Raw genomic sequence first — 85721 nt, 5'->3', positions numbered from 1 at the left:
GTGTCCGCTCCCGCCCTCCCGTCTCCCGGCGCCCCCGCGCAGAAGCGCCCGAGCACGCTGCAGACCCTGCTGCGCCTCGTCCCCTTCGTCGGCGACTCCCTGCCCCGGCTGGTCGGCGGCATCGCGGTCGCGCTCGTGGCGAGCCTGGTGTCGCTGGTCATCCCGATCGTCCTGCAGCAGCTCGTCGACGGGCCGCTGGGGGACGGAGCGGCCTCCGCCGGCTCCGGCGACCTCGGGCCGCTGATCGGCCCGGTCGCCGTCATCCTCGTGCTCGGCGTCGTCGAGGCCGGTGCCATCGCGCTGCGCCGCCGGATGGTCCTCACCCCCAGCACGCGGATCGAGGCGCGCATGCGCTCGGCGCTCTACAGCCGCCTGCAGGACCTCCCCGTCTCGTTCCACGACCGCTGGCAGAGCGGGCAGCTCCTGTCGCGGGCGATGAGCGACCTCAGCCTCATCCGCCGCTGGATCGCCTTCGGCTTCGTCCTGCTCGTGGTCAACGCGCTGACGATCGTCGTCGGCTTCGGCGTCCTCGTCTACTGGAACCCGATCCTCGGCGTGCTCTTCGTCGTGTGCTCGATCCCGGTCTGGATCTACGGGTTCGCGTTCGAGAAGCGCTACTCGAGCATCGCGCGCCGCAGCCAGGACCAGGCGGGCGACCTCGCCACGACCGTCGAGCAGTCGGTGCACGGCATCCGCGTCCTGAAGGCCTTCGGCCGCCACCAGCACGCGCTGGAGAACTTCGCCGGCCAGGCCGAGAAGCTCCGCGGCACCGAGATCGACAAGGCCCGCGCCATCGCCGGGATCTGGCTCGTCCTGCTGCTGGTGCCGGACATCGCGTTCGCGCTCTGCCTGCTCGGCGGGGTCTGGCTCGCCGCGGCCGGCCAGCTGAGCGTCGGCGAGCTGTTCGCCTTCTTCGCCACCGCGACCGTGCTGCGCTGGCCGGTGGAGTCGATCGGCTTCCTCCTCTCGATGACCTTCGACACCCGCACGGCGGTCGACCGCTACTTCGAGGTGATGGACAGTCGGAACACCATCACCGACCCGGAGGACCCCGAGACGATCCTCGAGCCGCGCGGCCGGGTGCGCTTCCGCGACGTCCACTTCCGCTACCAGGACGCCCCCGAGCGCTACCGCGACCTCCTCGACGGCGTCGACCTCGAGGTCGAGCCGGGCGAGACGATGGCACTGGTCGGCATCACCGGCTCCGGGAAGACGACGCTCACCGCGCTGCTCCCGCGCCTCTACGACGTGACCGGCGGAGCCATCGAGCTCGACGGCGTCGACATCCGCCGGCTCCGCCGCGACGAGCTGCGCACGCACATCGGCATGGCGTTCGAGGACGCGACGCTCTTCTCCACCAGCGTGCGCGAGAACGTCCTCCTCGGCCGACCCGACGCGACCGAGGAGGAGCTGCTCGAGGCCCTCGAGATCGCGCAGGCCGACTTCGTCCACCGCCTCCCCGAGGGCCTGGACACGAAGGTGGGCGAGGAGGGGATGAGCCTCTCCGGCGGCCAGCGCCAGCGCCTGGCCCTCGCCCGCGCGGTGGCCGCGCGTCCGGCGGTGCTCGTCCTGGACGACCCGCTCTCGGCGCTCGACGTCGACACGGAGGCGCGCGTCGAGGCGGGGCTGCGCCGCGTGCTCGGCGACACCACGGCGATCATCGTCGCCCACCGCCCCTCGACGGTGGCGCTCGCCGATCGCGTGGCACTGATGGAGGAGGGCCGCATCACCGCGGTCGGCACCCACAGCGAGCTGCTCGCGAGCAGTCCGCACTACCGCTTCGTCATCTCGAGCCTCGAGGAGGACGAGCTGACCCGGCCCGCCGGGACCGAGCGCATCGGCTCCCGCCCCACGACCACTCACCAGGAGACGCGATCATGAGCACGCTCGATTCCTCCGAGGAGCGCGACGACCTCAGCAGAGCGGAGTCGGCGGCTCTGCGCCGGCGCTCGCTGCGGCTGCTCGGGTCCCTGCTGCGGCCGCTCCGGCTGCGGCTGGTGCTCACCGCGGTCGTGGTCGTCGTCGCGACCGCTGCCCAGGTCGCGGGACCGGCGCTGATCGCGGCGGGCATCGACAACGGTCTTCCCGCGGTCCTCGCGGGGAACGCGGTCCCGCTGGCGGTCACGGTCGGCGCCTACATCCTCATCGGACTCGTCGGCGCGCTCCTGGTCGCCTGGTACACCGTGCTCTCCGCGCGGGTGAGCCAGGCGATCCTGATCGACCTGCGCAAGCGGGTCTTCCTGCACACCCAGAAGCTGAGCCTGGAGTTCCACGAGAACTACACCTCCGGCCGGATCATCTCGCGCCAGACCAGCGACCTCGACTCCATCCGCGAGCTGCTCGACTCCGGCATCAACCAGCTGGTGCAGGGTGCGCTCTACATGGGCTTCGTCGCGATCGCCCTGGTCTCCCTGGACGGCGTGAGCGGCATCGTGCTCGCCTGCGCCCTGGTGCCGCTCGCGCTGCTCACCCGCTGGTTCCAGAAACGGTCGCAGACGCTGTTCCGCGGCACTCGCGTCGCCTCGTCGCGGCTCATCGTGCAGTTCGTGGAGTCGATGACCGGCATCCGCGCCGTGCAGACCTTCCGCACGCAGAAGCGCAACGAGTCCGTGTTCGGCGGGGTCGTCGAGCAGTACCGGCTCGCCTACAAGCGCGTCTTCGGGGTGTTCGGCACCTTCGACCCCGGGCTCGTGCTGATCGGCAACGTCACCGTCGCCGTGGTGCTGTTCATCGGCGGCGTCCGCGTGCTCGACGGCGGGCTCGAGATCGGCGCGCTGCTGGCGGTCCTGCTCTACACCCGGCGCTTCTTCGACCCGGTGCAGGAGATGGCGATGTTCTACAACTCCTACCAGTCGGCGGCCGCCGCGCTCGAGAAGATCTCGGGCGTGCTGGCCGAGGAGCCGAGCGTCCCGGATCCGGCCCGCCCGGTCGACCTGCGGCAGGCGCGGGGCCGCCTCGGCTTCGAGGGCGTCCGCTTCGCCTACACCGCCGACCGCGAGGTGCTGCCGCGCTTCGACCTCGACATCCCCGCGGGGCAGACCATCGCCCTCGTCGGGTCCACGGGCGCCGGCAAGACGACGCTCGCCAAGCTGATCTCGCGCTTCTACGACCCGAGCGACGGCGTGGTGGCCCTCGACGGCGTGGACCTGCGGCAGCTGCACCCGAAGGACCTGCGGCGCGCGATCGTGATGGTCACCCAGGAGGCGTACCTCTTCTCCGGATCCGTCGCCGACAACATCGCGATCGGGCGGCCGACCGCGTCCTACGACGAGATCGTCCGGGCCGCGCAGGCGGTCGGCGCGCACGAGTTCATCCAGGCGCTGCCGGACGGCTACGACACCGAAGTGAACAAGCGCGGCGGCCGCGTCTCGGCCGGTCAGCGCCAGCTGATCTCGTTCGCCCGCGCGTTCCTGGCCGACCCGGCGGTGCTGATCCTGGATGAGGCGACCTCCTCCCTCGACATCCCGAGCGAGCGCCTGGTGCAGCAGGGCCTGCAGACGCTCCTGGCGGACCGCACGGCGGTCATCATCGCGCACCGCCTCTCGACGGTCGCGATCGCCGACCGGGTGCTGGTGATGGAGCACGGCCGCATCGTCGAGGACGGCACCCCGGAGGCGCTCATCGCCGGCGAGGGCCGCTTCGCCACCCTGCACGCGGCCTGGCGGGACTCGCTCGTCTGATCGGCTGCTGCTCGCGACCCACCTCCCGGAGCCGCTCCCGGCTCAGGGGCGCCAGCGGGCGCTGCGCACGTCGACGCGCCAGCCGCCCGGCGTGACGACGAGGGGCGTGCCCTCGCGCTCGTACTCCCGGCGGGCGCGCTCCTCGTGGCCGACCGGGGGCGCTCCTCCCGCGCGGATGACGCGCCACCAGGCGGTGTCGGAGCCGTAGCGGGCCATCACCGTGCCGACCGCGCGTGCCGCACGAGTGCCGAGGACCGCGGCGATCTCGCCGTAGGCCATCACGCGTCCGGGCGGGATCGAGGCGACCACCTCGAGGACGGCGGAGACGAAGTCGGCCGGCTCCGCTGCCTCCGGCGCCGCGCTCAGAGCGTCAGCGCCCCGATGTTCTCGCCGTACTGCGTCTCGCCGACGACCTCGAAGCCGATCCAGCGGAAGAACTGCTCCGGGCCGTCCTCGCCGGACTCCCAGATCACCGTGAGGGTGTCGAAGCCGCGGGCGCGCGCCTCGTCGGCGGTGGCGCGGACGGCGAAGGTGCCGACGCCGCGGCCCTGCTTCGCCGCGTCGATGTTGATGCGCCAGATGCAGCTGCGGAACTCCTCCGCCGCCTCCGGGTCGAAGTGCGCGTGGATGAAGCCGACCAGCTCGTCGCCGTCCATCACGGCCCGCTGCCACGAGGCGCCCGGGTCGATCACCGCGGCGGCGGCGGAGTAGGAGACCGGCGCGATGAACTGCTCCTGGCCGGGTTTGAGGCTCAGACCGTTCACGGCGGAGATGTTCGAGGCGGACAGCTCTTCCAGGCGGAGGTCACTCATGCCGTCACTGTACCGGCGGCGCAGGACGGCGGGCATCCTCCTGTCGGGCGACGTGCGCCGGCCCCGGCGCGGACGATCGAGAACTGTCTCGACATCGAGACAGTTCGGGCCTCGGGTAGGCTGGCGGAGGCCATCCGGAGCGGTGCAGAGCCGCCCGTCCCGCACAGGTGCGGGGTCATCGACACCATGGGAGAGCAATGTCCAAGATCAAGGTTGAGGGAACGGTCGTCGAGCTCGACGGCGACGAGATGACGCGCATCATCTGGCAGAAGATCAAGGACACCCTCATCCACCCGTACCTCGACGTGAACCTCGAGTACTACGACCTCGGCATCGAGTACCGCGACGAGACGGACGACCAGGTCACGATCGACGCGGCGCACGCCATCCAGAAGCACGGCGTCGGCGTGAAGTGCGCGACCATCACCCCCGACGAGGCCCGCGTCGAGGAGTTCGGCCTCAAGAAGATGTGGAAGTCGCCCAACGGCACGATCCGCAACATCCTCGGCGGCGTGATCTTCCGCGAGCCGATCATCATCTCGAACATCCCGCGCCTGGTCCCCGGCTGGAACAAGCCGATCATCATCGGCCGCCACGCGTTCGGCGACCAGTACCGCGCCACCGACTTCGTCTTCAAGGGCAAGGGCACGCTGACCGTCGAGTTCACGCCCGAGGACGGCTCCGAGCCGATGAGGTTCGAGGTCTACAAGGCCCCGGACGACGGCATCGCGCAGGTCCAGTACAACCAGGACGCGTCGATCCGCGACTTCGCCCGCTCGTCGCTGAACTACGGCCTCTCGCGCAACTACCCGGTCTACCTCTCCACCAAGAACACGATCCTCAAGGCCTACGACGGCCGCTTCAAGGACATCTTCGAGGAGATCTTCGAGACCGAGTTCAAGGAGCGCTTCGACGCCGCGGGCCTCACCTACGAGCACCGCCTCATCGACGACATGGTCGCCTCGGCCATGAAGTGGGAGGGCGGCTACGTCTGGGCCTGCAAGAACTACGACGGCGACGTCCAGTCCGACACCGTCGCGCAGGGCTTCGGCTCGCTGGGCCTGATGACCTCCGTGCTCTCCACGCCCGACGGCAGCGTCGTCGAGGCGGAGGCGGCGCACGGCACCGTCACGCGCCACTACCGCCAGCACCAGGCCGGCAAGCCCACCTCGACGAACCCGATCGCCTCGATCTACGCCTGGACGCGCGGCCTCGCGCACCGCGGCAAGCTCGACGGCAACCAGGAGCTCATCGACTTCTCGCTCACGCTTGAGGACGTGGTCATCAAGACGGTCGAGTCCGGGAAGATGACGAAGGACCTCGCCCTGCTCGTCGGCCCCGAGCAGGGCTGGCAGACGACCGAGGAGTTCCTCGCGACCCTCGATGAGAACCTGAAGGCCCGCATGTCGGCCTGATCTCCGGCTTCAGCAGACGCGTCCGGCCCGCACGATCCTCGGATCCTGCGGGCCGGAGGCGTCTCCGGGCCCGGTGGGACGCGCCCGGGCCGAGCGCCTCAGAGCGCCCGGGCGAGCTCCTCCATCGCGTGGAGCGGATCGGGCCCCGACGGCATCAGCACGACGCTCGACGCACCGGCCTCGTGCAGCAGGCCGATGCGGCGACGAGCGTCCTCGGGAGTGCCCACGACGGCCAGCTGGTCGACCCAGACGTCGGGCAGGTCGCGGACGAAGGCGGCGCGGTCGGCGCTCTCGGCCCGCAGGCGAGCGAAGTCCTCGGCGAAGGGGAGCGGCTCGATGTGCGGCGCCCAGTCCGGCTCGCCGATCCATTCGAGTCCCGGCCGGACCGCGTCGCGCGCGGCGGCCGCGTCGTCGTCCACGGCGGCCGCGTTGTAGGCGACGATCCGTCCGGTGCCGCCCAGGTGGCCGCGGGCCGCCGCGAGGTACTCCGGAGTGACGGGCTCGGCCAGGACGACCCCGTCGGCGATCCGGCCCGCGAGCGCCAGCGACCTCGGTCCGCGGACGCCGGCCAGCAGCGGCGGCACGACGGCGGGCGGCGACTCCAGGACGAGGCCGTCCACGTGCACGTAGCGGCCGGAGCGGTGGGTGCACTCGCCGGAGAGCAGCGAGCGGATCGCGTCGAACTGCTCCTCGAGCAGGGTGAGCGGGCTGCGCGGCCAGACGCCGAGGCCGCGCATCCAGTGCGGCATCCCGTGCCCGATGCCGGCGTGGACGCGGCCGGGGAACAGGTCGGCGAGAGTGCCGAGCTCCATCGCGGTGAAGGCCGCCGTGCGCACGGCGGCGGGCAGGATGCCGATGCCGACGACGATCCGCTCGGTGGCGGCGAGCACCGCGCCGGCCTGGGCGATGCCGCCGCGGAAGCCGAGGTCCTCGACCACCCAGAGCTCGTCGAAGCCGAGCTCCTCGGCGCGGCGGGCGTAGACGAGCACCTCGGAGGCGGGGAGATCGCGGGGGAGCAGGACGCCGACAGCGGTGTCGGAGGAGGAGGCGCGCATCCGGCCAGCGTAGGGCGTGCGGACACGCGGAGGGCCCGCCCGCACGATCGCGGACGGGCCCTCGCTCGTCGTCCTACTCGGCGGCCGCCTCGCCGATCCGCACCTGCTCGGGGCGGGCGGTCGAGACGACCTCGATGCGGCGGGGACGCGCCTTCTCGCTGACCGGGATGGTCACCGAGAGCACGCCGTTGTCGTAGGACGCGGCGATGCGCTCGGTGTCGACGCCCTGGCCGAGGCTCAGCTGGCGGACGAAGGTCGCCGACTGGCGCTCCCGGGTGATCCAGGTGACGTCGTCGCCGCTCGCGACGGTGCGCTGGGCACGGATGGTGAGGAGCTGCCCGTCCACGTCGACGTCGACGGACCCCGGGTCGATGCCGGGGAGGTCGGCGGTGAGGACGTAGTGGTCGCCGTCCCGGTACAGGTCGATCGGCATCCGGCGGGGCCCCTGACCGGAGCCGAGGAGGGCGGTGGCGAGGCGGTCCAGCTCGCGGACGGGGTCGTAGGTGACAGCCATGAGATCACTCCATTCAGTCGTGCAACGAAGAGTTCCAAGAGTTGAGCCGACCCGGCTCAACGCGATTAAATTAGCACTCGGGGAGGGGGAGTGCCAACGGATCGGCCCCCTTCAGCGTCAACTTCGTTACCTGTTCGTAACAAAGCTGGGCAATCGAGTTCGTAGGGTCGTTTCTGTGTGGAAACCGATCCGGTTCCCAGCGAATGTGAGTAAGGACATCGATTGCCGATCCACCTGTCCCACCGACCACCCGTCCGCCGCGCTGAGAGGCGCATCCTCGCGGGCCTCGCCGTCCTCGGAGTCGCCGCGACCGCGGCCTTCGCCACCACCGGCGCCAGTGCCGCCCCTCTCGCCGGCAGTGCCTCGCTCGTCGGCGGGCTCTCCGTCGGCCAGAGCTTCGACGACGGCGACTACGTCGTCACCCTCGTCGAGCCCTCCGCGGCCACCTACCAGGGCAGCAATGCCCGCTTCGCCCGCACCGCGCCCGTCGACGGTGCGCAGCTGCAGGCCGCCTCGGCTCCGGTGGAGGACTACTCCGCCCACCTCGAGCAGCGCCAGGAGGACGTCGCCTCCGCGGTCGACGCCGCCATCGGCTACCACTACACCGTCGCCCTCAACGGCTTCTCCGCGACCCTCTCGGGCGAGCAGGCGGGCGAGCTCGCGAGCCGCCGCGACGTCGCCCAGGTCCGCAAGGTCGAGAACCTGAAGGTCGACCGCGCCGCGCAGGCCTCGCCGCTCGCCGCGGCCGCCGCCGGCACCCCGGTGCCCGACACCGGACAGCAGCGCTCCACCGACTTCCTCGGCCTCGAGGGCGAGAACGGCGTCTGGCAGAAGCTGGGCGGCATCGACAAGGCGGGCGAGGGCGTCGTCGTCGGCGTCATCGACTCCGGCATCGCGCCCGAGAACCCCTCCTTCGCGGGCGCGCCCCTGGCGACCTCGCCCGGAGCGGCCCCCTACACGGACGGCACCACCACCTCCTTCGTGAAGTCGGACGGCGGCACCTTCGTCGGCTCCTGCTCGCCGGGGCTCCCCGCCTCCGAGCAGTGGGACGGCGACGAGTGCAACCAGAAGCTCATCGGCGCACGCTGGTTCCTCGCGGACGAGGAGGTCGGCTCGACGGACAACCCCGAGTACCGCTCCCCGCGCGACGCCGACGGACACGGCTCGCACACCGCGAGCACGGCAGCCGGCAACAACGGCGTCGAGGCGAGCGTCGACGGCTACGACTACGGGAAGATCTCCGGAGTCGCCCCGGCCGCCAAGGTCGCCGCGTACAAGGTCTGCTGGAACGGACCCGACGAGGGCACCGACGACGACGACTTCTGCTCCGGAGCGGGCATCCTCGCGGCCATCGACGCCGCGACCAAGGACGGCGTCGACGTCATCAACTTCTCGATCGGCGGCGGCTCGGCCACCTCGACCCTGACCGCGATCGACGAGGCGTTCCTCAACGCCGCCGCCGCCGGCGTCTTCGTCGCGGCCTCGGCCGGCAACTCGGGTGCGGGCGCCTCCACGCTCGACCACGCGTCGCCCTGGTACACCACGGTCGCCGCGTCCTCCATCCCGACCTACACCGCGACCGCCGCTCTCGGCGACGGCCAGAAGTTCGTCGGAGGATCCATCTCGGTCCACGAGGACGTCACCGGACCGCTGGTGAACAGCGCCGACGTCGTCCGCTCGGGCGCCGAGAACCCCGCCATCTGCGAGACCGGCACCCTCGACCCCGACAAGGTGAAGGGCACGATCGTCGCCTGCACCGCGGGCGTCACCGCGCGCGTCTCCAAGTCGGCCGAGGTCGAGCGGGCCGGCGGCATCGGCATGCTGCTGCTCAACCCGACCCCGAACGCCCTGCACGTCGACGACCACTCGGTCCCGAGCATCCAGATCGACTCGCAGGCCTACCAGGCGATCACGACCTACGCCGGCACCGCCGGTGCGACCGTGACCCTCTCCGAGGGCAACTCGTCCGGAGCCTCCATCCCCGTCCCGCAGGTCGCCGGCTTCTCGTCGCGCGGACCCGCTGAGGCGGACGGCGCCGACGTGCTGAAGCCCGACCTCACGGCGCCCGGCGTCGCGATCCTCGCCGACAGCTTCAACGCCGAGGGCGACGACCCCGCCTTCGCGTTCGAGTCCGGCACCTCGATGTCGTCGCCGCACGTGGCGGGCCTCGGCGCGCTGATCCTCGGCGCGACCCCGAAGGCCTCGCCGTCCGCGGTGAAGTCGGCCGTGATGACCTCCGCCTACGACAGCGTCGACCAGTCGGGCGTCGCGTCCGAGGACGTCTTCGCCCAGGGCGCCGGACACGTCGACCCGGCCGCGTTCCTCGACCCCGGGCTGCTCTACGAGAGCGGCACGGAGGACTGGATCGCGTTCCTCAAGGGTGCGGGCTACGTCTTCACCTCGAACCCGGTGATCGACCCGATCGCCGCGATCGACCCGTCCGACCTCAACCAGGCCTCGATCGCGATCGGCGCCCTCGCGGGCACGCAGACCGTGACTCGCACGGTCACCTCGACCGGCGCGGGCACCTACACCGCCTCGGTCGACGGCCTCGCCGGGATCGGCACCGTCGTCTCGCCCTCGACCCTCTCCTTCACGGGTGCGGGCCAGACGGCGGAGTACACGGTCTCCTTCACCACCGGCTCGGCGGCGCTCAACCAGTTCGCCACCGGCTACCTGACCTGGGCGAGCGCGGAGCACGACGTCCGCAGCCCGATCGCGGTGCGCCCCGTCCTGCTGGACGCGCCCTACGAGGTCTCCGGCACCGGCTCGACCGGCACCGGCACGGTGACGGTCACGCCCGGCATCACCGGCGCGCTGCCGCTCACCGCGAGCGGTCTCGCCGAGGGTGTCCTCGCCGAGGACGCCACCGCCGCTGACGGCCACTCGGCGACGCTCCCCACGGGGAAGTCGCTGACGACCACCGTCGTCGTGCCGGAGGGCGCCGAGTTCGCCCGCTTCGACCTCGACTCGCTCGACGACGCGGCCGACCTCGACCTCACCGTCACCAGCGAGAGCACCGACAAGGTCTTCACCTCGGCGACCGGCTCGGCCGACGAGCGCGTCGACATCGCCGACCCCGCTCCGGGCGAGTACACGGTCCAGGCCGATGTCTACTCGACCGCTCCGGGATCCTCGACGGTCACGTTCGACTTCCGCAGCTTCGTCATCACTCCGGAGAACGGTCTCGGCTCGCTGAGCACCGACCCCGCCGTGGTCGACGCCGTGCAGGGCGAGCCGATCGCGTACGCGGTCTCCTGGTCGAACCTGGCGGGCCCGGCCCGCTACCTCGGCCGTGTCGCCTACACCGACTCGGGACTCGCGACGCTCGTGAGCGTCGACGTCACCGAGGCGGTCACCCCCACCCCGACGCCGACCGCGACTCCGGAGCCCACGGGCACCCCGGAGCCGACCGCGACGCCGACGGCCGGCCCCACCGCCGGACCGGGGGAGCCCACCTCCACGCCGACCGCCGGACCGGGCGCGCCCGGCCACGGCGCCGGCGGCCTCCCGTCGACGGGCTTCGACGGCGGTCTCCTCGGAGCCGCCGCCCTCGCCCTCCTCGGTGCAGGTGCTGTGATCACCGGCCTCCGACGCCGCGCCCTGGCGCAGCGTGAGGCGGGCGCCGCGGAGTAGTCCTCCGCGACCGCCGCGAACGGCCGTCCCCCTGCTCCTCCCGGAGCGGCGGGGGCGGCCGTTCGCCGTCCCGGTCGGGGGAGGCGGAAACGGTGCGGCTCGTGGTGCGGGCAGGGAGCAGGATCGGCCGGGCTGCGTGGGGGAACGACTCGAGAGGGGAGGCGGGAGCGGGTCGGGGAGAGATCGACGATCAGGCGGGGCGGAGCACCTTCGACTGGGGGCCGGGCGGCGCGATCGGCCCGGGGTCCCGCTGCGGTGGCGCATCCCCGGAGGTGCATCGACGGGAGAGCGCGGTGGCGACCTGCCGCTGCGAGCCGGGACGACGCGTTCGGTCCCGCTCCGAGCGGCGGCGAGCGCACGGGGACCACGGCGCACCCTCGGGAACAGCGGTGGCCGCTCGTGGACAGCGGTGCCCGCTCAGGGACAGCGGTGGACGGCTCCGAGCGAGCGCCCCCTCGGCCTGAGCGGCCGCCGTCCGGATCAGAGGGAGCGGCGACCCGCGATGACGCCGGAGACGACGGCGAGGACGCCGAAGACGATCGCGACGACCGGCTGGCCGAGGTGCAGCCACGCCAGCGCGGCGGCGCCCATCACGAGCAGCTCGATCAGCGAGCGGCCGTAGACGTCGATCGCGAGGACCGCGCGCGGCGAGAGGAAGAGCGCCCAGATCAGCGCGGCGACCACCGGAGCGCCGATGCCGAGGACGATGTTCCACGGGAGGTCCCACGACGCGAAGCCCCAGAGGGCGAAGGTCGCCAGCGCGACGAGCTCCAGGAGGAACCGGAGGATCGCGTTCGGGCCGATCTTGATGTCGGTGCCCACGGTGTCCGCTCCTGCTCGATTCACGCCGACCATGCTAGCCGCCGGAGGTCAGCGGAAGATGATGGTGCGGGCCCCGTCGAGGAGCACCCGGTCCTCCGCGAACCACTTGACCGCCTGCGTGAGCGTGCGGCTCTCCTCGTCCTGCCCGATCGCCACGAGCTGGGCGACCGAGTGCGAGTGGTCCACGCGCACCACGTTCTGCTCGATGATCGGCCCCTCGTCGAGGTCGCTGGTCACGAAGTGCGCGGTCGCCCCGATCAGCTTGACGCCGCGGGCGTGCGCCTGCTTGTAGGGGTTCGCGCCCTTGAAGCCCGGCAGGAACGAGTGGTGGATGTTGATGGCGCGGCCGGCCAGTCGCGCGCAGAGCTCGGGGGAGAGGATCTGCATGTAGCGCGCCAGGACCACGAGCTCGACGTCGTGCTCCTCGACGACCTCCAGCACGCGCTCCTCGAACCCGCGCTTCGACTCCGGCGAGACCACGGGTCGCGACTCGAAGGGCACGCCGTAGAACTCGGCGAGGTCGCGAAGGCTGCCGTGGTTGGACAGGATCATCGGGATGTCCACCGCGAGCTGCCCGGCGCGCTGGCGGAAGAGCAGGTCGTTGACGCAGTGCGCGGCGGTGGAGGCGAGGACGAGGGTGCGCAGCGGCCGGCCGACGACGTCGAGGCGCCAGGTCATCCCGTAGTGCTCGGTGATCGGCAGCAGGGCGGCGGCGAACTCCTCGCGGCTGATCGGTGACTCCACCTGCAGGCGCATGAAGAAGCGGCCGGTGTCGGCGCTCGAGAACTGCTGGCTCTCGGTGATGTTGCCGCGGGCCTGGACGACGGCACCGGACACGGCGTGCACGATGCCCGGCTGGTCGGGGCAGGCGAAGGTCAGGGTCCAGTGGTTTCCCGCGGGCCGGGCGCCGGACCACGCGGCGTCGCTGCCCGTCGGACGGGTGCTCGCGGAGGCGGGCCGGGGAGTCGCGGACGCGGCGGGTTCGGGCTGCATCCGCCCAGGATAACGGTGGGGCACGGGGCGGTCCGCGCGCCTCAGCCCGCATCGACGGACACGACGGCGACGGGTCCCGTCCGCCCGTCCGGGGAGGAGTAGCGGACGCCGATCGTGTGCCTCCCGGGACCGACCTCCAGGGTCGCGGCGAGGACGGGGGCTCCGGGAGCGAGGGACCGCACCTGCCCGCCGTCGACCAGGAGGTCGAGGCCGTCCGCGTCGGGATCGGCGAGCACGAGCACGCCGACCGCGCCCCCGCTCGACGCGGCCCGGGCGAGGAGCACCGGAGCGCGCAGGTCGACCGTCTCGGGGGCGCTGACTCCTGCAGCGGTGCGCGCCAGCACCGTGGTCCTGCCCGCGGGGAGGGGGAGCGCCGGCGCGGTCCAGGAGCCGTCGGCGTCGGCGGTGGCGGAGCCCACGCGGTGTCCGTCGGAGGCGTCCTCGAGGAGCACCTCGGCGCCGGGCGCGGCGGTGCCCCGGGCATCGGGCAGCAGCCGGCCGTCGGTGTCGAGCGCGAGGGTCGGTGCGGCCGGAGCGGGAGGTGCGGCCGGAGCGGGAGGTGCGGCCGGAGTGGGGGTCGTGACCGGCGCGGGAGTCGAGACCGGAGCGGAGGTGCTCGGCGCCTCTGTAGGGGCCGGCGCCGGAGTGCTCGGTGCGTGCGTCGCTGCCGGAGCCGGAGTGTCCGGTGGGGGAGTCACGGTCGGAACAGGAACAGGAAGAGGAACAGGAACCGGGACCGGAGTGCTGGGTGCGGGGGTCGGGACCGGAACGGAGGGCAGGCCCGGGCCGTTGCCGATCGGGCCCGGCGCGGAGCTCCCGGTCGTGGTCCCCGGGGGCCCGGAGGGGGCCGGAGCCTCGGTGCCGGCAGGGGAGGGCGCCGGTGCGGGGCTGCCGGTCACGGCAGGGCGGGACGGGGCGGGCTCGGCGGCAGAAGTCGGGGAGGCGGTCACCTCGATCCCTCTCGACGCCGGTGCGCCGACGGGATCGTGGGACGGCTCCTGTTGCGGCGGGCGTCCCGTCCTCCCGGGGGTCGCGCGCGTCGCTCCGGCATCGTCCGACGCAGCCCGTCCGGCCACGGCCGGCACCGTGCTCCTCGGAGCGGCGCCGGAACCCCTGGACCGCCCCGCCGGATCGCCGTCCGCTGCACTCGTCCGGTCCGCGGCCTCCGGGTCCGTCTCCGGTCGGTCGGCGCTCGCCGTCGCTCCTCCGCTCGACGCCGGCGCAGCCGCCTCGGCCGTTGCGCGCTCGTCCACCCGCGCGGAGGCGTCCTCCGCCGCCACGAGCGCGCCGCCCCCGTTCCCGGACAGCAGCACCACCGCGCCGACGACTCCCGCGACCGCGAGTGCCGCCGCAGCGGACGCGGCGACGACCACTCCTGTTCCGCTGCCCGCTCTCGACGCTCGGACCGCCGATGCGCGGACCGCGCTCGACGCCCGGACCGCGCTCGGCAGCGGACCGGAGGCCGCGCCGGAGCCCCCGCCCGCCGCCCAGGCGGCTGCGCCGCTCACCCCGGCGGTCAGCAGCAGCAGCACCGACGCGAGGCGGCGCGCAGTGCTCTCGGCCTCCGCCAGCGCCTCCCGGCAGGAGAGGCACCCGTCCAGGTGCCGGTCGATGCGGTGCCTGTCCCGGACGGGGGCTCGTCCTCGCGCGTACGTCCCCGCCCGCTCGAGCACCCACTCGCACTCGCCCGTCGCCGAGGCGTCCGCCACGTGCTCCCGGATCCACGCGGAGCGCAGCCCCTCCCGCGCCCGCACCCCGAGCGCTGCGACCGCGTTGGGCCGCAGGCCCATCAGCGGTGCGGCGGCGGCGGGGGACAGGCCCTCCACCTCCGTGTACCAGAGCACCTCCTGCCAGCGCGGCGGCAGCGCCCGGAACGCGCGCGCGCCCAGGTCGCGCTCGAGGGCGGCGAGGGCGTGCGCCTCGGGATCGGGGCCGGCAGAGGGGAGGGCGCGGTCGGCCTCGTCGAACGGCCGCTCGTGCCGGTCCCGCCGGGCCCAGGATCCCGCGACGTTGCGGACGGCGGTGAAGAAGTAGGGGCGGAAGGCGCCCTCGGGTCCGCCGCCGCGCTCGATCGCCCGCAGGACGCGGAGGAACGCCTCCGAGACCAGGTCGTCGGGGTCGGAGCTGCTCGCCCACGCCCGGGCCACGGTGCGCCCGGCCGAGGAGTGGCGGCGCCAGAGCTCGGAGACCGCGTCGGTGCGGCCATCCCGGACCAGCGCGACGAGCTCCTCGTCGCTGCGGCCGTCGATGCGCTCGGAGCGGCGTCGAGGACTCACGGCGACGCCCTCCCTCCCGGTCCCGCGCCGGGACCGCCCGAGGGATCGTCGCACGATCGCGCGTGCCCGCCCCCGACTGGCGCGACTCCCGCGCCACCCGGCCCGCTTGCTAGAGTGAGCCCGCCGCGACTGGCGTTCGGATGGGTGACCATCAGGGAGCGGCACCTCCTCCGGGGCAGCGCCCCGGACACTTTTCCCGCCGCACGCCTGGGCTGGAACGGATACCGTAGATCGGGTCGCCCGAACGAGCCGTGTCGCGCCGCAGCGACCTGCCGGGCCCCTTCCGTTTCCCAGCCAAGGAGCGTCCGTGTCCTCTTCCCCCGCCAGCCCCGGCGTCGCCGCCTCGTTCGACCAGCCCGTGTCGGTGGTCGACCCCGAGATCGCCGCCGTGCTCCAGCAGGAGCTCGACCGCCAGCGCGGCTACCTCGAGATGATCGCGAGCGAGAACTTCGTGCCGCGCGCGATCCTCGAGTCGCAGGGCTCCGTCCTGACCAACAAGTACGCAGAGGGCTACCCCGGCCGCCGCTACTACGGCGGCTGCGAGTACGTCGACATCGCCGAGCAGCTCGCGATCGACCGCGCCAAGGCCCTCTTCGGCGCCGAGTTCGCCAACGTCCAGCCGCACTCCGGAGCCTCCGCCAACGCCGCGGCGCTCGCCGCGCTCGTGCAGCCCGGAGACACCATCCTCGGCCTCGAGCTCGCGCACGGCGGCCACCTGACCCACGGCATGAAGCTGAACTTCTCGGGCAAGCTCTACAACGCGACCGCGTACGGCGTCGACCCGCAGACCTTCCGCATCGACATGGACGCGGTCCGCGAGAAGGCCCTCGAGGTCCGCCCGCAGGTGCTCATCGCCGGCTGGTCCGCCTACCCCCGTCAGCTCGACTTCGAGGCGTTCCGCGCCATCGCCGACGAGGTCGGCGCGAAGCTCTGGGTCGACATGGCCCACTTCGCTGGCCTCGTGGCGGCGGGGCTGCACCCGTCGCCGGTGCCCTACGCCGACGTCGTGACCACCACCGTCCACAAGACGCTGGCCGGCCCGCGCTCGGGGCTCATCCTCGCGAAGCAGGAGTACGCCAAGAAGCTGAACTCGGCCGTCTTCCCCGGCCAGCAGGGCGGCCCGCTCATGCACGTGATCGCCGCGAAGGCGACCGCGTTCAAGCTCGCCGGCGAGCCCGAGTTCGCCGATCGCCAGGCACGCACCATCCGCGGCGCGCAGATCCTCGCCGAGCGCCTCACGGCGGCCGACTCGAAGGCCGAGGGCATCGACGTCCTGACCGGCGGCACGGACGTCCACCTCGTCCTCGCCGACCTGCGCGACTCGCCGCTGGACGGCAAGCAGGCCGAGGACCGCCTCCACGAGGTCGGCATCACGGTCAACCGCAACGCCGTGCCGTTCGACCCCCGCCCGCCGATGGTCACCTCGGGCCTGCGCATCGGCACGCCGGCGCTCGCGACGCGCGGCTTCGGCGACACGGAGTTCACCGAGGTCGCCGACGTCATCGCGGAGGCGCTCAAGCCCTCGGCCGACCTCGAGGCGCTGCGCGGCCGTGTCGCCCGCCTCACCGACGACTTCCCGCTCTACCCCGGGCTGTAGTCGATCCGCTGCACCACCCGCGCGGCGGAGGACGGGGCACCGCCCCCCTCCGCCGCGCCACGACCGAGGAGCCCGAGATGACGGCACAGGTACTCGACGGCGTCGCGACGGCGACGGCGGTCAAGACGGAGATCGCGGAGCGGGTCGCCGCTCTGCGCGAGCGGGGCGTCGTGCCCGGGCTCGGCACGCTGCTGGTGGGGGACGATCCCGCCTCCCGCTCGTACGTCGCGGGCAAGCACCGCGACTGCGCGGAGGTCGGGATCGAGTCGATCCGCGTGGACCTCCCCGCGACCGCGTCGGCGGACGACATCCGCGCCGCCATCCGGCAGCTCAACGACTCGGAGGCCGTGACCGGGTACATCATCCAGCTCCCGCTGCCGAAGGGCATCGACGAGAACGCGATGCTCGAGCTCATGGATCCGGACAAGGACGCCGACGGCCTGCACCCCACCAACCTCGGCCGCCTGGTGCTCGGCGTCGAGGGTGAGCTGGACAGCCCGCTGCCCTGCACGCCGAACGGGATCGTCGAGATGCTGCAGCGCCACGGCATCCCGACCTCGGGCCGGCATGTCGTCGTCGTGGGCCGCGGGCTCACCGTCGGCCGTCCGCTCGGGCTCCTGCTCACGCGGAAGGGCCTCGACGCCACCGTGACCCTCACCCACTCCCGCACGGCCGATCTCGCCGCGGAGGTGCGCCGCGCCGACATCGTGGTGGCCGCCGTGGGCGTGCCCGGGCTCATCCGCGCCGACTGGGTGAAGCCCGGCGCCGCCGTGCTCGACGTGGGCATCACGCGGGTCGAGAACCCGGAGACGGGCCGCGCGAAGCTGACGGGCGACGTCGCACCGGAGGTGGCGGAGGTCGCGGGCTGGCTCTCGCCCGTGCCCGGCGGCGTCGGCCCGATGACGCGCGCGATGCTCATCCACAACGTGGTGACGGCGGCCGAGCGCGCCCTGCGCTGACCGGTCCCGCGCCACAGGACCCGCGCCGGACCGCGCTCGGGGGCGACGTCCAGTCGCCTGCCGGTAGCGTGGCCCGGCGCTCTCGCGTCCCCCACCCCGTCGGACACGTCCTCGGAGCGCGCCCCGCCCCACGAGGAGAACCCATGCTCACCGTCACCGCCTACGCCGCCCCCTCCGCGACCGAGCCGCTCGTCCCCACCACCATCGAGCGCCGCGACGTCGGACCGCACGACGTGCTCATCGAGATCGCCTACTCCGGCATCTGCCACTCCGACATCCACACCGTCCGCGGAGACTGGGGTCCGGTGGCGTACCCGCTGACCGTCGGCCACGAGATCGTCGGCGTCGTCGCCGAGGTCGGCTCCGAGGTCACCAAGCACTCCGTCGGCGACCGCGTCGGCGTCGGCTGCATGGTGAACTCCTGCCGCGAGTGCGAGAACTGCCTCGCGGGCGAGGAGCAGTACTGCCTGAAGGGCAACACCGGCACCTACGCCTCCGTCGACCGCGACGGCACCATCACCCAGGGCGGCTACTCCACGCACGTCGTCGTCGTCGAGGATTTCGTGCTCCGCGTGCCGGAGTCGATCCCCTACGAGGCCGCTGCTCCGCTGCTGTGCGCGGGCATCACGACCTACTCGCCGCTCTCGCACTGGGAGGCGGGCCCCGGCAAGCGGGTGGCCGTCGTCGGCCTCGGCGGGCTCGGCCACATGGCAGTCAAGTTCGCGCACGCGATGGGCGCCGAGGTCACCGTGCTCTCGCAGACCCTCAGCAAGAAGGAGGACGGCCTCCGTCTGGGCGCCGACCACTACTACGCGACGCGCGACGAGGCGACCTTCACCGATCTCGCGAACACCTTCGACCTGATCGTCAACACGGTCAGCGCGCCCCTCGACCTCGACGCCTACCTGGGGCTCCTGCGCCGCAACGGCACGATGGTGAACGTGGGCGCTCCGGCCGAGGCGCTGCCGCTGCACGTCTTCACGCTCTTCGGCGCCCGTCGCTCCTTCGCGGGCTCGGGCATCGGCGGCATCCGCGAGACCCAGGAGATGCTCGACTTCTGCGCCGAGAAGGGCATCGCGAGCGAGGTCGAGGTCGTCTCGGCGTCGCAGATCAACGAGGCCTACGAGCGCGTCCTCGCCTCGGACGTCCGCTACCGCTTCGTGATCGACGCCTCCACGTTCGAGAAGTGAGGGCGGCCGGGGCGCTAGCCTCGGCGGCATGAGCGAACGGAGCCACCCGGCCGTCGACCGCGTCCTCGCCGACCTCGACCGGCACGGCGTGCACCCGACCGTGCGCTGGCTCGATTCGGCCGCGTCGACGGCGGCACTGGCGGCCGAGGCGCTGGGCGTCGACGTCGGCCAGATCGCCAACTCGCTCGTGTTCCTGATCGACGGTGCGCCGCTGCTGGTCCTGACCAGCGGCGGCCACCGCGTCGACACCGCCTGGCTGGGCGTGCAGCTGGGCGGATCGATCACCCGGGCGCCGGCCGCGGAGGTGAAGTCCGCGACGGGCCAGACGATCGGCGGGATCGCGCCGGTGGGCCATCCCGCGCCGCTGCGCACCGTGGTCGACACGGCCCTCGCCGCCTACGACGTGGTCTGGGCTGCGGCCGGGCACGCGCACACCGTCTACCCGACGAGCTTCGCCGAGCTGGTCCGGGTCACCGGGGGAGAATCGCGCGCCGTCGTTCCGCCGGATCCGGCGCCGTAGCGGCTGGACGAGGAACGCCCCCTGCGACGCGAGGTCGCAGGGGGGCGTCGACGGGAGCAGAGGTCAGAGCACGCGACCCGCGCCGTCGGCGGCCGTGACCAGGAAGAGCTCCGGAGTCGCGAAGCCCTTCTCGGCGAAGGCGGCGAGGACCGCGGCGCGGACCTCCTCCTCCTTCTCCACCGGCGTGAGGGCGATCGCGGAGCCGCCGAAGCCGCCGCCGGTCATCCGGGCGCCGATCGCTCCGGCGCCGCGCGCCGCCTCGACGGCGGTGTCGAGCTCGGGCACCGAGATCTCGAAGTCGTCGCGGAGTGAGACGTGGCCGGCGTCGAGCAGATCGCCGATCGCCCGGGGACCGTGCTCGCGCAGGGTGCGGACGGTCTCGAGCACGCGGGCGTCCTCGGTCACGACGTGCTTCACGCGCCGGTAGGTGACGTCGTCGAGGAGCTCCTGGGCGCGCGGCAGGTCGTCGACCGTCAGCTCGCGGAGCGACGGCACGCCGAGGGTCGCGGCGCCGAGCTCGCAGGAGGCGCGCCGCTCGGCGTAGCCGCCGGTGGCGTGCGCGTGCTCGACGCGGGTGTCGACGACGAGCAGGACGAGCCCGGCCTCCTCGAACCCGAGGGGGACGACCTCGGTGTCGAGGCTGCGGCAGTCCAGGAACACCGCGGCGTCGCGCTTCCCGAAGAGGGAGGCGGACTCGTCCATGATCCCGGTGGGGGCGCCGACCGCGACGTTCTCGGCGCGACGACCGACGCGGGCCATCGTCGCGCGGTCGAAGCCGAGGTGCCAGAGCTCGTCGAGGGCGACGGCCATCGCGCACATCAGCGCCGCCGAGCTCGAGAGCCCCGCGCCGACCGGCACGTCGGAGTCGACGTACGCGTCGAAGCCCGAGCGGGAGCCCAGGTCGACGCCGTACTCGGTGAGCGCCCAGACCACGCCGAGCGGGTAGGCCGACCAGCCGGTCACGGCACCGGGGCCGAGCTCGTCGAGAGCGACCTCGACCACCTCGGGGGAGAAGGCGCTGCTGATCCGGATCAGGCGGTCCTCCCTCGGAGCGACGGCCATCGCCGTGGCGCGGTCGATCGCGAAGGGGAAGACGAAGCCGTCGTTGTAGTCGGTGTGCTCGCCGATCAGGTTCACGCGGCCGGGGCCGGCCCAGACGCCCGCGGCAGGGCGGCCGAAGGTGCGCTCGAAGGCGGCGGCCGCGCTCTCGGCGACGGCGGTCAGGGAGGCGGGAGCGGCGGTCATCGGTTCTCCTCGGCGATGTCGGCGGCGGTGGTGGCGGGAGTGGCGGCGCCGCCGGGAAGCGAGTCGTCGCTGTGCGCGGCGACCGGCAGCGCCGCGTCGGGGCGCTGTGCGATCCCGGCCTCGAGCACGGCCGCGTCGGCCCGCTCGATCGCCGCGCGCAGGGCCGCGGCGCTCGTCTCGGGGGCGATGTCGCCGATCCAGGCGCCCATCGCGGCCTCGCTCCCCGCGAGGTACTTGAGCTTCGTCTCGGCGCGGCGGGGCGAGGTGATCTGGAGCATCAGGCGCACCTCGTCGCGGCGCTCGTGCACCGGGGCCTGGTGCCAGGCGGCGATGTAGGGCGTCGGGGTGCCGTAGAGGGCGTCGATGCCGCGGAGCAGGCGCTGGTACATCGCAGCCAGCTCGTCGCGCTCCTCCGGGGTGGTCGCCGCCAGGTCCGGGACGTGGCGGTGCGGCAGGAGGTGCACCTCGACCGGCCAGCGCGCGGCGAACGGCACGAACGCGGTGAAGTGCTCGCCGCGGAGGAGGACGCGCTCGCCGGCCTGCTCGAAGGCGAGGACGTCGGCGAACATCGACGGCCCGTAGCTGTCGAGCGAGGCGAGCAGGCGGGTCGTGCGCGGCGTGACGTAGGGGTAGGAGTAGATCTGCCCGTGGGGGTGGTGCAGCGTGACGCCGATCGCCTCGCCGCGGTTCTCGAACGGGAACACCTGCTGCACGCCGGGAAGGGCCGAGAGGGCGCCTACGCGGTCGGCCCAGGCCTCGACCACGGTCCGGGCGCGGGAGGCGCTGAGCGTGGCGAACGAGCCCTCGTGCTCGGGGCTGAAGCAGACGACCTCGCAGCGGCCGACGCTGGTCAGCGTCCGGCCGAGCCCGAGGGTGCGCAGGTCCTCCAGGGAGGCGGGCGCGTCCGCGTCCTCGAGGAGCGGGCCGAAGGAGGGGGAGCGGTTCTCGAAGACGGCGACGTCGTAGCGGCTGGGCACCTCCGACGGGTTCGTCGGCGACGCCGGGGCGAGCGGATCGAGCTCGGCCGGCGGCAGGAACACGCGGTTCTGGCGCGACGCGGCGATGGAGACCCACTCGCCGGTCAGCACGTCCTGGCGCATCCGCGCGGTGGCGGGGCGGGGGTCGAGGTGGCGTGCGTCGGCGGCGCGCTCCGGGGGGAGGGTCGTGTCGGCGTCGTCGAAGTAGAGGAGCTCGCGGCCGTCGGCCAGCGTGTGCCGGCGCTTGACGACGCCGGCGGAGAGTGTGATCGCTTCGTTCATGGCAGGAGTCAGACTAGGGCCGCACCTTCGAAAAGGAAAGCTCGTTTTCCCTTTGACAAGTCCACCGGCCCGCGGGCACGATGGGCGGATGAGGACGGACGGCGAGCAGGAGTCCACGTCGGCGATCGAGCGCCGGCTGCGGCTGCGTCTGGCCGCCGAGAGCTCGGGCTTCGTCGGGGTCGCCCCGATGGCCGACATGCTCGGGGTCTCGGTCGTCACCGTCCGCTCCGATCTCGCCCTGCTCGCGAGCGAGGGCGTCCTCCAGCGGGTGCGCGGCGGGGCGATCCCGGCGCCGAGACGCACCGGCGAGCGCTCGCTCGAGGAGGGCCTGAGCGCCGCCTCCGACGAGAAGGCCGCGATCGGCGAGGAGGCCGCCGCCTCCGTCTCCTCCGGGCAGAGCATCGTGCTCGACGTGGGCACCACACCGCTCGCCATCGCGCACGCGCTCGTGGCGCGGGAGGAGCTGCGCGACGTCACGGTGATCACGAACGGCCTCTCCACGGCGCTGGCGCTCGAGCCGGCCATCCCGCGCTTCACGGTCGTCGTCACCGGGGGCACTCTGCGGCCGCTGCAGCACTCGCTGGTCGAGCCGCTGGCGTCCGAGCTACTCGAGCGGATCCGCGCCGACATCGCCTTCATCGGCTGCACCGGTGTGCACCCCGAGGCCGGCGTCACCAACGTCAACCTCCCCGAGGCGACCCTGAAGCGCCGGATGCTGCAGGCGGCGACCCGCCGGGTCGTGGTCGCGGACTCCTCGAAGCTCGGAGTGGTCGACCTCGGCCGGGTCGCCGCTCCCGACGAGTTCGACCGTCTGCTCACGGGGGCGGGGGCCGCCGACGGACTCGTCGCCGCTCTGGAGGAGGCGGGGCTCGCGGTCACCCGCTGCCGGACGCTCGGCGAGCGCGTCAGTCCGTAGGATCGAGGAATGGCCGACTTCACCCCCGCTCCCGCCACCGGGCGCCAGTTCCCGCTCGACCTCACCGCCGAGGGACGCACCCTGCACGCCGTCGTGACGGAGGTGGCCGCAGCGCTGCGCCACCTCTCGGTCGACGGAGTGGAGATCACCGCCTCCTACCCGGAGAGCACCGTCCCGCCGTTCGGCTCGGGCATCGTCCTGATGCCCTGGCCCAACCGCGTCAAGGACGGGCGCTGGCACCACCGCGGCGAGACGCTCCAGCTCGCGATCACCGAGCCGAAGTACCACAACGCCATCCACGGCCTCCTGGTGAGCACCCCGTACCGCCTCGTCGACCAGGGCCCGTCCTTCGTCGAGCTGGCCGCGCCGGTCGTGCCCCAGGCGGGCTACCCGTTCCACCTCGAGACCTCGGTCCGCTACGAGCTGCAGGCCGACGGACTGAAGGTCGTCCACCGCGTCGTCAACGTCGGAGCCGACGAGGCGCCCGTCGCCATCGGCACGCACCCCTTCCTCGCCATCGGCGACGTCCCGACCGACGAGCTCGAGATCACCGTCGACGCGGCGGTGCACATCGAGGTCGACGAGCGCCTCAACCCCACCGTGCAGAACCCGGTCGAGGGCACCGAGTGGGACCTCCGCTCCGGCCGCCGCATCGGCGACCTGGAGCTCGACGACGCCTGGGCCGACGTCCGGATGGTCGACGGCGAGAGCGTGCACGGCCTCCGCGCCGCGGACGGCCGCCGCGTGCTCCTCTGGGCCGACGCCTCGCACAACTTCATCCAGGTCTTCATCACCCGGATCTTCCCCGACGGCGACGACGTGAAGACCGCGATCGCCGTGGAGCCGATGACCGCTCCGGCAGAGGCGTTCAACAGCGGGCAGGGCCTGCGCTGGCTCGAGCCGGGCGAGGAGTGGACCGTCGCGTGGGGCATCCGCCACGAGGGGTTCCCCACCGCGTCATGACCACCCTCGCGGCCGTCGGGCGCGACGACGAGGCCAAGCGCGTCGCCCTCGTCCGGATGAAGCGGCTCGCCACGGGCCTGCTCGTGGTGATGGCCGTCGTCTTCGCCGTGTCGTTCGCCCTGCAGGAGCGCTACCCGTGGCTGCAGTGGGTCCGGGCCGCGAGCGAGGGCGGGATGGTCGGCGCGCTCGCCGACTGGTTCGCCGTGACCGCGCTGTTCCGGCGGCCGCTGGGCCTGCCGATCCCGCACACCGCGATCATCCCGACCAAGAAGGACGAGATCGGCGCGAGCCTCGCGCAGTTCGTCGAGGAGAACTTCCTCCGCGGCGCCATCGTGCGCGAGAAGCTCGACTCCTTCGGGATCGCCCGGCGGGCGGGGCTCTGGCTCGCCGAGCCGGAGAACGCGCACCGCGTCGGCGGCGAGAGCGCGGCGGCCGTCCGCTCGGCGATCGCCCTGCTGGACGATTCCGATGTGCAGCGCGTGATCGAGGCGCTGGCGCGGCGCCACCTCCTCGACCCGCAGTGGGGCCCGCCGCTGGGCTCGCTGGTGGGCACCGTGGTCGAGGCCGGCCACCACCGGCGCCTCGTGGACACGCTGGTCGAGCAGGCGGAGGAGTGGCTGACCGCGAACCCGCAGAGCTTCACCCGCATGGTCAGCGGCCGCCTGCCGAGCTGGCTGCCCTCCGCGGTCAGCCGGGCGGTGGACGAGCGGCTGTACCGCGAGGCTCTCGTCTTCGTCGCCGCGGTGCGCGAGGACCAGGTGCACCCGTTCCGGATCGCGATCGACGGCTACCTCGCCACGCTGGCGCAGGATCTGGGTACCGATCCCGACCTGATCGCCCGCGTCGAGGAGATCAAGAACCGCGCCTTCGACAGCCCGCGCGTCCGCGAGCTCGCGGGGGACGCCTGGGAGGCGACGAAGGCCTCGCTCCTCGGCGCGATGGACGACCCGTCGAGCCCCCTCCGCGGCAGCATCGAGTCGATCGTGGTCGATCTGGGCCGCCGGCTCTCGACCGACGCCGACCTCGCGGCGACCGTCGACTCCTGGATCGGATCGGTCGCGGCCAACCTGGTCGACCGCTACCGCACCGACATCGCCAGCATCATCGGCGACACCATCCACCGCTGGGACCCGCGCGAGACGTCCGAGAAGCTCGAGCTGCAGGTCGGGAAGGACCTCCAGTTCATCCGGATCAACGGCACCGTCGTGGGCTCCCTGGCCGGGCTGGTCATCTTCACCGTCGCGCACGCGCTGCTCGGCTCGTGAAGCGGGGCGCCCGGGCCCGCTCCGCAAGCCCTCGTCGGCGTCGGTGGTCGGGCGTACGGTCGCACCATGAGCGATGACAACACCACCGATCCCGATGTCAAGACCGAGGGCGACGTCCTCGGCGCCCGTGCCGACGACGGCAGCGACACCAGCGCCAGCAAGGACCCGTCCGACTGGGTCACCGGCGACGAGCCGATGACCGGCCCGTAGCGCAGCTACCTCGACACTCTCGCGCGCGAGGCGGGCGAGACCCTGCCCGCCGACCTCACCAAGGCCCAGGCCTCCGAGCACATCGACCGCCTGCAGTCCTCCACGGGCCGTGGCGACGGCAGCAACGGGCACGACTGATCCCGCCGGGGCGCCCCGGGGCTGAGCATCAGTCCCCGTCGGCGCCCCCGTCCGGGGCGCGCACACCGCGCCCCGGCGTCCCTAGGGTTCCGTCATGGCGATCTCCCGCACCACGCGCAACGCCCTCGACCTCATCGACGCGATCCGGATCCCCGGCCGCATCGATCCCCGTCTGGCCCGGCAGGTGACCCTGTCCCTCCGCCAGCTCCTCGAATCCGGAGCCTTCGGCCCGAGCGAGCGGCTCCTCCGCCGCCGCGCGAGGAGGCTCCGCTCCCGCACCCGCGAAGCGGCCGCGTTCCGGCAGACGCGCTCGGCCGGCTGCACCGTCCAGCCCTGAGTCCGCTGAACGGAGCCGCTCCGCTGTGACCGGCGACGGGACAGACACCGTTCGCGCGGTCGTCTAGAGTACCTGGCATCCGGTCCGCCGGATGCCCGCCGCAGTCTCCCGGCCGGTCGACAACGGAGTCGTCCCGGTGCGGGTCATCCCCCCGTTCGCGCGTCGAACGCCCCGCTGGTTCCAGCACCCCGCTCCCTCCTCGAGAAGGGACTCCCGCGATGACGACTCGCGTCTCGCACACCGCGACGACCGTCCGCCTCGTCCGCTGGTACCGTATCGACTCCGACTGGCTCTCGGAGGTCGTCACCGGCCGCCTGCTCGAGCACCAGGACGGCCGCTGGCGCCTGCTCGTCGGCGAGAAGGTCCGCGACTACCCGGACGAGGTGTGGTCGCTCTGCCACGAGTGACGCCGTCGCGGAGCACCGCGGCCCGGACGAGGCGTCAGAGGTAGAGGTGGTACGTCTTCGCGCAGTCCGTCGAGCAGAACGGGTCACGGCGGCGGGCCGGCCGGACGCGGCACGCCTCGCACAGCCGCGCCCGGCGCAGGAGGACGCGGAGGACGGTCAGCACCTCTGCACGGTAGTGCGGCGACCTGGCTGCGCCCTGGCACTGTCCGGAAAGCGCGACCAGGCGGTCGAGTGGTGGGCCCCGTCGGGCTCGAACCGACGACCCGCGGATTAAAAGTCCGCTGCTCTGCCAACTGAGCTAGAGGCCCGCGCGCTCCAGGGTAGCGGGCCGTCGGCGCCCCCGGAGCAGGTGCGGCCGGAGCAGGTGCGGCCCGGAGCGCGGACGATCCCGGAGCGGACCGCGTCCTCCGCGCGGGCATACCCGCCCAGCCGTGGGCGTTACCCTCCTCGAACCCCCTACGGAGCGCGAGCGCGAGAGCGTCCGCGCGTACGACCGCGGAAGGCGGCCCCATGACAGACGGCTTCCACAAGCCGACCAAGTTCCCCTCCCACGTCTTCGAGGCGTTCCAGGGAGGAGAGGACCCGGCGCAGATCAGCCGCGTCGCCCACGAGACCGCGATCGCGCTGCTGAGCCGTGTCCGGAACGACCCCGACCCGGTGGTCATCGACCGCCTGGTCGAGTACACCGACCACAACGGCATCGACGCGCTCGCCGAGCTCTGGGCGCGCTCCAGCGCGGCGAGCCTGCCGGGCGCCCTCTGGCGGATCTACCTGCTGCGGCTGGTCATCCGGCAGGACCCGGAGAGCACGAGCTTCCTCTACCAGCGCGGAGTCGAGCTGTCCGCCACGATCGACCCGGTGGTCGCCGGAGCCAGCACTCCCACGGGGCCGGCCGAGATCACCGAGCTGGCCGACCGGATCCTCCGCGGCGTCTTCGACGGCGACTTCGCGGTGGCGCTGGACCGCGCCGCGGCGTTCTGCCGCGTGAGCGCCTCCGGAGCCGTCTCGGTCGCCGACGACGTGGAGCCGGTGAACCCCGCCCGGGCGAGCGAGCTGACCACCCGCGCCCTGCGCCTCTCGACCACCGCGGCCGAGCTCGTGAGCTGTGCGCGGCTGTGGCGGAGCGACTCCCTGGAGTGACGCGCAACCCGCGTTCACCCACTGCGAACGCCGCTCGCCGCCACCGCGGAGGCCTTTGGTAGACTGGCGGAAGCCGGATCGCAGTAACCCCGGGCTCCACTTATAGCCGCTTCGAGCGGCCTCGCGCCGAGAGGCGTTCCTGCGGTCCGGCCCCTTCTCTGCTCGCATCGCCGCCACGGTGCGCGAGGCGAGGGCCCAGGAGGAGTCGATCCTCGCCCGAGTCCCCACAGACAGGCGCCAGCGGAATGAAGAACAGCAGAGCTCTCCGGATCGGCGCGCGCGTCTGGGCGGGGGCGGGGCTGCTGGTCGTCGCCGCCCTCTACCTCCTCGCCGCGCCGAGCGTCGACGACGCGGAGGGCGCCCAGTTCGCCGCGGGGGTCTCGCTCTCGCAGGGCACGGTGATGCGCGTCCTCGCGGTCCTCGACGTGCTCGCCGGGCTCTGGGTCCTCATCCGCCCGCGCAGCTATCCGGGCATCACCGCTGCGGCGGTGGCCGTGATCTCGCTCTGGCTGGCCCCCCGGCTGGGCGACCCCGCGCTCGTGCCGATCGGCACGTTGGCGCTGGATGTCCGATTCGTGACGCATCCGATCGAGGTGTCGGTCGTCGTTGCAGGCCTGGCCGTGACAGCCTTCTGGATGACGCGGAATCTTTCAGCCCGGGCGCGGGCGAGGCGGGGCTGATGACGGACGACACCACTGCGGAGGCGGCTGTCCTCCTCGAGCGCATCGCCGGGGGAGAGCAGGCCGCGTTCGCCGCGCTCTACGACCAGATGGCCGGCCGGGTCCTCGGCCTGATCATCCGCGTCCTCGTCGACCGCTCCCAGTCCGAGGAGGTGGCCCAGGAGGTCTTCCTCGAGATCTGGCAAACCGCTGGGCGTTTCGCTCCGAATAAAGGAAGCGCGACGACCTGGATCCTCACGATGGCACACCGCAGGGCCATCGACAGGGTCCGCGCGGCTCAAGCCGGCCGTGATCGGGACATGCGCATCGGAATCCGAGACCTCGGACGCGACTACGACCAGGTCTCCGAGCAGGCGGAGGTGTCCCTCGAGCACGAGAAGGTCGCGGCCGCCATGGGCCGCCTGACGGAACTGCAGCGGCAGGCGCTGCAGCTCGCTTACTACGGCGGATACTCGCACAGCGAGATCGCGGGGATCCTGCAGTGCCCCGTGGGAACCGTCAAGACACGCCTGCGTGACGGAATGATCAGACTTCGAGAAGAGATGGGGGTGGCCCTGTGAACGATGTGCGACTCCCCGACGGGATGGACGACCCGCGCGATCTCGCGGCGGGTCACGCACTGGGCATCCTGACGCCCGAGGAGCAGGAGCGCTACGAGCGCTTCCTCTCCGAGCACCCGGAGGCGCGCGGCGAGGCCGACGCGTTCGCCGAGGTGGCGGAGGCGCTGGTCGCCGACGCACCCGCCGTGGAGCCCTCGCCGGGCTTCAAGGCCGACCTGATGGCGCTCATCGCCACCACTCCGCAGCTGCCGCTGGAGGAGCCCGACGAGGACCACGAGGCGCCCGCCGCGCCCCGTCTGGTCCCCGTCGCCTCCGAGGGCGAGCGGAGCGGTCCGACGGCTCGCCGGGACGGTGGCGGCAGCGCCGCGAACCGCGCCCGGAGCCGCTGGTTCGCCCGCCCCGCGGTCTACCTCTCGGCGGCCGCGGCCGCCGCGGTGATCGTGGTCGGCGGAGTGACCCTCCCGCCGCTGCTCTCGTCCGGCCCCGGCCAGACGCAGCAGCAGACGGCTCTGGAGCAGATCCGCAGCGCCCCCGACGCGCAGGAGACGACCGGCACGGTCGCCACCGGCGAGCAGGCGACGCTGGTCTGGTCGAGCTCGCTCGGCCGCTCCGCCCTCGTGGTGGACGACCTGGCGCCGCTGCCGGAGGACAAGACCTACGAGCTCTGGTACATCGGCTCATCCGGTCCGGTCGCCGCAGGGACGTTCGACGGGGGAGAGGGCAGCACCGTGGCCCCGCTCGAGGGGAGCCTGACCGAGGGCGGAGTCGTCGCCGTGACGGTCGAGGACGCCGGCGGCTCGCCGACTCCGACCACCGATCCGATACTGGCGATCGACATCGCCTGACGGCCCGAGCACGAGAAGAGCCGCACTCCGATGGCGGAGTGCGGCTCTTCTCGTTCCCGGAGGGAACGCGGTGGAACGAGAGCGAGCCGCGACCCCGGAGGGACGCGGCTCGCTCTCGTCTGCGGCGGATCAGCCGAAGCGGCCCGAGACGTAGTCCTCGGTCGCCTGGACGGACGGCCGCGAGAACATCGTCGCGGTGTCGTCGTACTCGATGAGCTTGCCCGGCTTGCCGGTGCCCGCGATGTTGAAGAACGCGGTGCGGTCCGAGACGCGCGAGGCCTGCTGCATGTTGTGGGTCACGATGACGATCGTGTAGTCGTTCTTGAGCTCCTCGATGAGGTCCTCGATCGCGAGGGTCGAGATCGGGTCGAGGGCGGAGCAGGGCTCGTCCATCAGGAGGACGTCGGGGGAGACGGCGATCGCGCGGGCGATGCACAGACGCTGCTGCTGGCCGCCGGAGAGACCGGAGCCCGGCTTGTCGAGGCGGTCCTTCACCTCGTTCCAGAGGTTCGCGCCCTGGAGCGAGCGCTCGACGAGCGCGTCCGCGTCCGACTTCGAGATGCGGCGGTTGTTGAGCTTCACGCCGGCCAGCACGTTGTCCCGGATGGACATCGTCGGGAACGGGTTGGGGCGCTGGAAGACCATGCCCACCTGCCGGCGGACCTGCACCGGGTCGACGCCCGGGCCGTACAGGTTGTTGCCGTCGATCAGGACCTCGCCCTCGACGTGCGCGCCGGGGATGACCTCGTGCATGCGGTTGAGCGTGCGGAGGAAGGTCGACTTGCCGCAGCCGGACGGGCCGATGAAGGCGGTGACCGTGCGGGGCTCGATGGCGAGCGAGACGCCCTCCACCGCGAGGAACTGGCTGTAGTAGACGTTGAGGTCGTTGACCTCGATGCGCTTGGACATTGCTTCCTTCGGGGATTCCGGCCGGAGCCGAGTGGTGGGTGTCAGCGGCCGAGCTTGGGGGCGAAGATCTTCGCGATCAGGCGGGCGACCAGGTTCAGCGCCATGACGATCAGGATGAGGGCCAGCGCGCCGGTCCAGGCCCGGTTGAGGAACGCCTCGGCGTCGGGGCCCTGGTTCGCGTACTGCGTGTAGACGAAGACCGGGAGGGTCATCATCCGCTCGCTGAAGAGGTCGTAGTTCATCGACGCGGTGAAGCCGGCGACGATGAGCAGCGGGGCGGTCTCGCCGATGACGCGGGCGATCGCGAGGGTGATGCCCGTCGTGATGCCGGCGATGGAGGTCGGCAGCACGATCTTGACGATGGTCAGCCACTTCGGCACGCCCAGCGCGTAGGACGCCTCGCGCAGCTCGTTCGGGACCAGCTTCAGCATCTCCTCCGACGAGCGGACGACTACGGGGATCATCAGCACGGCGAGGGCGATCGAGCCGGCGAAGCCCATCCGGACGCCGGGGCCGAGGAGCAGCGCGAAGAGCGCGTACGCGAACAGGCCCGCGACGATGGAGGGGATGCCCGTCATCACGTCGACGAAGAAGGTGATCGCCCGGGCGAGGTGGCCGCGGCCGTACTCGACGAGGTAGATCGAGGTGAGCAGGCCGATCGGCACCGAGATCAGCGCGGCCATGGCCGTGATCTCGAGCGTGCCGATGATCGCGTGGAGGGCGCCGCCGCCCGCGTCGATGACGTTGCGCATGGACGAGGAGAAGAAGAGCGGATCGAACCGCGCGACTCCGTTGGAGACGACCGTGTAGAGCAGGGAGATCAGCGGGAGCAGCGCGATGATGAACGCGGTCGCGACCAGCGAGGTCACGAGGCGGTCGACAGCCTTGCGGCCGCCCTCGACCAGGCGCGAGACCACGTAGATGGCGACGTCGAAGAGGACGGTGCCCCAGAAGATCGCTCCGACGAGGCTGAAGTCGTTCATCATGCCGGCCGCCTGGAGGATCAGGAAGACGGCGGCGAACACGACCCAGCTGCCGACGAGCAGCATCCAGGGAGTGCCCTTGGGCAGCTTGCCCGCCTGCAGCGAGAAGGGCATCGACGAGGTGGCGGCGGACATCAGTTGGCTCCCGAGAAGGCCTTGCGGCGGTTGACGATGAACCGCGCGACCGAGTTCACGACGAGCGTGATGACGAAGAGGATGAGGCCCGAGGCGACGAGGACGTTCACGCCGACTCCGCTCGCCTCCGGGAACTGCAGCGCGATGTTCGCGGCGATGGTGTTCGAGTTCTGCGAGGTGAGCAGGAGGAAGGAGACGACCGTCGCGGGCGAGAGCACCATCGCGACGGCGAGCGTCTCGCCGAGGGCCCGGCCGAGGCCGAGCATGGCGGCCGAGACGATGCCCGGGGCGCCGAAGGGCAGGACGGCCATGCGGATCATCTCCCAGCGGGTCGCGCCGAGCGCGAGCGCCGCCTCCTCGTGCAGGCGCGGGGCCTGGAGGAAGATCTCGCGGCAGACCGCGGTGATGATCGGGATGACCATGACGGCCAGCACCACCGAGGCGGTGAGGATCGTCTTGCCGGTGCCCGACGCCTGGCCGCCGAAGAGCGGGAACCAGCCGATGTTCACGTTGAGGAAGAGGTAGAAGGGCTGCACCATCGGCGCCAGCACGGTCGCGCCCCAGAGGCCGAAGACCACCGAGGGGACGGCGGCGAGGAGGTCGACCACGTAGCCGAGGGCCATCGCGATGCGGCGCGGCGCGTAGTGCGAGATGAAGAGGGCGATCGCGATCGAGAGCGGCAGGGCGATCACCAGGGCGATCACCGCCGACCAGACCGTGCCGAAGACCAGGGGGCCGACGTAGGCCCAGAAGCTCGTCGCGTCGCCGGGGAGGCTGCCGGCCGGCGCGGTGAACGCGGGGATCGACTGCGCGATGAGGAAGATCGCGACGGCGGCGAGGACGAGGAGGATGAGGGAACCGGCGGCGACGGTCGAGATCGAGAAGACCCGATCTCCGACACGCACCTTCGCCTTCGGGCGGACGACGGTCTCAGTTGCCATTCCAGGGGACTCTCTTCAGACGAGGGGGTTCGGCGGGGCGCACAGGGAGATGCTAGGGCTCGGAGGGGGCGTCCGGTGGGTCGAGCCCGGCACAGGCGGGGCCCGTCCCGCGGATCGTGCTGCGAGACGGGCCCTGCCGGTGGGACTACTTGATCGACTCGATCGCGGTGGCGACGGTCGAGGCGAGCTCGGAGCTCAGGGGAGCGGAGCCGGCCTGAGCGGCGGCGGCCTCCTGGCCCTCCTCGCTCGCGACGTAGGAGGCGAAGGACTTGACGACCTCGCCCTTGTCGGCGTCCGCGTACTCCTGGCACACGATGAGGTAGCTGACCAGGACCATCGGCCAGGCGTCCGCCTCGGTGCCGGTGCGGTCGATCTTGATCGCGAGGTCGTTGTCCTCGCGGCCCTCGGCGATGGGCGAGGCGGCGACGACCGCCGCGGCTCCGTCGGCCGAGATGGTCGAGAACGCGTCGCCGACCTTCAGCTGCGCCATGTCCATGCCCTGGGCGCCGGACTCGTCGGCGTAGCCGATCGTGTTGGTGCCGTTCTTGACCGCGTCGACGACACCCGAGGTGCCCTTGGCGCCGTCACCGCTCTGGTACGGGAAGGTCTGCGCGGCGGGAGCGTCCCAGACGTCGCTCGCGGTGGCCGCGAGGTAGTCGGTGAAGTTCTGCGTGGTGCCCGAGTCGTCCGAGCGGTGCACGGAGGTGATGTTCGCCGACGGGAGGGTCGCGTCAGGGTTCAGGGCCTTGATCTCCGGGGCGTCCCAGGAGGTGATGGTGCCCTTGAAGATGCCCGCGATGGTGGCCGCGTCGAGCTTGAGCTCGTCGACGCCCTCCACGTTGAAGATGACCGCGATCGGCGAGATGTAGACCGGGAGGTCGATCGCCTTGGTGTCGGGGGCGCACGCGGCGAAGGTGCCCGCGAGCTCCTCGTCCTTGAGCGCGGAGTCGGAGCCGGCGTAGTCGGCGGCGCCGTCGATGAAGTTGGTGCGGCCGGCGCCGGAGCCCTGCGGGTCGTAGTTGACCGTGACCTCGGGGTTCGCGGTCTGGAACGCGGCGGCCCAGGTGGTCTGCGCGGTGCCCTGAGCGGACGAGCCGATCCCGGTGATGGTGCCGGAGAGCGTGGAGGTGGTGGCGGAGCCGGAGCTGCCGCCTGCGGCCGGTGCCTCGTTGGCAGCGCAGGAGGTCAGCGTGATCGCTGCGACGGCGGCGACGACGGCCGCCTGGCCGAGACGCGAGAATCTCACAAGTATCCCTTTCGGGTAGGAAAACGTGGAAAACAGAACAGGGCCTGGTGCAGCCCGCGAGCGAGAGTACGGAGGGGTCGTGTCCTGGCACCGACCGCTCGGTGAACGCGCGGTGAACGGGTCCGCCTCGGGGATTGCGGAGCGACGGGGCGGCGGGGAAGGCGCGGTGCGTCGGGCGCGTCCCGGCGGCGCGACCGGCCCGGTCCGGAGGGACCCGTCGAGCCGGTCGCGCAGCGCCCGGGCGGGTCAGGCCAGCGGCGTGTGCGTCTCGATCGCGACGATGCCGGAGCCGGGGTGGCCGGTGGAGAGGTGCACCACGGCGAAGCCCCCGGTCGGGAGCGCTGCCGCCTCGTCGAGGTAGGCGCCGAGAGGAGTCGCCGTGGCGAGGGCGATCTCGCGCAGGATCTCGGGGATCACCGGCCGGTGACTGCAGAGGACGGCGGTGCGCCGGGCGCGGACCCGCTTGCCGACGAGGGCGCGGACGTCGGCGGTGCCCTGCTCGTGCGCCTCCTGGCTGAGGTCGTCGCGCAGCTTGACCGGCTTCCTGACCAGACCGGACAGCGGGGCGATGGTCGACCGGCAGCGCTTGGCGGTGCTCGAGACGAGGCGGCGCGGGCGCCAGGCGGCCACGGCCTGAGCGGCGGCCGCGGCCTCGACCCGGCCGCGCCCGGTGAGGCGGCGGGTGGAGTCGCGGCCGTCCCAGGAGGAGGCGGGCACCGCCTTCGCGTGCCGCAGGACCACGATCGCGAAGGTCTCGAGCGCACCGCGTGCGGCGATCCGGGCGAACTCGTCGACGATCGTCACGTCGTGCGGATAGGTCAGGTAGCTCCGGGCCCGCTTGAGCGTCACCCACTCGAGCGCCTCGACCTCGTCGTTCGGGAGGAAGTCGGACGCCAGGACGGCCTTCTCGGTCACCTGCGCCGCCCAGTAGTAGACGGCCTTCGGGCGCCCGCTCGGCAGCGTGTACTCTGTGCACCCCAGCGGCACCCCGAGCGCCACCGAGAGCCCGGTCTCCTCGCGGATCTCGCGGACCGCGGTCTCCGGGAGGGACTCGCCCGCGTCGACCTTGCCCTTGGGCAGGCTGACGTCCCGGCGGTGCGGCCGGTGGATCACGAGGATGTGCGGGCGGCCCTCGATGATCCGCCAGCACACCGCTCCTGCTGCGTAGACGGTGCCCGTCACGGGCGTCAGCGGCTGGAGGCCCGGTTGGCGGACCGTGTAGCCGCGCGCTTGCGATGGGTGATGTGCTGCATCAGCTGGTTCTGCAGGTCGGCGAGCGGAGCGCCCTCCTCGTCGAGGTGGTGCCGCGTCCAGTCGCCGTCCGGGCCGAGCCACCAGGAGGCGGTCCGCTCGTCCATCGCCCGCTCGAACATGTCGTCGATCTCGCTGAGGTGCGCCGGCTCGACGATCCGCACCAGAGCCTCGACGCGGCGGTCGAGGTTGCGGTGCATCATGTCGGCGCTGCCGATGAAGACGTCCGGCTCGCCGCCGTTGACGAAGCTGAAGATGCGGGAGTGCTCGAGGTAGCGGCCGAGGATCGAGCGCACGCGGATGGTCTCGGAGAGCCCCTCCTGGCCGGGCTTCAGCCCGCAGATGCCGCGCACCCACACGTCGACCGGCACGCCGGCCTGGCTGGCGCGGTAGAGCGCGTCGATCACGGACTCGTCGACGATCGAGTTGACCTTGATCCGGATGCCCGAGGGGCGCCCCGCGCGGGCGTTCTCGGTCTCGGCGGCGATCCGCTTGAGCAGGCCCTTCCGCAGGTGGCGCGGCGCGACGAGCAGGCGCTTGAACTTCTTCTCGATCGCGTAGCCCGAGAGCTCGTTGAACAGACGCGTGAGGTCCTTGCCGACCTCGGGGTCGGCCGTCAGGAGTCCGAGGTCCTCGTAGATGCGCGAGGTCTTCGGGTTGTAGTTGCCGGTGCCGATGTGGGAGTAGTGGCGGAGCACTCCGCCCTTCTCCTGGCGGATGACGAGCGCGAGCTTGCAGTGGGTCTTCAGCCCGACGAGCCCGTAGACCACGTGCACGCCCGCCTTCTCGAGCTTGCGCGCCCACGAGATGTTCGCCTGCTCGTCGAAGCGCGCCTTGATCTCGACCAGGGCGAGCACCTGCTTGCCCGACTCGGCCGCGTCGATGAGCGCCTCGACGATGGGGGAGTCGCCCGAGGTGCGGTAGAGCGTCTGCTTGATCGCGAGCACGTCCGGATCGGCCGCCGCCTGCTCGAGGAACGACTGCACGCTCGTCGCGAAGGACTCGTAGGGGTGGTGAAGGAGCACGTCGCCGCGGGAGACGGCCTTGAAGACGTCCTGCCGCTGGTTGGGCTCGCTGGGCGAGAGCTGCACCGCCGTCGTCGGGACGTGATTGGGGTACTTCAGGTCCGGGCGGTCGATCTTCTGCAGGCTGAAGAGCCCGCTGAGGTCGAGCGGGGCCGGGAGCTTGTAGACCTCCTGCGTCGTGATGTCGAGCTCGCGGACCAGCAGGCCCAGCGTCTCGTCGTCCATGTCGTCGGTGACCTCGAGGCGGATGGGCGGGCCGAACCGGCGGCGCAGCAGCTCCTTCTCGAGGGCCTTGATCAGGTTCTCGGTCTCGTCCTCGTCGACCTCGACGTCCTCGTTGCGCGTCACCCGGAACACGTGGTGGTCGAGGATCTCCATGCCGGGGAACAGGTCGTCCAGCTGGTTGGCGATCAGGTCCTCGAGCGAGATGAACCGCATCGGCTCGCCCGGCGCCGCGACTCCGGCGATCCGCACGAAGCGGGGGAGCATCTGCGGCACCTTGAGGCGCGCGAACTCGACCTTCTGCGTCTTCGGGTTCCGCACCCGCACCGAGAGGTTGAGCGAGAGGCCGGAGATGTAGGGGAACGGGTGCGCCGGGTCGACCGCGAGCGGCATCAGCACCGGGAACACCTGGGCCGAGAAGTAGTCGTCCAGCACGGTGCGCTCGGCGTCGCTCAGCTCGTCCCAGCGGACGAGGTCGATGCCGCCGTCGCGCAGGGCGGGCTCGACGAGCTCCTTGAACGCTCGGGAGTGGCGCTGCTGCAGCAGGTGCGCCTTCTCCGAGATATCGGTCAGCACGTCGACCGGCACGCGGCCGATGTTCGTCGGCAGGGCGAGCCCCGTGAGGATGCGGCGCTTGAGGCCGGCGACCCGGACCATGAAGAACTCGTCGAGGTTGGACGAGAAGATCGCCAGGAAGTTCGCCCGCTCGAGCGCCGGAACCAGCGGATCCTCCGCGAGCTCGAGCACGCGCTGGTTGAACGCGAGCCAGCTCAGCTCCCGGTCGAGGTAGCGGTTGTCGGGGAGGAGCGGGTCCGAGTGCTCCTCCTCGTCGTCGAAGTCGTCGTCGAGGTCATCGCTGAGACCGTCTTCGAGAAGCAGGTTGTCGCCGTCCATGCGACCATCCTGGCACCGCGTCCGTCCGCTCCGCGCCGCCGCTCGTGAATGCCGGATGAACGGGGCCGGGGGAGGCCCTGTGGAGGAGTGCCGGCTCAGCGCAGCGGCGCGGCGCGCTGCAGGTACTGCACGTCGACGGAGGCGTCCGTGAACCCGAGCGAGCGGTAGAGCGCCACCGCCGACCGGTTCTCGGCCTCGACGTAGAGGTCGGCCGCGGTGCAGCCGCGCTCGAGCATCCGCGCGAGCCCGGCGTTCAGCAGGGTGCGGCCGAGTCCCCGTCCGGCCGCCTCGGGGGCGACCCCGAGGACGTAGATCTCGCCGGTCGTCGATCCGGGCTCGATCTTCAGCCAGTCGTAGCCGAGGAGCGTGCCGTCGGCGTCGCGGAGCAGGAGGAAGTCGCCCTCGTCGAACCACGGCTCGGCGCGGCGGGCCGCCAGGTCCTCCTCCGTCATCCGCCCCTGCTCGGGGTGCGCGGCGAAGATCCGCGCGTTCAGGGCGATCCACTCGGCCGGAGCGAGGTCGCGGGCGTCCGAGAGGACGACGCCCTCGGGGATGCGGACCTCGGGGGCGTCGAGCGGCTCGAGCTCGAGGTGCAGGAGGGTGCGGACCGGTGCGAAGCCGTGGGAGGCCGCGAGGGCCCGGGCGGCGGGGTGGTCGCCGTGCGCCCAGGCGAGCAGGCCCGTCCGGCCGCTCGCGAGGACCTGCTCCAGGGTCGCGGTGCCGAAGCCGACCCCGCGCCACTCCGGATCGACGACGAACTCCAGCTCGCCCTGCCCGAGGATCGCCGCCGCCACGACCACGTCCGCGCGCAGCCCCACGAGGAGGGTGCGCGAGCCGGCCCGGGCGTCGACGAGCGTCTGGTCGCTGAAGGGGGGCTGGTGGTCGAACCAGGCGGCGCGCCCGATCAGGTGCTCGAGGCCGGCCGCCACCGCGGGATCGGCCAGGTCCTCAACGGACAGGTTGAGCGACTCGCTCATTGTCCTCTTCGTACACGTTGAAGCGGTATCCGACGTTGCGGACCGTGCCGATCAGCGACTCCAGGTCGCCGAGCTTCGCGCGGAGGCGCCGCACGTGCACGTCGACCGTGCGGGTGCCGCCGAAGTAGTCGTAGCCCCACACCTCGCTCAGCAGCTGCTCGCGGGTGAAGACGCGCGAGGGGTGCGTGGCGAAGAAGCGGAGGAGCTCGAACTCCTTGAAGGTGAGGTCGAGCGGGCGCCCGTGCACCTTGGCGGAGTAGCTGGCCTCGTCGATCACGACGCCCGAGGCCTGGATGCGCGAGGTCGACTGCTCCTGCGCCAGCCGGCCGATCACCAGGCGGATGCGGGCGTCGACCTCGGCGGGGCCGGCCGAGTCGAGGATGACGTCGTTGACGCCCCAGTCGGCCGAGACGGCCGTGAGCCCGCCCTCCGTGAGGATCAGGATGAGGGGGACGTTGATGCCCGTGGTCGTGAGGATCTTGCAGAGCGACTTGGCGCTGGCGAGGTCCTGCCGCGCGTCGACCAGGATCAGATCGCAGCTCGGGGCGTTCACGAGCTGGGCGGGCTCCGCGGGGATCTGCCGGGTCCGGTGGCTGAGGAGCCCCAGTGCGGGGAGCACCTCGGCGCCTCCCGCCGAGGTCAGTATCAACAACTGCGCCACGGATCCTCCAGAACTGGTCTGCCCGCAATACTAGCGGCGGGCCGGGAGGGGCGTCCGCCTGGGGCACAATTGTCGGATGGGCAGGGATCGGGTGGGCATCGGAGTCGTCTGGGCGCTCGCACTCGCGGGCTCCGTGCTGACTCTGGCGATCGCCGCTCCGGAGTCCCGGCAGCTCTGGCTCGCGCTGACGTTCGGCGGATGCGTGCTCGCGACCTTCGCGGTGCAGCTCGCCGTGGCCCGCGCCGAGGGGTACCTCCTCCGCGCGATGACGAGCATCGTCGGGGCGATGGCCGTGGTCGCGGTCGCGAGCGGGATCGCCCTCCTCCTCCCCGCCTGAGCGGTCGCGCCCTCCCGTCCCGAGCGCCCGGATCCGCACCGCTTGAGCGGTCGCGTCCGCCCCGCCCCTGCGTCGGAGGCGGCGGGTAGGATGAGCGCATGCTTCTCGCGCTGGAACTCTTCTACCTCGGTCTGCTCGGGCTCGCCTCCCTCGCCATCGCGTGGGTCTCCGGCGTGGTCGTCTACAAGCTCTACCGCGGCCAGCGCTAGCCGCCGCCGGAGCCCGAGTGATCTCGCTTCCGTCGGGCCTGCCGCCCGAGCTCGTCCCCCTGTCCTGGCTGCTCGGCGTCTGGGAGGGCTCGGGCGTCATCGACTACACGATCGGCGACGACTCCGTCCAGGCCGAGTTCGGCCATCGCATCAGCTTCAGCTACGACGGCCTCCCGTACCTCAACTACAACTCCTACACGTGGCTGATCGAGGAGGGCGCCGAGGAGGCGCCCCGGCCGCTGGTCACCGAGACCGGCTACTGGCGCCTCAGCCGCGCTCTGACCGACTCCGACGCCGGCCCGGGAATGCTGCCCGGCCGCGGCGCACCCGCCTTCCCCGACGCGGAGTCCGTCGAGACGCTGCGCAACGCCGCCGGCGGCTTCGACATCGAGGTCTCGCTCGTGCACCCGGACGGGGTCAGCGAGCTCTACCTCGGCCAGGTCAGGGGGCCGCGGATCGACCTCGCGACCGACGCGGTGATGCGCACCGCCGCGGCGAAGGACTACGCCGCCGCCACCCGCCTCTACGGCCTGGTCGACGACCACCTGCTGTGGGCGTGGGACATCGCCGCGCTCGGCCAGGGCCTGCGGACCCACTCCTCCGGACGGCTCGCCCGTGTCGACTGACGCGCTCTCCCCGCTCCTGGCCGCCCCGGGCGCCGTCGCCACGACGAGCGCCGCCGAGCCCGGCGTCGCCGCGCACTACGGCGAGCCCTTCCGCGAGCAGCGCGCTCTCGCCGCGGGCACCGCGCTCGTCGACCTCTCCGGCCGCGGCGTCGTGACCGTCACGGGGCCGGACCGCCTCACCTGGATCGACTCGCTCACCAGCCAGGCCGTCTCGCGCCTCGCTCCCGGCGCGTCCGCCGAGACGCTCCTGCTCGACCCGACCGGCCGGATCGAGTACGTCATCCGCCTCGTCGACGACGGCGAGACCGCCTGGCTCCTGCTCGACCGCGACGAGACGGCCGGCCTGGCCGCCTGGCTCGACCGGATGCGCTTCATGCTCCGCGTCGAGGTCGCCGACCGCACCGACGACTTCGCGACCCTCGCCGCCCTCGGCGACGGGCCGGCCCTGACGCTCGCCCTGTCCCTGGCCGAGGAGCCCGTCGTCTGGAGCGACCCGTGGTCGCAGGTCCAGCCGGGCGGCTGGCAGTACGCGCTGACCACAGAGCACCCCGGGGCCTCCTGGGAGCTCCGCGAGGTCCTGGTCCCGCGAGCGGCCCTCGAGGCCCTCGCGGAGACGGCCGTCGGGGTGGGAGTGGCCCTCGCCGGGGTCGACGCCCTCGAGGCCCTGCGCATCGCCGCCTGGCGCCCGCGCCACGCGACCGAGGTCGACGAGCGGTCCATCCCGCACGAGCTCGACCTCCTCCGCTCGAGCGTGCACCTCGCCAAGGGCTGCTACCGGGGCCAGGAGACGGTGGCGAAGGTGCACAATCTCGGCCACCCGCCGCGGCGCCTGGTCCTGCTGCAGCTCGACGGCTCCGACTCGGTCCTCCCCGCCCACGGCGACATCGTCACGGCGCTCAAGGGCGGCGAGCCGGTCGAGGTCGGCACGGTCACCTCGAGCGCCTGGCACTACGAGGACGGACCGGTCGCTCTCGCGGTCGTCAAGCGGAGCGTCCCGGTGGACCTCGAGCTGACCGTGCTGGCCGGCGACTCGCGCGTGGCCGCGGCCCAGGAGGTCGTGGTCCCGCCGGGAGCCGGAGCGGAGGCGGGAGTGCCCCGCCTGCCCCGCCTCGGGGCGACGACCAGGTAGGCCACGCCGTGGTGGCCGCACGTCCCGCCGAGCGGGGCCGGGCGGCCGAGCGGCTGCGCGGTCTCGTCCGGGCCCCCGAGCTGAGTCCCGCGCGCGCCCTCGCCCGCGCGGGGGCGTCGCTCCCCGCAGTGCTGCAGATCGTGCTCGCGGCGACCCTCGCCTACTCCGTCGCGCACTTCCTCCTCGGGCACCCCGCGCCGGTGCTGGCGCTGACGGCCACGATCTCGAGCCTCGGCATCGCGCGCGACACCCGTCCCAAGCAGGTGGCCGAGACAGCGACGGGGATGCTCATCGGCATCACGGCCAGCGAGGTCCTGCTCCTGCTGTGGGGGAGCGGCGTCTGGCAGCTCGCCGTCGTCCTCGCGATCGTCTTCACGCTCGGCCGGGCCCTCTCGCCCTCGCCGGGGTTCGCCGTGGCCGCCGGGACCCAGGCGATGCTGGTGATGGTCCTCCCTGCGCCGGACGGAGGCGTCTTCACCCGGAGCGTCGACGGCCTGATCGGCGGGCTCGCGGCGCTGCTCTGCACGGCGATCGTGCCCCGCCCGCCGCTGCGCACGGCGCGGGCCGAGGCGCATCGGCTCCTCACCGCGCTCAGCCGGACCGTGGAGGAGCTGGCCGAGGCGCTCCGCCGGGGCGACTCCTCGGCGTCCACCGCAGCCCTCGAGCGGATCCGCGGGACGCAGCCGGTCATCGACGGCTGGACCGCGGCGCTCGACTCCGCTACCGGCGTCGCCCGGATCTCGCCGTTCGTCCGTCGGCACCGCGGCGAGCTCTCCCGCCAGGCCGTGATGCTGTCCGCGCTGGATCTCGCGACCCGGAACCTGCGCATCGTCGCGCGCCGCACCGACTTCCTCGTCGGGGACGGCGCCCCGCGGCCGGCGCTCGCCGGAGCGGTCGCCGCCCTCGGCCCGGGTATCGCGCTGCTCGGCCGCGCGGTCGCCGATCCTTCGGTGCTCGCCCTGGCGCGTCAGGACCTCGTGCTGCTCGCGACCACGCTCGACCCCCAGCGGCTGATCCCGGAGGCGCGCCTCGCCGAGAAGACGGTGCTCGTCCTGCTCCGCCCGCTCGTCGTCGACCTGCTCACGGCGACCGGCGCCGCTCCCGCCGAGGCTCGGGCCGCCCTGCCCCCGCTCGCCTAGGGCTCAGGAGGTCCGGTGCTCAGGCCCGGCGCTCAGGCCCGGCGCTCAGGAGGAGGGGGCGACCGCCTCCCACGCGACCGTCACCTCGCCCAGGCGCCAGCGCCGCGGCCCGCCGAGGACCGGCCACTCCGGCCGGAGGTCCCGGACCGTCGCGATCCACCGCTGACCCGGACTGTAGACGGCGAGAGGGGCGTTCAGCGTCCACGCCCGCTCGAGGGAGGAGAGGAAGGCGTGCACGCCCTCGCCGGGCACGTTGCGGTGGATGAGGGCCTTCGGCAGGCGCTCGGCCGCCGTCATCGGCGAGGGGATCGCCGCGAGCCGGAGCGAGAGGGTCAGCGAGCGCGGGCCCTCCCGGCCGACCTCGATCCAGGTGCAGATGCGGCCGATCTCGTCGCAGGTGCCCTCGACCAGGACGCCGTCGGGCTGCAGACGGTCCGTCATCGTCGCCCAGGCTCTATGAACCGCGTCCTCGTCGTACTGGCGGAGCACGTTGAAGGCGCGGATGACGCCTGCCCGCCGCCCCGCGGGCAGGGGCACCTCGAAGCCGCCGCGCTCGAAGCGCACGCGCGCGTCCGCGGGGAACGGCGTGCCGCCCTCCCTCACCCGGGCGAGCTGGCGCCGAGCGGTGTCGACCCGTGCGGGCTCGATCTCGAGGCCGAGCACCTCGACGTCGGGCGCGGCCCGGACGAGCCGGCGGTGCAGCTCGAGCGTGGTGACCGCGCTCGCCCCGAAGCCGAGATCGACGACGAGCGGGGAGGCGGTGCTGCGCAGGACGGGCAGCTCGGCGAGCCGGCGGTCGACCCGGCGGAGGCGGTTCGTGCCCGTCGTTCCGCGGGTGACGGCTCCGATGGGCATGCTCTCCAGCGTATCCGCGGGTGAGGGGGCCGCCTCTAAGCTGGACGCATGTCCGAGACCTACACCCTCATCCTCGTGCGCCACGGCAACAGCGAGTGGAACCAGAAGAACCTGTTCACCGGCTGGGTCGACGTGCGCCTGACCGAGCAGGGAGTCGCGGAGGCCACCCGTGCCGGCGAGCTGCTGACCGAGGCGGGCCTGCACCCCGACATCGTCTACACGTCGCGCCAGACGCGTGCGATCCAGACCGCCAACATCGCCCTCGAGGTCGCCGACCGCCTGTGGATCGACGTCAAGCGCTCCTGGCGCCTCAACGAGCGCCACTACGGCGCCCTGCAGGGCAAGGACAAGGCGCAGACCCTCGCCGAGTACGGCCCCGAGCAGTTCCAGACCTGGCGCCGCTCCTTCGACGTGCCGCCGCCCCCGCTCGACGACGACGACCAGTACTCGCAGGCGCACGACGAGCGCTACGCCGACCTCGGCGACGCACTGCCCCGCACCGAGTCGCTGAAGCTCGTGATCGAGCGGATGCTTCCGTACTGGGAGTCCGACATCAAGCCGGACCTCGCCTCGGGCAAGACCGTCATGATCACCGCGCACGGCAACTCCCTCCGCGCGCTGGTGAAGACGCTCGACGGCATCTCGGACTCGGACATCGCGGAGCTCAACATCCCGACCGGGATCCCGCTCGTCTACGAGCTGAACGAGGACTTCGAGCCCATCGGCGAGGCGCGCTACCTCGACCCCGAGGCCGCGGCCGCCGGTGCCGCCGCCGTCGCCGCCCAGGGCGCCAAGAAGTAGCACCGCCCCGAACGCGCGAACGGCCCGCCCGAGTCCTCGACTCCGGCGGGCCGTTCCCGTAGCCCCGGAGGCGGAGCGCACGGACACGTCCGGCCCGCAGGAGACGCTCGTTCCTGCGGGCCGGACGGTGAGACGGGCTGGAGCCCGAGGTGTCGACTAGGAGTAGTCGCCCGAGATCAGGTACTGGACCTTCTTGGCGATCGACACGGCGTGGTCGGCGAAGCGCTCGTGGTAGCGGCTGGCGAGGGTCGCGTCGACGGTGTCGGCGGCCTGGCCCTTCCACGCCTCGCTGAGCACCTTGTCGAAGACGCTGACGTGCAGCTCGTCGATCTTGTCGTCCTCGTCGCGGATCTCCTCGGCGATGCGCGGGTCCTGCGAGCGGAGCAGGTCGGTCAGCTTGTGCGCGACGACCACGTCGAGGCGGCCCATCTCGACGAACGTCGGACGCAGGCTCTTGGGGACCACCTTGTCGGGGAAGCGGTAGCGCGAGAGCTGGGCGATGTGCTCGGCGATGTCGCCCATCCGCTCGAGCGACGCGCTGATGCGCAGCGCCGAGACGACGATCCGCAGGTCGCGGGCGACCGGGTTCTGCCGGGCGAGGATGTCGATCGCGAGCTCGTCGAGGCTGATGGCCAGCTCGTCGATGCGCGCGTCGCTCGCGATGACCTCCTCCGCGAGGGTGACGTCGGAGTGGTTGAACGCCTGGGTCGCCTTCTCGATGGCGATCTCGACGAGTCCGGAGATCTCGACGAGTCGTTCCTGGACCTCGGCCAGCTCCTGCTGGAAAACTTCGCGCATCTGTGTTCGACCCTCTCTACGGCGCGCGCGGACGACGGCGCCGGATCTGCGGCGAGCACCTCGCACGCCGCTGCGACTGCACTCCGTGGGCGCAGGCGCAGTCATGATGACCACGGCAGGTTAACGGACGGTGCCGGGCGTTTGAACAGTACTCGACCCCCGGAGGATCGACGGGCGTCCGGTAGGGGGACGCCCGGTGGATGGTTAGCCTGGGTCCGTGGATTCGGGCTTGATCGTGGTTCTGTCACTCGTTCTCGGTGTCGCGATCGGGATCCTTCTGACGACCGTGCTCACGCTCGCCGCCCGCCAGGGCCGCATCGCGCAGGACGTGATCTCGGTCGGGCTCCCCGAGGGGATCGAGGCGATCATCGACGCCGTCGGCTCGCCCGCCTTCGTGACCGACCCGTCGCACAACGTGCTCAAGGCGTCCACCCGCGCCGTCGCGCTCGGCCTGGTCTCGCAGGACACGCTGCTCCACCCCGACCTCGCCGCCATCGTCGACCGCGTCCGCCGCTTCGGCGACGACATCGTCCAGGACCTCGAGCTCGCGACCAGCCCGCTCTCCGACGCCGCCGTGACGCTCGTCGTCCACGCGACCCGCCTGGGCTCCCGCTACGTCCTCGTCATCGCCGAGGACCACACCGAGGCGCGCCGGCTCGAGGCCGTCCGCCGGGACTTCGTCGCCAACATCTCCCACGAGCTGAAGACCCCGATCGGCGCCGTCGGCCTGCTCGCCGAGGCCCTCGACTCCGCCGCCGACGACCCCCAGCAGGTGCGCCGCTTCGCGCACCGGCTGACCCAGGAGTCGCACCGCCTCGCGAAGATCACCCGCGAGATCATCGAGCTCTCCCGGCTCCAGGCCGCCGACGTCGCCGGCTCCGCCGAGATCATCCGCGTCGACGACGTCGTCACGGCGGCGCTCGAGACCACCCACGTCATGGCGGAGTCGCACGACGTCACCCTGGTCAAGGGCGGGATGAAGAAGGCCTACGTCGTGGGGCAGGAGAAGATGCTCGTCTCGGCGCTGCACAACCTCCTCGCCAACGCCATCCAGTACTCGCCCGCCGGCTCCCGCGTGGGCATCGGCGTCCGCTCCACCGGCGGAGTCGTCGAGATCGCCGTCACCGACCAGGGCATCGGCATCCCGGAGGAGGACCTCGACCGGGTGTTCGAGCGCTTCTACCGCGTCGACCAGGCCCGCTCCCGCCACACCGGCGGCACCGGCCTCGGCCTCAGCATCGTCAAGCACGCCGTGCAGAACCACGGCGGCGACGTCCGCGTCTGGTCCAAGCCCGGCCGCGGCTCCACCTTCACCATCCGGCTCCCCGAAGCCGACCCCGCCCGGACGCCCTTCGCGGCGACCGCCCCGATAGGAGAACACGCGTGACCAGCATCCTGCTCGTCGAGGACGAGAGCGCCCTCAGCGAGCCCCTCAGCTACCTGCTCGAACGCGAGGGCTACGACGTCACCGTCGCCGAGGACGGCAACCGCGCCGTCGCCGCCTTCGACGAGGGCGACTACGACCTGATCCTCCTCGACCTCATGCTGCCCGGCATGCCCGGCACCGAGGTCTGCCGCGAGATCCGCACCCGCTCCTCCGTCCCGATCATCATGGTCACCGCCAAGGACTCCGAAGTGGACATCGTCGTCGGCCTGGAGCTCGGCGCGGACGACTACGTCACCAAGCCCTACTCCACCCGCGAACTGCTCGCCCGCATCCGCGCCGTCCTCCGACGCCGCACCGAGGAGCCCGGCGAGGAGCGGATCGTCGTCGCCGGCCCCGTCCGCATGGACATCGAACGCCACACGGTCGAAGTCGACGGCGTCGAGACCCCGATGCCCCTCAAGGAGTTCGAGCTCCTCGAGATGCTCCTCCGCAACGCGGGCCGCGTCCTCACCCGCGGCCAGCTCATCGACCGCGTCTGGGGCAGCGACTACTTCGGCGACACGAAGACCCTCGACGTCCACGTCAAGCGCATCCGCTCCAAGATCGAGAAGACGCCGAAGGAACCGGTGCTCCTGGTTACTGTCCGCGGCCTCGGCTACCGCTTCGACGCTTGATCGCGGGCCCTGGCGGGGCGATCTGCGGCGTTGTCGTCGGTTGCGATACCGCTGGTATCGCGCCCTCCTCCGCCTTGCAGCTCACCCCGCCAGGACCCGCGATCAACCCTGTGCTGGAGGGGTGCGGGGCGGGGCCGTCGCTGCGCGACGAGCCGGGCGGGGGCGTCGCTCAGGGCGTGGTGCTCGAGTGGTCGGCGGAGTCGGTGTATCGAGACGCGCGCAGCCGGACGTCGCGCGAATAGTGGTCGAGTGGCCGACGGAGTCGGCGGATCGTGACCTGCGGGGACGACGAAGGGCCGCCCACCGGGGTGGACGGCCCTCGAGGGCGGAGGGGGCTACTCCGCGGTGGGAGCGTCGACGCCGGGCTCGGCGGTGGGAGTGGGGAGCGCGGTCCGGGCGGGGTCGGCCGTCGGGGTGACGGTCGGCGTCGCGGAGGGAGCGGGAGTCAGCGTCGAGTAGGCCTCGAGGGCGTTCGTCAGGACGGGGACGAGGAGCTCCTTGCCCTGCTCGGAGCCGTACTGGAAGTAGACGGGGAGCAGGCCGCCGGGAATGGTGTCGATGTCGTCCATCTGGACGGCCTCGGTGCTGTCGGGGCGGACCTCGGTGCGGCCGGGGACGGCGTCGACGGTGTCGCTGGTGCGGCCCGCGGAGCCCTCGTACTGCACCTCGACGCTCAGCGCCTCATCGGTGGAGTTCACGAGCGTCACGATCAGAGTGCCGGCCTCGCCGTCGTCCGAGACGATCATCGCGTTGCGGATGGCGAGATCGCCGATCGTCGCGCCGACTCCGTCGCTCGGGTCGTAGATCTTGCGCGTCGCCTGCGGGGCGACGAGGTTGCAGCCGGCGGTAGCGAGGGCGACGCCGACCGCGAGAACGACGGATGCAGCGATACGCGCCTTCACAGGAACCTCCAGATCGTCGGCCCCGCTCGCCCCGGACAGGGCGACTTCACTGTGCACGAGCCGACACCAGGCTAGCGTAGCGAGCACCGCGGCTCCGCCCGTCCGGACTCCCGTCCCGCTCGGCGCGCATGGTAATCTTTCCGCCGCTGAAAGGACGTCGCATGCAGTTCGAGGTCGGAGAGACGGTCGTCTACCCCCATCACGGAGCCGCCACGATCGCCGAGGTGAAGACCCGGACGATCAAGGGCCAGGAGAAGACGTACCTGAAGCTCCGCGTCGCGCAGGGCGACCTCGTCATCGAGGTGCCCGCCGACAACGTCGACCTGGTCGGCGTCCGCGACGTCATCGGCCGCGATGGCGTCGAGCGCGTGTTCGAGGTCCTGCGCGCCGAGGTCGTCGAGGAGCCGACCAACTGGTCGCGCCGCTACAAGGCCAACCTCGAGAAGCTCGGGTCCGGAGACGTCGTCAAGGTCTCCGAGGTCGTCCGCGACCTCACCCGCCGCGACCGCGACCGCGGCCTCTCGGCGGGGGAGAAGAGCATGCTCGCCAAGGCCCGCCAGATCCTCGTCTCCGAGCTCGCCCTGGCCGAGAAGACCGACGAGGACGCCGCCTCCGTGCTCCTCGACGAGGTCCTCGCATCCTGAACGGTCCGGCCGGCGCGCCGACCGCGGCCGTCGTCGTCGTCGCCGCCGGCAGCGGCACGAGGCTCGGCCGCGAGCGCCCCAAGGCCTACGTCGACTGCGCGGGGAGGACGATCCTCGAGCGCAGCCTGCGCACGGTGCTGCTGCTCGCGGAGCCGGTCCAGATCGTCGTCGTGGCTCCCGCCGCCCTCCTCGAGGAGACGGCCGCTCTGACGCACGCCGCCGGAGCCCCGGACGGCTCCGTCAGCGTCGTCGCCGGAGGCGCCAGCCGCCAGGAGTCGGTCGCTCGAGGGCTCCGGGCGCTCGGTCCGGCCGTCGAGACGGTGCTCGTGCACGACGCCGCCCGCGCCCTCACGCCCGTCGACCAGTTCGAGCGGGTGATCGCGGCGGTCCGGGAGACGCGCGGCGGAGTGATCCCGGGTCTGCCGGTCACCGACACGATCAAGCGCATCCGCGCCGACGGCGGGATCCTCGGCACAGTGGACCGCTCCGAGCTCGCCGCGGTGCAGACGCCGCAGGGCTTCCCGCGCGCGCTCCTCGACGAGGCCTACGCCTCGGCGGAGGAGGACTTCACCGACGACGCGGCGCTCCTCGCCTCGCGCGGCGGTCCCTCGATCGTCGTCGCCGGCGACCCGCTCGCCTTCAAGATCACCACCCCCTGGGACCTGGCCCGCGCCGAGCAGGTGCTCGCACCGCCGCCCGTCGTCGTCGTGCCGCGCGTCGGCATCGGCACGGACGTGCACGCGTTCGACGACGCGTCGCCGCTCTGGCTCGCCGGGCTGCACTGGCCGGGGGAGCGGGGCCTGTCCGGGCACAGCGACGGCGACCCGGTCGCCCACGCGATCTGCGACGCGCTCCTGGCGGCGGCGGGTCTCGGCGATATCGGCTCCCGCTTCGGCACGGCCGACCCGCGCTTCGCGGACGCCCACGGCGAGGTCTTCCTCCGCGCGACCCGCGAGCTGGTGGAGGCCGCCGGCTTCGCCATCGGCAACGTCTCGGTGCAGCTCATCGGCAACCGCCCGAAGTTCTCGCCGCGGCGCGAGGAGGCGCAGAGGCTGCTCTCGGAGCTGCTCGGCGCACCGGTCAGCGTCGCCGCCACCACCTCGGACGCGCTGGGCTTCACCGGCCGGGGCGAGGGGGTCGCCGCGACCGCGACGGCACTCGTCCTCCCCACCCCCGCTATCACCCGTTAGTCCCCGGGCGGAGCCGCCGACCCGGCCGGGAGCGGTCCGCCCGGTAAACTCGCCCGCGTGACTCTGCGACTGCATGACTCGAAGGCCCAGGCCCTCGTCGATTTCGTCCCCCTCCGCGAGAACGAGGTCGGGATGTACGTCTGCGGACCCACCGTTCAGTCCTCGCCCCACATCGGGCACCTGCGCTCCGCCCTCGCCTACGACCAGCTGCGCCGCTGGCTGGCGTACCGCGGCTTCCAGGTCACCCTGGTGCGCAACGTCACCGACATCGACGACAAGATCCTCGCCATCGCCGAGGACGCGCGGCGTCGGGTGCCCGAGGGCGCGCCGGTCGAGCAGTGGTGGGCGCTCGCCTACCGCGTCGAGCTCGAGTTCACCGCCGCGTACACGGCCCTCGGCATCCTCCCGCCGACCTACGAGCCGCGCGCGACCGCGAGCATCGCCGAGATGATCACGCTCATCCAGGCCCTGATCGAGCGCGGTCACGCCTACCCGGCGCCCGACGACTCCGGCGACGTCTACTTCGACACGCGGTCCTGGCCGGACTACGGCTCGCTCACCCACCAGCGCCTCGAGAGCATGGAGGCGGCGACCGACGCCGACCCGCGCGGCAAGCGCGACCCGCACGACTTCGCTCTCTGGAAGGGCGCCAAGCCGGAGGAGCCCGAGTCGGCCGCCTGGGCCTCGCCGTGGGGCGCCGGGCGCCCCGGCTGGCACATCGAGTGCTCCGCGATGTCGACGAAGTACCTCGGCACCCAGTTCGACATCCACGGCGGCGGGCTCGACCTGCGCTTCCCCCACCACGAGAACGAGCTCGCCCAGTCCAGCGCCGCCGGCCACGCCTTCGCCAGCTACTGGCTGCACAACGGCCTCGTGTCCGTCACCGGCCAGAAGATGAGCAAGTCGCTCGGCAACTCGGTGTTCGCCTCCGAGCTGCTCGAAGCGGCCCGCCCGCTCGTCGTCCGCTACTACCTCGGCTCGGCCCACTACCGCTCCACCCTCGAGTTCCACGACGGGGCCCTCGAGGAGGCCGAAGCGGCGCTGGAGCGGATCGAGGGCTTCCTCGAGCGCTCCCGCCGCCGCCTCGACGGCACGCGGTTCGCAGCGCTCGGCGAGCCGGTGGTCCCGGAGGAGTTCGCCGAGGCGATGGACGACGACCTGTCCGTCCCGCAGGCCATCGGCGTCCTGCACGAGACCGTGCGCGCCGGCAACGCCGCCCTCGACGCCGAGGACCTCGGCTCCGTCTCGGCCCTGCGCACCCAGGTGCTCGCGATGGCGGCCGTGCTCGGCATCGACCCGGAGGCGCCCGAGTGGGCGCGCTCCGACGACGAACCCTCGTACCGCGCGCTCAGCGTGCTGGTCGACCGCCTGGTCGCCGAACGCCAGACCGCGCGCGAGCAGCGCGACTGGGCGAGCGCCGACCGCATCCGAACCGATCTCGCCGCGGCGGGAATCACGATCGAAGACACCCAGACGGGTGCGCATTGGAGTCTCGATGGCGAATAAGCCCGGCCGCCCCGGAGCGGTCCGAAAGAAGAGCAAGGGCAAGGCCGTCGGTTCCGGCGGTCAGGGCCGTCAGGCCCTCGAGGGCAAGAAGCCCACGCCCAAGGCCGAGGACCGGCCCTACCACCCCGCAGGCAAGGCGAAGCTCGCGCGCGAGCGCTTCGTCGCCGCAGGCGGCAAGGGCCGCCCCGGCGGAGCCCTCTCCGCGGCCGCCCGCGGACAGGGGCGCCCCGCTCCGTCGCGCAAGCCCAAGAGCGGCGACGACTTCGAGATGGTGACGGGCCGGAACTCGGTCCTCGAGGCGCTGCGCGCCAGCATCCCGGCCACCACCCTCTACCTCGCGACCCGCATCGAGATGGACGACCGGGTCAAGGAGGCGCTCAAGATCGCCACCGCCCGCGGCCTTCCCGTGCTCGAGGTCATGCGCCCGGAGCTCGACCGCCTCGCCGGCCCCGACTCCGTGCACCAGGGCCTCGTGCTGAAGGTGCCGCCCTACGAGTACGCCCACCCGAGCGACCTGCTCGAGCGCAGCGTCTCCCGCGGAGCGGTCCCCCTCCTCGTCGCCCTCGACGGCATCACCGACCCGCGCAACCTCGGAGCGATCATCCGCTCCGTCGCCGCGTTCGGCGGACAGGGCGTCATCGTCCCGCAGCGCCGCTCCGTGGGCCTCAACTCCGCCGCCTGGAAGACCTCCGCCGGAGCCGCCGCACGCATCCCCGTCGCGATGGCGTCCAACCTCACCGCCATTATCAAGGACTTCAAGCGCGCAGGCGTCTTCGTCATCGGACTCGACGGCGACGGCGACGTGATGCTCCCCGGCCTCGAACTCGCCGACCGGCCGCTCCTCGTCGTCGTCGGCAGCGAGGGCAAGGGCCTCTCCCGCCTCGTCACCGAGCAGTGCGACGCCGTCGTCTCCATCCCGATCAGCTCCGCCACCGAATCCCTGAACGCCGGGATCGCGGCGTCGGTCGCGCTCTACGAGATCTCCAAACTCCGCTCCGCCTCCGAGTAGCGCGGGCACCGGCACGGCGATCTGCGGCGTTGTCGTCGGGCGCGATACCGCCGGTATCGCTTCCTCCTCCGCCTTGCAGCTCACCGCGCCGGCACCCGCGCTACGGGTCTGGATGTCAGGGGCGCCGCCTGCGGCGAGCGGAGCGGAGCGCCGCCTGCGGCGAGCGGACCGAGGGCGCCGCCTGCGGCGAGCGAGCCGGGGGGATGCGGAGAGGGCCCGTGCTGACAGCACGGGCCCTCTTGCGGTGGTGGGGTCAGACGTTCTTGGTCCAGTCGACGTCGGCGTCCTCGTCGGTGAGCTCGGCGTCGCCGGACTCGTCGAGGACGAGGTTCGGGAGGGTCAGCGCCTCGGTGGGAGGAGCGATGACCGTCGCCTCGTCGCGGCGGTGACGCAGGATGTCGTTCACGTAGGCGGTGACCGCCTCCGCCAGGGGGACGTCGCGCGCCTGCTGCTGCGACATGAACCAGCGGTGCTCGAGCAGCTGGTGGAACATCTCGGCCGGCTCCAGGCGGCCCTTGAGATCGCGGGGGATCGAGCGGATGACCGGCTCGAACACCTGCGCCAGCCACTCGTGCGCCACCATCTCCTCGTCCAGGCCCTGCTTGTCGTAGGTCGCCGTGTACGAGTCGAGGTCGTTGAGCAGGCGTCGCGCCTGGTTCTCCTGCGCGTCCAGCCCGGTGAGACGGAGCAGCCGCCGCTGGTGGTGGCCGGCGTCGACCACCTTCGGCTGGATCCGCACCGTGGACCCGGCCTCGTCGGTCTTGATCGCGAGCTCCTCGATGTCGAAGCCCAGCTCGTTCAGCCGGTTCACGCGGTCGTTGATCCGCCAGCGCTCCGAGGTCGCGAACGACTCGGCACCGGTCAGCTCCTTCCAGAGGCTGCGGTACGCCGCGACGATGCCGTCGGAGACCGTGATCGGGTCGAGGTCGTCGTCGACGCGACCGCCGGCCTCGAGGTCGAGCAGCTCGCCGGCGATGTTGACGCGGGCGATCTCCAGATCGTTCTCGCGCTGGCCGTTCGAGAGGCCGCCCGAGTAGAGCTGCCCCGTCTCCGCATCGACCAGGTAGGCGGCGAAGGCGCCGGCATCGCGCCGGAAGAGAGTGTTCGAGAGCGAGACGTCGCCCCAGAAGAAGCCGATCACGTGCAGGCGGACCAGGAGGAGCGCCAGCGCGTCGACCAGACGGGTCGCCGTGTCCGGCCGCAGCGTCTGCGAGAAGAGCGCCCGGTAGGGGAGCGAGAACTTGAGGTGACGGGTGACGAGCACGGCGGGCAGGGCCTCGCCCTCGTCGTCGGTGCGGTTCGTGATCACCGCGCCCGGAACCACGCACGGCACGTCGAGGCGCTGCAGCGTCTTCAGCATCTCGTACTCGCGCCGCGACATCTCGGCGGTCGTCTCCTTGACGGCGACGACGTGTCCGGAGAGGTGGGCGAAGCGGACCGTGTGCCGCGAGATGCCCTTCGGCAGGGCGGCGATGTACTCGTCGGGCCAGTCGTCGAGCCGCAGGTTCCACGGCAGGTCGAGCAGGGCCGGGTCGACGGTGGCCGAGGTGATGTTCAGGGAGCCGGACATGGTGCGCCGTTCGTGTCGCGTGTCGGACGGTGGGGGAGCCGCAGACGACGCTGCCGCCGCCCTGGAGGGGACGGCGGCAGCGTGCGGTGCAGGAGGAGGCTCAGGAGAGGCGCTCGCCCGACTCCGCGTCGAAGATGTGCACGCGGTGGTTCGCGGTCACGTACACGCGGTCGCCCGCGGTCGGGTGCACGCGGCCGTCGACGCGCGCGACGATGTCGGTGCGGCGGCCCTCGACCTCGGTGTGGCCGTAGAGGTAGCCGTCCGAGCCGAGCTCCTCGATGAGGTCGACTTCGATCGGCAGTCCGCCGGGCTGGGTCGAGACGGTGACGTCCTCGGGGCGCACGCCGAGCGTGACGACCTTCTGGCTCGTCTTCGCGAGCGCCTCGCGGGCGATCGGGAGGACGGTGTCGCCGAACTTGACGCCGCCGTCGGTGACGTCCGCGTGGAACAGGTTCATCGCGGGCGAGCCGATGAAGCCGGCCACGAAGACGTTGTTCGGGTTCTCGTACAGGTCGCGGGGCGAGCCGACCTGCTGGAGGAGGCCGTCCTTGAGGACCGCGATGCGGTCGCCCATGGTGAGCGCCTCGGTCTGGTCGTGGGTGACGTAGACCGTGGTGATGCCCAGGCGGCGCTGCAGCGTGCCGATCTGGGTGCGGGTGGACACGCGGAGCTTGGCGTCGAGGTTCGACAGCGGCTCGTCCATGAGGAAGACCTGGGGCTTGCGGACGATGGCGCGGCCCATCGCGACGCGCTGGCGCTGGCCACCGGAGAGCGCCTTCGGCTTGCGGTTCAGGTAGGGCTCGAGGTCGAGCATCTTCGCGGCCTCGAGGACCCGCGCGGCGCGCTCGTCCTTGTTGACGCCGGCGATCTTGAGCGCGAAGCCCATGTTCTCGGCGACCGACATGTGCGGGTACAGCGCGTAGTTCTGGAAGACCATCGCGATGTCGCGGTCCTTCGGCGGCACGTCCGTGACGTTGCGGTCGCCGATGAGGATGCGGCCCTCGTTGACCTCTTCGAGGCCGGCGAGCATGCGCAGGGAGGTGGACTTGCCGCAGCCGGAGGGGCCGACGAGGACGAGGAACTCGCCGTCGCCCACCTCGAGGTTGAGCTTGTCGACGGAGGCGCGAGTGGCCCCGGGGTAGACGCGGGACGCGTGGTCGAAAGTTACGGACGCCATTGTTCTTGCTCCTTCACCGGCAGGTACGTGCCGGACGATCCGAGTGAATGGAAGTGATGGTCATCATCGCGTGGGCGACTCCGACCAACCGTCACAGTATGCCACAGGGCCGACAGTCGTCGGTCGGGCACCGCGTATCCGTCGTTTGGAGGTTTCCCAGGGCTCGCGCGTAGGATTCCGGCGAGTCGCGCCCGGCGACCCCCTTCTTCCCCCTCTCTCATTCGGAGCGTTCTTGTCATGACCACCGGCGGAGCCAACGACCGTCTCTCGAAGAACCAGCGACGAGAGGCCGCCCGAGAGAAGGCGCGCCGCCTGCGTGAGCAGCAGAAGCGCCGCGACCGCGTGAGCCGCTTCGCCCTGCAGGGCGGGCTCGCCGCCGTCGTGATCGCGGTCGTCGTGATCGTGGTCTTCGCCGTCACCTCGAGCATCCGCCCCGCGGGTCCGGGCCCGGCGAACATGGCGAGCGACGGTGTCGTCATCGGCGAGAACATGGTCGCGCAGACGAGCGGCGCCCTCGCCGCCGACGGGACGCCCACCCCCAGCGCGCTCGACACCTCGGCCGGCACGGTCGACATCCGGGTCTACCTCGACTACCTCTGCCCCTACTGCGGCCAGTTCGAGAAGACCAACGGCGACCAGATCAAGGAGTGGGTGACCAGCGGTGCCGCGACGGTCGAGATCCACCCGATCGCCATCCTCACGACCCGCTCCAACGGCACCAAGTACTCGGAGCGCTCGGCCAACGCCGCCGCGTGCGTCGCGGACCGCTCGCCCGACTCGTTCTTCGACTTCAACTCCCTGCTGTTCGCCAGCCAGCCGGCGGAGGGGACCGACGGACTCTCGGACGACCAGTTGAAGGACTACGCCTCGCAGGCCGGCGTCGAGGACACGGCCGCCGTGAACACCTGCATCGACGACCTGAGCTTCGTGAGCTGGGTCCGCGCCGCGACCGAGCGCGCCACCTCGGGTCCGCTGCCCGGCACGGACGTGCCCGCCGTCACGGGCACCCCGACCGTCCTGGTCAACGGCGAGGCGTACTCGGGCTCGCTGACCGACCCGGACGCCTTCAGCTCCTTCGTGCTCTCGGCCGCTGCCGACTCCTACTCGTCGGCGACTCCCGCGCCCACCTCCTCCGAGACCCCGGCGCCGAGCGACACGCCCGCCTCGACCGAGGCCCCCGCGTCGACCGAGACGCCCGCGTCGACCGAGACCCCCGCTCCCGGCGACGCCCCGGTCTCCACCGAGGCTCCGGCCTCCTCCGAGCCGACTACGGCCGCCGCGGGCTGAGCCGCGGACGCGCAGGAGCCCCGCGCATGAAGAAGGCCCCGACCGCACACAGCGGTCGGGGCCTTCCTCTCTCCTGAGCCGACGACGGGACTTGAACCCGTAACCGCCCGATTACAAGTCGGGTGCGCTACCAATTGCGCCACGTCGGCAGGTGCGCTCGCGCGCCCGGCCACCCTATCGCGGGCCCCGGATCCGGCCGGATCGGGGCCCGCCGCGTCTCACGGTTCGAGGATGCTGAGGTGCCGCTCGGCGGGAGCGGGACGCTTGGGGCCGCCGATCTTCCCGTCGGGACGGCCGACGTAGAGCCAGCCGAGCAGCTCCTCGCCCTTCTCGAGGCGATGCGCCTTCCGCACGGCCTTGTCGCGCGTGTAGGAGCCGGTGCGCCAGAAGACACCCCAGCCCGCCTCGTCGAGCAGCAGGCTCAGGAGGTGGGCGACGCCCGAGGCGACGGCCTCCTGCTCCCAGGCCGGCACCTTCGACTTCTTGACGCTGACCACGACGGCCAGCAGCAGGGAGGCGCGGTGCGTCTTCTCGATGTACTTCCGCGGGTCCTTCTTCGCCCCCGAGGCGACCGCGAAGCTGCGGCCGACCCGGTCGCGGGCGGCGCCGCGGATCTCGATGACCCGCCACGGGCGCAGCGAGCTGTGATCGGCGAGACGCGACGCCGCCGAGACGAACGCCGCGATCTCGTCGTGCCCCGGAGCCTCCGGCGTCACCTTCGAGCGCGATCGGCGCGCGAGGACGGCCTCGAGCACGGGGGAGGAGGACACGGTCACTCGCCCTCGGCCTGGAAGTTCAGGGCGATCGAGTTCATGCAGTAGCGGTCGCCGGTGGGCGTGCCGAAGCCGTCGGGGAAGACGTGTCCCAGGTGGGATCCGCAGTTCGCGCAGCGGACCTCGGTGCGGACCATGCCGAGGGTGCTGTCCTCGATCAGCTGGACCGCGTCCGGGTTCACGGACTCGTAGAAGCTCGGCCAGCCGCAGCCGGAGTCGAACTTGGTGCCGCTCTTGAAGAGCTCGGCGCTGCAGGCGGCACACGTGTAGAGGCCGGAGCGGTGCTCGTCGAGCAGCTCGCCGGTCCACGGGCGCTCGGTGGCCGCTTCGCGCAGGACCGCGTACTGGTCGCGGTCGAGCTCCTCGCGCCACTCGGCGTCGGACTTGTTCACGGAATACGACGACATGGGTCTCCCTCGGAATCCTCGTCAGTGTACGGGGGCGGTCGCGCCCCTCCACCTGGTCCAACCCCCGGGGCGACGGCTCCATTCCGCCTCCGCGGGCTGTGGAGGAGACTCCCCGCCTCCATGCCGCGACGCGGTCACGAGGTGTTCGGAGCGCCTCCCCGGCGGCGGCCGTGGGCCTGCCTACCCTGGAGGGATGAGCAGGACGACGGACCCGAGACCGGGCACCGGTCTGTCCGAGCGCGAGCTGCGGGTGCTCGCCTTCGAGCGCGAGTGGACGGCCCGCTCCGGGGACAAGGACGACGCGATCCGCTCCCAGTTCGGACTGTCGGCCGCCCGCTACTATCAGGTGCTCAGCGCGGTGCTCGCCTCTCCGGCCGCCCTCGCGCACGACCCGATGCTCGTCACGCGGCTGCAGCGCATCCGCGACCAGCGCGCCGGCGCCCGCGCCTCGCGACGCCTCGGGCGCCTCGAGTAGACGAGCTGCTCGAGTCCACCAACGGAAGGCCGGCCGTACCCCCGATGTCGAACACGCACCCGAGAGACCGCTTCGACGAGGTCCCGGCGACGGAGGCGCGCGTCGGCGCCCACCGCCGGCCGCCGGCCCCTCACGCCCGCGCGGTCGCCCTCGCCTGGGCCGCGCTCGCCACCGGGGTCATCGTCCTGCTCGGCTTCATCGGGCTGCTGGTCATCGACGACCGGGTGCAGTTCACGGACGTCTTCACTCCGCCGACCGCGACCGCGGAGGCGACCCCGACCGCCGCCGCGACGCTCGATCCCGATCTCGCCGTCGCCGTCCTCAACGGCACCGCCACCGTCGGACTCGCCGCCAGCGCCGGCGACGCCCTGACGACGGCCGGATGGAGCGTCCCGACCGTCGCGAACGCGAACACCGAGGACATCGCCGCCACGACCGTCTACTTCACCGACCCGGCGCTCGAGGGAGCGGCCCTCGGTCTCGTCGACTCGCTCGGAACGGGGACCGTCCTGTTCTCGCAGGACTTCGTCGAGACGGGCTCCGTCGTCGTGGTCCTGGGGGCCGATTACGCCTCCGAGCAGGGCTGATCGGGGCCCTCTGTTACGGGCACGTTTCCTCCGTGTTGAATCCCGGGCAACTCTTCCCCGCGAGGCCCTTTCCAGCCCCTCCCGGGGCCGATAGCCGGATTAGTATTCCTGACCAGGCACCAGCACATCGCTCGTGCCGCGGGCATCACAGCACTGGGGAGTACAGAGATGGCGAACGGAACCGTCAAGTGGTTCAACGCTGAGAAGGGCTACGGCTTCATCACGGTCGACGGCGGCGGACAGGACGTCTTCGTCCACTACTCCGCGATCGACATGTCGGGGTACAAGGTCCTCGAGGAGGGGCAGCAGGTCGCGTTCGAGGTCGGCACGGGGTCGAAGGGCCCCCAGGCCGAATCGGTCCGCCCGGCCTAACCGCCGAGCCTCCCGGGAGCCGTCGTCCGCCTCGTGCGGGCGGCGGCTCCTTCGTGTCGGAGCGCGTGCCGGTCGCTTGCACTCGTCCACCGCGAGTGCCAGAATCGACCTTGGCACTCGCTCCGGTCGAGTGCCAGCACAGACATTTCACGACGTCCGGGAGGGACGAGAAACACACATGGCCAAGATCATTGCTTTTGACGAAGAAGCCCGCCGCGGCCTCGAGCGTGGACTCAACACTCTGGCCGACGCGGTCAAGGTGACCCTCGGCCCGCGCGGCCGCAACGTCGTCCTCGAGAAGAAGTGGGGCGCTCCCACCATCACGAACGACGGCGTCTCCATCGCCAAGGAGATCGAGCTCGACGAGCCGTACGAGAAGATCGGCGCCGAGCTCGTCAAGGAGGTCGCCAAGAAGACCGACGACGTCGCCGGCGACGGAACCACCACCGCGACCGTCCTCGCTCAGGCGCTCGTCCGCGAGGGCCTGCGCAACGTCGCGGCCGGCGCCGACCCGATCAGCCTCAAGAAGGGCATTGAGAAGGCCGTCAAGGCCGTCACCGCCGAGCTCATCGCCGGCGCGAAGGCGATCGAGACCAAGGAGGAGATCGCGGCGACCGCCTCCATCTCCGCCGCGGACCCCGAGATCGGCGCGATCATCGCCGAGGCGATCGACAAGGTCGGCAAGGAGGGCGTCGTCACCGTCGAGGAGTCGAACACCTTCGGCACCGAGCTCGAGCTCACCGAGGGCATGCGCTTCGACAAGGGCTACCTGTCGCAGTACTTCGTGACCGACCCCGACCGCCAGGAGGCGGTGTTCGAGGACCCCTACATCCTCATCGTCAACTCCAAGGTCTCGAACATCAAGGACCTGCTCCCGGTCGTCGACAAGGTGATCCAGGCGGGCAAGCAGCTGCTGATCATCGCCGAGGACGTCGACGGCGAGGCGCTGGCGACCCTGGTCGTCAACAAGATCCGCGGCATCTTCAAGTCGGTCGCCGTCAAGGCCCCCGGCTTCGGCGACCGTCGCAAGGCGCAGCTCCAGGACATCGCGATCCTCACCGGCGGCCAGGTCATCTCCGAGGAGGTCGGACTCAAGCTCGAGAACGTCACCCTCGACCTGCTCGGCTCGGCCCGCAAGGTCGTCATCACCAAGGACGAGACCACGATCGTCGAGGGTGCCGGCGACGCCGAGGCCATCGCCGGCCGCGTCGCGCAGATCCGCGGCGAGATCGAGAACACCGACAGCGACTACGACCGCGAGAAGCTCCAGGAGCGCCTCGCGAAGCTCGCCGGCGGCGTCGCGGTCATCAAGGCCGGAGCGGCGACCGAGGTCGAGCTCAAGGAGCGCAAGCACCGCATCGAGGACGCCGTCCGCAACGCGAAGGCCGCCGTCGAGGAGGGCATCGTCGCCGGTGGTGGCGTCGCCCTCATCCAGGCCGGCAAGCTCGCCTTCGAGAAGCTCGAGCTCGTCGGAGACGAGGCGACCGGCGCGAACATCGTCAAGGTCGCCATCGACGCCCCGCTCAAGCAGATCGCCCTCAACGCGGGCATGGAGCCCGGCGTCGTCGCTGCGAAGGTCCGCGAGCTGCCCACCGGACACGGCCTCAACGCCGCGACCGGCGAGTACGTCGACCTCATCGCCGCGGGCATCATCGACCCGGTCAAGGTCACGCGCTCCGCTCTGCAGAACGCGGCGTCGATCGCCGGTCTCTTCCTCACCACGGAGGCCGTCGTCGCCGACAAGCCCGAGAAGAACCCGGTCGCCGCGGGCGGCGACCCCACCGGAGGCATGGACTTCTAGTCCGTCCCCCCACCACGCAGAAGGCGGTTCCCCTCCGGGGGAGCCGCCTTCGGCGTTTCCGGAGGCATCTGAGCGAGCAGCAGGCGACCGAACCGGCAGGTGGTTCTGAATCCGCTCCGCGACCACAACGGCGGTCCTCCTGCGGTGGCACCGCCCTCCGCGCCGCCTCGGTCTCCTCTGCGGACACCGGCACCAGAAGCGCGTGTGGTGCGCCGGTGCGGGTCGCGACGTACGGGGTCGGGGCGGAGATGTCGTCGGCCGAACGGATGCGGACGGCGAATCTGCAAGAGTCGGCGACGCGGCATCCGTCGAGCGTCGGGTGTCATCTCCAGCGGTCCGGGCGGGCTCGCCGCCCGTTGGTCCCCAAGAGGAGAGAGTGAGCCGTGCGCGGCCGTGCGCGCCGGGTGCGCGAGGTCACGGTCGCCCCGGGCCGATCGATCCGTGCCGCTCGCGGACGTCGACGGGAGAGCCCGGACCGAAGGGGCCCCCGACGAGGGACGGACCGCGGTGCGGATCAGACCGAGGCGGGGGAGGTCTCGCCGTTCTGGCCGACCGTCAACAGCGGCAGCGCGACGCGGAAGGTCGCGCCTCCGCCCGGCGTCTCGACGACGTCCACGCGGCCCTTGTGCGCGGCGACGATCGAGGACACGATCGCCAGTCCGAGGCCGCTGCCGCCGGTCTCGCGGGTCCGCGACGTGTCCGCGCGCCAGAAGCGCTGGAAGATCTTCTCGCGGATCTGCGGCGGGATGCCCTCGCCGTGATCGATGACCTCCAGCAGGGCGAGGCGGCGGGAGCGGTCGACGGCGACGCCGATCTCGATCGGAGTGTCCTCGGGCGTGTAGCGGACGGCGTTGCCGATCAGGTTCGTCAGGACCTGGCGGATCTTGTTCTCCTCCGCCATCACCATCGCCGGCACGCCCGGCTCCTCGGGGGCGGTGGCGGTGCCGGCGGCGATCTCCTCGGCGTTGACCCGGCGCGGACGCCGGCGGAATCGGGCGAGCCTCGCTCCTGCCGCGGCGATCGGGCCGGTGAGCCCGGGGTTCGTCAGCTCCATGGTCTGCGTGGCGGAGGCGCCGGCCTCGTCGGGCTCGAGCGCGGGCGTCTCCATGGGGGTGTCGTCGCGGGTCTCGACGCCGAAGTCGCGGTCGGGCCAGGAGGCCATCGCGTCCATCGCGGCGTCGCGGGCGAGCGGCATCAGATCGACGGGCGCGAGTGCGAGAGGCTTCGTCTCGTCGAGGCGGGCGAGTTCGAGGAGGTCCTCGACCAGGCCGCCCATCCGGATCGCCTCCTTCTCGATGCGCTCCATCGCCTGGCCGACGGCCTCGGGCGTCTGAAGAGCGCCCATCCGGTACAGCTCGGCGTAGCCGCGGACGGAGACCAGCGGCGTGCGCAGCTCGTGGCTGGCGTCGCCGACGAAGCGGCGCATCTGGTCGATCGTGCGGGCGCGGTCGCGGAAGGCGGAGTCGATCCGCCCGAGCATCGCGTTCAGGGAGCGGTTGAGGCGCCCGACCTCGGTGTTGGGCGTCGTGCCGTCCAGACGCTGGCTGAAGTCGCCGTCCGCGATGGCGGCAGCGGTCTGCTCGACCTCGCGCAGCGGGGCGAAGGTGGTGGTGACCAGCAGGCGGGTGAGGAGTGCGCCGATCACGACGATCGCGACTCCGAAGCCCAGGAAGATCGTGAGGTACGTCGTCATGATGACGTCGACGCTGCGGGTCGACACCGCGAGCAGGAGCGTCTGGTACTCGGTGCCCCTCGTGAACACCGTCGACATGACGTGGTACTCGACCTTGCCGTTCGAGCTCCAGATCTCCATCGGCTTGTCGCCGCCCTGCAGCGCCTGCTCGAGGGTGAAGGTCTGCGGGAAGGCGGGGTCGGCCGCGCCGGACGCGTTCGTGTTGTCGAGCGTGCCGTACTGGTCGTAGACGGCGCCGAAATCGGCCTTGGACTCGTCGATCGCGGCCAAGTCGTTGACGGAGAGGTCGCTCGCCGTCCGCTGGACCTGGTCGGCCAGCTGCGCGTCGAGCTGGGCGACGAGCTGCGGCTTCAGCATCGTCATCGTCCCGATCCCGGAGACGAGGAGTCCCAGCGTGAGCAGGAGGACCGTGACCGCGGTGATCTTGGTGCGCAACGAGATGGAGTTCCACCGCTCGGCCAGACCCTGGTGCATGGCGGTGGAACTCCCTCGGGATCGGCGGGCGCCGCGCCTCCGGCGGGAGGTGGCGCCGAGGTGGCGGAGGCTAGGCCTTCGCGACCTTCAGCATGTATCCGAATCCTCGCTTGGTCTGGATGAGCGATTCCTCCGAATGCGTGTCGAGCTTACGTCGCAGGTACGAGATGTAGGACTCGACGATGCCCGCATCGCCGTTGAAGTCGTACTCCCACACGTGGTCGAGGATCTGCGCCTTGCTGAGCACCCGGTTCGGGTTGAGCATCAGGTAGCGGAGCAGCTTGAACTCGGTGGGGCTGAGCTCCACCGGCTCGTCGCCGACGAGGACCTCGTGCGTGTCCTGGTCCATCGTCAGCTCGCCGGCCCGGATGACCGCGTCCTCCTCGGCGTGCATGGTGCGGCGGAGGATCGCCTTGATGCGCGCGACGATCTCGTCGAGGCTGAACGGCTTCGTGACGTAGTCGTCACCGCCGACGGTGAGGCCCGTGATCTTGTCCTCGGTGTCGTCCTTCGCCGTGAGGAAGAGGATGGGGGAGGTGTATCCGGCCGAGCGGAGGCGCTTGGTCACGCCGAATCCGTTCATGTCCGGGAGCATCACGTCGAGGATGATCAGGTCCGGCTCCTCCTCGAGGACCGCCGAGATCGCCTGGGCCCCGTTGCCGACCGCACGCACGGCGAAGCCGGCGAAGCGGAGGCTCGTGGTGAGCAGGTCTCTGATGTTGGGCTCGTCGTCGACGATGAGAATGCGGGGTCCGTCCATGCAGGACAGTATCTGGCCGTCGGCTGTACGGAGTCTGGGAGTCGGTTGTCCGGGCGCTCGGTGCCGGCTCGGCGGCGGGGAACGCCGGATCGGAGGCGGTGCGGCGGGAGGAGAGCGCGTCCGATCAGGACTGCGCGCGGCGGCGCCGGACCCCCACGATGAGCATCGCGATCATCATGAGGAACGCGATGGGCAGGCCCACCAGCGGCACAGCGAAGACGAACTGCCAGAACGGGCCGGCGTACTCGCGGATCCCGAGCGCGGGGGCGACCAGGATCGCGAGGAACGCGAGGACCGTCACGACGATGATCGCGATGAACATGTAGGCGAGCGTGCGCTCCGCGCGTCCGACGCCCGCCGGCTCCTGTGGCTTCACCCGTCAAGGATAGGGCGGCCCCGGTCGACTAAACTGATGGCTGCTTCATTTCCAGGAGGGGTCTGCATGCCTACCGGCAAGGTCAAGTTCTATGACGAGGAGAAGGGCTTCGGCTTCATCAGCACTGATGACGGCCAGGAGGTCTTCCTGCACGCTTCCGCGCTGCCCTCCGGGACCGCGGTCAAGGCCGGCACCCGCCTCGAGTTCGGCATCGCCGACGGCAAGCGCGGGGCGCAGGCGCTCTCGGCGCGCGTCCTCGACGCCCCGCCGAGCCTGGTGAAGCTCAACCGGAAGTCCGCGGACGACATGTCCGTGATCGTGGAGGACACGGTCAAGCTGCTCGACGGGATCGGCGCCGGGCTCAAGCGCGGCCGCTACCCCGACAAGGCGCACGGGCGCACGATCGCGGCGCTCCTGCGCCGGGTTGCGGACGAGCTGGATGCCTGACGCCGACGACACGACCGACGAGCAGGGCCCGGTCGAGGAGACCGTCGCCGCTCCGACCCCGGAGGACGCTCGCGTGGAGCAGTCCTCGGGAGAGGGCGTCTCCGGCGCCGAGCCCGACGCGACTCCCGCCGATTCTGACTCCTCCGCTGAGGACGCGCGCGGAGCCGACGAGGAGACCGACGCTGACCAGGCGGCTCCTGTCGACGAGGCTACCTCCGGCGAGGGTGAGAGCGACGCCGCCCTCCCTGTACCCGAGGCTCCTGGCGAGGACTCCGCCTCTGCGGAGGAGACTCCTCCGGCCGACGATGTCGCCGCTGAGGCGGGGGCTCCCGGCGCGGACACGGCTTCTGCTGCAGTGCCGACTCCTGCTGAGGACGCGGCGCTTGCTGACGATGCGGTTCCTGCTGACGACGCGGTTCCTGCTGACGACGCGGGAACACCTGAGGGCTCGGCTCCTGCTCAGGACATGGCTCCTGCTGACGACTCGGCTCCTGCTGAGGATGCGGCTCCTGCTGAGGACGGGGCTCCTGCTGAGGATGCGACTTCTGCTGAGGATTCCGGCCCCGTCGCCGACGACCGTTCCGAGGCCGACGACGACGCTTCCCCGGGGGAGGCGGACGAGGCCGCCGCGGACGAGGCTCCCGAGCCCGTCTACGAGGCGGACGCCGTGCTCGCGGGGTCTCTCGATGTCGCTCGCGCCGCGCTCGCCGAGATCGCCCCCGAGGGGACGATCGGCGAGCTGGTCACGACTCTGGCGCAGGGCGAGCACGTCGTGTCGCTGCAGTTCGCGAACCTCATGCGCGGGTACCCGGGTTGGCTGTGGACGGCGACGCTCTCCCGGATCGACGAGAACGAGGACGTGAACGTCCTGGAGGTCGAGCTGCTGCCGGGTGAGGGCGCGGTCCTCGCTCCGGACTGGGTGCCGTGGTCCGTGCGTCTGGCCGATTACCAGACCGCGCAGGACGCGCTCGGCGAGGAGGTCGAGGACGCGGACGACGACGAGCTCGAGGACGCCGAGGAAGACGACCTCGACGACGAGTCGGAGGACGACTCCGACGAGGACGAGGGCGACTCGGACGACGACGACGATCCGGTCGACGACGACGACTCGGACGACGATTCCGACGGCGACGACTCGGACGACGAGGACTCGGACGAGGACGACTCCGACGACCCGGACGACGACCCCGACGACGAGGACTCCGACGACGTCGAGCCCGAGCCCGCCCCCGCCCCGACGACCCGTCGCCGTCGACGTCGCCGCTGATCCGTTCCGGCGCCGCCCGATGAGCATCGACTCCGACACCCGCATCGCTTATCCCGACGGCGCCGTGCGCTCCTCCGGGCGCGTGCAGCACGTGGGCCGGCTGGAGGACGGCCGCTGGGCGGTCGTCCTCGATGCGACCTCCGCTCACCCCGTCGACCCGACCTGGCCCGACCAGGGGCCCGACCGCGGCGCGCTGGTCGTGGCGGGGGAGCGGCATCCCCTCATCGACTGCCGCATCGGGGCGTGGCAGGGCGGCGAGCTGCACGTCGGCGAGCGGCTCCCGGCGCGGCTCGGCACTCCGGAGTGGAGCTTCGTCGTCGTCCAGATCGTCGACGACGCCTCCTCACTCCACGTGGACGACGAGGTCGACGTCGAGGTCGACGCGGAGCACCGGCACGAGCTCTCCCGTGGGCACACCGCCTGCCACCTCGCCTCCCTCGCCCTGAACGCCGCTCTGGCCTCGTTCTGGTCGAAGCCGGCGCGCACCGATGCTCTCGGGAACCCGGACTTCGACCAGGCGGCGATCCAGACCTCGCGGATCCGCGAGTCCGGCTCCACCGACGTCTACCGCCTCGGCAAGTCCCTCCGACGCAGCGGGATGGACACCGCCCGCCTGCTGGCGGAGATCCTCGAGGTGCAGGAGCGGGTGAACGCCCTCCTCGCCGAGTGGATCGCCTCGGACGCGGAGGTGCGCATCGAGCGCGACGACGACCTCCTCAGCACGCGGCGGACATGGCGCTGCACCCTCCCCGCGGGGGACGCCGCGATCGCGTGCGGTGGCACCCACGTCGAGCGCCTCGGCGAGTTCACCGGCCTGCGCGTCCGTCTCGAGCCCGAGGCCGACGGCACCGGACTCCGGATGGAGACCGACGCGGTCTAGCGGCGGTTGCGGCTGTAGAACAGCCCGATCGTGCCGAGGACCAGTCCGATCACGACGGTCGACAGGACGACCGGCTCGATGACGGCTCCGACGGCCGTCGCCACGAGCACGGCCACGAGCGCGACCGCCCAGACGACGCACCCGACCAGCAGAGCCGTCGCGTCGTCGCTCGCGTAGGGCGGCGGCGCGGGCCGCCGCTCCTCCTCGCGCAGCCACAGCCGCATGGCGTGCCTCAGACCGCCAGGCGCTCGAGGACGTGGTCGATGCAGCCGAGCAGCGAGCGGACGTCGTCCGGCTCGATCGCGACGAACGTCGCCACGCGCAGCTGGTTGCGGCCGAGCTTGCGGTACGGCTCCGTGTCGACGATCCCGTTCGCGCGGAGGATCTTCGCGACGAGAGCGGCATCGACGGAGGCGTCGAAGTCGACGGTCGCGACGACCTGGGAGCGGTGCTCGGGCACCTCGACGAACGGGGTGGCGAGGCTCGAGGCCTCGGCCCAGTCGTAGATCGCGGAGGAGGACTCGGCCGTGCGCGCCGACGCCCAGGCCAGGCCGCCCGAGGCGTTCATCCACTCGAGCTGCGACTCCATCAGCAGGAGGGTCGAGAGCGCCGGAGTGTTCAGCGTCTGGTTCAGGCGCGAGTTGTCGACGGCGTTCTTGAGGCTGAGGAACTCGGGGATGTAGCGGCCGCTCGCCGCGATGCGCTCGATCCGCTCGATCGCGGCGGGGGAGAAGAGGCCGAACCAGAGTCCGCCGTCGGAGGCGAAGTTCTTCTGCGGGGCGAAGTAGTAGACGTCGGCCTCGGCGATGTCGACGTCGATGCCGCCCGCCGCGCTGGTGGCGTCGATGACGGTGAGCGCGCCCTCGTCGCCGCGGACCCGGCGGACCGGGGCCATCACTCCGGTGCTCGTCTCGTTGTGGGGCCACGCGTACACGTCGATCCCCTCGACGATCTCGACCTCGCTCCGGGACCCCGCGGGGGCGGAGACGACGTGGGCCGGCTCGAGGAACGGCGCGGAGGCGGCGGCCGCGAACTTCTGGCCGAACTCGCCGAACGTGAGGTTCTCGGCGCGGCGCTCGATGAGGGAGAAGGCGGCGGCGTCCCAGAAGGCGGTCGAGCCGCCGTTGCCCAGCAGGACCTCGTAGCCGTCGGGGATGCGGAAGAGCGTGGCGAGATGCTCGCGCACGCGCCCGACGAGGTCCTTGACGGGCGCCTGGCGGTGCGAGGTCCCGAGGAGGTGCGCGCCCTGCGTCGCGAGGTGGGCGAGCTGGTCGTGCCGCACCTTGGACGGGCCGCAGCCGAACCGTCCGTCGTGGGGGAGCAGCTCGCGAGGAATGGTGAGGTCCGGCATGCGTTAATACTAGGGTTCCCGGCCCGCACCCCTCCTCCGAGCGACGGAGGCCTGAGTCGCGCCGCAGCGCCGATGCTGCGTCGTGGCGACCACTAGGGTGGAGCGCGCCGAGACGGGAAGGCTGAGATGACGGATCTGATCGACACCACCGAGATGTACCTGCGCACCATCCTCGAGCTCGAGGAGGAGAACATCATCCCGCTGCGCGCGCGCATCTCGGAGCGGCTCAGCCACTCCGGGCCGACCGTGTCGCAGACCGTCGGTCGCATGGAGCGCGACGGCCTCGTCGTCGTCTCGGGCGACCGCCACCTCGAGCTCACCTCCGACGGCCGCCGCAAGGCGATCCACGTCATGCGCAAGCACCGCCTCGCCGAGCGGCTCCTCCACGACGTCATCAAGCTCGACTGGGAGTTCGTGCACGAGGAGGCCTGCCGCTGGGAGCACGTGATGAGCGAGCAGGTCGAGCGCCGTCTCCTCGAGATGCTCGACCACCCGACGGAGTCGCCCTACGGCAACCCGATCCCGGGCCTGGACGAGCTCGGCGACACCCCCGCCTCCCGCTTCGCCGACGGCGTCATCAGCCTGCCGCGCTTCGTCGCCGGGTTGAGCGAGCCCCGCCGCGGCGTCGTCCGACGCCTCGGCGAGCCGGCGCAGGTCGATCCGGAGCTCCTCCTCCAGCTCAAGCAGGCCGGGGTCGTGCCCGGTGCCGAGGGCGAGTTCTCGGCCCTCAACGGCTACGTGCTCGCGCGCATGGACGGAGCCGAGGCGGGCATCGAGCTGCCCAACGAGGTCGCGGCGCACATCTTCCTCGTCGTCTGACCCCCGCCTCCCTGGGAGTGGCCCGTACGGGCCCCTACCGCATCCGGTGACCGGAGGCGAATGGGAGAGCGGTCTCTTTCCGCCGAGAAGGTGACAAATCGGTAACGGTCGCTTACGCTCTGTGGAGCCCTGCGGCCGAGCCTCGGTCCCAGGGCGCGGGATCCGACGCCCCCACACCCGTCTCGGATCCTGTGCACACCGATGCTTCGTGCATGAGACGGGACAGCTGCCTGGGCTGAGGGGACGTCGGAGGATCTCCCCCTTGCCCCAGAACCCTCTTATCCCGAACGAGGACGCCGGCTCACCCGACCGGTTCCGCTCCAACCACCCCGACCGCTCCGGCGACGCGACCTTCGAGAACCGGCCCCCGGTCATCCGCGCCCGGATCCACGGGGACGCACCCGTCCCCCGTCGCGCCGTTCCCGCAGCTCCTGCCCGCCGCGCGGACATCACCGACTTCGTGCCGTCGCCGGCCGGGACCCCGCGCAAGCGCAGGGGCCGTGTCGTCGGCAAGGTCGCGATGGTCGGCTTCGCCGGCGCGCTGGTCGCGACGATGGCGCTCCCCGCCTACGCCTTCACTCCGGGCAGCCAGGACGACGGCCTGTTCGCGGCGTCGCGGGCCGACCTCCTCCGTCAGGGCTCCGCGCAGACCGTCGCCGTCGACGGCGGAGTGGTGCAGGCCGCGATCGCCCGCGACGGCTTCTCGGCCGAGGCGGCGCCCCCGCCGCCCGCACCGGAGCCCGAGCCCGTCGTGGTCGCCGAGCCCGTCGTCGACACGAGCGACGTCGCCGAGGCGCGCGCCGAGACCGCCGAGGAGTTCAACTCCTACTCCGGCGCCTCGGCCAGCGAAATCGCGGCCGCCGCCCCGACCACCAGCTACAGCCTCTCGGCCGTGTTCGACACGGCGATGCAGTACCAGGGCGTGCCCTACGTCTTCGGCGGAGCCGACCCGAGCGGCTTCGACTGCTCCGGCTTCGTGATGTACGTCTTCGCGCAGTACGGCATCTCGATGCCGCACTCGGCCGCGGGCCAGGGCGCCATGGGCACCCCCGTCTCGCTCGCCGACGCGCAGCCCGGCGACCTCGTCATCATGGACGGCCACGACGGCTTCTACGCGGGCAACGGCAACATCCTGCACGCGCCGTACGAGGGCGCGAGCGTCCGCGTGCAGCCGCTGTGGACCTCCGACTACCGGATCGTGCGCATCAACGGCTGATCCGGTCGATCCGCTCTCGTCGTCCCGCCGTGTGAACGCCGCGTGACGAATCCGGACCGACCCCTGGTGTTCCGGGCGTGAAGGGTTAACCTGAACCCCAGTCCGCTCGCGTGGCGAGCGGATCGATTCGTCGAGGGACGGAGTGCCGGGATGGCCGAGCGGAGCGGGCGCCACAGCGTGGGGCTGCGCTCGCGCGTGCGGCCGGCCGATTCGATACGCGCGCGGGTCCTCACCGCGGCGGTGCACTCCTCCGACACGCGGATACGACTCCACGTCATCGCGCGGCACTCCGCCGCGGCCTCGCAGGGCGCCGTCATCACGACGGCGCCCTTGCTCGTGGTCGCGGTGCCTTCGCGCGACGGCGTGCGACAGCACGGAGGTCACTGATGCGCACTCTGGTTCTCAACGCCGGCTACGAGCCGCTCGCGGTGGTGTCGTTCAAGCGGGCCCTGGTCCTGCTGATGACGGAGAAGGCGACCGTGATCGCCGCGGACGAGGGCAATCCGGTGCACAGCGCGCACGGCGACCACGTGCGGCCCTCGGTGATCGTGCTGACCCGGTACGTGCGCATCCCGAGCGGCCGGAGCGTGCCGGTGTCGCGCCGGGGCGTGCTCCGCCGGGACAACCACCGCTGCGGCTACTGCGGTCAGCACGCGGCGACGATCGACCACATCCAGCCCAAGTCGCGCGGGGGCCGGGACACGTGGGAGAACCTCGTCGCCTGCTGCCAGCGCTGCAACAACGTCAAGAGCGACCGCACCCCGCACGAGATGGGATGGCGTCTGCGCACCGTCCCCCGGATGCCGCGCGCCGGCTCCTGGCTCGTGCGCGGCGCGGAGCGGACGCAGCCCGACTGGGACGACTACCTGGCTCCCGCCGCCTGACGGGCCGCGGTCGCGCCGCTGGCGGCGTTGTCGTCGGGCGCGATAGCCGGTATCGCTCCCTCCTCCGCCTTGCCAGCGCCTGACGGGCCGCGGTCGCGCCGCTGGCGGCGTTGTCGTCGGGCGCGATACCGCCGGTATCGCTTCCTCCTCCGCCTTGCCAGCGACACGACCGCGACCCGTCAGGAGAGGGGCGTGGGGTGCGGCCCAGCGTTACTCGTTGTCGTTGCCGGTGTTGGCGCTGGCGTTGCCGGAGCGCTCGCCGGCCCAGGTCCAGTTCGCGACCTCGGGGATGTCCTCGCCGTGCTCGCGGGTGTAGGCGCGGGCGCGGATGCGGGCGTCCTGCATCTCCTGGCGGAGACCGGCGGCGCGGGCGCCGAGGCCGGGGGTCCGGTCGATGACGTCGATCACCAGCGAGTAGCGGTCGAGGTCGTTGAGCATCACCATGTCGAAGGGAGTGGTGGTGGTGCCGTTCTCCTTGTACCCGCGCACGTGCAGGTTGCCGTGGCCGGTCCGCTTGTAGGTCAGGCGGTGGATCAGCCACGGATAGCCGTGGTACGCGAACACGATCGGGCGGTCGGGGGTGAAGACCGCGTCGAACTCGCGGTCGGAGAGGCCGTGCGGGTGCTCCGACTCCGACATCAGGCGCATCAGATCGACCACGTTGACCGTGCGGATCGCGAGGTCCGGCAGCGTCTCGCGGAGGATGCTCACCGCCGCGAGGGTCTCGAGGGTCGGCACGTCGCCCGCGCAGGCGAGCACGACGTCCGGGGACTCGCCCTGCCGCTCGCTGCTCGCCCACTCCAGGATGCCGAGTCCGCGCGTGCAGTGGGCGACCGCCTCCGCCATCGTGAGCCACTGGGGCGAGGGCTGCTTGCCGGCGACGACCACGTTGACGTAGTCCACGCTCCGGAGGCAGTGGTCGTAGGTCGAGAGGAGCGTGTTCGCGTCGAAGGGCAGGTAGACGCGCACGACCTCGGGCTTCTTGTTGACGACGTGGTCGATGAAGCCGGGGTCCTGGTGGCTGAAGCCGTTGTGGTCCTGGCGCCAGACGTGGCTCGAGAGCAGGTAGTTGAGGCTCGCGATCGGGCGGCGCCACTCGATGTCGCGGGTGCCGTCCAGCCACTTCGCGTGCTGGTTGAACATCGAGTCGATGATGTGGATGAACGCCTCGTAGCAGGTGAAGAGCCCGTGGCGGCCGGTGAGCAGGTAGCCCTCCAGCCAGCCCTGGCACTGGTGCTCCGAGAGCACCTCCATGACCCGCCCGGCGCGGGCCAGGTGGTCGTCGAGGGGGCTGAGCTCGGCGTCCCACTGCTTGTCGGTGGCGGCGTAGACGGACTGCAGCCGGTTGCTCGCGACCTCGTCCGGCCCGAAGAGGCGGAAGTTGGTCGGGTTGGCGCGGATGACGTCGGCGAGCCATTCGCCGAGCACCTTCGTCGCCTCCGCGACGGTGCCACCCGGCTGCTCGACGACGACCTCGTAGCGGCGGAAGTCGGGCAGGTCGAGGGTCTGCCGCAGCAGCCCGCCGTTCGCGTGCGGGGTCGCGCTCATCCGCAGCTCGCCCTCGGGGGCCAGCGAGCGGACGCGGTCGACCACGCCGCCCTCCTCGGTGAAGAGCTCCTCGGGCCGGTAGGAGCGGAGCCAGTCCTCGAGGAGGCGGGTGTGCGCCTCGGTGTCGCGGGCGTTGGGCAGCGGGACCTGGTGCGAGCGGTAGGTGCCCTCCACCTGGACGCCGTCGATCTCGGTCGGGCAGGTCCAGCCCTTCGGGGTCTTCAGCACGATCATCGGCCAGGCCGGGCGTGAGAGGTCGCCGGCTGCGGCGCGCTCCTTGATCGCCGCGATGCGGTCGAGCACCGTGTCCAGGACGTCGGCGAACCGCTCGTGCACGCGCATCGGGTCCTCGCCGTCGAAGCCGCCCTCGACGAGGAACGGCTCGTGGCCGTAGCCCCGGAGGAGGCTGTCGAGCTCCTCCTGCGGGATGCGGGCGAGGACGGTCGGGTTCGCGATCTTCCAGCCGTTGAGGTGCAGGATCGGCAGGACGACGCCGTCGGTGAGCGGGTTCACGAACTTGTTGGAGTGCCAGCTGGTGGCGAGCGGGCCGGTCTCGGCCTCGCCGTCGCCGACGACCGCCGCGACCAGGAGGTCCGGGTTGTCGAAGGCCGCTCCGTACGCGTGGCTCAGCGCGTAGCCGAGCTCTCCGCCCTCGTGGATGCTGCCCGGAGTCTCGGGGGCGGCGTGGCTTGGGATGCCCCCGGGGAAGCTGAACTGGCGGAAGAGGCGGCGCAGCCCCTCCTCCGACTGGTCGATGTGGGAGTAGATCTCGCTGTAGGTGCCGTCGAGGTAGGCGTTGGCGACCATGCCCGGTCCGCCGTGGCCGGGACCGGTGATGTAGAGGGTCGGCTGGCGGCGCTCGCGGATCGCGCGGTTCAGGTGCGCGTAGATCAGGTTGAGGCCGGGGGTGGTGCCCCAGTGGCCGAGCAGGCGGGGCTTGATGTCCTCGCGGCTCAACGGGGTCTTCAGGAGCGGGTTCGCGAGCAGGTAGATCTGCCCGACCGCGAGGTAGTTCGCGGCGCGCCACCAGGCGTCGACCGTGTCGAGAGTGTCCTGGGTCAGCTCGGCGTCGGCGGGTCGCGCGATCCAGCTGTGCTCGGGGACGGGAAGGAGAGACGGAGCGGGGGAGTCGGCCATGTGCCCACGCTGGCATCCGGACGCCCGGGGCGGAAGGGCCTTGCAGGCCCGGCTCAGGAGGGGGTCAGCCGCGCGGCGTCGCCCGGCGGAGGACCAGCGAGCCGACCGCCGTCAGCAGGGCGGCGGGGACGAGGAGCAGAGCGGCGGCTCCGGCGGTGCCCGCGCTCTCGAGGACGTCCACCACGACCGGCCGGCCGCCGGCGAGAGCGACGACGACGACCACCGCGAGTGCCGCCGCTCCGAGGACGAGGAGGAAGGCCGTCACTCCGCGCTCCCGCCAGCGGAGGAAGACCGCGCCCGCTGCTCCGCCGAGGGCGAAGGCGGTGAGGAGCGAGCAGAGCAGGACGACGAAGCGCTCGAGCCACGGGCCGTCGAGGGGAGAGGCGAGGAAGAGCGCGCCGCCCAGCCACCAGCCCCCGGTCGCCTCCTCGATCGCCCCGAGGGCCACGACGATCGCGGACCAGAGCACGGACAGTGCCGCGAAGGCGAGGGCGCTGCCGAGGACGTGGTCGCGCCGGGTCGCTCCGTAGCTCAGCGCCAGCCCGAAGGTGGCGGTCGTGGCCTGGATGGAGCCGATGAAGAGGAAGACGACGATCAGCATCCCCGGCCCCACGAGGAGGATGCCGGAGTCGCCGCCGCCCCGCTCGGCCCCGATCCCGCGGAGGACGAGCCACCAGATCACGAGGTTGCCGGCGAGGACGGCGAGCAGGACGAGCAGTGGCCAGCCGAGGACCGTCCCGGGGTGGGCGAGGTGGAGTCTCAGAATTGAGAGGATCCTCCGCGGGGAGGCAAAGCGGCGGGCGGCGGCGGTCATGGTCGGTCCTTCCGGATCGGTGGCGGTGGTGTCAGCTGCTGCGCGGGGTGGCGCGGCGGAGGATCGCCCAGCCCGCGACTCCGGCGATCGCGGTCGGGATGAGCGAGAGGGCGTAGCCGCCCGCGTATCCGACGCTCCCGAAGAAGGAGCCGACGGCGGGCCAGTTCTCGGTGAGCGTGAGGAGGGTGATCACGGCCAGCAGGAGGGCGCCGAGGATCCCGAAGAAGAGCAGCATCCCGCGCTGGCGCCAGCGCACGTAGACCGCCGCCGTCGCCGCTCCGATGAAGAAGAAGAAGAGCAGGGCGCAGAGCACCGCGACAGCCTGCTCGCCCACGGAGTCCCCGCCGAAGTAGATCGAGCGGAAGAAGCTGCCGCCGAAGCCCCAGCCGTCGGTCGCCCGCTCCACGATCCCGAGGACCACGAAGACGCCGGTGTAGAAGACCGAGAGGGCGACGAAGGTGAGGGCCGTGCCGAGGGAGAAGTCGCGGCGGGTGGCGCCGTAGCCGAGGGCGAGGCCGAAGGTGACGTTCACCGACTGGACGGCCACGACCATCATGTAGACGAAGAGGAAGAAGGACGCGCCGGAGTAGGTCATCCCCTCCTGCGCCTCGAGGCGCTCGCCGGAGTCGAGCCCGCGGAGGATCAGCCACCAGACGACCAGGTTGCCCGCCAGGATGACGGCCGTGATGATCAGCGGCGTGTAGAGGATGGTGGCGGGGTTCGCGAAGTGCAGGCGGACGATGCTGCCGAGGCGGCCGGCGGCGGTGTCGTGGCGCGCGGGGGCGCCGGTGAGGGCGGTCATTCCGAGGCCTTCCCGGTGGTGAGCTGGACGACGAGCTGCTGGAGGGGGACGGACTCGAGTTCGAGCCCGTGGCGGGCGGCGGAGGCGCGGCCGGCGTCGTCGAGCCGGGGGAGCGTGGCCGAGGCGCGGCTGCCGAGAGCGGAGCGGGCGATGACCTCGCGGCCGGCGGTGAACGACTCGACGGCCTGCCGGGGTCCGATGACCGTTGCCGCAGCACCCCGCAGCTCCTCCGCGTCACTGTCGACGACGAGGCGGCCCTGATCGATGACGAGGACGTGCTCGAGCAGGCTGCTGACCTCGTCGATGAGGTGGGTGGAGAGGACGACCGTGCGCGGGTGCTCGGCGAAGTCCTGGAGGAGGCGGTCGTAGAACAGCTGCCGGGCGACGGCGTCCAGCCCCAGGTACGGCTCGTCGAAGAACGTGAGCGGGGCGCGGGAGGCGAGACCGACGATCACTCCGATCGCCGAGAGCTGTCCGCGGGAGAGCTTCTTGATCTTGCGGTCGACCGGGAGGCGGAAGTCCTCGACGAGCTCGCGGGCGAACGCCTCGTCCCAGCCGTCGAAGAACCAGGGAGCGCTGCGCAGGACGTGCTTCACCTTGAAGTCGTCGGGGTACTTCTGGCTCTCCTTGATGAAGCAGGTGCGGGAGAGGACGGCGGCGTTCTCCACAGGTGACTGCCCGAAGACGCGGATCTCGCCCGAGCTGGCGAACTCCTGGCCGGTGAGCAGCGACATCAGCGTCGTCTTGCCCGCGCCGTTGCGGCCGAGGAGGCCGTGGATGCGGTTCTCCTCCAGCGCGAAGCCGATGCCGTCGACGGCGCGCATGCGTCCGTAGTGCTTGGTGAGGTCGTGGACCTCGATGACCGCGCTCATCGCGATCCCCCTTCTGTGATCATGTCGGCGAGCTGCTCGGTGCTGAGGCCGAGCTTGGCGGCCTCGGCGAGCAGCGGAGCGACGAACTGGTCGCGGAACTGCGTGCGGCGCTTCTCGACCAGCCGGTCGCGCGCCCCCTCGGCGACGAACATGCCGATCCCCCTCTTCTTGTAGAGCACCCCGTCGTCGACGAGCAGGTTCACGCCCTTGCCGGCGGTGGCCGGATTGATGCGGTGGAACGCGGCGAACTCGTTGGTCGACGGGACCTGCGACTCCTCCGGCAGTGCGCCGTCGATGATGTCGTTCTCGATCTGCTCGGCGATCTGCAGGAAGAGCGGGCGGGAGTCGTCCACGCGGGCTCCTTCGGTGCTGGGTAGGGTGGTTAGTTGGTGTTGTAACTAACCATGGAGGCGGGAGGCGTCCGTGTCAAGAGGTGCGTGCCGCTCGGTCAGCGCGACGAGGCCCGCGGCGTGCTTCGCTGGCGTTGTGGTGAGGCCCTGTCGCCGCTTCGCGGGGGGCGGGGCACGGCGGGTACACTGGCTCGGCCAGCCTCTGTAGCTCAATGGAAGAGCGACTCCGTCCTAAGGAGCAGGTTGGGGGTTCGAGTCCCTCCAGGGGCACCACGATCCGCAATCGGGATCAGTCCATCGGACGACCGCCGCTTTCGCTCCGTCTGACGCCAGCGTCCGCCCCCCGCCCAGCACTCCGAGCTCTGCTCGTCGAGGCGACGACGGTCCGAGCCCTCGATGGTCCTGCCCGGGTGGGGACTCCTCGGCGGCAGGGACGCACGACCGAGGAGCTCCTTCGCGGGTTCTCGGCCGTCCTCGTCCTGAGCCTCTCCATCCAGCGGGACACGTTCGCGGACAGACGGCGCGCGGGTTTCAGTGCGCTGCTCGCGATAGCCGGTCGCATGGCGGCCATCCGCAGGCGGTGGCCGGCGGAATCCGAGACCCCCTTCTCGGCGGGATGTGGCGGGCCGTCCTCCGCCCGCGGTACGTGCGCGAGCTCCTCGATCAGGCGGAGAGCACGGATGCGCTCTCGGAGCGACGCCCAAGGCTCCGAGCGCTCACGGCCTTCTGAGGGCGTCTCGCGGGCCTTCGCTCAGGCGGCGCCGACATGATCGAGGCTGGTACTCGACGGAAGGTTCTCTGTGAGCATGTTCAAGCGCGTTCTCGGCATGGCGTCGAAGGCGCTCGATTCGAAGAGCGGCTCGGGGTCGTCCTCGAGCGGGACGACCGATTGGCGCGACCTGGTGCGCACCGCCGCCGACAAGGTGACGGGCGACTCGCGGAGCGGGCAGGCTCAGCCGCCCCAGCAGTACGGCTCGCCGCAGCGCCCCTCCGCGCGACCCCAGGACGCCCGGCCCGGGCAGCAGCCTGTGGTCACGCAGGAGGACCGCGCGGCGATCGCGCGCTACGACTACCTCCTCCGCACCGCCGACCCGGAGCAGCTCGAGCAGGTCCACCGCGACGCGTTCGCGAAGCTGACGACGGCGCAGCGCACACAGGTCGAGGCGCGGCTCCGCGAGGAGCTGCCCGCGAACGAGCAACCGCGGTCGTCCGCACCCGAGGACCTGGCGCGCGCGGCGACGCGCGGCGAGGCGAACGACCCGGGGTTCCTCAAGAAGATGTTCTCGAAGCCGGGGACCCGCGGCGCCCTCGCGGGTGCCGGCGTCGGAGCGGCGGCGGGCATCGGGCTCGGCGCGGCGGGCGGACTGCTCGCGGCGGTCGCGGGCGGCGCCGTGATCAGCAGCGTCGCCGGTCCGCTGCTCGCGCGGGCGTCCGGCCTCGGCGTGGACTTCGAGAACCTCGCCGGCGGGTTCGGCGATCTGGGCGACTTCGGTGACATCACGGGCGGCGCGGGAGAGTTCGTCTCCGGTGCGGGTGAGCACGTGTCCGGGCTGGGGGAGCAGGTGTCGGAGTTCGGCTCCGACTTCCAGCTGCCGGGGCTCGGCGACCTCGGCAACCTCTTCGACCGCTAGGCGGTCCCGGCCGGAGCGCTCCGGCGGCGGAGGAACGGCGACGCGATCGCGAGCGCCGCTCCGACGACGAGCAGGACGGCGCCCACGATCGCGACGGCGGTCGTCGACCAGTCGGGGAGGTCGACGACCGTCGTGCCGTTGAGGAGCTTCCATTCACAGGCTGCGCCGAGCGGCCACCACGACCAGAAGCCGCGGACGAGCTCTCCCGCTTCGGGCGGGACACCGCCGAGGCTGACGCTGCAGACGTAGTCGAAGCCCTGACGGTCGATGTTCGCGTACTGCAGAGGCACGAGTGCGAGCGCGGCCAGGCCGGCGACGGCGAGGACGAGGCCGGCGATCAGGGCGAGACGGGCGGCCGTGAGGCGCTTCTTCACCGGTGTCGAGGCGGGGGCGGGCGGCGTCTCGGTCATCATCCGATGGTGTCATGAGCGCGGAAGGGCCGGGCGGGGGTGCGCAACTACGGCTGAGACGCGTGCATCGGTCTGATTCAGCGCTTCGCGAGAAAGTCAGCATCCGGTGCGCAAGAGTCGCCGGTGTGCTGGCGCGATCGGATGCCGTCACCAGCGTCCGCCGACCGCCCGCAGCGCGACGGCCAGCATCCCGGCCAGCGCCACCAGGACGGTCGCGATGACGAAGATCCCGGACGAGTAGCCCTCGACCATCAGCGGCAGCACTGCTCCGAGGACGGTCCCGACCTGCGTCACGGCCGTGTATGCGCTGGCGCCCGCGCCGACTCCGCCCCTGCTCGTTCGACCGAGCAGGACCAGGCCGGTGCTCTGAAAGCCGACGCCCACTACGGCGTAGAGCACCTGGGCCAGCAGCAGCACCGGATAGGTGGTCGCGAGGAGCAGGAGCGAGAACGATCCGACCCCGAAGAGGGCGATCACGACGAGGGTGACGGCGCTGCCGCGGGCCGCGCTGAGCCGACCGAGCAGAGGCAGCGCGGCCAACTCCAGTAGAGCCGATATCAGGAACAAAGGAGGCACCTCGGCAGGGCGGAGCCCGGACGAGACAGCGAACAGCGGCAGATAGATCCCCCGAAGGGTGTCGGCCGACTTGAGAAGCGCCACGAGGACAAGCGCAGTGAAGAACGCTCCGCTTCTCGCTCGAGGCGTTCCGACTTCTCCGCCATCGTGCTCGCGCGGGAACGCGCGTCCAGCGAATGGTCTGCAGGTCGCACCGATCATCGTGATGCCGCCGAACACGGAGGCGATCAAGAGAGGATCGAGCCCGAGCGCGGACACGGCCGAGTAGATGACGAGGCCGAGGATGTATCCGCCGACCGTCATCAGCCGAAGACGCGTGACCGCGGCGATCTGTTCGTCGTCACTCAGCTGCGCGGCGACGCGGCCGAAGATCTGCGGGACGATCGTGCTGACGAGGAGCAGGAGAACGCCGCTCAGCATGACGAGCACGAATGTACCTGCGGTCGCGCGGAGTGCAAGGAGGGCGACCGGGACGGCTGCGCAGGTCAGGACCAATGCGCTGCGCGGGTACCCGTGATGGCGAATTGTAGGGACGAGCAGGGTGTTGTAGACGATGGCGGCGGCCGCGTTGACGAGAAAGAACACGGCGATCTCGCCCTTTGAGTGACCGGCCGAGTCGAGGGAGACGGGAACGGCTACGCTCGTGAGGCCTCCGACGGTCGCGTTGCTCAGCAGGGTCAGGGCGACGGATTGTGGGACGCGAGCGCCAGACAGTGGTTCCTCCTTAGTCGCTGACCGGTCTAGTTGGCGCGGGCGGACGAAGGTGGATCCTCGATGTCGCCCGGGTCGTTGCGATCCGAAACTGATGCGCGCCACTGAATATCTCTCACCTAAAAGCCGTCCGACCCTATCCCCGCTGATTGAAATGTCGCGGCGAGACCGCGCCCCAGCAACAGGTCCTTCCCGCACCTCCGGGCCGTGGCCAGAAGATGCTCACCCCACACTGCAGCCAGGGGCGCCATCGCATCGCTCAGGTACACCATGTCGAATTCGCGTTCGGCGAAACCGCATCGGATCCCGATCGCGTTGAGATTGACCGGTCGCCGTGCAGTCGACCAGCCGCTCGGATGTTCGGACGCAATGGGAAAACCCGGCCCGAGCGCGACGACGGACTGTGAATGAGCTACTTCAGACATCAGTCCGACGAAAAGCATCGATGTGTCGTTCGGATGCTGACGAAGGATCTGCAGGTCAGCTCGGCTGTTCGTTGAATCTCGAGCCCACCTCGCGACGCGCTCCCACTCGGGCTGCTCCAATTGCGCCAGGGGCCTGTTGCAGATGAAGAACTCGATTTCCATATCGACACATCGATCGGCCCACTGTTCCAGGTTAGCTCGATTGCTTCTTGCTTGTTCGGCTGTATTTTCGGAGATGCTCGGCAGTTCTACGCCCCACGCGTCCTCTATCCAGTGAAGAGAAAGGCCCATCCGGCATAGCCTGTAGCCGAACTCCACATCTTCGACTCCATAAGTTGAGAAGCGCTCGTCGAAACCGCCCGCGGAGAAGAAATCCGATCGCGCCACTGCAATGTTCCGTCCCCAGTAGAAACGCCAGGGGACCGCCAGCGGAACCCGCCGGACATCGACATCCAACCACTTGTCCGATCTGTAATCAGCGTAGCCGGGCCGCGTAGCCATCTCCATGTGTCTTGTGCGCCAGTCCGGGCCGCTGACAAGAGAACGGAATGCATGGGCATCTTCGCCAGAGAAGTCCCAGCCGTAGGTCGGCCCTGCTGTACTGCGTTTACCGACTTCCACGTTCGCCGCATGGGACTGAATCAGGTTCTCGCCCGCGAGAGTGCCGCAATCGAGGAAGATCAGTGTTCTGCCCCGAGATGCTCGCGCGCCGAGATTCCTTACCGCGCTCAGGCGGAACCCGTCGTCTCGTTGGCGAGTGTATGAGATGTCAATTGCGTGTTCGAAGGCCTTGACGACCGCAACGGTATCGCTCGAAGAGCCGTCGTCTGCGACGATGACCTCATAGGTGAACGACGCCTCTTGTTGCGCTAATGTCGTCAGAGTTCTTCTCAACTCGTCAGGGCGGTCATAGGTCGGAACGACGACTGAAACCTCCGGAGAAACACCGTCTGCTTTCTGCGGGAAGATCAACGGTCCTGACATGCCTTCATCCTTTCTCGCGTACCTGGAGGCATCGCAGAGCCGGCCCTCATTGTACGTTGCGGACTGCACTCCGCGATGACGCGGTAAAGGAGTGATCGCTTCACGTCAGTTCGCTTGTGACTTCGCAATTCGATGTGCGAGACCGTAGCAGGCTGTGCCCTTCGGCGACCAGAGTGTGGCGCGCGTGGCACCCCTCGGGTCGTGAACACCAAGCGCACGCGCAGACGTGGCGCCAAGGCTCGCCCGCTGTCCAGCTCTCACAGAGCCAGGCGCGGCGAGTGTCATTTCGTGCCAGTCGTCGGCGTGGATGGCTGTGGGATATATGTTCATCATCACATCGAACCGACGAAGACCCACACGAAGAGGTGCGGAGTGATTTATCTCGATTCTGCGGCCACGTCTTTTCCCAAGGAGCATCATGTAGTGGACGCCATGAAATCCTATGCTGAACGTGGAACAAGCCCAGGCAGGTCGGGGCACCGGCTATCCGCTTGGGCTGAGGGCCAAGTCTGGGCAGCTCGTGAGTCGCTAGCAGATCTGGTCAAATGCATCGATCCGGAGCGGGTGACCTTCTCGCTGAATGCAACGATGTCTCTCAATGCGGTTGTGCACCACCTGGGCTCGATCGGGGGCCGCGTCCTGACGTCCGCTTTCGAACACAATTCAGTGGTTCGGCCACTTCATGCAGCGGCGCAGGAGGGTTCGGTCAGGCATGAGATCATTCCGCCCTCGACCAGCGGACCGTTCGATCTCGATCGACTGCAGGAGCAACTGCTTGCCGGCGGAGTCGCCGGGGTCATTGTCACCTGGGCCTCCAACGTCTCCGGTTCAGTGCTTCCGATCCGTGAAATCTCTGAAATCTGCAGAGAGGCCGGTGTTTTCATCGCCGTGGATGGGGCGCAGGCGCTTGGGTACCTTGATGTCGACGCGGGTCTTGCGGACGTGCTGGTGTTCGCTGGGCACAAGGGTTTGGGGGGACCTTTGGGTGTTGGTGGCGCTGTTGTCGGAGAAGGTGTCCGGTTGTCGCCTTTCGTCACCGGCGGATCGGGTGGACGTTCTGAAAGTCGGGATCATCCCTGCTGGCTGCCCTGGTCGCAAGAGGCGGGAACACAGAATGGGATCGGAATCGCCGGGTTAGGCGCGGCTCTGAGGCTGTTGGACGGGGCCGAGATCGCCAGAAGGCGGCGTCGAGCAACCGATTTGCGAGAACGATTCGTTACTGGTCTCAGTGGTGGTGGCGCGGTCACCCTCATCGAATCGCCCAGCGCCGAAGAACCTGTCGGAGTGGTGTCGTTCCGGATGAACCGTGTGACCCCGAGTGTTGCTGCTTCGCTCCTCGAAGAACGCTTCGACATTCTCGTTCGCGCCGGACTGCATTGCTCTCCTCTGGCCCACGAGACTCTCGGCACAGGCGATGGCGGGACTGTCCGGGTGAGTTTCGGGCCGAGAACTACGACAAATGAGGTCGATCTAGCACTTGCCGCAGTCCAGTCCATCTCATCGAGTTCGAGCGAAAGGAAATGATGAAGAATGTCGGTCACCTGGGACCCCGAATGCGTCTTCTGCAGGTCGAATCCGCGTCGAGTGTGGGAGGAAGACGGACTCGCGGTCTGTTCTGATCCAGCTCCCCTTCGGCAGGGTCACCTCCTCATCTACACAACCGAGCACTATCCATCGGCCGCAGACATGGATGCGCAGGCGGCAGAGCGGCTCGACGCATTGGAGGCCGACCTCGGTAAGCGCATCTGTGCAGAGTTCGGGGACTACGTTCTGTTCGAGCACGGGCGTACCGGTCACTGTCTTCGAAGTCGTCCTGGAGAGCGCCTCTGTCATCACATGCACGTCCACATGATCCCCGGCGCCCTAGACCTGCGGGGCTATGCAGGAATAGCGCAAGAGATCGAGATCTCATCATGGCGAGACGTCCTAGCCCTTGGTAGCGATGTCGATGGCTACGTTGTCATCGGCAATGCGCACGAAAAGGTCGTCGCGCCATTGACGCGCTCTCTTCCTCCGCATCACCTGCGTACGGTGATCGCGCGAGCGAACGCAACTCCAGATCTCGCCGACTGGGAACTCGCTCTCGCGGGAGAAGAGGTGGGCCTGGTCGCCGCTGCATCGCATTCGACTGTCGTCGCGCTCGTTGAGAATTTTCGGTTTGCGAGGGCGACATGAAGCGCCCCGTTGTACTGCATGTCTCGTGGGGAAGGGGGAACGGCCACGTCACGCGCCTGGTAGCCATAGGTCGGGCTTTTCACTCCGCGGGTTGGGACTGTGTTCTACTCGGTCGGCAGAATGCGGTGCACGATCGATTGGTCTCGAAGGCGGGAATCTTCACGACGGCCTATTACCGCGAAGGTGTCGCAGACATCGACCCATGGGCAGAATGGGGAGATCCTGGCGTGTTCGATAAAGCAGTCGTTGCTGACGTCGCTGTGCTCCAGCGGTTCAGGCCGGACCGGGTGATCAACGATAACCGATTGTCGATGATCGTAGCTTGCGCTTCGCTCTCCATCCCGATCGTCACGCTATGCCAAGACAATCAGCTCGTCGGCTACCGCTATCAGGGCGAGGGAGTGTCCGAGATCTGGACCGGACCGCTCATGGCGGTCAACGAGGCTCTTGGGCGGCGAGGGCTTCCCCTGGTCGATCGAGATGTTCGAGAACTGTTCGAACGCGGGCTGATCGCAATACCGAGTGCGCCGAGTCTTGACGTAATGGAGAGCCGCGTCGGTATGAGAGAAGTGGTTTTCACTGGCGTTCTCGGACCGGTCAAAGCGGGTCTGCATGGATCCGGGTTGCTGTTCTATCGGACGGTAGGAGGAATCGACTCGGAGTTCCTGCACGCTTTCGAGAACTGGGAAGGAGAAATCTATGTGGCGACCGGAGACCAGGCGTCAGCGGATTCATATCGACATGTCCCGGACGCCATCCACGTCGCGGCTCTCTGGGATCTCGAAGAAGTGTTTCCGGAGCTGGCTGCCGTCGTGCATCACGGAGGACATGGAATCGCGACGACGTGCGTGGCATCAGGGGTGCCAGCCGTCATTCTTCCAGGTCACAATCCGGAGAGGCGTTCGAACGGGTATCGGGTGGAGTTGTCGGGGTGGGGGAAGGTGCTCGGTCCACTTTCAGCGGAGGGTACTCGATGGGGCCCGGCCGTCGATGTGACCGGAGACCGTCCTCCGTGGAGCGATGTCCGTGGTGCAGTCGACGCTCTCCGGGCCCCCGACGTCGACGCGGGCGGGTCCGTCGCGTCAGCATCAGAGCTCGTCCGGCTGCTGACATGACGAGGGAGAAGCTCGTCCGAGACGGTGTACCGGCACTGCTTTGGGGTCTCGGTGTCGACGCGCGCTTCAGATCCGTCGATGCCGGCGAGCGGCGGGCCTGGCTCCTGGCGAAGCTGAAGGAGGAATGCGACGAGGTCCTGGCTGCCCCGTCCGTCGAAGAGCTGGCGGACGTCGCGGAAGTCCTGCATGCGCTCGCGTCGGAGCTCGGAGTGGCCTGGAGCGAGGTCGAAGCGGTGCGCGAGAGGAAAGGAGCGGACCGCGGAGTGTTCGACGCCGGAGTCGTGATGCGACTCTCCGAGTAGCACTCTGCTCGCGCGGCGGCGTCGTACCCTCGTCTGCATGGGGTTCGTCTTCTCGCTGCTGATCATCGTCCTGACCGTGCTCGCGCTGGTCGACGTCGTACGGCAGCCGGACAACATCATCAAGAACCTGCCCAAGATCGTGTGGATCCTGCTGATCTTCTTCCTCCCGCTCATCGGCGTCTCGCTGTGGTTCCTGCTCGGGCACGACTGGAAGCGCGGCGACGGCGGATCCTTCGTGCCGGGCGGCCGAGTGCCCCGCCGCCGGAAGCAGGCGCCGCCGCCGATGGTGGTGCGGCCCGCTCCGAAGAGCACCGAGGAGCAGCTCGCCGACCTCGAGCGCGAGGAGGCGCACTACGCGCGGCTCGCCGAGGAGCAGCGTCGCCGCCGCGAGGGTGAGCGGCCGCTCGACGCGTGAGCGGCCGCTCCGGAGGCCGCTACTTCGAGAAGTTCGACGCCGCCCACTGGATCGAGGCGATCTTCGCCTGACCCGCGACGCTCGGGTGGAAGTAGTCGGTGGTCCCGATCAGGCCCCTGGTGACGGGGGTCGCGGTGAGCGCTCCGCCGTCCCAGTCGCAGAGCTGACCGGCGGCGCTGCACGCCGTCTGCAGCGCGGTGTTGTACTGCGTCGTCCGCGTCTTCGCGGCAGCGGCGGAGGCGGCAGCGGCGGTGCTGCTGAGCCTGCGGCCGGTGGAGCTGACGCCGCGCGTGGTCCGGCAGAGGTCGCCGCCCGCCCAGACGAGCGCGCCGACTCCGGTCTTCACGACCGACCACTCGGAGGCCACGTTCGGCATCGACGAGAGGACGATGCGGGCGGAGGGCCACGTGGTGCGGATCTTCGTGATCGCGGCGGAGGCTCCGGTGCGGAACGTGCTCGCCGGGGTCATCGTGTAGCCGTCGGAGGCGACGCGGTTGTCGGGCGAGCAGAGGTCGTTGCCGCCGATGAGCAGGGTGACGACGTCCGGCCGCACGCCGGCGGCGACCGCGGCGTCGATCCGCGAGGGGACCTGCGCGACGACGTCGCCGGTGGTGGCGAAGTTCGCGGTCGTGACGGTGGTGCCGGGGAGCGCGGTCCGCAAGCGGGAGGCGAAGGAGTTCACGGAGGAGCTGGTGCCGGTGGACCAGTTGTTGCGGGGGCAGTCCGCGAAGGAGCCGCAGGTCCCGTAGGCCTGGGTGATGGAGTCGCCGAGGCTCAGCACCGAGAGGGTGGCGGGAGTGGCGGCGGCGGCGGCCTGCGCCGGGAGCAGCGCGGCGGCGAGGGCGAGCGCGGCTCCGACGGCGAGGATGCGCACGCGGCGGCTCGGGGTCGGCGAGCTGCTCCTCGGTGCTCTTCGGAGCGGGCCGCACCACCATCGGCGGCGGCGCCTGCTTC

General features: G+C 71.2%; 84 protein-coding genes, 3 tRNA genes and 1 pseudogene. 47 read left to right on the top strand and 41 right to left on the bottom strand.

Annotation, left to right across the window (positions count from 1 at the left end; all coding sequences use genetic code 11):
* Both C5C55_RS10830 and C5C55_RS10825 read left to right on the top strand, forming a co-directional pair.
* On the top strand, positions 1 to 1881 hold the full coding sequence (locus tag C5C55_RS10830) for an ABC transporter ATP-binding protein (RefSeq protein WP_104227288.1): 1881 nt from the start codon (positions 1 to 3) through the stop codon (positions 1879 to 1881).
* Entirely contained in the window at positions 1878 to 3680 is a 1803-nt protein-coding gene (locus C5C55_RS10825) for an ABC transporter ATP-binding protein (protein WP_104233911.1), read from the top strand. Before C5C55_RS10830 ends, C5C55_RS10825 begins: the two co-directional genes overlap by 4 nt.
* 42 nt (positions 3681 to 3722) lie before the next feature.
* On the opposite strand, the gene C5C55_RS10820 is transcribed toward C5C55_RS10825, so the two are convergent.
* Both C5C55_RS10820 and C5C55_RS10815 read right to left on the bottom strand, forming a co-directional pair.
* Positions 3723 to 4046, bottom strand: a complete 324-nt coding sequence (locus C5C55_RS10820) for an MGMT family protein (RefSeq protein WP_104233915.1) — start codon at positions 4044 to 4046, stop codon at positions 3723 to 3725.
* Positions 4043 to 4492, bottom strand: a complete 450-nt coding sequence (locus tag C5C55_RS10815) for a GNAT family N-acetyltransferase (protein WP_104224946.1) — start codon at positions 4490 to 4492, stop codon at positions 4043 to 4045. Before C5C55_RS10815 ends, C5C55_RS10820 begins: the two co-directional genes overlap by 4 nt.
* A gap of 197 nt (positions 4493 to 4689) precedes the next feature.
* Between C5C55_RS10815 and C5C55_RS10810 the strand changes: the two genes are divergently transcribed.
* Positions 4690 to 5907, top strand: a complete 1218-nt coding sequence (locus C5C55_RS10810) for an NADP-dependent isocitrate dehydrogenase (RefSeq protein ID WP_104224939.1) — start codon at positions 4690 to 4692, stop codon at positions 5905 to 5907.
* A 98-nt stretch (positions 5908 to 6005) separates the two neighbouring features.
* Here C5C55_RS10810 and C5C55_RS10805 read toward each other — a convergent pair whose 3' ends face one another.
* Both C5C55_RS10805 and C5C55_RS10800 read right to left on the bottom strand, forming a co-directional pair.
* Positions 6006 to 6962 (bottom strand): LLM class flavin-dependent oxidoreductase, encoded by a 957-nt coding sequence (locus C5C55_RS10805; protein ID WP_104233910.1) that lies wholly within the window; start codon positions 6960 to 6962, stop codon positions 6006 to 6008.
* A gap of 73 nt (positions 6963 to 7035) precedes the next feature.
* Positions 7036 to 7476 carry an Hsp20/alpha crystallin family protein gene (locus C5C55_RS10800; protein ID WP_104233909.1) on the bottom strand — a complete coding sequence of 147 codons (441 nt, stop codon included), beginning with the start codon at positions 7474 to 7476 and terminating at the stop codon, positions 7036 to 7038.
* 222 nt (positions 7477 to 7698) lie between these two features.
* On the opposite strand from C5C55_RS10800, the gene C5C55_RS10795 reads away from it, so the two are divergent.
* Positions 7699 to 11112 carry a S8 family serine peptidase gene (locus C5C55_RS10795; protein WP_104233908.1) on the top strand — a complete coding sequence of 1138 codons (3414 nt, stop codon included), beginning with the start codon at positions 7699 to 7701 and terminating at the stop codon, positions 11110 to 11112.
* 480 nt (positions 11113 to 11592) lie between these two features.
* Here the strand turns inward: C5C55_RS10795 and C5C55_RS10790 are convergent, their stop codons facing one another.
* The 3 genes from C5C55_RS10790 to C5C55_RS10780 are packed head-to-tail and all read right to left on the bottom strand — an operon-like array spanning position 11593 to position 15203.
* Entirely contained in the window at positions 11593 to 11958 is a 366-nt protein-coding gene (locus C5C55_RS10790) for a YrdB family protein (RefSeq protein WP_258072541.1), read from the bottom strand.
* Positions 11959 to 11982: 24 nt separating this feature from the next.
* Positions 11983 to 12927: a formyltetrahydrofolate deformylase gene (purU, locus tag C5C55_RS10785; RefSeq protein WP_104227281.1), complete on the bottom strand. Its 945-nt coding sequence runs from the start codon at positions 12925 to 12927 to the stop codon at positions 11983 to 11985.
* Between the two features lie 41 nt (positions 12928 to 12968).
* Positions 12969 to 15203: a sigma-70 family RNA polymerase sigma factor gene (locus C5C55_RS10780; protein ID WP_146080933.1), complete on the bottom strand. Its 2235-nt coding sequence runs from the start codon at positions 15201 to 15203 to the stop codon at positions 12969 to 12971.
* 307 nt (positions 15204 to 15510) lie between these two features.
* On the opposite strand from C5C55_RS10780, the gene glyA reads away from it, so the two are divergent.
* The 4 genes from glyA (at position 15511) to C5C55_RS10760 (ending at position 19469) form a co-directional block, all read left to right on the top strand.
* Entirely contained in the window at positions 15511 to 16800 is a 1290-nt protein-coding gene (glyA, locus tag C5C55_RS10775) for a serine hydroxymethyltransferase (protein ID WP_104224723.1), read from the top strand.
* 77 nt (positions 16801 to 16877) lie between these two features.
* Positions 16878 to 17759, top strand: a complete 882-nt coding sequence (locus C5C55_RS10770; RefSeq protein ID WP_104227279.1) for a bifunctional methylenetetrahydrofolate dehydrogenase/methenyltetrahydrofolate cyclohydrolase — start codon at positions 16878 to 16880, stop codon at positions 17757 to 17759.
* A gap of 143 nt (positions 17760 to 17902) precedes the next feature.
* The gene (locus C5C55_RS10765; RefSeq protein ID WP_104233905.1) at positions 17903 to 18949 is read left to right on the top strand and encodes an NAD(P)-dependent alcohol dehydrogenase; all 1047 of its coding nucleotides are present in this window, start codon (positions 17903 to 17905) and stop codon (positions 18947 to 18949) included.
* A 28-nt stretch (positions 18950 to 18977) separates the two neighbouring features.
* Positions 18978 to 19469: a YbaK/EbsC family protein gene (locus C5C55_RS10760; RefSeq protein WP_104233904.1), complete on the top strand. Its 492-nt coding sequence runs from the start codon at positions 18978 to 18980 to the stop codon at positions 19467 to 19469.
* Positions 19470 to 19532: 63 nt separating this feature from the next.
* Here C5C55_RS10760 and galK read toward each other — a convergent pair whose 3' ends face one another.
* Both galK and galT read right to left on the bottom strand, forming a co-directional pair.
* On the bottom strand, positions 19533 to 20714 hold the full coding sequence (galK, locus tag C5C55_RS10755) for a galactokinase (protein ID WP_104233903.1): 1182 nt from the start codon (positions 20712 to 20714) through the stop codon (positions 19533 to 19535).
* On the bottom strand, positions 20711 to 21973 hold the full coding sequence (gene galT / locus C5C55_RS10750; RefSeq protein ID WP_104233902.1) for a galactose-1-phosphate uridylyltransferase: 1263 nt from the start codon (positions 21971 to 21973) through the stop codon (positions 20711 to 20713). Before galT ends, galK begins: the two co-directional genes overlap by 4 nt.
* Before the next feature lie 88 nt (positions 21974 to 22061).
* On the opposite strand from galT, the gene C5C55_RS10745 reads away from it, so the two are divergent.
* From C5C55_RS10745 to C5C55_RS10720, 6 genes and pseudogenes are all read left to right on the top strand, one after another.
* Positions 22062 to 22889, top strand: a complete 828-nt coding sequence (locus tag C5C55_RS10745; protein WP_104233901.1) for a DeoR/GlpR family DNA-binding transcription regulator — start codon at positions 22062 to 22064, stop codon at positions 22887 to 22889.
* A 9-nt stretch (positions 22890 to 22898) separates the two neighbouring features.
* A complete protein-coding gene (locus C5C55_RS10740; protein ID WP_104233900.1) occupies positions 22899 to 23852 on the top strand; it encodes an aldose 1-epimerase family protein in 954 nt (317 codons plus the stop codon).
* Complete coding sequence (locus tag C5C55_RS10735) at positions 23849 to 25117, top strand: DUF445 domain-containing protein (RefSeq protein ID WP_104233899.1); 1269 nt, start codon at positions 23849 to 23851, stop codon at positions 25115 to 25117. The genes C5C55_RS10740 and C5C55_RS10735 overlap by 4 nt, the downstream gene beginning before the upstream one ends.
* Positions 25118 to 25183: 66 nt before the next feature.
* Positions 25184 to 25465 (top strand): annotated as a pseudogene (locus C5C55_RS10730) (DUF3072 domain-containing protein).
* Between the two features lie 94 nt (positions 25466 to 25559).
* A complete protein-coding gene (locus C5C55_RS10725) occupies positions 25560 to 25802 on the top strand; it encodes a hypothetical protein (RefSeq protein WP_104224713.1) in 243 nt (80 codons plus the stop codon).
* Positions 25803 to 26020: 218 nt separating this feature from the next.
* Positions 26021 to 26209, top strand: coding sequence for a hypothetical protein (locus C5C55_RS10720; protein WP_104224712.1), 189 nt, complete (start codon positions 26021 to 26023; stop codon positions 26207 to 26209).
* A gap of 34 nt (positions 26210 to 26243) precedes the next feature.
* Here the strand turns inward: C5C55_RS10720 and C5C55_RS16875 are convergent, their stop codons facing one another.
* Together C5C55_RS16875 and C5C55_RS10715 are read right to left on the bottom strand one after the other, a co-directional pair.
* Positions 26244 to 26372 (bottom strand): hypothetical protein, encoded by a 129-nt coding sequence (locus C5C55_RS16875; RefSeq protein WP_258072539.1) that lies wholly within the window; start codon positions 26370 to 26372, stop codon positions 26244 to 26246.
* A gap of 69 nt (positions 26373 to 26441) precedes the next feature.
* A tRNA-Lys gene (locus tag C5C55_RS10715) sits at positions 26442 to 26517 on the bottom strand.
* A gap of 202 nt (positions 26518 to 26719) precedes the next feature.
* Here C5C55_RS10715 and C5C55_RS10710 point away from each other — a divergent pair.
* The 4 genes from C5C55_RS10710 (at position 26720) to C5C55_RS10700 (ending at position 29434) form a co-directional block, all read left to right on the top strand.
* Positions 26720 to 27349: a DNA-directed RNA polymerase subunit beta gene (locus C5C55_RS10710; RefSeq protein WP_104227273.1), complete on the top strand. Its 630-nt coding sequence runs from the start codon at positions 26720 to 26722 to the stop codon at positions 27347 to 27349.
* Between the two features lie 245 nt (positions 27350 to 27594).
* Positions 27595 to 28029, top strand: a complete 435-nt coding sequence (locus C5C55_RS16345; RefSeq protein ID WP_104224710.1) for a hypothetical protein — start codon at positions 27595 to 27597, stop codon at positions 28027 to 28029.
* The gene (gene sigK, locus C5C55_RS10705) at positions 28029 to 28589 is read left to right on the top strand and encodes an ECF RNA polymerase sigma factor SigK (protein WP_104224709.1); all 561 of its coding nucleotides are present in this window, start codon (positions 28029 to 28031) and stop codon (positions 28587 to 28589) included. The genes C5C55_RS16345 and sigK overlap by 1 nt, the downstream gene beginning before the upstream one ends.
* Complete coding sequence (locus C5C55_RS10700) at positions 28586 to 29434, top strand: anti-sigma factor domain-containing protein (RefSeq protein ID WP_146076502.1); 849 nt, start codon at positions 28586 to 28588, stop codon at positions 29432 to 29434. The genes sigK and C5C55_RS10700 overlap by 4 nt, the downstream gene beginning before the upstream one ends.
* Before the next feature lie 129 nt (positions 29435 to 29563).
* Here the strand turns inward: C5C55_RS10700 and pstB are convergent, their stop codons facing one another.
* The 8 genes from pstB to C5C55_RS10660 all read right to left on the bottom strand — a co-directional run bounded on the left by pstB (position 29564) and on the right by C5C55_RS10660 (position 38678).
* Positions 29564 to 30343, bottom strand: coding sequence for a phosphate ABC transporter ATP-binding protein PstB (gene pstB, locus C5C55_RS10695; RefSeq protein WP_104224707.1), 780 nt, complete (start codon positions 30341 to 30343; stop codon positions 29564 to 29566).
* A gap of 41 nt (positions 30344 to 30384) precedes the next feature.
* Positions 30385 to 31461, bottom strand: coding sequence for a phosphate ABC transporter permease PstA (gene pstA, locus C5C55_RS10690; RefSeq protein WP_104224706.1), 1077 nt, complete (start codon positions 31459 to 31461; stop codon positions 30385 to 30387).
* The gene (gene pstC, locus C5C55_RS10685) at positions 31461 to 32402 is read right to left on the bottom strand and encodes a phosphate ABC transporter permease subunit PstC (protein ID WP_104227270.1); all 942 of its coding nucleotides are present in this window, start codon (positions 32400 to 32402) and stop codon (positions 31461 to 31463) included. Before pstC ends, pstA begins: the two co-directional genes overlap by 1 nt.
* 145 nt (positions 32403 to 32547) lie before the next feature.
* A complete protein-coding gene (gene pstS, locus C5C55_RS10680) occupies positions 32548 to 33648 on the bottom strand; it encodes a phosphate ABC transporter substrate-binding protein PstS (protein ID WP_104233897.1) in 1101 nt (366 codons plus the stop codon).
* A gap of 246 nt (positions 33649 to 33894) precedes the next feature.
* Positions 33895 to 34830, bottom strand: coding sequence for an NUDIX domain-containing protein (locus tag C5C55_RS10675; RefSeq protein WP_104224703.1), 936 nt, complete (start codon positions 34828 to 34830; stop codon positions 33895 to 33897).
* A gap of 5 nt (positions 34831 to 34835) precedes the next feature.
* Positions 34836 to 37040 carry an RNA degradosome polyphosphate kinase gene (locus C5C55_RS10670; RefSeq protein WP_104224702.1) on the bottom strand — a complete coding sequence of 735 codons (2205 nt, stop codon included), beginning with the start codon at positions 37038 to 37040 and terminating at the stop codon, positions 34836 to 34838.
* Between the two features lie 95 nt (positions 37041 to 37135).
* A complete protein-coding gene (gene mshD / locus C5C55_RS10665) occupies positions 37136 to 38017 on the bottom strand; it encodes a mycothiol synthase (RefSeq protein ID WP_104233896.1) in 882 nt (293 codons plus the stop codon).
* Positions 37989 to 38678 (bottom strand): winged helix-turn-helix domain-containing protein, encoded by a 690-nt coding sequence (locus tag C5C55_RS10660; RefSeq protein WP_104224700.1) that lies wholly within the window; start codon positions 38676 to 38678, stop codon positions 37989 to 37991. Before C5C55_RS10660 ends, mshD begins: the two co-directional genes overlap by 29 nt.
* A gap of 76 nt (positions 38679 to 38754) precedes the next feature.
* On the opposite strand from C5C55_RS10660, the gene C5C55_RS10655 reads away from it, so the two are divergent.
* The 4 genes from C5C55_RS10655 to C5C55_RS10640 all read left to right on the top strand — a co-directional run bounded on the left by C5C55_RS10655 (position 38755) and on the right by C5C55_RS10640 (position 42118).
* Positions 38755 to 39015, top strand: a complete 261-nt coding sequence (locus C5C55_RS10655; RefSeq protein WP_146076503.1) for a hypothetical protein — start codon at positions 38755 to 38757, stop codon at positions 39013 to 39015.
* Positions 39016 to 39241: 226 nt separating this feature from the next.
* Positions 39242 to 39850, top strand: a complete 609-nt coding sequence (locus C5C55_RS10650) for an FABP family protein (protein WP_104233895.1) — start codon at positions 39242 to 39244, stop codon at positions 39848 to 39850.
* Entirely contained in the window at positions 39840 to 40979 is a 1140-nt protein-coding gene (locus tag C5C55_RS10645) for a folate-binding protein YgfZ (protein ID WP_104233894.1), read from the top strand. The genes C5C55_RS10650 and C5C55_RS10645 overlap by 11 nt, the downstream gene beginning before the upstream one ends.
* An 8-nt stretch (positions 40980 to 40987) precedes the next feature.
* Complete coding sequence (locus C5C55_RS10640) at positions 40988 to 42118, top strand: aromatic acid exporter family protein (protein ID WP_104233893.1); 1131 nt, start codon at positions 40988 to 40990, stop codon at positions 42116 to 42118.
* Between the two features lie 45 nt (positions 42119 to 42163).
* Here the strand turns inward: C5C55_RS10640 and C5C55_RS10635 are convergent, their stop codons facing one another.
* Positions 42164 to 42973, bottom strand: a complete 810-nt coding sequence (locus C5C55_RS10635) for a class I SAM-dependent methyltransferase (RefSeq protein WP_104233892.1) — start codon at positions 42971 to 42973, stop codon at positions 42164 to 42166.
* Positions 42974 to 43021: 48 nt separating this feature from the next.
* Here C5C55_RS10635 and C5C55_RS10630 point away from each other — a divergent pair, with 48 nt between their 5' ends.
* Complete coding sequence (locus C5C55_RS10630; protein ID WP_104224694.1) at positions 43022 to 43774, top strand: phosphoglyceromutase; 753 nt, start codon at positions 43022 to 43024, stop codon at positions 43772 to 43774.
* A gap of 156 nt (positions 43775 to 43930) precedes the next feature.
* Here C5C55_RS10630 and phoU read toward each other — a convergent pair whose 3' ends face one another.
* Positions 43931 to 44572 carry a phosphate signaling complex protein PhoU gene (gene phoU, locus C5C55_RS10625; protein WP_104224693.1) on the bottom strand — a complete coding sequence of 214 codons (642 nt, stop codon included), beginning with the start codon at positions 44570 to 44572 and terminating at the stop codon, positions 43931 to 43933.
* Positions 44573 to 44789: 217 nt separating this feature from the next.
* Between phoU and C5C55_RS10620 the strand changes: the two genes are divergently transcribed.
* Complete coding sequence (locus C5C55_RS10620; protein WP_104224692.1) at positions 44790 to 45959, top strand: cell wall metabolism sensor histidine kinase WalK; 1170 nt, start codon at positions 44790 to 44792, stop codon at positions 45957 to 45959.
* Positions 45956 to 46633: a response regulator transcription factor gene (locus tag C5C55_RS10615; RefSeq protein ID WP_104227263.1), complete on the top strand. Its 678-nt coding sequence runs from the start codon at positions 45956 to 45958 to the stop codon at positions 46631 to 46633. The genes C5C55_RS10620 and C5C55_RS10615 overlap by 4 nt, the downstream gene beginning before the upstream one ends.
* 335 nt (positions 46634 to 46968) lie before the next feature.
* Here the strand turns inward: C5C55_RS10615 and C5C55_RS10610 are convergent, their stop codons facing one another.
* Positions 46969 to 47535 carry a hypothetical protein gene (locus C5C55_RS10610; protein WP_104224588.1) on the bottom strand — a complete coding sequence of 189 codons (567 nt, stop codon included), beginning with the start codon at positions 47533 to 47535 and terminating at the stop codon, positions 46969 to 46971.
* A gap of 161 nt (positions 47536 to 47696) precedes the next feature.
* Between C5C55_RS10610 and C5C55_RS10605 the strand changes: the two genes are divergently transcribed.
* The 4 genes from C5C55_RS10605 to rlmB are packed head-to-tail and all read left to right on the top strand — an operon-like array spanning position 47697 to position 51884.
* Complete coding sequence (locus C5C55_RS10605; protein WP_104226484.1) at positions 47697 to 48179, top strand: CarD family transcriptional regulator; 483 nt, start codon at positions 47697 to 47699, stop codon at positions 48177 to 48179.
* On the top strand, positions 48173 to 49369 hold the full coding sequence (ispD, locus tag C5C55_RS10600; protein WP_104233914.1) for a 2-C-methyl-D-erythritol 4-phosphate cytidylyltransferase: 1197 nt from the start codon (positions 48173 to 48175) through the stop codon (positions 49367 to 49369). Before C5C55_RS10605 ends, ispD begins: the two co-directional genes overlap by 7 nt.
* Before the next feature lie 57 nt (positions 49370 to 49426).
* The gene (gene cysS, locus C5C55_RS10595; protein WP_104233891.1) at positions 49427 to 50875 is read left to right on the top strand and encodes a cysteine--tRNA ligase; all 1449 of its coding nucleotides are present in this window, start codon (positions 49427 to 49429) and stop codon (positions 50873 to 50875) included.
* Positions 50865 to 51884 (top strand): 23S rRNA (guanosine(2251)-2'-O)-methyltransferase RlmB, encoded by a 1020-nt coding sequence (rlmB, locus tag C5C55_RS10590; RefSeq protein WP_104233890.1) that lies wholly within the window; start codon positions 50865 to 50867, stop codon positions 51882 to 51884. The genes cysS and rlmB overlap by 11 nt, the downstream gene beginning before the upstream one ends.
* Before the next feature lie 253 nt (positions 51885 to 52137).
* Here the strand turns inward: rlmB and C5C55_RS10585 are convergent, their stop codons facing one another.
* Both C5C55_RS10585 and C5C55_RS10580 read right to left on the bottom strand, forming a co-directional pair.
* Positions 52138 to 53454 (bottom strand): DUF4032 domain-containing protein, encoded by a 1317-nt coding sequence (locus tag C5C55_RS10585; RefSeq protein ID WP_104226481.1) that lies wholly within the window; start codon positions 53452 to 53454, stop codon positions 52138 to 52140.
* 100 nt (positions 53455 to 53554) lie between these two features.
* A complete protein-coding gene (locus C5C55_RS10580) occupies positions 53555 to 54631 on the bottom strand; it encodes an ABC transporter ATP-binding protein (RefSeq protein WP_104224593.1) in 1077 nt (358 codons plus the stop codon).
* 237 nt (positions 54632 to 54868) lie between these two features.
* Here C5C55_RS10580 and C5C55_RS10575 point away from each other — a divergent pair, with 237 nt between their 5' ends.
* Positions 54869 to 55918: a thioredoxin domain-containing protein gene (locus C5C55_RS10575; protein ID WP_104233889.1), complete on the top strand. Its 1050-nt coding sequence runs from the start codon at positions 54869 to 54871 to the stop codon at positions 55916 to 55918.
* A 76-nt stretch (positions 55919 to 55994) separates the two neighbouring features.
* Here the strand turns inward: C5C55_RS10575 and C5C55_RS10570 are convergent.
* The 3 genes from C5C55_RS10570 to msrB all read right to left on the bottom strand — a co-directional run bounded on the left by C5C55_RS10570 (position 55995) and on the right by msrB (position 57098).
* Positions 55995 to 56067, bottom strand: a tRNA-Thr gene (locus C5C55_RS10570).
* Between the two features lie 69 nt (positions 56068 to 56136).
* Positions 56137 to 56694, bottom strand: a complete 558-nt coding sequence (locus C5C55_RS10565) for a nitroreductase family protein (RefSeq protein ID WP_104226480.1) — start codon at positions 56692 to 56694, stop codon at positions 56137 to 56139.
* On the bottom strand, positions 56691 to 57098 hold the full coding sequence (gene msrB, locus C5C55_RS10560; protein WP_104224596.1) for a peptide-methionine (R)-S-oxide reductase MsrB: 408 nt from the start codon (positions 57096 to 57098) through the stop codon (positions 56691 to 56693). The genes C5C55_RS10565 and msrB overlap by 4 nt, the downstream gene beginning before the upstream one ends.
* Before the next feature lie 193 nt (positions 57099 to 57291).
* Between msrB and C5C55_RS10555 the strand changes: the two genes are divergently transcribed.
* The 4 genes from C5C55_RS10555 (at position 57292) to groL (ending at position 60333) form a co-directional block, all read left to right on the top strand.
* Entirely contained in the window at positions 57292 to 57573 is a 282-nt protein-coding gene (locus C5C55_RS10555; protein WP_104224597.1) for a DUF3263 domain-containing protein, read from the top strand.
* A gap of 44 nt (positions 57574 to 57617) precedes the next feature.
* Positions 57618 to 58160, top strand: a complete 543-nt coding sequence (locus C5C55_RS10550) for a LytR C-terminal domain-containing protein (protein ID WP_104233888.1) — start codon at positions 57618 to 57620, stop codon at positions 58158 to 58160.
* A 168-nt stretch (positions 58161 to 58328) separates the two neighbouring features.
* Positions 58329 to 58532 (top strand): cold-shock protein, encoded by a 204-nt coding sequence (locus C5C55_RS10545; RefSeq protein WP_104224599.1) that lies wholly within the window; start codon positions 58329 to 58331, stop codon positions 58530 to 58532.
* Between the two features lie 178 nt (positions 58533 to 58710).
* Entirely contained in the window at positions 58711 to 60333 is a 1623-nt protein-coding gene (gene groL, locus C5C55_RS10540; RefSeq protein ID WP_104224600.1) for a chaperonin GroEL, read from the top strand.
* 514 nt (positions 60334 to 60847) lie between these two features.
* Here groL and C5C55_RS10535 read toward each other — a convergent pair.
* The 3 genes from C5C55_RS10535 to C5C55_RS10525 all read right to left on the bottom strand — a co-directional run bounded on the left by C5C55_RS10535 (position 60848) and on the right by C5C55_RS10525 (position 63636).
* Positions 60848 to 62500: a HAMP domain-containing sensor histidine kinase gene (locus C5C55_RS10535; RefSeq protein ID WP_104233887.1), complete on the bottom strand. Its 1653-nt coding sequence runs from the start codon at positions 62498 to 62500 to the stop codon at positions 60848 to 60850.
* A 70-nt stretch (positions 62501 to 62570) separates the two neighbouring features.
* On the bottom strand, positions 62571 to 63260 hold the full coding sequence (locus tag C5C55_RS10530; RefSeq protein ID WP_055787731.1) for a response regulator transcription factor: 690 nt from the start codon (positions 63258 to 63260) through the stop codon (positions 62571 to 62573).
* Between the two features lie 124 nt (positions 63261 to 63384).
* Complete coding sequence (locus C5C55_RS10525; protein ID WP_244229474.1) at positions 63385 to 63636, bottom strand: hypothetical protein; 252 nt, start codon at positions 63634 to 63636, stop codon at positions 63385 to 63387.
* A 66-nt stretch (positions 63637 to 63702) separates the two neighbouring features.
* On the opposite strand from C5C55_RS10525, the gene C5C55_RS10520 reads away from it, so the two are divergent.
* Genes C5C55_RS10520 through C5C55_RS10510 form a run of 3 tightly spaced genes read left to right on the top strand, consistent with a single transcriptional unit; the run spans position 63703 to position 66230 of the window.
* Positions 63703 to 64083, top strand: a complete 381-nt coding sequence (locus C5C55_RS10520) for a cold-shock protein (RefSeq protein WP_104224602.1) — start codon at positions 63703 to 63705, stop codon at positions 64081 to 64083.
* Positions 64076 to 65350, top strand: a complete 1275-nt coding sequence (locus tag C5C55_RS16870; protein WP_258067540.1) for a DUF3027 domain-containing protein — start codon at positions 64076 to 64078, stop codon at positions 65348 to 65350. The genes C5C55_RS10520 and C5C55_RS16870 overlap by 8 nt, the downstream gene beginning before the upstream one ends.
* A gap of 19 nt (positions 65351 to 65369) precedes the next feature.
* Positions 65370 to 66230, top strand: coding sequence for a metal-dependent hydrolase (locus tag C5C55_RS10510; protein WP_104233886.1), 861 nt, complete (start codon positions 65370 to 65372; stop codon positions 66228 to 66230).
* Here the strand turns inward: C5C55_RS10510 and C5C55_RS10505 are convergent.
* Both C5C55_RS10505 and serC read right to left on the bottom strand, forming a co-directional pair.
* A complete protein-coding gene (locus C5C55_RS10505; RefSeq protein ID WP_104224604.1) occupies positions 66227 to 66454 on the bottom strand; it encodes a DUF2530 domain-containing protein in 228 nt (75 codons plus the stop codon). The two genes, C5C55_RS10510 and C5C55_RS10505, sit on opposite strands and share 4 nt — an antisense overlap.
* 8 nt (positions 66455 to 66462) lie before the next feature.
* Complete coding sequence (serC, locus tag C5C55_RS10500; RefSeq protein ID WP_104224605.1) at positions 66463 to 67581, bottom strand: phosphoserine transaminase; 1119 nt, start codon at positions 67579 to 67581, stop codon at positions 66463 to 66465.
* Positions 67582 to 67707: 126 nt separating this feature from the next.
* Between serC and C5C55_RS10495 the strand changes: the two genes are divergently transcribed.
* The 3 genes from C5C55_RS10495 (at position 67708) to C5C55_RS10480 (ending at position 70500) form a co-directional block, all read left to right on the top strand.
* Entirely contained in the window at positions 67708 to 68400 is a 693-nt protein-coding gene (locus C5C55_RS10495) for a metal-dependent transcriptional regulator (protein ID WP_104233885.1), read from the top strand.
* 262 nt (positions 68401 to 68662) lie between these two features.
* Positions 68663 to 69616 carry a C40 family peptidase gene (locus C5C55_RS16615; protein WP_258067539.1) on the top strand — a complete coding sequence of 318 codons (954 nt, stop codon included), beginning with the start codon at positions 68663 to 68665 and terminating at the stop codon, positions 69614 to 69616.
* 386 nt (positions 69617 to 70002) lie between these two features.
* On the top strand, positions 70003 to 70500 hold the full coding sequence (locus C5C55_RS10480; protein WP_104224608.1) for an HNH endonuclease: 498 nt from the start codon (positions 70003 to 70005) through the stop codon (positions 70498 to 70500).
* A gap of 210 nt (positions 70501 to 70710) precedes the next feature.
* On the opposite strand, the gene C5C55_RS10475 is transcribed toward C5C55_RS10480, so the two are convergent.
* From C5C55_RS10475 to C5C55_RS10455, 5 genes are all read right to left on the bottom strand, one after another.
* Complete coding sequence (locus C5C55_RS10475; RefSeq protein ID WP_104233883.1) at positions 70711 to 73185, bottom strand: phosphoketolase; 2475 nt, start codon at positions 73183 to 73185, stop codon at positions 70711 to 70713.
* Between the two features lie 64 nt (positions 73186 to 73249).
* Positions 73250 to 73999 (bottom strand): hypothetical protein, encoded by a 750-nt coding sequence (locus C5C55_RS10470; RefSeq protein ID WP_104233882.1) that lies wholly within the window; start codon positions 73997 to 73999, stop codon positions 73250 to 73252.
* A 31-nt stretch (positions 74000 to 74030) separates the two neighbouring features.
* A complete protein-coding gene (locus C5C55_RS10465) occupies positions 74031 to 74801 on the bottom strand; it encodes an ABC transporter permease (RefSeq protein ID WP_104233881.1) in 771 nt (256 codons plus the stop codon).
* The gene (locus C5C55_RS10460; protein WP_104224612.1) at positions 74798 to 75673 is read right to left on the bottom strand and encodes an ABC transporter ATP-binding protein; all 876 of its coding nucleotides are present in this window, start codon (positions 75671 to 75673) and stop codon (positions 74798 to 74800) included. Before C5C55_RS10460 ends, C5C55_RS10465 begins: the two co-directional genes overlap by 4 nt.
* The gene (locus C5C55_RS10455) at positions 75670 to 76026 is read right to left on the bottom strand and encodes a GntR family transcriptional regulator (protein WP_104224613.1); all 357 of its coding nucleotides are present in this window, start codon (positions 76024 to 76026) and stop codon (positions 75670 to 75672) included. The genes C5C55_RS10460 and C5C55_RS10455 overlap by 4 nt, the downstream gene beginning before the upstream one ends.
* Before the next feature lie 195 nt (positions 76027 to 76221).
* Between C5C55_RS10455 and C5C55_RS10450 the strand changes: the two genes are divergently transcribed.
* Both C5C55_RS10450 and C5C55_RS10445 read left to right on the top strand, forming a co-directional pair.
* Positions 76222 to 76296, top strand: a tRNA-Arg gene (locus tag C5C55_RS10450).
* Positions 76297 to 76829: 533 nt separating this feature from the next.
* Complete coding sequence (locus C5C55_RS10445; protein WP_258072538.1) at positions 76830 to 77654, top strand: hypothetical protein; 825 nt, start codon at positions 76830 to 76832, stop codon at positions 77652 to 77654.
* On the opposite strand, the gene C5C55_RS10440 is transcribed toward C5C55_RS10445, so the two are convergent.
* From C5C55_RS10440 to C5C55_RS10430, 3 genes are all read right to left on the bottom strand, one after another.
* A complete protein-coding gene (locus tag C5C55_RS10440; protein ID WP_104339898.1) occupies positions 77651 to 78064 on the bottom strand; it encodes a hypothetical protein in 414 nt (137 codons plus the stop codon). The genes C5C55_RS10445 and C5C55_RS10440 overlap by 4 nt on opposite strands.
* Before the next feature lie 147 nt (positions 78065 to 78211).
* The gene (locus C5C55_RS10435) at positions 78212 to 79456 is read right to left on the bottom strand and encodes a hypothetical protein (RefSeq protein ID WP_146080932.1); all 1245 of its coding nucleotides are present in this window, start codon (positions 79454 to 79456) and stop codon (positions 78212 to 78214) included.
* A gap of 14 nt (positions 79457 to 79470) precedes the next feature.
* Complete coding sequence (locus tag C5C55_RS10430; RefSeq protein ID WP_104233878.1) at positions 79471 to 80760, bottom strand: glycosyltransferase; 1290 nt, start codon at positions 80758 to 80760, stop codon at positions 79471 to 79473.
* A gap of 372 nt (positions 80761 to 81132) precedes the next feature.
* Here C5C55_RS10430 and C5C55_RS10425 point away from each other — a divergent pair, with 372 nt between their 5' ends.
* The 5 genes from C5C55_RS10425 to C5C55_RS10405 are packed head-to-tail and all read left to right on the top strand — an operon-like array spanning position 81133 to position 84767.
* The gene (locus C5C55_RS10425) at positions 81133 to 82284 is read left to right on the top strand and encodes an aminotransferase class V-fold PLP-dependent enzyme (RefSeq protein WP_181065646.1); all 1152 of its coding nucleotides are present in this window, start codon (positions 81133 to 81135) and stop codon (positions 82282 to 82284) included.
* A 6-nt stretch (positions 82285 to 82290) separates the two neighbouring features.
* The gene (locus C5C55_RS16340) at positions 82291 to 82935 is read left to right on the top strand and encodes a hypothetical protein (RefSeq protein ID WP_146076843.1); all 645 of its coding nucleotides are present in this window, start codon (positions 82291 to 82293) and stop codon (positions 82933 to 82935) included.
* Positions 82932 to 84050: a glycosyltransferase gene (locus C5C55_RS16335; RefSeq protein WP_146078809.1), complete on the top strand. Its 1119-nt coding sequence runs from the start codon at positions 82932 to 82934 to the stop codon at positions 84048 to 84050. The genes C5C55_RS16340 and C5C55_RS16335 overlap by 4 nt, the downstream gene beginning before the upstream one ends.
* A complete protein-coding gene (locus tag C5C55_RS10410; RefSeq protein WP_104226465.1) occupies positions 84047 to 84352 on the top strand; it encodes a nucleoside triphosphate pyrophosphohydrolase in 306 nt (101 codons plus the stop codon). The genes C5C55_RS16335 and C5C55_RS10410 overlap by 4 nt, the downstream gene beginning before the upstream one ends.
* Positions 84353 to 84389: 37 nt before the next feature.
* Entirely contained in the window at positions 84390 to 84767 is a 378-nt protein-coding gene (locus C5C55_RS10405; RefSeq protein WP_104224622.1) for a PLD nuclease N-terminal domain-containing protein, read from the top strand.
* Positions 84768 to 84786: 19 nt separating this feature from the next.
* Here the strand turns inward: C5C55_RS10405 and C5C55_RS10400 are convergent.
* Positions 84787 to 85721, bottom strand: a 935-nt coding sequence (locus C5C55_RS10400) for a GDSL-type esterase/lipase family protein (protein WP_258072537.1), incomplete at its 5' end; no start/stop codon positions are given.

It is taken from the genome of Rathayibacter sp. AY1C2, from assembly GCF_002931195.1.
Classification (GTDB): Bacteria; Actinomycetota; Actinomycetes; order Actinomycetales; family Microbacteriaceae; genus Rathayibacter.
Note: the sequence above shows the minus strand (reverse complement) of the source record. Positions and strands in the feature narration are given on the sequence as shown.

Excerpts from the sequence above, each read along its gene's own strand:
- C5C55_RS10825 (WP_104233911.1), top strand. The coding sequence starts at position 1,878 with ATGAGCACGCTCGATTCCTCCGAGGAGCGCGACGACCTCAGCAGAGCG.
- C5C55_RS10815 (WP_104224946.1), bottom strand. The coding sequence starts at position 4,492 with ATGAGTGACCTCCGCCTGGAAGAGCTGTCCGCCTCGAACATCTCCGCC.
- C5C55_RS10810 (WP_104224939.1), top strand. The coding sequence starts at position 4,690 with ATGTCCAAGATCAAGGTTGAGGGAACGGTCGTCGAGCTCGACGGCGAC.
- C5C55_RS10805 (WP_104233910.1), bottom strand. The coding sequence starts at position 6,962 with ATGCGCGCCTCCTCCTCCGACACCGCTGTCGGCGTCCTGCTCCCCCGC.
- C5C55_RS10800 (WP_104233909.1), bottom strand. The coding sequence starts at position 7,476 with ATGGCTGTCACCTACGACCCCGTCCGCGAGCTGGACCGCCTCGCCACC.
- purU (WP_104227281.1), bottom strand. The coding sequence starts at position 12,927 with ATGCAGCCCGAACCCGCCGCGTCCGCGACTCCCCGGCCCGCCTCCGCG.
- C5C55_RS10770 (WP_104227279.1), top strand. The coding sequence starts at position 16,878 with ATGACGGCACAGGTACTCGACGGCGTCGCGACGGCGACGGCGGTCAAG.
- C5C55_RS10765 (WP_104233905.1), top strand. The coding sequence starts at position 17,903 with ATGCTCACCGTCACCGCCTACGCCGCCCCCTCCGCGACCGAGCCGCTC.
- C5C55_RS10760 (WP_104233904.1), top strand. The coding sequence starts at position 18,978 with ATGAGCGAACGGAGCCACCCGGCCGTCGACCGCGTCCTCGCCGACCTC.
- galK (WP_104233903.1), bottom strand. The coding sequence starts at position 20,714 with ATGACCGCCGCTCCCGCCTCCCTGACCGCCGTCGCCGAGAGCGCGGCC.
- galT (WP_104233902.1), bottom strand. The coding sequence starts at position 21,973 with ATGAACGAAGCGATCACACTCTCCGCCGGCGTCGTCAAGCGCCGGCAC.
- C5C55_RS10745 (WP_104233901.1), top strand. The coding sequence starts at position 22,062 with ATGAGGACGGACGGCGAGCAGGAGTCCACGTCGGCGATCGAGCGCCGG.
- C5C55_RS10740 (WP_104233900.1), top strand. The coding sequence starts at position 22,899 with ATGGCCGACTTCACCCCCGCTCCCGCCACCGGGCGCCAGTTCCCGCTC.
- C5C55_RS10735 (WP_104233899.1), top strand. The coding sequence starts at position 23,849 with ATGACCACCCTCGCGGCCGTCGGGCGCGACGACGAGGCCAAGCGCGTC.
- C5C55_RS10725 (WP_104224713.1), top strand. The coding sequence starts at position 25,560 with ATGGCGATCTCCCGCACCACGCGCAACGCCCTCGACCTCATCGACGCG.
- C5C55_RS10720 (WP_104224712.1), top strand. The coding sequence starts at position 26,021 with ATGACGACTCGCGTCTCGCACACCGCGACGACCGTCCGCCTCGTCCGC.
- C5C55_RS10710 (WP_104227273.1), top strand. The coding sequence starts at position 26,720 with ATGACAGACGGCTTCCACAAGCCGACCAAGTTCCCCTCCCACGTCTTC.
- C5C55_RS16345 (WP_104224710.1), top strand. The coding sequence starts at position 27,595 with ATGAAGAACAGCAGAGCTCTCCGGATCGGCGCGCGCGTCTGGGCGGGG.
- sigK (WP_104224709.1), top strand. The coding sequence starts at position 28,029 with ATGACGGACGACACCACTGCGGAGGCGGCTGTCCTCCTCGAGCGCATC.
- pstB (WP_104224707.1), bottom strand. The coding sequence starts at position 30,343 with ATGTCCAAGCGCATCGAGGTCAACGACCTCAACGTCTACTACAGCCAG.
- pstA (WP_104224706.1), bottom strand. The coding sequence starts at position 31,461 with ATGTCCGCCGCCACCTCGTCGATGCCCTTCTCGCTGCAGGCGGGCAAG.
- pstC (WP_104227270.1), bottom strand. The coding sequence starts at position 32,402 with ATGGCAACTGAGACCGTCGTCCGCCCGAAGGCGAAGGTGCGTGTCGGA.
- C5C55_RS10670 (WP_104224702.1), bottom strand. The coding sequence starts at position 37,040 with ATGGACGGCGACAACCTGCTTCTCGAAGACGGTCTCAGCGATGACCTC.
- mshD (WP_104233896.1), bottom strand. The coding sequence starts at position 38,017 with ATGAGCGAGTCGCTCAACCTGTCCGTTGAGGACCTGGCCGATCCCGCG.
- C5C55_RS10655 (WP_146076503.1), top strand. The coding sequence starts at position 38,755 with ATGGGCAGGGATCGGGTGGGCATCGGAGTCGTCTGGGCGCTCGCACTC.
- C5C55_RS10635 (WP_104233892.1), bottom strand. The coding sequence starts at position 42,973 with ATGCCCATCGGAGCCGTCACCCGCGGAACGACGGGCACGAACCGCCTC.
- C5C55_RS10630 (WP_104224694.1), top strand. The coding sequence starts at position 43,022 with ATGTCCGAGACCTACACCCTCATCCTCGTGCGCCACGGCAACAGCGAG.
- phoU (WP_104224693.1), bottom strand. The coding sequence starts at position 44,572 with ATGCGCGAAGTTTTCCAGCAGGAGCTGGCCGAGGTCCAGGAACGACTC.
- C5C55_RS10605 (WP_104226484.1), top strand. The coding sequence starts at position 47,697 with ATGCAGTTCGAGGTCGGAGAGACGGTCGTCTACCCCCATCACGGAGCC.
- rlmB (WP_104233890.1), top strand. The coding sequence starts at position 50,865 with ATGGCGAATAAGCCCGGCCGCCCCGGAGCGGTCCGAAAGAAGAGCAAG.
- C5C55_RS10585 (WP_104226481.1), bottom strand. The coding sequence starts at position 53,454 with ATGTCCGGCTCCCTGAACATCACCTCGGCCACCGTCGACCCGGCCCTG.
- C5C55_RS10580 (WP_104224593.1), bottom strand. The coding sequence starts at position 54,631 with ATGGCGTCCGTAACTTTCGACCACGCGTCCCGCGTCTACCCCGGGGCC.
- C5C55_RS10575 (WP_104233889.1), top strand. The coding sequence starts at position 54,869 with ATGACCACCGGCGGAGCCAACGACCGTCTCTCGAAGAACCAGCGACGA.
- msrB (WP_104224596.1), bottom strand. The coding sequence starts at position 57,098 with ATGTCGTCGTATTCCGTGAACAAGTCCGACGCCGAGTGGCGCGAGGAG.
- C5C55_RS10555 (WP_104224597.1), top strand. The coding sequence starts at position 57,292 with ATGAGCAGGACGACGGACCCGAGACCGGGCACCGGTCTGTCCGAGCGC.
- C5C55_RS10550 (WP_104233888.1), top strand. The coding sequence starts at position 57,618 with ATGTCGAACACGCACCCGAGAGACCGCTTCGACGAGGTCCCGGCGACG.
- C5C55_RS10545 (WP_104224599.1), top strand. The coding sequence starts at position 58,329 with ATGGCGAACGGAACCGTCAAGTGGTTCAACGCTGAGAAGGGCTACGGC.
- groL (WP_104224600.1), top strand. The coding sequence starts at position 58,711 with ATGGCCAAGATCATTGCTTTTGACGAAGAAGCCCGCCGCGGCCTCGAG.
- C5C55_RS10535 (WP_104233887.1), bottom strand. The coding sequence starts at position 62,500 with ATGCACCAGGGTCTGGCCGAGCGGTGGAACTCCATCTCGTTGCGCACC.
- C5C55_RS10530 (WP_055787731.1), bottom strand. The coding sequence starts at position 63,260 with ATGGACGGACCCCGCATTCTCATCGTCGACGACGAGCCCAACATCAGA.
- C5C55_RS10520 (WP_104224602.1), top strand. The coding sequence starts at position 63,703 with ATGCCTACCGGCAAGGTCAAGTTCTATGACGAGGAGAAGGGCTTCGGC.
- C5C55_RS16870 (WP_258067540.1), top strand. The coding sequence starts at position 64,076 with ATGCCTGACGCCGACGACACGACCGACGAGCAGGGCCCGGTCGAGGAG.
- C5C55_RS10510 (WP_104233886.1), top strand. The coding sequence starts at position 65,370 with ATGAGCATCGACTCCGACACCCGCATCGCTTATCCCGACGGCGCCGTG.
- C5C55_RS10505 (WP_104224604.1), bottom strand. The coding sequence starts at position 66,454 with ATGCGGCTGTGGCTGCGCGAGGAGGAGCGGCGGCCCGCGCCGCCGCCC.
- serC (WP_104224605.1), bottom strand. The coding sequence starts at position 67,581 with ATGCCGGACCTCACCATTCCTCGCGAGCTGCTCCCCCACGACGGACGG.
- C5C55_RS10495 (WP_104233885.1), top strand. The coding sequence starts at position 67,708 with ATGACGGATCTGATCGACACCACCGAGATGTACCTGCGCACCATCCTC.
- C5C55_RS10480 (WP_104224608.1), top strand. The coding sequence starts at position 70,003 with ATGCGCACTCTGGTTCTCAACGCCGGCTACGAGCCGCTCGCGGTGGTG.
- C5C55_RS10475 (WP_104233883.1), bottom strand. The coding sequence starts at position 73,185 with ATGGCCGACTCCCCCGCTCCGTCTCTCCTTCCCGTCCCCGAGCACAGC.
- C5C55_RS10470 (WP_104233882.1), bottom strand. The coding sequence starts at position 73,999 with ATGACCGCCGCCGCCCGCCGCTTTGCCTCCCCGCGGAGGATCCTCTCA.
- C5C55_RS10465 (WP_104233881.1), bottom strand. The coding sequence starts at position 74,801 with ATGACCGCCCTCACCGGCGCCCCCGCGCGCCACGACACCGCCGCCGGC.
- C5C55_RS10460 (WP_104224612.1), bottom strand. The coding sequence starts at position 75,673 with ATGAGCGCGGTCATCGAGGTCCACGACCTCACCAAGCACTACGGACGC.
- C5C55_RS10445 (WP_258072538.1), top strand. The coding sequence starts at position 76,830 with ATGTTCAAGCGCGTTCTCGGCATGGCGTCGAAGGCGCTCGATTCGAAG.
- C5C55_RS10440 (WP_104339898.1), bottom strand. The coding sequence starts at position 78,064 with ATGACCGAGACGCCGCCCGCCCCCGCCTCGACACCGGTGAAGAAGCGC.
- C5C55_RS10430 (WP_104233878.1), bottom strand. The coding sequence starts at position 80,760 with ATGTCAGGACCGTTGATCTTCCCGCAGAAAGCAGACGGTGTTTCTCCG.
- C5C55_RS16340 (WP_146076843.1), top strand. The coding sequence starts at position 82,291 with ATGTCGGTCACCTGGGACCCCGAATGCGTCTTCTGCAGGTCGAATCCG.
- C5C55_RS16335 (WP_146078809.1), top strand. The coding sequence starts at position 82,932 with ATGAAGCGCCCCGTTGTACTGCATGTCTCGTGGGGAAGGGGGAACGGC.
- C5C55_RS10410 (WP_104226465.1), top strand. The coding sequence starts at position 84,047 with ATGACGAGGGAGAAGCTCGTCCGAGACGGTGTACCGGCACTGCTTTGG.
- C5C55_RS10405 (WP_104224622.1), top strand. The coding sequence starts at position 84,390 with ATGGGGTTCGTCTTCTCGCTGCTGATCATCGTCCTGACCGTGCTCGCG.